The sequence below is a fragment of the Chitinophaga sp. 10T418 genome, assembly GCF_056394125.1.
Map to the genome: position 1 here is coordinate 115,343 of NZ_JBFTHG010000013.1, position 109,806 is coordinate 225,148.

At 45.0% G+C, this 109,806-nt stretch carries 93 protein-coding genes, 1 tRNA gene and 1 riboswitch (1 of these 95 running past the window's edge); of the genes, 53 read left to right on the forward strand and 41 right to left on the reverse strand.

Annotated features, from left to right (window positions below; genetic code table 11):
• A protein-coding gene (locus AC1DCV_RS29585; RefSeq protein WP_477026550.1) for an alpha-L-fucosidase crosses the window boundary here: on the forward strand, nucleotides 1-483 show its final stretch. It extends 1,323 nt beyond the left edge of the window; only the last 483 of its 1,806 coding nucleotides appear in the window; its start codon lies off the left edge, out of view; its stop codon occupies nucleotides 481-483.
• Between the two features lie 86 nt (nucleotides 484-569).
• Here AC1DCV_RS29585 and AC1DCV_RS29590 read toward each other — a convergent pair whose 3' ends face one another.
• Nucleotides 570-2,945: a TonB-dependent receptor gene (locus tag AC1DCV_RS29590; protein ID WP_477026551.1), complete on the reverse strand. Its 2,376-nt coding sequence runs from the start codon at nucleotides 2,943-2,945 to the stop codon at nucleotides 570-572.
• A gap of 239 nt (nucleotides 2,946-3,184) precedes the next feature.
• Between AC1DCV_RS29590 and AC1DCV_RS29595 the strand changes: the two genes are divergently transcribed.
• The 5 genes from AC1DCV_RS29595 to AC1DCV_RS29615 all read left to right on the forward strand — a co-directional run bounded on the left by AC1DCV_RS29595 (nucleotide 3,185) and on the right by AC1DCV_RS29615 (nucleotide 6,431).
• Nucleotides 3,185-3,592 carry a single-stranded DNA-binding protein gene (locus AC1DCV_RS29595; RefSeq protein ID WP_477026552.1) on the forward strand — a complete coding sequence of 136 codons (408 nt, stop codon included), beginning with the start codon at nucleotides 3,185-3,187 and terminating at the stop codon, nucleotides 3,590-3,592.
• A gap of 110 nt (nucleotides 3,593-3,702) precedes the next feature.
• Nucleotides 3,703-3,774 (forward strand) — tRNA-Met (locus AC1DCV_RS29600).
• A gap of 104 nt (nucleotides 3,775-3,878) precedes the next feature.
• Complete coding sequence (gene era, locus AC1DCV_RS29605) at nucleotides 3,879-4,748, forward strand: GTPase Era (protein ID WP_441577359.1); 870 nt, start codon at nucleotides 3,879-3,881, stop codon at nucleotides 4,746-4,748.
• 57 nt (nucleotides 4,749-4,805) lie between these two features.
• Nucleotides 4,806-6,119: a ribosome biogenesis GTPase Der gene (gene der, locus AC1DCV_RS29610; RefSeq protein ID WP_441577358.1), complete on the forward strand. Its 1,314-nt coding sequence runs from the start codon at nucleotides 4,806-4,808 to the stop codon at nucleotides 6,117-6,119.
• Between the two features lie 90 nt (nucleotides 6,120-6,209).
• The gene (locus tag AC1DCV_RS29615) at nucleotides 6,210-6,431 is read left to right on the forward strand and encodes a hypothetical protein (protein ID WP_441577357.1); all 222 of its coding nucleotides are present in this window, start codon (nucleotides 6,210-6,212) and stop codon (nucleotides 6,429-6,431) included.
• 147 nt (nucleotides 6,432-6,578) lie between these two features.
• Here AC1DCV_RS29615 and AC1DCV_RS29620 read toward each other — a convergent pair whose 3' ends face one another.
• Both AC1DCV_RS29620 and topA read right to left on the reverse strand, forming a co-directional pair.
• Entirely contained in the window at nucleotides 6,579-7,451 is an 873-nt protein-coding gene (locus tag AC1DCV_RS29620) for a transglutaminase-like domain-containing protein (RefSeq protein ID WP_441577353.1), read from the reverse strand.
• Nucleotides 7,452-7,579: 128 nt separating this feature from the next.
• Nucleotides 7,580-9,931 carry a type I DNA topoisomerase gene (gene topA, locus AC1DCV_RS29625; protein ID WP_477026553.1) on the reverse strand — a complete coding sequence of 784 codons (2,352 nt, stop codon included), beginning with the start codon at nucleotides 9,929-9,931 and terminating at the stop codon, nucleotides 7,580-7,582.
• 296 nt (nucleotides 9,932-10,227) lie between these two features.
• On the opposite strand from topA, the gene AC1DCV_RS29630 reads away from it, so the two are divergent.
• The 4 genes from AC1DCV_RS29630 to AC1DCV_RS29645 are packed head-to-tail and all read left to right on the forward strand — an operon-like array spanning nucleotide 10,228 to nucleotide 13,084.
• Nucleotides 10,228-10,992 (forward strand): Rossmann-like and DUF2520 domain-containing protein, encoded by a 765-nt coding sequence (locus AC1DCV_RS29630; protein ID WP_477026554.1) that lies wholly within the window; start codon nucleotides 10,228-10,230, stop codon nucleotides 10,990-10,992.
• Nucleotides 10,993-11,034: 42 nt separating this feature from the next.
• Nucleotides 11,035-11,556 carry a KdsC family phosphatase gene (locus tag AC1DCV_RS29635; protein WP_441577350.1) on the forward strand — a complete coding sequence of 174 codons (522 nt, stop codon included), beginning with the start codon at nucleotides 11,035-11,037 and terminating at the stop codon, nucleotides 11,554-11,556.
• Between the two features lie 14 nt (nucleotides 11,557-11,570).
• Nucleotides 11,571-12,512: a geranylgeranylglycerol-phosphate geranylgeranyltransferase gene (locus AC1DCV_RS29640; protein WP_477026555.1), complete on the forward strand. Its 942-nt coding sequence runs from the start codon at nucleotides 11,571-11,573 to the stop codon at nucleotides 12,510-12,512.
• A 2-nt stretch (nucleotides 12,513-12,514) separates the two neighbouring features.
• Nucleotides 12,515-13,084, forward strand: a complete 570-nt coding sequence (locus AC1DCV_RS29645) for a Maf family protein (RefSeq protein WP_477026556.1) — start codon at nucleotides 12,515-12,517, stop codon at nucleotides 13,082-13,084.
• Nucleotides 13,085-13,150: 66 nt separating this feature from the next.
• Here AC1DCV_RS29645 and AC1DCV_RS29650 read toward each other — a convergent pair whose 3' ends face one another.
• On the reverse strand, nucleotides 13,151-14,332 hold the full coding sequence (locus AC1DCV_RS29650; protein ID WP_441577347.1) for a homoserine dehydrogenase: 1,182 nt from the start codon (nucleotides 14,330-14,332) through the stop codon (nucleotides 13,151-13,153).
• A 98-nt stretch (nucleotides 14,333-14,430) separates the two neighbouring features.
• Complete coding sequence (locus AC1DCV_RS29655; RefSeq protein ID WP_441577346.1) at nucleotides 14,431-15,609, reverse strand: trans-sulfuration enzyme family protein; 1,179 nt, start codon at nucleotides 15,607-15,609, stop codon at nucleotides 14,431-14,433.
• Between the two features lie 186 nt (nucleotides 15,610-15,795).
• A riboswitch (SAM riboswitch) is annotated at nucleotides 15,796-15,914 on the reverse strand.
• Between the two features lie 126 nt (nucleotides 15,915-16,040).
• On the opposite strand from AC1DCV_RS29655, the gene AC1DCV_RS29660 reads away from it, so the two are divergent.
• Entirely contained in the window at nucleotides 16,041-17,324 is a 1,284-nt protein-coding gene (locus AC1DCV_RS29660) for a DUF2851 family protein (RefSeq protein ID WP_477026557.1), read from the forward strand.
• Nucleotides 17,325-17,431: 107 nt separating this feature from the next.
• Here the strand turns inward: AC1DCV_RS29660 and AC1DCV_RS29665 are convergent, their stop codons facing one another.
• Nucleotides 17,432-17,839, reverse strand: coding sequence for an OsmC family protein (locus AC1DCV_RS29665; RefSeq protein ID WP_477026558.1), 408 nt, complete (start codon nucleotides 17,837-17,839; stop codon nucleotides 17,432-17,434).
• Between the two features lie 192 nt (nucleotides 17,840-18,031).
• Between AC1DCV_RS29665 and AC1DCV_RS29670 the strand changes: the two genes are divergently transcribed.
• The 5 genes from AC1DCV_RS29670 to AC1DCV_RS29690 all read left to right on the forward strand — a co-directional run bounded on the left by AC1DCV_RS29670 (nucleotide 18,032) and on the right by AC1DCV_RS29690 (nucleotide 25,944).
• Complete coding sequence (locus AC1DCV_RS29670) at nucleotides 18,032-18,844, forward strand: hypothetical protein (RefSeq protein ID WP_477026559.1); 813 nt, start codon at nucleotides 18,032-18,034, stop codon at nucleotides 18,842-18,844.
• Nucleotides 18,845-18,880: 36 nt separating this feature from the next.
• Nucleotides 18,881-19,780, forward strand: a complete 900-nt coding sequence (gene lipA, locus AC1DCV_RS29675) for a lipoyl synthase (protein ID WP_133809126.1) — start codon at nucleotides 18,881-18,883, stop codon at nucleotides 19,778-19,780.
• 463 nt (nucleotides 19,781-20,243) lie between these two features.
• A complete protein-coding gene (locus tag AC1DCV_RS29680) occupies nucleotides 20,244-21,578 on the forward strand; it encodes a TolC family protein (RefSeq protein ID WP_477026560.1) in 1,335 nt (444 codons plus the stop codon).
• 18 nt (nucleotides 21,579-21,596) lie between these two features.
• Nucleotides 21,597-22,733 (forward strand): efflux RND transporter periplasmic adaptor subunit, encoded by a 1,137-nt coding sequence (locus AC1DCV_RS29685; RefSeq protein ID WP_477026561.1) that lies wholly within the window; start codon nucleotides 21,597-21,599, stop codon nucleotides 22,731-22,733.
• Between the two features lie 28 nt (nucleotides 22,734-22,761).
• The gene (locus AC1DCV_RS29690) at nucleotides 22,762-25,944 is read left to right on the forward strand and encodes an efflux RND transporter permease subunit (RefSeq protein ID WP_441577340.1); all 3,183 of its coding nucleotides are present in this window, start codon (nucleotides 22,762-22,764) and stop codon (nucleotides 25,942-25,944) included.
• Between the two features lie 78 nt (nucleotides 25,945-26,022).
• On the opposite strand, the gene AC1DCV_RS29695 is transcribed toward AC1DCV_RS29690, so the two are convergent.
• Entirely contained in the window at nucleotides 26,023-26,406 is a 384-nt protein-coding gene (locus AC1DCV_RS29695) for an SdpI family protein (protein ID WP_477026562.1), read from the reverse strand.
• 106 nt (nucleotides 26,407-26,512) lie between these two features.
• Entirely contained in the window at nucleotides 26,513-29,209 is a 2,697-nt protein-coding gene (locus AC1DCV_RS29700; RefSeq protein ID WP_477026563.1) for a hypothetical protein, read from the reverse strand.
• Between the two features lie 119 nt (nucleotides 29,210-29,328).
• Between AC1DCV_RS29700 and AC1DCV_RS29705 the strand changes: the two genes are divergently transcribed.
• The 3 genes from AC1DCV_RS29705 to AC1DCV_RS29715 all read left to right on the forward strand — a co-directional run bounded on the left by AC1DCV_RS29705 (nucleotide 29,329) and on the right by AC1DCV_RS29715 (nucleotide 31,541).
• Complete coding sequence (locus AC1DCV_RS29705; RefSeq protein WP_477026564.1) at nucleotides 29,329-29,937, forward strand: TrmH family RNA methyltransferase; 609 nt, start codon at nucleotides 29,329-29,331, stop codon at nucleotides 29,935-29,937.
• Nucleotides 29,938-29,946: 9 nt separating this feature from the next.
• Nucleotides 29,947-30,786: a helix-turn-helix domain-containing protein gene (locus tag AC1DCV_RS29710; RefSeq protein ID WP_477026565.1), complete on the forward strand. Its 840-nt coding sequence runs from the start codon at nucleotides 29,947-29,949 to the stop codon at nucleotides 30,784-30,786.
• A 152-nt stretch (nucleotides 30,787-30,938) separates the two neighbouring features.
• Nucleotides 30,939-31,541: a RagB/SusD family nutrient uptake outer membrane protein gene (locus AC1DCV_RS29715; RefSeq protein WP_477026621.1), complete on the forward strand. Its 603-nt coding sequence runs from the start codon at nucleotides 30,939-30,941 to the stop codon at nucleotides 31,539-31,541.
• Between the two features lie 53 nt (nucleotides 31,542-31,594).
• Here AC1DCV_RS29715 and AC1DCV_RS29720 read toward each other — a convergent pair whose 3' ends face one another.
• The 6 genes from AC1DCV_RS29720 to AC1DCV_RS29745 form a co-directional block, all read right to left on the reverse strand.
• The gene (locus tag AC1DCV_RS29720) at nucleotides 31,595-32,632 is read right to left on the reverse strand and encodes a hypothetical protein (RefSeq protein WP_477026566.1); all 1,038 of its coding nucleotides are present in this window, start codon (nucleotides 32,630-32,632) and stop codon (nucleotides 31,595-31,597) included.
• 27 nt (nucleotides 32,633-32,659) lie between these two features.
• Nucleotides 32,660-35,827, reverse strand: coding sequence for a TonB-dependent receptor (locus AC1DCV_RS29725; RefSeq protein WP_477026567.1), 3,168 nt, complete (start codon nucleotides 35,825-35,827; stop codon nucleotides 32,660-32,662).
• 212 nt (nucleotides 35,828-36,039) lie between these two features.
• Complete coding sequence (locus tag AC1DCV_RS29730; RefSeq protein WP_477026568.1) at nucleotides 36,040-37,002, reverse strand: FecR family protein; 963 nt, start codon at nucleotides 37,000-37,002, stop codon at nucleotides 36,040-36,042.
• An 83-nt stretch (nucleotides 37,003-37,085) separates the two neighbouring features.
• Nucleotides 37,086-37,652 (reverse strand): RNA polymerase sigma factor, encoded by a 567-nt coding sequence (locus AC1DCV_RS29735; protein ID WP_477026569.1) that lies wholly within the window; start codon nucleotides 37,650-37,652, stop codon nucleotides 37,086-37,088.
• Nucleotides 37,653-37,914: 262 nt separating this feature from the next.
• Nucleotides 37,915-40,290 carry a ribonucleoside-diphosphate reductase subunit alpha gene (locus tag AC1DCV_RS29740; RefSeq protein ID WP_477026570.1) on the reverse strand — a complete coding sequence of 792 codons (2,376 nt, stop codon included), beginning with the start codon at nucleotides 40,288-40,290 and terminating at the stop codon, nucleotides 37,915-37,917.
• 118 nt (nucleotides 40,291-40,408) lie between these two features.
• Nucleotides 40,409-41,383 carry a ribonucleoside-diphosphate reductase small subunit gene (locus AC1DCV_RS29745; RefSeq protein ID WP_441577330.1) on the reverse strand — a complete coding sequence of 325 codons (975 nt, stop codon included), beginning with the start codon at nucleotides 41,381-41,383 and terminating at the stop codon, nucleotides 40,409-40,411.
• A gap of 449 nt (nucleotides 41,384-41,832) precedes the next feature.
• Here AC1DCV_RS29745 and AC1DCV_RS29750 point away from each other — a divergent pair, with 449 nt between their 5' ends.
• Complete coding sequence (locus AC1DCV_RS29750; protein ID WP_477026571.1) at nucleotides 41,833-42,474, forward strand: ABC transporter ATP-binding protein; 642 nt, start codon at nucleotides 41,833-41,835, stop codon at nucleotides 42,472-42,474.
• Nucleotide 42,475: 1 nt separating this feature from the next.
• Entirely contained in the window at nucleotides 42,476-43,603 is a 1,128-nt protein-coding gene (locus AC1DCV_RS29755; protein WP_477026572.1) for a hypothetical protein, read from the forward strand.
• Here AC1DCV_RS29755 and AC1DCV_RS29760 read toward each other — a convergent pair.
• Both AC1DCV_RS29760 and AC1DCV_RS29765 read right to left on the reverse strand, forming a co-directional pair.
• Nucleotides 43,592-44,161: an NADPH-dependent FMN reductase gene (locus tag AC1DCV_RS29760; protein ID WP_477026573.1), complete on the reverse strand. Its 570-nt coding sequence runs from the start codon at nucleotides 44,159-44,161 to the stop codon at nucleotides 43,592-43,594. The genes AC1DCV_RS29755 and AC1DCV_RS29760 overlap by 12 nt on opposite strands.
• A 54-nt stretch (nucleotides 44,162-44,215) precedes the next feature.
• Entirely contained in the window at nucleotides 44,216-45,769 is a 1,554-nt protein-coding gene (locus AC1DCV_RS29765) for a hypothetical protein (protein ID WP_477026574.1), read from the reverse strand.
• Between the two features lie 153 nt (nucleotides 45,770-45,922).
• On the opposite strand from AC1DCV_RS29765, the gene leuC reads away from it, so the two are divergent.
• From leuC to AC1DCV_RS29795, 6 genes are all read left to right on the forward strand, one after another.
• Nucleotides 45,923-47,332 carry a 3-isopropylmalate dehydratase large subunit gene (gene leuC, locus AC1DCV_RS29770; RefSeq protein ID WP_477026575.1) on the forward strand — a complete coding sequence of 470 codons (1,410 nt, stop codon included), beginning with the start codon at nucleotides 45,923-45,925 and terminating at the stop codon, nucleotides 47,330-47,332.
• 106 nt (nucleotides 47,333-47,438) lie between these two features.
• The gene (locus AC1DCV_RS29775; RefSeq protein ID WP_477026576.1) at nucleotides 47,439-48,188 is read left to right on the forward strand and encodes a class I SAM-dependent methyltransferase; all 750 of its coding nucleotides are present in this window, start codon (nucleotides 47,439-47,441) and stop codon (nucleotides 48,186-48,188) included.
• Nucleotides 48,189-48,203: 15 nt separating this feature from the next.
• Complete coding sequence (leuD, locus tag AC1DCV_RS29780; protein ID WP_477026577.1) at nucleotides 48,204-48,803, forward strand: 3-isopropylmalate dehydratase small subunit; 600 nt, start codon at nucleotides 48,204-48,206, stop codon at nucleotides 48,801-48,803.
• A 60-nt stretch (nucleotides 48,804-48,863) separates the two neighbouring features.
• Nucleotides 48,864-49,943: a 3-isopropylmalate dehydrogenase gene (leuB, locus tag AC1DCV_RS29785; protein WP_441577322.1), complete on the forward strand. Its 1,080-nt coding sequence runs from the start codon at nucleotides 48,864-48,866 to the stop codon at nucleotides 49,941-49,943.
• Nucleotides 49,944-49,970: 27 nt separating this feature from the next.
• Nucleotides 49,971-51,476 carry a 2-isopropylmalate synthase gene (locus AC1DCV_RS29790; RefSeq protein WP_477026578.1) on the forward strand — a complete coding sequence of 502 codons (1,506 nt, stop codon included), beginning with the start codon at nucleotides 49,971-49,973 and terminating at the stop codon, nucleotides 51,474-51,476.
• A gap of 123 nt (nucleotides 51,477-51,599) precedes the next feature.
• A complete protein-coding gene (locus AC1DCV_RS29795) occupies nucleotides 51,600-51,992 on the forward strand; it encodes a hypothetical protein (RefSeq protein WP_477026579.1) in 393 nt (130 codons plus the stop codon).
• Between the two features lie 2 nt (nucleotides 51,993-51,994).
• On the opposite strand, the gene AC1DCV_RS29800 is transcribed toward AC1DCV_RS29795, so the two are convergent.
• Nucleotides 51,995-52,672, reverse strand: coding sequence for a M15 family metallopeptidase (locus tag AC1DCV_RS29800; protein ID WP_477026580.1), 678 nt, complete (start codon nucleotides 52,670-52,672; stop codon nucleotides 51,995-51,997).
• 143 nt (nucleotides 52,673-52,815) lie between these two features.
• Here AC1DCV_RS29800 and AC1DCV_RS29805 point away from each other — a divergent pair, with 143 nt between their 5' ends.
• The 9 genes from AC1DCV_RS29805 (at nucleotide 52,816) to AC1DCV_RS29845 (ending at nucleotide 60,584) form a co-directional block, all read left to right on the forward strand.
• Complete coding sequence (locus AC1DCV_RS29805; protein WP_477026581.1) at nucleotides 52,816-53,601, forward strand: SDR family NAD(P)-dependent oxidoreductase; 786 nt, start codon at nucleotides 52,816-52,818, stop codon at nucleotides 53,599-53,601.
• 75 nt (nucleotides 53,602-53,676) lie between these two features.
• Nucleotides 53,677-54,423 (forward strand): hypothetical protein, encoded by a 747-nt coding sequence (locus AC1DCV_RS29810; protein ID WP_477026582.1) that lies wholly within the window; start codon nucleotides 53,677-53,679, stop codon nucleotides 54,421-54,423.
• A 24-nt stretch (nucleotides 54,424-54,447) separates the two neighbouring features.
• Nucleotides 54,448-55,299 carry a fumarylacetoacetate hydrolase family protein gene (locus tag AC1DCV_RS29815; RefSeq protein WP_477026583.1) on the forward strand — a complete coding sequence of 284 codons (852 nt, stop codon included), beginning with the start codon at nucleotides 54,448-54,450 and terminating at the stop codon, nucleotides 55,297-55,299.
• A 5-nt stretch (nucleotides 55,300-55,304) separates the two neighbouring features.
• On the forward strand, nucleotides 55,305-55,634 hold the full coding sequence (locus AC1DCV_RS29820) for an L-rhamnose mutarotase (protein WP_477026584.1): 330 nt from the start codon (nucleotides 55,305-55,307) through the stop codon (nucleotides 55,632-55,634).
• A 131-nt stretch (nucleotides 55,635-55,765) separates the two neighbouring features.
• Nucleotides 55,766-56,593 carry an amidohydrolase family protein gene (locus AC1DCV_RS29825; RefSeq protein ID WP_477026585.1) on the forward strand — a complete coding sequence of 276 codons (828 nt, stop codon included), beginning with the start codon at nucleotides 55,766-55,768 and terminating at the stop codon, nucleotides 56,591-56,593.
• Nucleotides 56,594-56,613: 20 nt separating this feature from the next.
• Nucleotides 56,614-57,396 (forward strand): L-fucose dehydrogenase, encoded by a 783-nt coding sequence (locus tag AC1DCV_RS29830; RefSeq protein WP_477026586.1) that lies wholly within the window; start codon nucleotides 56,614-56,616, stop codon nucleotides 57,394-57,396.
• 59 nt (nucleotides 57,397-57,455) lie between these two features.
• On the forward strand, nucleotides 57,456-58,694 hold the full coding sequence (locus tag AC1DCV_RS29835; protein ID WP_477026587.1) for a sugar MFS transporter: 1,239 nt from the start codon (nucleotides 57,456-57,458) through the stop codon (nucleotides 58,692-58,694).
• A gap of 67 nt (nucleotides 58,695-58,761) precedes the next feature.
• Nucleotides 58,762-59,538: an MbnP family protein gene (locus AC1DCV_RS29840; RefSeq protein ID WP_477026588.1), complete on the forward strand. Its 777-nt coding sequence runs from the start codon at nucleotides 58,762-58,764 to the stop codon at nucleotides 59,536-59,538.
• 20 nt (nucleotides 59,539-59,558) lie between these two features.
• Nucleotides 59,559-60,584, forward strand: coding sequence for a cytochrome-c peroxidase (locus AC1DCV_RS29845; protein WP_477026589.1), 1,026 nt, complete (start codon nucleotides 59,559-59,561; stop codon nucleotides 60,582-60,584).
• A 43-nt stretch (nucleotides 60,585-60,627) separates the two neighbouring features.
• Here AC1DCV_RS29845 and AC1DCV_RS29850 read toward each other — a convergent pair whose 3' ends face one another.
• The 4 genes from AC1DCV_RS29850 to AC1DCV_RS29865 all read right to left on the reverse strand — a co-directional run bounded on the left by AC1DCV_RS29850 (nucleotide 60,628) and on the right by AC1DCV_RS29865 (nucleotide 67,993).
• The gene (locus AC1DCV_RS29850) at nucleotides 60,628-61,206 is read right to left on the reverse strand and encodes a DNA-3-methyladenine glycosylase I (RefSeq protein ID WP_477026590.1); all 579 of its coding nucleotides are present in this window, start codon (nucleotides 61,204-61,206) and stop codon (nucleotides 60,628-60,630) included.
• Complete coding sequence (locus AC1DCV_RS29855; RefSeq protein WP_477026591.1) at nucleotides 61,194-63,395, reverse strand: DUF4954 family protein; 2,202 nt, start codon at nucleotides 63,393-63,395, stop codon at nucleotides 61,194-61,196. Before AC1DCV_RS29855 ends, AC1DCV_RS29850 begins: the two co-directional genes overlap by 13 nt.
• 128 nt (nucleotides 63,396-63,523) lie before the next feature.
• Nucleotides 63,524-65,359 (reverse strand): glutamine--fructose-6-phosphate transaminase (isomerizing), encoded by a 1,836-nt coding sequence (gene glmS, locus AC1DCV_RS29860; protein WP_477026592.1) that lies wholly within the window; start codon nucleotides 65,357-65,359, stop codon nucleotides 63,524-63,526.
• A gap of 264 nt (nucleotides 65,360-65,623) precedes the next feature.
• Nucleotides 65,624-67,993, reverse strand: a complete 2,370-nt coding sequence (locus tag AC1DCV_RS29865; RefSeq protein WP_477026593.1) for a S9 family peptidase — start codon at nucleotides 67,991-67,993, stop codon at nucleotides 65,624-65,626.
• A gap of 102 nt (nucleotides 67,994-68,095) precedes the next feature.
• Here AC1DCV_RS29865 and AC1DCV_RS29870 point away from each other — a divergent pair, with 102 nt between their 5' ends.
• A complete protein-coding gene (locus AC1DCV_RS29870; RefSeq protein ID WP_477026594.1) occupies nucleotides 68,096-68,629 on the forward strand; it encodes a histidine phosphatase family protein in 534 nt (177 codons plus the stop codon).
• 102 nt (nucleotides 68,630-68,731) lie between these two features.
• Here AC1DCV_RS29870 and mgtE read toward each other — a convergent pair whose 3' ends face one another.
• Both mgtE and AC1DCV_RS29880 read right to left on the reverse strand, forming a co-directional pair.
• Nucleotides 68,732-70,108 carry a magnesium transporter gene (mgtE, locus tag AC1DCV_RS29875; RefSeq protein ID WP_477026595.1) on the reverse strand — a complete coding sequence of 459 codons (1,377 nt, stop codon included), beginning with the start codon at nucleotides 70,106-70,108 and terminating at the stop codon, nucleotides 68,732-68,734.
• 58 nt (nucleotides 70,109-70,166) lie between these two features.
• Nucleotides 70,167-71,045 carry a bestrophin family protein gene (locus AC1DCV_RS29880; protein WP_477026596.1) on the reverse strand — a complete coding sequence of 293 codons (879 nt, stop codon included), beginning with the start codon at nucleotides 71,043-71,045 and terminating at the stop codon, nucleotides 70,167-70,169.
• 125 nt (nucleotides 71,046-71,170) lie between these two features.
• Here AC1DCV_RS29880 and AC1DCV_RS29885 point away from each other — a divergent pair, with 125 nt between their 5' ends.
• From AC1DCV_RS29885 to hutG, 6 genes are all read left to right on the forward strand, one after another.
• Entirely contained in the window at nucleotides 71,171-71,572 is a 402-nt protein-coding gene (locus AC1DCV_RS29885; protein ID WP_133809085.1) for an SET domain-containing protein, read from the forward strand.
• 255 nt (nucleotides 71,573-71,827) lie between these two features.
• Nucleotides 71,828-72,307, forward strand: coding sequence for a MarR family winged helix-turn-helix transcriptional regulator (locus AC1DCV_RS29890; RefSeq protein ID WP_477026597.1), 480 nt, complete (start codon nucleotides 71,828-71,830; stop codon nucleotides 72,305-72,307).
• Between the two features lie 30 nt (nucleotides 72,308-72,337).
• Nucleotides 72,338-73,906, forward strand: a complete 1,569-nt coding sequence (gene hutH, locus AC1DCV_RS29895) for a histidine ammonia-lyase (RefSeq protein ID WP_477026598.1) — start codon at nucleotides 72,338-72,340, stop codon at nucleotides 73,904-73,906.
• A complete protein-coding gene (gene hutU / locus AC1DCV_RS29900) occupies nucleotides 73,884-75,557 on the forward strand; it encodes a urocanate hydratase (protein WP_477026599.1) in 1,674 nt (557 codons plus the stop codon). The genes hutH and hutU overlap by 23 nt, the downstream gene beginning before the upstream one ends.
• 101 nt (nucleotides 75,558-75,658) lie before the next feature.
• Nucleotides 75,659-76,888 carry an imidazolonepropionase gene (gene hutI, locus AC1DCV_RS29905; RefSeq protein WP_477026600.1) on the forward strand — a complete coding sequence of 410 codons (1,230 nt, stop codon included), beginning with the start codon at nucleotides 75,659-75,661 and terminating at the stop codon, nucleotides 76,886-76,888.
• Nucleotides 76,889-76,891: 3 nt separating this feature from the next.
• Complete coding sequence (gene hutG, locus AC1DCV_RS29910; protein WP_477026601.1) at nucleotides 76,892-77,896, forward strand: formimidoylglutamase; 1,005 nt, start codon at nucleotides 76,892-76,894, stop codon at nucleotides 77,894-77,896.
• An 84-nt stretch (nucleotides 77,897-77,980) separates the two neighbouring features.
• On the opposite strand, the gene AC1DCV_RS29915 is transcribed toward hutG, so the two are convergent.
• Nucleotides 77,981-78,811, reverse strand: a complete 831-nt coding sequence (locus AC1DCV_RS29915) for a CHAD domain-containing protein (protein WP_477026602.1) — start codon at nucleotides 78,809-78,811, stop codon at nucleotides 77,981-77,983.
• Nucleotides 78,812-78,890: 79 nt separating this feature from the next.
• Between AC1DCV_RS29915 and AC1DCV_RS29920 the strand changes: the two genes are divergently transcribed.
• Nucleotides 78,891-79,478 carry a hypothetical protein gene (locus AC1DCV_RS29920; RefSeq protein WP_477026603.1) on the forward strand — a complete coding sequence of 196 codons (588 nt, stop codon included), beginning with the start codon at nucleotides 78,891-78,893 and terminating at the stop codon, nucleotides 79,476-79,478.
• Between the two features lie 122 nt (nucleotides 79,479-79,600).
• On the opposite strand, the gene purU is transcribed toward AC1DCV_RS29920, so the two are convergent.
• A complete protein-coding gene (gene purU / locus AC1DCV_RS29925; RefSeq protein ID WP_477026604.1) occupies nucleotides 79,601-80,470 on the reverse strand; it encodes a formyltetrahydrofolate deformylase in 870 nt (289 codons plus the stop codon).
• Between the two features lie 55 nt (nucleotides 80,471-80,525).
• Here purU and AC1DCV_RS29930 point away from each other — a divergent pair, with 55 nt between their 5' ends.
• A complete protein-coding gene (locus tag AC1DCV_RS29930; RefSeq protein WP_477026605.1) occupies nucleotides 80,526-80,996 on the forward strand; it encodes a metallophosphoesterase family protein in 471 nt (156 codons plus the stop codon).
• A 31-nt stretch (nucleotides 80,997-81,027) separates the two neighbouring features.
• Nucleotides 81,028-82,080: a DUF4421 domain-containing protein gene (locus tag AC1DCV_RS29935; RefSeq protein WP_477026606.1), complete on the forward strand. Its 1,053-nt coding sequence runs from the start codon at nucleotides 81,028-81,030 to the stop codon at nucleotides 82,078-82,080.
• Here the strand turns inward: AC1DCV_RS29935 and AC1DCV_RS29940 are convergent.
• The 3 genes from AC1DCV_RS29940 to AC1DCV_RS29950 all read right to left on the reverse strand — a co-directional run bounded on the left by AC1DCV_RS29940 (nucleotide 82,077) and on the right by AC1DCV_RS29950 (nucleotide 85,654).
• Nucleotides 82,077-82,658 (reverse strand): LOG family protein, encoded by a 582-nt coding sequence (locus AC1DCV_RS29940; protein WP_477026607.1) that lies wholly within the window; start codon nucleotides 82,656-82,658, stop codon nucleotides 82,077-82,079. The genes AC1DCV_RS29935 and AC1DCV_RS29940 overlap by 4 nt on opposite strands.
• A gap of 9 nt (nucleotides 82,659-82,667) precedes the next feature.
• Nucleotides 82,668-83,297 carry an HD domain-containing protein gene (locus tag AC1DCV_RS29945; protein WP_477026608.1) on the reverse strand — a complete coding sequence of 210 codons (630 nt, stop codon included), beginning with the start codon at nucleotides 83,295-83,297 and terminating at the stop codon, nucleotides 82,668-82,670.
• 86 nt (nucleotides 83,298-83,383) lie between these two features.
• Nucleotides 83,384-85,654: an aconitate hydratase gene (locus AC1DCV_RS29950; protein ID WP_477026609.1), complete on the reverse strand. Its 2,271-nt coding sequence runs from the start codon at nucleotides 85,652-85,654 to the stop codon at nucleotides 83,384-83,386.
• Nucleotides 85,655-85,997: 343 nt separating this feature from the next.
• Here AC1DCV_RS29950 and AC1DCV_RS29955 point away from each other — a divergent pair, with 343 nt between their 5' ends.
• On the forward strand, nucleotides 85,998-86,219 hold the full coding sequence (locus AC1DCV_RS29955) for a PspC domain-containing protein (RefSeq protein WP_089894158.1): 222 nt from the start codon (nucleotides 85,998-86,000) through the stop codon (nucleotides 86,217-86,219).
• Between the two features lie 113 nt (nucleotides 86,220-86,332).
• Here the strand turns inward: AC1DCV_RS29955 and AC1DCV_RS29960 are convergent, their stop codons facing one another.
• Together AC1DCV_RS29960 and kdsA are read right to left on the reverse strand one after the other, a co-directional pair.
• Entirely contained in the window at nucleotides 86,333-86,734 is a 402-nt protein-coding gene (locus AC1DCV_RS29960; protein WP_477026610.1) for a hypothetical protein, read from the reverse strand.
• A 149-nt stretch (nucleotides 86,735-86,883) separates the two neighbouring features.
• A complete protein-coding gene (kdsA, locus tag AC1DCV_RS29965) occupies nucleotides 86,884-87,699 on the reverse strand; it encodes a 3-deoxy-8-phosphooctulonate synthase (RefSeq protein ID WP_133809069.1) in 816 nt (271 codons plus the stop codon).
• Between the two features lie 248 nt (nucleotides 87,700-87,947).
• Here kdsA and AC1DCV_RS29970 point away from each other — a divergent pair, with 248 nt between their 5' ends.
• Nucleotides 87,948-88,886, forward strand: a complete 939-nt coding sequence (locus AC1DCV_RS29970) for an NAD-dependent epimerase/dehydratase family protein (RefSeq protein ID WP_441577287.1) — start codon at nucleotides 87,948-87,950, stop codon at nucleotides 88,884-88,886.
• A gap of 71 nt (nucleotides 88,887-88,957) precedes the next feature.
• Here AC1DCV_RS29970 and AC1DCV_RS29975 read toward each other — a convergent pair whose 3' ends face one another.
• The 9 genes from AC1DCV_RS29975 to AC1DCV_RS30015 all read right to left on the reverse strand — a co-directional run bounded on the left by AC1DCV_RS29975 (nucleotide 88,958) and on the right by AC1DCV_RS30015 (nucleotide 96,858).
• The gene (locus AC1DCV_RS29975; RefSeq protein ID WP_477026611.1) at nucleotides 88,958-90,205 is read right to left on the reverse strand and encodes a sulfate adenylyltransferase subunit 1; all 1,248 of its coding nucleotides are present in this window, start codon (nucleotides 90,203-90,205) and stop codon (nucleotides 88,958-88,960) included.
• Between the two features lie 124 nt (nucleotides 90,206-90,329).
• Nucleotides 90,330-91,238: a sulfate adenylyltransferase subunit CysD gene (gene cysD / locus AC1DCV_RS29980; RefSeq protein WP_441577285.1), complete on the reverse strand. Its 909-nt coding sequence runs from the start codon at nucleotides 91,236-91,238 to the stop codon at nucleotides 90,330-90,332.
• A gap of 60 nt (nucleotides 91,239-91,298) precedes the next feature.
• Nucleotides 91,299-91,982 carry a phosphoadenylyl-sulfate reductase gene (locus AC1DCV_RS29985; RefSeq protein ID WP_441577284.1) on the reverse strand — a complete coding sequence of 228 codons (684 nt, stop codon included), beginning with the start codon at nucleotides 91,980-91,982 and terminating at the stop codon, nucleotides 91,299-91,301.
• 319 nt (nucleotides 91,983-92,301) lie between these two features.
• Nucleotides 92,302-92,718 (reverse strand): RrF2 family transcriptional regulator, encoded by a 417-nt coding sequence (locus tag AC1DCV_RS29990; protein ID WP_331966330.1) that lies wholly within the window; start codon nucleotides 92,716-92,718, stop codon nucleotides 92,302-92,304.
• Between the two features lie 207 nt (nucleotides 92,719-92,925).
• Entirely contained in the window at nucleotides 92,926-93,636 is a 711-nt protein-coding gene (dapB, locus tag AC1DCV_RS29995; RefSeq protein ID WP_477026612.1) for a 4-hydroxy-tetrahydrodipicolinate reductase, read from the reverse strand.
• A gap of 43 nt (nucleotides 93,637-93,679) precedes the next feature.
• Nucleotides 93,680-94,273, reverse strand: a complete 594-nt coding sequence (locus AC1DCV_RS30000) for a DUF5683 domain-containing protein (protein ID WP_477026613.1) — start codon at nucleotides 94,271-94,273, stop codon at nucleotides 93,680-93,682.
• A 115-nt stretch (nucleotides 94,274-94,388) separates the two neighbouring features.
• Complete coding sequence (locus AC1DCV_RS30005; RefSeq protein WP_441577281.1) at nucleotides 94,389-95,306, reverse strand: ParB/RepB/Spo0J family partition protein; 918 nt, start codon at nucleotides 95,304-95,306, stop codon at nucleotides 94,389-94,391.
• On the reverse strand, nucleotides 95,290-96,111 hold the full coding sequence (locus AC1DCV_RS30010) for a ParA family protein (RefSeq protein WP_441577280.1): 822 nt from the start codon (nucleotides 96,109-96,111) through the stop codon (nucleotides 95,290-95,292). The genes AC1DCV_RS30005 and AC1DCV_RS30010 overlap by 17 nt, the downstream gene beginning before the upstream one ends.
• A 66-nt stretch (nucleotides 96,112-96,177) precedes the next feature.
• Nucleotides 96,178-96,858 carry a metal-dependent hydrolase gene (locus tag AC1DCV_RS30015; protein ID WP_477026614.1) on the reverse strand — a complete coding sequence of 227 codons (681 nt, stop codon included), beginning with the start codon at nucleotides 96,856-96,858 and terminating at the stop codon, nucleotides 96,178-96,180.
• A gap of 590 nt (nucleotides 96,859-97,448) precedes the next feature.
• On the opposite strand from AC1DCV_RS30015, the gene AC1DCV_RS30020 reads away from it, so the two are divergent.
• The 4 genes from AC1DCV_RS30020 (at nucleotide 97,449) to lon (ending at nucleotide 103,083) form a co-directional block, all read left to right on the forward strand.
• Entirely contained in the window at nucleotides 97,449-98,693 is a 1,245-nt protein-coding gene (locus AC1DCV_RS30020) for a metallophosphoesterase (protein WP_477026615.1), read from the forward strand.
• 113 nt (nucleotides 98,694-98,806) lie between these two features.
• A complete protein-coding gene (locus AC1DCV_RS30025; RefSeq protein ID WP_477026616.1) occupies nucleotides 98,807-99,715 on the forward strand; it encodes a TorF family putative porin in 909 nt (302 codons plus the stop codon).
• A gap of 113 nt (nucleotides 99,716-99,828) precedes the next feature.
• On the forward strand, nucleotides 99,829-100,437 hold the full coding sequence (locus AC1DCV_RS30030) for a porin family protein (protein WP_477026617.1): 609 nt from the start codon (nucleotides 99,829-99,831) through the stop codon (nucleotides 100,435-100,437).
• Between the two features lie 243 nt (nucleotides 100,438-100,680).
• The gene (gene lon / locus AC1DCV_RS30035; RefSeq protein WP_477026618.1) at nucleotides 100,681-103,083 is read left to right on the forward strand and encodes an endopeptidase La; all 2,403 of its coding nucleotides are present in this window, start codon (nucleotides 100,681-100,683) and stop codon (nucleotides 103,081-103,083) included.
• A gap of 250 nt (nucleotides 103,084-103,333) precedes the next feature.
• Here the strand turns inward: lon and AC1DCV_RS30040 are convergent, their stop codons facing one another.
• Together AC1DCV_RS30040 and ahcY are read right to left on the reverse strand one after the other, a co-directional pair.
• Nucleotides 103,334-104,062 carry a pyridoxine 5'-phosphate synthase gene (locus tag AC1DCV_RS30040; RefSeq protein WP_441577274.1) on the reverse strand — a complete coding sequence of 243 codons (729 nt, stop codon included), beginning with the start codon at nucleotides 104,060-104,062 and terminating at the stop codon, nucleotides 103,334-103,336.
• A 146-nt stretch (nucleotides 104,063-104,208) separates the two neighbouring features.
• Nucleotides 104,209-105,537: an adenosylhomocysteinase gene (ahcY, locus tag AC1DCV_RS30045; RefSeq protein ID WP_477026619.1), complete on the reverse strand. Its 1,329-nt coding sequence runs from the start codon at nucleotides 105,535-105,537 to the stop codon at nucleotides 104,209-104,211.
• Nucleotides 105,538-106,054: 517 nt separating this feature from the next.
• On the opposite strand from ahcY, the gene AC1DCV_RS30050 reads away from it, so the two are divergent.
• Nucleotides 106,055-109,806, forward strand: a 3,752-nt coding sequence (locus AC1DCV_RS30050) for a Calx-beta domain-containing protein (protein ID WP_477026620.1), incomplete at its 3' end; no start/stop codon positions are given.

Below are 109,806 nucleotides of genomic sequence, written 5' to 3' on the forward strand. Positions count from 1 at the left end.
GCATTTAAAAACAGTGCTGCTACCGTGATAGAACTGGATGTGACGGGTACCTCGCTGATTGCGCAAGGCATTTATCCGGAAACGGATGGCACCTATAATTTAGTAGCCGGTGATGCTATTCTCGCTAATGGAGTGGGGTTATCTGTAGGTGAGCAGGCAACCATTTACAACTGGATGTCGCTGGAAGGAACCGTTACCTGGAATATTAATGTGAAGCAACCAGGTAAATACAAAATGATTTTGAGTACTGCTTGTACAGATGCTTCTGCCGGATCAAAGATTGCAGTAAGTGCTGGTAATACCACATTGACTGGAGTGGTAAAGGGTACGGATAACAGCTGGGGCGCTTATAAAGACTGGGAGTTAGGTACTGTGGTGTTATCGAAGAAAGGCGTGAATACCGTGTTGGTGAAAGCATTAACCAAACCAGGTCTGGGAGTGATGAATCTTCGTGGTATCCGTTTGGTGCCTGTTAGCCGTTAGCTTTTAGCCATTAGCTTTTAGTAAATGCGGCGGAGATGAATATATGTTGGTCTTCGCTGCATTTACTAAAAGCTAATGGCTAAAAGCTAAAAGCTAATGGTAATTCCTGCAAAGAAATTAATCCCTGCCATGGGGTAGTAATAGTTATCATACGCTACGCGATTGTTCGTCAGATCGTAGCTGGAGTAAGTGCTACCATTGGGTTCATATTTTGCATCGAAAATATTATTGAGCATGAACTGTAATCCCAGTTCGCGGAATAGCGTTTGCGGCACAACGTAGTTAATCCGGAGGTTGCTCACAAAGTAAGCATCCAGGCTACCATCCTTGTTGGAGGTGTTGTCCATGTACTGACGACTTACATATTTACCCAATAAATCGATGTTCAGATTTTTAACCGGCTTCACAGATAACGTTAACCTACCTACGAAAGTAGGGGAGAAAGAAATATCAGTTTTGTTGAATACCTGCGTGTGCTTTGCGTAAACAGCATCATAGGTAACGGCCTCGTAGTCCAGTACTTTGTTCTGGCTCAATGCCGCGTTGGCAGCTACGCTCACAATGTTGCCCAGTTTTACGTTACCATTTATTTCAATACCCATGCGGTAGCTCTTCGGAATATTGGTACGCACATATGCGCCAACATTGGTAAGCTCCCCGGTTTGTACGAGTTGGTTTTTGTAGTTCATGTAGTATACATTGGCCTGTATGGCAGCAATGCTGTTATTCCAGGAATAGCCGGCTTCCACATCGCGCAGTATTTCCGGTTTAGGAGTAGCCACGCCGTAGTTGTTTTCAAAATCGCTGCGGTTAGGCTCTTTGTGTGCAATTGCTACGGACGCAAATACGCGGTTGGTGGCGTTGATGTTATAAGAGATACCTGCCTTTGGATTGAAGAAATTATAGTTAACGTGCGCGATGTATTCCGGTGCCGCTTCAAAGCCGTCCATGTTGTACATGATATTACGGTATTGCATATCCGCAAAGATGCTCAGTGCAGATGTGATTTTATATTCTCCCTTCCAGTAGATATTAAAATCATTTTTTGCAGCAGGATAACGGTAGTATTCATGATCTTTTTCAAACTGCGTATCTGCCCATATTACTTTTCCGTAATGGTCGCCGGTGTACCTGTTCCAGCCACCGCCGAGGCTCCAGTTGAATTTTTCACCAGTACGGTTTACAGAAAATACGCTGCCGTAGAAATAATTATCTAACCAAAGCTGGTTAATCACATCTGCCGTATCCCGTTTCACACCATTGATGACCTGGCCCGGAATACCATAATTGGCCAGTGGTTGAAAACCGTTATAATTTTCATAGTAGCCACGTCCGCGGGTGAGGTGAAAGGCCACGTTAAAATTCAGGTGAGTATTGATTTCCTGGTTGAGGAATAACTGGTAATGATCCTGCTGATAGTTATCCGTCTGGTTATCGTAAGGGCTGCCTGGTTTATCGGTACCTGCAGGATTATACGTCCGGTCGGTATTCAGCAGCGCCTGTGGTACACCATACCAGGCCTGGTATGTTTTTTCTTTTCCGGAGAAGACATTCAGCCGTATAGCTGTCTTTTTGGAAATATATGCAGCGGAGGTATAGAAGGAGCGCAGGTCGGATGTTGCGCGGTCTATATATCCGTCTGATGAAATTTTAGAAAGGCGTGCATCGATGGTGAAGTGGTCGTTGATCAGTCCGGAACCTGCTTTCACGGTGTGTTTCCAGCTATTGAAAGAGCCGTAGCTATTGCTGATTTCGCCGTATGCTTTTTCGTTGAATTCGTTAGTGCTGAGGTTAAGGGTTGCACCGAAAGCACTGGCGCCGTTGGTGGAAGTACCTACACCCCGTTGCAGCTGAATGCTGCTTACAGAGGAGGCAAAGTCGGGCATGTTTACAAAGAAAGTTCCCTGTGACTCTGCATCGTTTACAGGTATACCGTTTACCGTAACATTGATACGGGTGATGTCGGAACCGCGTACACGCATGCCGGTGTAGCCGATGCCGGTACCTGCGTCTGAGTTGGTTACCACACCTGGTTGTTGATCGAGTAAAATGGGTAAGTCCTGGCCCAGGTTTGCTTTCTTTATATCTGCTGCTGATATAGTGGTATTGACGAAGGGAGAATTTTTTCCTGCACGCAGACTGCTGATCTCTACCGGTTTTACAAACAGGGGAGATATCTCCAGTGCAATATCTTCCTGTTGGGCATTATTATGTGCATTAACGTTTGTGCTGAAAGATTTGAAACCGATGAAGCTGGCGGTTAAAGTATAGCTTCCTTTTTTAGGAAGGCGGATGCTGTAATGACCTTTGCTGTCGGTTAATGCGCCTGTTTGGTTAATAGCGATGGTCACACCTTCCAGTGGTTGGCCACTGGTTTTATTGGTAACGGTACCGGTAACCAGGGATTGTGCATGCAAAGTGCCTGCTATAGATAGCAGCACTAATAACATTAGCTGTTTCATGTAAGTATGTCTGTTTTCTGTTCGTTCATTTCCTAACCAGCATTACCTGGTCCAGGTTCATTGGGTGTGATCTCAGCCTGAAAGTAAGGCACCCCATGTATTGTGTTACTGCAAAGGTATACTTGTATGTATTAATAATCAGAAAATATTTTTTGAGAGACAGAATTTTGCGTAATTTCCGTTGATACTTCTCTCAATCATCTTTTATAAATTTTTAACTATTTAAATCTTTATTTCTGATGATCAAGCTTCAGTTAATCGGGCATCTTGGCCGCGATGTAGTGAAAAAAGAAGTCAACGGGGCATCCGTTTTTAATTTCCCGGTAGCTGTTAATGAGCGTTTTAAAAATGCGCAGGGCATACTGGAGGAAAGAACCACCTGGGTAGATTGCTCCTTGTGGGACAAAGGGAACGTAGCTCCTTATTTAACGCAGGGTGTCATGGTTTATGTAGAAGGGGCTCCAAAAGTGGAGGCTTATGTAAGCAACAGCACCGGTGCATTGTCTGGCGCTTTAAGACTGAGGGTTTTCTCGTTGCAGTTACTCAGCCGTAGGGATGAGGAAAAAAGACAGGCAACCTTAACAGAAACCCCTGTTCCTGATGCAGAACCGGTTCAGGAACAGCCCGCTGACGATCTTCCATTCTAAAAGTGTATCAAGCATTCCAATATGAAAGCCAACCATTTATGGTTGGCTTTTTGTGTTTCTTTTAAAAAGATTTGGCGGGAATGAAAATAATCCTATATTTGCACCCTCATTGCGAGGTAGAGCAGAGGTAGCTCGTCGGGCTCATAACCCGAAGGTCAGTGGTTCGAATCCGCTCCTCGCTACAAAAATAGAGCTGAAGAGCATCTAAAAGATTTAAGAGCCGAAGAAATTCGGCTTTTTTTATTTCCGTAAGTTTGAGTTGTGAAAGCAGCGTTTAATTGTCATCATGCACAAAGCAGGTTTTGTAAATATTTTCGGTAAGCCCAATGCGGGGAAAAGCACATTGCTGAACGCCATTATCGGTGAAAAGCTGGCTATTATATCTCCCAAAGTGCAAACCACGCGGCATCGTATTACAGGGGTATTAACAGACCCTGCGTATCAGATCGTATTTTCTGATACTCCGGGTATTATTGATCCCAAGTATAAGTTGCACGAGAAAATGATGGGGGCAGTAAAATCTGCCCTGGAAGATGCAGATGTGGCCTTGTTGATCATGGATGCGAAAGACTCTCTGGAAGAAAACCTGGAGATGTTTGACTCACTGAAACTGAAAGTACCCATTATCCTTATCATCAATAAAATGGACAATATCCTTAAGGAGGAAATGGCTGTTTTAATTGATCGTGCAAAGGCCTGGGGAAAAGCAACAGCGGTGGTAGCAGTATCTGCCATGCAAAAAAAAGGTATTAAAGAACTGCTCGCAGAAATTGTAGCACTTTTACCGGATGCAAACGCTTTTTATCCTGATGACACACTAACGGATAAGTCTACACGATTTTTCGTGGCAGAAATGATTCGTGAAAAAATATTCCAGTTATTCGAAGAAGAAATTCCTTATCACACCACGGTAATTGTTACGCAATTCCAGGAGAAGGAAACGCTGACAAAAATAACAGCAGAAATTATTGTTACCCGCGACACCCAGAAAGGAATCATTTTGGGCGAAAGAGGTAAATCGATCCGTGAGATAGGCACCCTGGCCCGTCAGGACATTGAAAAATTCATAGAAAGAAAAGTATTCCTGGAACTGTTTGTGAAAGTACGCGGAAAATGGCGTGATAATGATACGTTTCTGAAGGAATACGGATATTAATTATAGAAAAATTCCTGGATATATTATTCAGGTTAGTACGACAAAATATAATAAAAAATGGCAGGATTTACAGTAGCTATCGTGGGCCGTCCCAACGTAGGCAAGTCAACGTTGTTCAACCGTTTATTGGAACAACGTAAGGCCATCGTGGATGACCAGAGCGGTGTAACCCGTGATCGACAATATGGTGTTGCCGACTGGAATGGCAAAACCTTCAACGTAATTGATACTGGCGGATTTGTAACTAACAGTGATGATGTTTTTGAGCGGGAAATCCGCAAACAGGCGAAAGTGGCCATGGAAGAGGCCAACCTGATCATCTTTATGTGTGATGTGACTACAGGTATTACAGACCTGGACGCAGACGTGGCAAATATTCTCCGCCGTACTTCCAAACCGGTATACGTAGTAGTAAATAAAGTAGATAACCATCAACGCCAGCTGGAAGCCACGGAGTTTTACAGCCTCGGTTTTGAACATATTCACTTCCTTTCCTCCATGACCGGTAGCGGTACTGGTGAGTTGCTGGATGAAGTAGTGACCAACATTACTCCTGAAATGGGAGATGCTACCCTCGACAATGATCTGCCGAAAATTGCGATCATCGGGCAACCGAACGTAGGTAAGTCATCCCTGCTGAATGCACTGGTAGGTGTAGAGCGCAATATCGTTTCTGATATCGCCGGTACTACCCGTGATACCATTCACACCCGTTACAACATGTTCCAGAAAGACTTTATGCTGATCGATACCGCAGGTATCAGGCGTAAGAACAAGGTAAATGAAGACCTGGAGTTTTATTCCGTTATCCGTGCGATCAAAGCAGTAGATGAGTCTGACGTGGTGATGTTGTTGCTGGATGCCGAAAAAGGCGTTACGGCACAGGATCTCAGCATCTTCAGTCTGGCTACCCGCAAAGGTAAAGGCATTGTGGTGCTGGTGAACAAGTGGGATATGATGGAAAAAGGTACCAACACCGCGAGAGATTATGAAAAAGAACTGAAGAAGCGCCTGGCGCCATTCTCCGATGTTCCTATCATCTTTACCTCTGTAACAGAGAAACAACGTATTTTCAAAGCGATAGAAACCGCGCTGGAAGTATATGATAACCGTCAACGCAGAATCCAGACTTCCGTATTAAACGAAATTTTGTTGAAAGCGATTGAAGCGTATCATCCGCCGGTAGTAAGAGGTACTCCTATCCGTATTAAATATGTTACGCAGCTGCCTACGCACACGCCGGCATTTGCCTTTTTCTGTAACCTCCCGGATGACGTGAAAACACCGTATCGTAACTACCTGGAAAACCAGATCCGTACGAATTTCAACTTTACCGGGGTGCCATTGAAGATATTCTTCAGACAAAAATAGCCGTTTCGCTAAAAAAGAGATGACAGGATTTTGTAATTTATAAAATTTGTATACCTTTGCGGCGGTTTTAAAAATAAAACAAACAATCAAATGAAAAAATTATTCGTATTCGCTGTTGCTGCAGGTATGTTCTTTGTAGCTTGTAACGGTGGTAGCACTCCAGCTGCTGATTCTACTGCAACTACAACTGTTGACACTATGAACGCTGCTCCAACTGCTCCAGCAGCTGCTCCAGTTGATTCTGCTGCTCACGTTGATTCTTCTGCTGCTGCTCATGTTGATTCAGCTGCTGCTGCAACTCCAGCTAAGTAAGAGATTATTATATCAAATAATATCTTTCTTGCAAGAAATTAAGAAGCCCATCGCTTATGCGGTGGGCTTCTTAATTATACGGATTTTGTCTTTGTTCAGGAAAATCATCTAAATCAGTATAATCCTGAACAATGACAAAAAATCGCACTAGTCTTCCAGTATACTCGCTAAATTCATTAATTCATCCTGTTTATATGCATCCTTGTCATCCCGGAAGCATTTGGATAATTCTTCCAGCAGGAATTGTATCAGCCGTTTATTGGATTGTGGCTTGAAGTAAGAGGGAACAGATGGTACCTGTACTCTTTTCAGGTAGGTATCTACATCCTGTTGGGTATAGATCTGACCTTGAATGGGATCTATAAAAAATAAGATCCGGTGATCGGAAGGGTCTATCGGACCGGAGAAATCAACGTAACTGTCGAAGTAAGCCAGGATAAACTGCCGGGGTATATTGACGGCATACACCGGTAAATCCAGCATGGCGCATAAGGCCGAATAGATGATACCGTTGGTAATTGGATTCCCTTTTTTGGATTCTATGACCTGGTTAATGAAAAACTGATTTTTGCGCTGATAGGAAACTTCTTCTCCTTTGAGGCCAAAATAGTTATAGATCATGCTGTTCAGCACATTGATCTGTTCCAGTGGTGTAAGATAATTATTTAGTTCTAGCCAGATATTACGTTTGATACGGTCTATCTCTGTGATAATCTGGGAATCGATCAGGTCAGGGAACTGGTACCTGGCCGCCAGTATGGCGCCCTGCAACAGGTCCTGCATTTCCGAAAGTCCCCATACACGTAACGCTGCCTGCAAATCCTGGTAATGTACCCGATGAATCAGCAGTTCTATCCTTTCCTGAATAGCTTCGTCAATTGTATTCTCCCACAAATTCTCCAGGTTTGGAATAATATCTTTACCGTACAGTAATATTTTACTGGCAACAGTATCAAATACCTCCAGATCCGGATCATCCAACAGGTGGAACAAAGCGTTTATTTCTCTGTTTTCGTTCATACCATTATTATGATCATGTGGTAATCATCAAATAATGTGATCCTGTTGGCAAATTAAATAATAAGCATATCACTCACACTGCAGTTATTATCATTGCCTCCATTTTTCATCATATTCTTACCACTGCGTTACTCAGCTTTCTTCTTTCTGGGTGGTGCTTTTTTCTTTGGTGGATTAGCTTTAGCTTCTTCTATTATTGCTTTGGCTTCTTCTACCGTTAAATCAGCTGCCGTATCAATTTTCTCTTTCGGTATTTTAAAGTTCTTCAGACCTTGTTTGATATAAGGACCATAAGGGCCTTTCAGGATCTGTATTTTTTCTTTTTCAAATATTTTGATGGTGCGTTCGTCTTTTGCGGTACGTTTTTCCGCAATCAGTGGTGCTACTTCATCCAGTTCAACAGTGTAGGGGTCCATTTCCTTCTTCAGGGAATAGAATTTCTTATCATGTTGGGCATATGGACCAAAACGACCGATGTTCACCACTACATCAGAATCTTCAAACTGACCCAGGTTGCGGGGCAATTTAAACAATTCCATGGCTTCGTCCATGGTGATGGTTTCGATGCTTTGGGTAGCTTTTAATTTTGCAAAACGAGGTTTTTCCTCATCTTCCACGCTGCCTATCTGGATCATGGGGCCATAGCGACCCATGCGGGCCACGATTGGTTTGCCGGAAGCGGCATCTGTTCCCAGCGGACGTTCTCCTTTTACACGTTCTGCATTTTCCAGGGTGTTTTCCACATCTTTATGGAAAGGGAAATAGAATTCGCTGATCATATTGTTCCACACCTTCTTACCGCTGGCAATTTCATCGAATTCTTCTTCAATTTTGGCGGTAAAGCCGTAGTCCATTACATTATTAAAGTATTGGTTGAGGAAGTCGGTCACGATCATTCCCAGATCAGTAGGGAACAGTTTTGATTTTTCTGCGCCGGTATTTTCTGATTCGGTTTGTTTGCTGATCTGATCCGCTTTCAGGACCATGATGCGGTAATCTCTTTTAATCCCTTCTTTATCTCTTTTTTCTACATAATTACGCTTCTGTATAGTGGTAATGGTAGGAGCGTAGGTAGATGGACGGCCGATGCCCAGTTCTTCCAGTTTCTTTACCAGGCTGGCTTCTGTGTAACGCGGCGCCGGGCGGGAGAATCTTTCAGTAGCCTTCATTTCTTTCAGGTCCAGGGATTGTTTCACCGCCAGTGGAGGTAAAGATCCTTCCTGTTCATCTTCCTGTTCTTCCTCATCATCGTGGCTTTCCATATATACTTTCAGGAAGCCATCGAATTTCAGTACTTCACCGCTGGCAGTAAGCTCTTCGTGGTTGGTAGAGATATCGATTTTGGCGATGGTCTTTTCCAGTTCCGCGTCTGCCATCTGGCTGGCGATGGTACGTTTCCAGATCAGTTCATACAGTTTGCGGGTATCGCTGTCATCTACAGTGGTGTTTTCCATGTAGGTAGGACGGATGGCCTCATGCGCTTCCTGTGCGGACTCATTTTTATTTTTGAATTTGCGGTGTTGATGGTATTTATCACCGAAACTTCCTTTAATAGCTTTTTCAATTTCACCCACAGCGGTATCGGACAGGTTTACGGAGTCTGTACGCATATAGGTGATATTACCGCTTTCATACAGCTTCTGGGCCAGCAACATGGTTTTGGAAACGCTGTAGCCTAGTTTACGGCTGGCTTCCTGTTGGAGGGTAGACGTGGTAAATGGCGCTGCGGGCGATTTTTTACCAGGTTTAACCTGTATGTCTTTTACGGTATAGGCAGCGGCTACGCATTGCTGGAGGAATTTCTCCGCGTCTTCGGCCGTTTTAAATTTGCCGGGACCATCTGCCTTAAAGGAAATACTCTTACCATTAATATCTTTACCGGTAAAATAAGCTTCTACTTTAAAGGTGCTGACAGACTGGAAGTGGTTGATTTCTCTTTCACGTTCAACAATCAGTCTTACCGCCACGGATTGTACACGGCCGGCAGACAGGGAATTACGCATGCTCATTTTACGCCACAGTACCGGGGAGATTTCAAAACCCACGATCCGGTCCAGTATACGGCGGGCCTGCTGTGCATTCACACGGTCCATATCCAGTTTACGTGGATGCTGAACGGCGTTTTCGATAGCAGGTTTGGTAATTTCATGAAACACAATGCGTTTGGTTGTTAACGGATCCAGGTTCAACACCTCACACAGATGCCAGGAAATGGCTTCTCCCTCACGGTCCTCATCCGTTGCCAGCCATACCTCATCGGTATCCTTCGCCAGCTTCTTCAGCTCTTTCACCACCTTTTCCTTATCTTCCGGTATAACATACTTAGGCTTAAAGTTATTTTCGATGTCTATCCCCATATCATCCTTTTCCAGATCACGGATGTGACCGAAGCAGGACCTGACTTCAAAGTCCTTGCCTAGTATTTTTTCTATGGTCTTGGCTTTCGCCGGGGACTCAACTATAACTAAATTTTTTGCCATGTATGCTTCTTTAATGCGCTGCTAAATACGCAAAATTCTGTAAAATAATTACTTCAATGAATTCTGCAATGATATAAAAGTCACCTCAAATTAAAAAATAAGACCACTTTTAAACGTTAAAATACGTTGTAATGTAATGAAAAAAACGGGGACCCGCTAAAACACGTATATTAGAAACCACGAATCATGCACGTATTTGAATAATTCCGGTCGCAGTTACAGCAAGTGATCTGTCCGGAGATCAGACAGCCGGATATACGGATACCAGGCAGTTTGTTATTTTAAAATTAATTATAATGGATATAGTAATTGTTGGCACTGGCAATGTTGCACATTGTTTCGGACATCTCTTAAAAATTCATGGCCACCAGATAAAACAGGTGGTCAGCAGGCAAATGGCACATGCACAGGAGCTGGGGGAGATGCTGAATGCCTCCTATACAGATGATTTGCAGGATATTAATATGGAGGCAGACATTTACCTGCTGGCTGTCAGTGATGCCGCCATTGCTGAGCTGAATGACCAGTTGCGGCTGGGCAAGCGCATCGTGGTGCATACTGCGGGCGCTGTTCCACTAACAGCCATCTCCCGGATATCAGCCAACATCGGGGTATTATATCCTTTACAATCCATCCGCAAGGAAATTAAAAATTATCCACCTATACCTGTTATGCTGGAAGCCAGCAATGACGAGGTGCTACGGCGGCTGCAGTCCCTGGCCCAGAGTATTTCCGGCAGTGTAACCGTTACTTCGTCCGCCCAGCGGCTGAAGTATCACCTCACTGCTGTGCTTTGCAATAATTTCACCAACCACCTCTTCGCCCAGGCAAAAGCATATTGTGAAAAAGAGCAGCTGGACTTTTCCCTGCTGCAACCTATTATAAAGGAGACATTTGACCGCCTGGAAAAATATTCACCGGAAACAGTCCAAACAGGTCCGGCGTTGCGCCAGGATGAAACCACTATGAGCCTGCACCGGGAATTGCTGGCCAATGATGAATATTTGCAACTGGTGTACCAGGTGATGTCCGATGCTATTTACCAATTCCATAATAAATAGAGAATTACAATTCTTAATGGGTAATTGGCTATTTTTGGCCCCATGAACGTATTGGCTTTATTTAAATCTATCACCACTTTTGTGCTGGATGTAGATGGTGTACTTACCGATGGTACCCTGCAATTACTGCCAGGGGGAGAAATGTCCCGCAGAATGAATATCAAAGACGGCTATGCTTTGCAGCTGGCTGTGAAAAAAGGATATCGGGTGGTAATCATCTCCGGAGGAAAATCAGAAAGTGTGGTAAGCAGGTTACAGGGACTTGGCATTAAAGATATTTATACCGGCATACATGATAAGCAGGAAAAACTGCAGGATTATGTATTTGAACATGAACTGCGATGGGATGAAATATTATATATGGGAGATGATATCCCGGATTATCTGCCCATGCAACTGGTAGCTTTACCCACCTGCCCTGCAGATGCAGCCCCTGAAATAAAAAGTATTTCAAAATATGTATCCCCTTTGCCCGGAGGCCACGGGTGTGTAAGGGAAGTAATGGAAAAAGTGCTGAAACTGAATGGACATTGGCTAATGGATGAAGGCATTGCATCGAAATAATAAAAAAGAAAACTATGAAGCTCTGGGCTGCATTTTTTAAACTGATCAGATACCCTAATCTGATATATATTGGCCTTACCCAGTTTTTACTGCAATACTGTGTGGTAGAACCGGTGCTGCGCAGTTCTGGTGAGGAACCATCACTGCCAGTTCCGCAATTTGTACTACTCAGCTTGTCTACCATACTGGTGGCGGCTGCCGGCTATATTATCAATGACTATTTTGATATTAATATAGACATTGTCAATAAACCGGAGAAGATGGTGCTGGACAAAATTATCAGCCGGCGCTGGGCCATGGCCTGGCATACGCTGCTTAATATGGCCGGGGTATCACTGGGTTTTATGGTGGCCTTTAAAACAGGACAGTTCTATCTAGGTTTCACCCAGGTGATCTGTTCCCTGCTCCTGTGGTTTTATTCCACTTCTTTTAAACGGCAGGTGCTCATCGGCAATGTGGTGATTTCGTTGTTAACTGCACTGGCCGTGGTAGTAGTAGGATTTTATGAGAAACAGATCTATCATAGTTTTGAGGCCATTATGTCGGCCACCGGCAGAAAGCTGATACAGATCATCGGCGTATATGCGTTGTTTGCGTTTCTTATTTCCATGGTCAGGGAAATTGTGAAAGACCTGGAAGATATGATGGGCGACAGCAAAGATGGTTGCCGCACCCTGCCTATTGCCTGGGGGGTACTGTCGGCCAAGCGTTTATGCAATGTGTTGTTACTGGCACTGGCCATCATTATCCTGGCGGTAGAAATCCGCGTATGGATACTGGGTTGGTATATTGCCATCGCTTACCTGCTCCTGTTTGTACAGGTGCCATGTGGGTACATTTATTTACAGCTGAAAAAAGCCAGTCTGCCTGAGCACTATCATAAAGTGAGTTCCCTGGTAAAGGTGGTAATGCTGACAGGCATTTTATCCATGATATTTTTTAAAATTTATTTATAGAGATGTATAAAGGATCATCCGTAATTCTGGCATCGCAGTCGCCCCGCAGAAAGCAGTTGCTGGAGCAGGCCGGCATTCCTTTCCAGGTGAAGGTTGTGGAAACCGCAGAAACGTTTCCTCCGGAACTGGCGGTACCGGACATCCCGGTGCATATTGCCCGTCAGAAGGCAGTGGCCGTAAGGGATCTCTGTGAATCCACTGATATTATTGTAGCTGCTGATACAGTGGTGGTGCTGGATGACAGCATCATTGGCAAGCCAAAGGACCGGGAAGATGCTATCGATATCCTTACCCGCCTGAGTGGAAGAGAACATCGTGTAGTCACGGGCGTTATAATACAGCAGGGCACAAAAGAAGTCGCCTTTTCCAAAACTACTTCCGTGTATTTTAAACCGCTGAACGCAGAACAGATCACTTATTATGTAGATCATTTCAAGCCTTTTGATAAAGCGGGCGCTTACGCCATCCAGGAATGGATTGGTGCAGTAGGGATAGACAGTATTAATGGTTGCTTCTATAATGTAATGGGACTCCCCGTTAGCAGAGTGGTAGAAGAACTGGAAAACTTTTAGTAATAAGAACGGCGCTGTGAACAGCGCCGTTTTTGTTTACGATTGGTTTTTGCTTATTACATTTCTTTATTCCAGTACAAGAATATTCACGTCTTTATTTTTCAGCCAGCCGGCTTCTCTCAGTTTCTGTAAGTTAATAGTACCTACCACATAACGCCATTCTGTAGATTCGTATTTCTCAGAGATGTTGAAAAACTCTGCCAGATCTACCTGATCAGGTGTTTTGTAGCGCAGGTATATTTTCAGATTTACATCATTGGTAAAGCTGGGCTGATTATTTTGTTTAATCTTTTTATACTCGTAGCGATAGTTGTATAACAATGCGGAGATGTCGGACAGTACGGCACTACCAGTAGCGGTGCCACCAGCACCTTTACCTACAAAGAATTGTTTGTCGGTGAAAGCACTTTCCAGCAGGATGCCGTTGTATTCATTGTATACATCGTAGAGCAGGTTATGTTCTTTGATCAGGTGCGGCAGTACGTATGAGAATACGTGTCCGTTCTGACGGCGGCACTGGGCAATCAGTTTGATGGTACAGTTTCTTTGTTTGGCAAATTGTATATCAAAATCGTTCAGGTGATGAATACCGAAGTTGAATACTTCTTCCGGCTTTACGAAGGTGCCAAAGGCATGGAGGAGGAGGATCACGATTTTGAATTTCGGATCATATCCTTCGATGTCGAGGGTAGGGTCAGTTTCAGCGAAACCCAGGTCCTGCGCTTGTTGCAGGGCAGTGGCAAAGCTGAGATTTTCTTCAAATATTTTTGTGAGAATATAATTCGTTGATCCGTTGCAGATACCTTCTACGGCATTCAGCAGGTCATTATCATAATATTCTTCCAGGTTGCGGATAATGGGAATACTGGCGCAACTGGACGCTTCATACAGGAATGGCACTTTGTTTTCTGCCTGCAGCTGATATAGTGCGGGCAGGTTTTCAGCGATCATGCGTTTACTGGCGCTTACTACTGCTTTGCCATTGCGGAGCGCTGTACTCACAATTTCAAAAGCTGCTTCGGTTTCATTGATCAGTTCTACTACTACGTCAATGGTAGGATCTTCGAGGATTTCATTTTTATCGGTAGTAAAATAACTGCTATCGATAGGTCTTGATTTATTAGGGTCTTTAATACAGATTTTTTTGATCCGTGCATTAATACCTTTTGTTCTGTTCAAAACCTCATAGAGTCCTTGTCCTACGACGCCGAATCCGAAAATGCCTAAATTGATGGTCTTGTTTTCCATACTTTTTTTTGAGCTTGCACCCTCAGCAATTAGTCTTTGACAGTTCAGAGATGATCAGTTTCTGAAAAGCCAAAGTGGTGTGCTAACCACTAAGGGCTTTATTGTAAAACAGTAATTTGCTTGCCGGCCGGATGATTTAATTTATCCAGCGCCTGTTTCAGGTCGTTGATCAGATCTTCGGCATCTTCAATACCGACTGATAAACGGATACAGGAATCCTGTAAACCTGTTTTTTTCCGGAATTCTTCCGGTATGTTACGATGTGTCATCGTGGCCGGATGGGCCAGCATACTTTTCACGCCACCGAAACTCTCCGCCAGTTTAAATAGTTTGGTAGCGTTTACGATACGGATGGCATTTTTGATATTGTCACTTTTCAGGGAAAAGCTCACCAGTGCGCCGTAATTTTTCTGTTGTTTACGGGCAATATGATGATTTTTATGAGTAGCCAGTCCGGGATAATATACCTTATCGATAGCCGGGTGCGCGGCCAGCCAGTTAGCGATAGCGGTGGCATTGCTGCATTGTTTCTCCAGGCGCAGGTACAGTGTTTCAATACCGCGGATGGTCAGCCATGCTTCAAAGGGACTGAGGATGCTACCGGAAATATTCTGATTATAGCGGATCTGGTCTGCCAGTATTTTGCTGTTAACGACTACCAGTCCGGCAATCACATCACTGTGACCGGAAAGATATTTGGAAGCGCTGTGGATAACGATATCCGCGCCCAGTGTTAAGGGTTGTTGCAGTAAAGGCGTACTGAAAGTATTGTCTACTACCAGCAGGATATTATGTTGTTTGGCGATTTTGCTGATAGATTTGATATCAGAAATGCGCAATGTTGGATTGGTAGGGGATTCCAGCCAGATGATTTTCGTATTGGGCGTGATGGCGGCCAGTACTTTATCGATGTTGCTGGTATCTACGAAATTAACTTTGATACCGAAGCGTTCAAACATGTGGTTAAATATCTGGAAGATGCCGCCGTAGGTATCTTCCACCGCCATGATCTCATCGCCGGTCTTTAACAGCTTCAGCACCGCATCTATGGCCGACATACCACTGGCAAACCCAAATCCGGCAAATCCTTCTTCCAGGTTGCAGATGAGGTCTTCCAGCACTTTTCTTGTGGGATTGTTTGCCCTAGAGAATTCAAAGCCTTTATTAATGCCGGGTGATTCCTGCACAAAGGTGGATGTTTGATAGATAGGCACAGAAATAGCGCCTGTCAGTTCGTCTATCGGAATGCTATGAATCAGTTGTGTAGCTGTTTTCATGTTATAAAGTATTTTTAATGATGTTCAATGTGCACAATTATCTGCTGCAACTTTATCATTAAAGATCAACTTAAACAACAACAAATCCATGAAAGGTGAGTGGGGAAGGCATAAAAAAAGCTCTCCCATGGTGTTGGAAGAGCTCCTTTAGAAAGTTATATATATCTGTGAAGTATTATCTCTGCCAACTTATCTTTCCCCGATTTGCACCGGGGCAGGAATTAGCACCTTTTTCCTGATCGTAAAATCAGGAAAGGTTGCTAAGGCATCGCAGGGCCAAGTCCCTCCGCCTTTCTGGATAAGTGATGTGTAAGAACTGGCGCAAAGGTAATATCACTTTGATCAGATTTCCAAATTGAATCAGGAATTTATTTATTAAGCGATGTTTTATTACCTTTAACTGATATTATTTTATACCCAACCATGTCTTTATGTTTGTTAACCCGCTGCTCTCTGAGGAGCTATTCCAGCACATCTGGGCGTTCCGGCTATTTAAGCAGGACCATCTTACCACTACCAGTGGAGAACCCGTTCAGATCTTATATCCAGGACTTCATAATCATCACAGCGGACCTGATTTTTCGGCTGCAAAAATCAGGATTGGCACTACTTTATGGGTAGGGCAGGTAGAGCTGCATCTGAGAACTTCCGACTGGTTCCGTCATGGGCATCAGCATAATCTTCAGTATGGGCGTATCATTCTGCACGTTGTATTTGTACATGATATGCCGGCCGATCGTATTCCGGGAGTGCCCTGCCTGGAGTTGCAACAGTATATTCCCAAATTGTTGCTGCAGCGTTATGAGCAGTTGCGGCAGCTGACACCTTTTGTGCCCTGTGCGCCACATGCCGCGCTGGTGCCACAACTGACCTGGCTTAGTTGGAAAGAGCGGCTGCTGGCAGAGCGCTGGGAGCGCAAGATGGGGGCTCTGCGTGCCTGGCTGCAAAGCAACCATTTTAACTGGGAAGAAGTCTGTTATTGGGCAGTGGCGCAGAGTTACGGCATGCCCATAAATGCCCTGCCCCTGCTGCAGGTGGCACAATCGCTGCCACATGTAGTGCTCATGCGGCACCGGCACCAGGGAATGCAGCTGGAAGCCCTGTTGTTCGGACAGGCAGGGATGCTGGAGGAGCCGCATGCCGACGTATATGCGCTACAGCTGCAGGAGATCTATTTTCACCTGCGCCATAAGTATAAGCTTTGTCCTATGCCGCCCCATACCTGGAACTGGCTTCGGATGCGCCCGGCAGCGTTTCCTACTATGCGGCTGGCGGCTTTTGCGGCGTTGCTGCAGCATACCACCCACCTGTTTTCCAGGATACTGGAAGCCACAGAGGTAACGGCGCTGGAACAATTGTTTTTCGTACAGCCTTCAGCGTACTGGCATACCCATTACCGGTTTGGGCAGCCGGTGCAGCAGACGAACCTCCCTGGGAAACAGGCCGTACACGGCATACTTATCAATACGGTATTACCGCTCCTGTTCCTGTATGGGCAGCAAAAGAACCTTAAATATTACCAGGAAAAAGCCCTTCATTTCCTGCAACAATTGCCGGCAGAAAAAAACAGGATTACCAATAGCTGGGCGGAGTTGGGGGTAATACCTGAAAGTGCGATGGAATCACAGGCACTGTTGCAACTGAAGCAGTACTACTGTGATGAGAAGCGGTGTTTGTATTGTGCAATCGGGGTGAAGATCCTGAGTAGCTGTTAGCTTTTAGCTGTTAGCTGTTAGCAAAATGCAGCGGAGATCAGCATAATATGTTCTCCGCTGCATTTTGCTAACAGCTAACAGCTAAAAGCTAACGGCTAAAAGCCGGTTCACCAATTAAACGTAACATCCTGCACCAAATCAGGGTGTACACTTTTAGCTACCGGACAGGTATGGGCAGCTCTTTCGAGTATAGTTCTTTCCTTTTCGCCCAGGTTATGGCCGGCGGGGAAGTCGAATACGATGGTGACGCCGGTGATACGGCGGGGTTCTGTGCCCATAATTTTGAGGACACTTACTTTGGTGCCTTCAATCGCCCAGTTGTTTTCCATAGCCTTGATCCCCATAATAGAGAGCATGCAGGAGCCCAGTGCGGTAGCCACCAGGTCAGTAGGAGAAAACCTTTCTCCCTTGCCTTTGTTATCTACAGGTGCATCTGTTTCAATCACAGTGCCTGACCGTAAATGTGTGGCGGTGGTCCGCAGTTCCCCGTTATAGATGATAGATGCCGTTTGCATATTGTTTCTTTTTATGATCTAACCGTAAAAATAAATGTATTTTCAGTATAAGTGCAACATGGAAAGTGGGTGGGCTGTTAAACTAAAAAAAAATTAGCTACGTTTGTAATATATACATAACAATACCTTTGTTCAAGCGTTTATTTATTATAATAATAGCCCACTGTGAAAAAAATATACTTAATCCTGTTTTTGGCAATGATATCCGGCGGCTTGTTTGCGCAAACCACTAATACCACCAACACAACTACGCAAAAAAGCAAGAAAAGCGATAAGGAGCAGCGTAAGCTGAAGAAGATCTCTATTTTCCGTGAACAGGAAGAGGGGGAGAATGTGTTCCAGCGTGATTTTTCGGTGGGTGGCAGGATCACTACCGATGGCTGGGGTGGATTTGTGGAAATGGGCTATCGCAAAAGCAGAAAGAAAGTCAACTACTTCCAGTTTGAGTTTGGGGAGAAGAAAAGCGATAAAGAAGTAAAGAAAAGTGGCGGGTTTTCTTATACCCAGCGTCCATTCATATATGGTAAACGGAATAATTTTTACCAGGCCAAGCTGGGCGTGGGGCAGCGCTACCTGATTGGTGGCAAGGCCAATAAAAACGGGGTAGAGGTGGACTTGATCTATTATGGAGGCATATCTCTGGGGCTGCTGAAGCCTTATTACCTGAATATGGTTACTGCAACCGGCGAGAATAAAGACGTAAAATATGACCCTTCTGATCCGGAGGCTTTCCTGAAGCTCGCCGACATCAACGGTGCCGGTGGATTTGGGAAAGGCTGGGATAACCTCAGTGTGGTACCCGGTTTGCACGCTAAAGTGGGTATGCGCTTCGACTGGGCCCACTTTAACGAGGTGGTAAGTGCCCTGGAAGTGGGTGTAAATGCGGAAATGTATACTAAAAAGATCCCAATTATGGTGGTGTCGGAAGGTGTAGACTATAACAAACAGTTCTTTTTTGGTGGATATGTGAGTATCCAATTCGGGAAGCGCTGGAATAAGAGATAAGTGTTAACTTTGCTCTTCTAAAGAAAGGAATAAGCGATGCAAGAACTACCCGTAATAGCCGCCGAACCGGCTACAACAAGAGTAAAAAAGCCTGATTGGCTGCGCGTTAAATTACCGATAGGCGAGAACTATAAACAGGTGAGAAGCCTGGTAGATACCCATAAATTACATACGATCTGTGAAAGTGGTAACTGCCCTAATATGGGTGAGTGCTGGGGAGCTGGTACTGCTACCTTCATGATCCTGGGAAATATCTGTACCCGCAGTTGCGGCTTTTGTGCCGTAGCTACCGGCCGCCCGGAAGCAGTAGATTTTGATGAGCCTCAGCGCGTGGCAGAAGCCATTTACCTGATGAAAGTAAAACATGCCGTTATCACCTCTGTAGACAGAGATGAGCTGAAAGACGGTGGTTCTATCATCTGGGCCAATACCATCAATGCAGTCAGGGCTTTAAATCCCAACACCACCATGGAAACGCTGATCCCGGATTTCCGCGGTCAGTGGGAAAACCTCCAGCGCATCATCGATGTAGCGCCTGAAATCGTATCTCATAACCTGGAAACAGTAGAACGTTTAACCAAACAGGTAAGGATACAGGCAAAATATCACCGCAGTCTGGAAGTGATCCGCCGCCTGAAAGAAGGTGGAATGCGTACCAAAAGTGGTATCATGCTGGGTTTGGGTGAAACCAAAGAAGAAGTAGTACAAGCCATGCAGGATCTGTACGACAACGGTTGTGATGTCATCACACTGGGTCAGTACCTGCAGCCTACCCCTAAGCATCTGCCGGTAGCACGTTTCGTACATCCCGATGAATTTGCCGAACTGCGCGAGATCGGTTACAATATGGGACTGGACTACGTAGAGTCAGGACCGTTAGTAAGATCGTCTTATCATGCAGAAAAACATATTGTCAGCGGTCGTAATAAAGGATAACCGGAACTGATTTTCACTTAATTGTTAAAATCCACCCAAAAGGGTGGATTTTTGTTTTCATAACATTATCTTAGCGCCCGAATTGATTTTACCTAACAACAAAATGTTTGTTGTCTAACCTACTTCTCTGTTATACGTTGTGTTCAAAAATTTGGAACCACACCTGGAAACCGTGCTGCTAATGTTTCAGACGATTTTGAATAAGCAACTCTCTAATCAACCTGCCTGTTTGCTGTAGTGATTACGGCTTAACATGTTTTTGCGGTAATTAATACTGTTATAACGCCTATGGCTATATAACAAATAAAGAATAATGATGCGATGCCGGTAAAAAGCGTTTAGCGATTAGCTTTTAGCTGTTAGTCAAATGCAGCGAAGAAGATAAAAAGCCAACCCCTTTTTTTGTGCAGGCATTATTTTCTTTCGATTGGTACAATGATGAACTGAATGTCAAAAGCCTTTTATGAAAAGAGCATTTTATTTGTTAGCTGTGTCCTGCGGATTGTTTATTTCCCCGCAGGTATTTGCACAGCAATCTACTGACTCCCTGTTAACCAGCGCTACCCTGCAGGAATGTATCCGGTATGCCATCTCGCATCAGCCGGTCATACGCCAGTCGCTTATTGATGAAGCGATTACCGACAGAACAGTGAAGAGTAAGCTGGCGGACTGGTATCCACAGATCAATCTGGACTATAATATCCAGCATTACCTGAAGATACCCACCACTATCTTTAACGGTAGTCCTGTGCAGCAGGGCGTGGCGAACTCCTCTGCCGCGCTGTTTGGGTTAAATCAAAACATCTTTACCCGGGATCTGTTGCTGGCCACAAACACGGCCAGGGATGTACGAAAACAGAGCCAGCAAACCACTGCGCGCAATCAGATAGACCTGGTGGCCAGTGTGAGCAAGGCCTATTATGATGTGCTGCTGACCGCAGAACAAATAAAGGTGCTGAGCGAAGACATTACCCGCCTGGAACGCAGTCTGAAAGATGCGAATAACCAATATGCGAGTGGTGTGGTGGATAAAACAGATGCCAAGCGCGCCACTATTTCCCTTAATAATGCGCGTGCCCAACAGAAGGCTGCCCGTGAGCTGCTGACAGCCAAGCAGGCTTATCTGAAGGAATTGATGGGATACCCAACTAATGCCGGCGATGTACCACTGACTACCGATTCTTCCGCAGTTGCATCACAGGTAACTGGTGAGGATACCTTGCTGACGGCAGACTATAAAAGTCGCATAGAGTACCAGTTACTCCAAACGCAGGAAAGCCTGTTGCAGGCCAACCTGAAATACAACAAATGGAGCTATCTGCCTACCGTATCTGCATTTATCAACTATTCCTTTGCTTACCAGAGTCCTGACTTCAATAAACTGTATAGTCATGATTATCCGAACTCTTTAATGGGACTGAAATTATCGTTGCCTATTTTCCAGGGAGGAAAACGGGTACATAATATCCGGATGGCGGAACTGCAGTTGCAGCGTACACAATGGGATTATGCCGCTTTGAGAAGCCAGATCAATTCGCAGTATGCGCAGGCCATGGCTACTTACAAGAGTAACTACAACGACTATCTCACACTAAAAGAAAATGTGCAGATGGCAAAGGATGTATATGATATGTTGCAACTGCAGTATAAAGAAGGTATTAAAACGTACCTCGATGTACTGGTGTCTGAAACAGAGCTGCGCTCTGCACAACTGAATTTTTATAATTCCATGTACCAGGTACTGTCCAGCAGGATAGATCTGCAAAAAGCATTAGGAACCTTAACAGCTAATTATTAAATGGTAACCGGAACGGATATGAAAAAAATGAACAACATTGTCTTAATCAGCGCTGCCAGTATCCTGGGCTTATCTGCCTGCAGTGGTCCTGCTAAGAAAACGGCGCCTGTAATTCCCCCTACACCGGTAAATATTACAGCAGCATCTGTAGCGCCGGCCGTTTATTACGATAAATACCCTGCCTCTGTAGTAGCGTTGAACCAGGTGGAACTGCGTTCTCAGGTAGGCGGATTTATTACCGGTATTTTCTTTAAAGAAGGGGAAGTTGTGCAGAAAGGAAAAACCCTGTATGAAATAGATCGTCGTAAATATGAAGCGGCTTACTTACAGGCACAGGCCAATGTAGCCAGTGCAAAGGCCAGCTTTGAAAGAGCGAGGAAAGATGACGACCGTTACCAGCGCCTGGCCGACCAGGACGCGGTTGCCCGTCAGATCCTGGATAATGCGAAAGCTACCCTGGAAACTTCCCGTAGCCAGCTCGCGGCAGCAGAAGCCAGTTTGGCGTCTGTACGTACAGACCTCGACTATTCTCTCATCAAAGCACCGTTTACGGGACGTATTGGTATTTCCCAGGTGAAACTGGGCGCCCAGGTGAGCCCCGGCACTACCTTGTTGAATACCATCTCCAGTGAAAATCCGATAGCAGTGGATTTTGTGGTAACAGAAAATGATATTCCCCGTTTTGCTGCCATGCAGGGCAAGGGTAACGCCAACGATAGTACGTTCCGCCTGCAGTTATCCGACGGTACGGAATATGTACATACCGGTAAAATACTTGCGATTGACCGTGGTGTGGATAACCAAACCGGTACCATCCGCGTGCGTATTGAATTCAATAACCCCGATGATAAGCTGAAAGACGGTATGAGCTGCGTGCTGCGTGTACTGAATGAACAATCCGGCGACAGGCTGATCATTCCTTACAAAGCCATCACAGAACAGATGGGTGAATACTTTGTATTTATTGCAAAAGATTCGGTAGCTGCCCAGCAGAAAGTACACCTGGGTCCTAAACTCGGCGACAAAATAGTGATCATGGACGGCGTTCAGGCGGGTGATCAGGTCATTATTGAAGGTTTCCAGCGTTTACGTGATGGTGGAAAAATACAGATTGGAATACCAGCCGCACCACAAGGGGCGCCTGCGAAGAAATAGTTTATCAGTAGAATCAACAGCGAAGATCATGATTGCAGATACTTTTATAAAACGACCCGTAACAGCAATAGTGATATCTATTGTACTGGTACTGGTGGGGATATTGGCGATGATGAACCTGGCCATTGGCCAGTATCCGGAGATTTCACCCCCCACCGTACAGGTAACAGGTACCTATACCGGCGCGGATGCACAAACGGTGGAGCAAACAGTTGCTACCCCGGTGGAAGTGCAGGTGAATGGTACGCCGGGCATGACCTATATCAACACCAACAATACCAGTAGCGGACAAATGAGTATGACGGTAAACTTTGAAGTAGGTACCGACATCAATATTGCTGCCCTGGATGTGCAGAACCGTGTGGGTATTGCACAGCCTACCCTGCCGCAGGAAGTACAGCGTTTAGGCTTAACCGTTAGAAAGCGTAATCCCAGCATCCTCATGCTGGTAGCCCTGTATTCTCCCAAAGGCACACACGACATTACCTTCCTGGATAACTATACCAACGTATATGTAAAAGATGCGTTGCTGAGAGCAAAAGGAGTAGGTGATATCTTTACCCGTGCAGATGATTTCAGTATGCGTATCTGGCTGAAACCTGATAAGCTGGCCGAAATGGGCGTTACCGCTGATGACATCCGCGCTGCACTGGCAGAACAGAACGCGCAGATCACCGCGGGGTCCGTAGGTGCACCACCACAGCAAACCGGGCAAACATTTGAATACAACATCTTCACCAAAGGCCGTTTATCTACACCAGAGGAATTTGGAAATATCATCGTGAAAACCCGCCCTGCGGATGGAACACTGGTATACCTGAAAGATGTAGCCCGCGTACAGTTGGGTAAATTTAACTATGCCGGTAACAACTACGTAGATGGTAAACGTGCCGCTTATCTGCTAGTATACCAGGCGCCTGGTAGCAATGCGCTGGAAACAGCCGCCAATGTAACCGCCGCGATGGAAGAGCTGAAAAAGCAATTCCCTCAGGACGTGGATTATGTAGTGCCGTTTGAATCTGTATCAGTAGTAAAAGTATCTATTGAAGAGGTAGTACATACTTTGGTAGAAGCCCTGATACTGGTAGTGATTGTGGTGTTCCTGTTCCTGCAGAGCTGGCGCGCTACTTTGATTCCTATCCTGGCCATCCCGGTATCTATTATTGCCACCTTTATCTTCTTTATACCGCTTGGATTTACCATTAACACCTTAACGCTGTTCGGTTTCGTACTGGCCATCGGTATTGTGGTGGATGATGCCATTGTGGTGGTGGAAGCGGTGCAACATAATATTGATCATGAGAAAATGACGCCGAAAGATGCCACCGCACAGGCCATGAAAGAAATTTCCGGACCTGTTATTGCGATTGCATTGATCCTGGCAGCGGTGTTTGTACCGGTAGGATTTATACCTGGTATCGTAGGCCGTTTATACCAGCAGTTTGCGATTACCATCGCCATCTCTGTAATGATCTCCGCTTTTGTGGCGTTGTCATTAACACCGGCATTGTGTATCCTGTTGCTGAAACCGATGCACCTGGACAAGGACTCAAAAGGATTGAACAAGTTCTTCTTTAAATTTAACCGTTGGTTCGGACATACTACTTCCCGCTATTCTATGGGGGTGAAGAAAAGCATTCGTTACTTCCGTTTTGCCATGGTAATCCTGGTCTGTATTTTCGTAGGTACGATGATGTTATTCAAGGCGAAGCCTACTGGCTTTATTCCTACGGAAGATGAAGGCCGTTTGATCATCACGTTTGACTTACCGGAATCGTCATCTACAGAACGCACGGTAAACGTAATGTCGCAGATGATGAAAGACCTGGAAAAGATACCGGGTATTGCGCACTATGCGGCATTAGGTGGTTTGAATGCGGTGAGTTTTGCTACCAAATCCAACAGTGCCACGATTTTCTGTTCACTGAAGCCATGGGCGGAACGTAAAGCGGATTCGCTGCAGATCACCGGCATGGTGGCTAAAGTGAGGAAAACGCTGAGCAAGTATAAAGAAGCGAATGTGGTGGTAATTCAACCGCCGGCTATTCCTGGTCTGGGACAAACTGCCGGTTTCTCTTTTGTATTACAGCAAAGAGGAGCAGGTGAAATCAAGGCCTTTGAAGGGGTGTTACAGAAGTTCCTGGCCGCAGCTAATCAGCGTCCGGAAATAGCCCAGGCATTTTCCTTCTTTACCGCGCGTACGCCGGGTTATCAACTGGACATAGACCGGGAAAAGGCGAAGAAAATGGGTGTGAAAATATCCGATATCGCTTCTGCATTGCAGACGTATATGGGTAGTGCGTATATCAATGACTTCACTATTTACGGCCGTAACTTCCGCGTGGTAACGCAGGCGGATTCTACCTACCGTGGTGATATCAAGAACCTGAATCAGTTGTTTGTACGCAATGCGGCCGGTTCTATGGTGCCGTTGAGTACACTGACTTCTTACAAGGTGATAGAAACCGCACCGGTAATTTCGCACTACAACCTGTTCCGTTCTGCGGAAATAAATGGTGGTCCTGCTCCGGGCTATAGTAGTGGTGATGCTATCAAGGCATTGAAAGAAGTGGCAGCAGAAACATTACCGGATGGATACGGGTATGAGTTTTCCGGTTTGAGCCGCGAAGAATTATTATCGGGGTCTAAGACGGTGTATATCTTTGCCCTGTCAATCATCTTTGTGTTCCTGTTCCTGGCCGCTTTATATGAAAGCTGGTCTGTACCATTCTCGGTGCTGTTAGCTGTCCCTATTGGCGCCTTTGGTGCCATTACGGTACTGACTTTCCTGCCCAAGCTGAGTAATAACGTATATGCACAGATTGGTTTGATTACCCTGATTGGTTTGTCGGCCAAGAATGCGATCCTGATCGTGGAATTTGCGAAGGAACGTGTGGATAGGGGCATGGACCTGGTAACGGCGGCAGTGGAAGCAGCGAAGCTGCGTTTACGCCCTATTATCATGACCTCCCTGGCTTTCCTGCTGGGTATCCTTCCGCTGGTGTTTTCTTCCGGCGCGGGTGCGGAAGCACGTAAAACCATGGGATGGACGGTATTAGGGGGTATGTTTACCGCTACCTTCCTGGCGATCTTTATTGTGCCGGTGTTATACGTGGTGATTACACGTTTGGCATATGGTAAGGAAAAGCTTCGTAAAATGAAGGAAAGCTATCAGTCAGTACCTGAACATGATATACAGGGGAAACTGTAAGTGAAGCGGATGTTTAAAAAGTAGGGTTTATAATTACATATGCAGAGAGGCGTTGCGCAAGCAGCGCCTTCTTTGTTTTTATTCGGGAAGAATACGTTTACCGTCTTTATCGAAATGCCGGGTTAACTGCCACTCTGTGTCTCCCACCATATACATAGTACCTGCTACAACTGCGCCTACGGTGATGTAAAGGAACCAGTCTGACTGGCTTTCAAATATCAGCGCACAGGCGATACCCGTCGCCAACAGGATGACACCTATCCGCCTGGAAATATAGGCCGCATATTCATTGGCGGAATGCCACATTTCGGGTGTTTTGGTAGACAGGAAACTGCGGTAACCATACCAGGATTTCGTGCTTTTAGGCGGAAAGCGATGAATAATATATCCCATCAGAAAGAATAATACACCGGCGAAGATCGCAGCATTGCAGTAGGTCGTATGGAGGAAACGCAACAACATGGTCCGGGGTTTTGGTTACCATAAGTTACGGAAAAATTGGGAATAACAGGATCAAGGTAAGAGATTTACGCGGAAGGGATCCGCGTAAATCTCTGTCAGCCTGTATTTAGTGTTTGGTGGTATCGGCGTTATTAGCTTTCTTCTTAAACAGTCCGTTCAGTGTATTCTTTACAGACTCACCGGCTTGCTTGCCCACATTTTCCAGTGGTTTGCCGGTAGTTGTTGTAGAATCTTTTTTGCCGCTGAGTTGATTTTTCAATTCATTTTTCAGCGAATTCACTGCGGTATTTTTGATCTGGTTAAGACTGTCTTTTACGGTCGCCTTTACAGAATCTACTTTATTTTTCACCAGTTCAGCGGCTTGTGCTTTCAGGTTGTTAGCCGTTTCACGCAGATCTGTTTTTACACTTGGTTTGAGGATGTTACCACCCATTAAAACCTGCAGGTGTACGCTATCACCCAGGTTTACGGGGATGCCTTTGCTTTGCGCCTGCGATGCCAGGTTATTCACCAGGGTGTTGCCGGCGGAGCCCATCATACTACGGGGCAATGCCAGTTGAAGAGTGTAATCGAGTGACTGGTCAAAACCATGTGAACCACCAATATTCATTTTGATACCGGCTACCGTTACGTTGAAGGGATTGATTTTTACGCGACCATTTTCAAAAGCAAAGTAGTTTTTAATATCGCGGAGGGAAAGATCTTTCAGCTGTGCCACATTCAGGGTGTTGGCCAGTTGGTCTACCGGAGCAAACTGTTTCAGGAAACCCTGTATCAACAGGAGATTACCATCACCGGTGAGTGTGCTCAGGTCGGGCGACATATCCTTCCCTAATTTGCCATGCATGGTTAACTGGGAGGTAATTTTTCCGGAAAGGAATTTACCGATCGGCATTAACTTCTGTACGGTATTAAAGGTGTTGAATGTTTGTTGTACATCCAGGTTTTGCACATTATACGCCAGGTTAATATCCGGGTTGTTTTTGCTGGCTTTGGTGCTGTAGCTGCCGTTGATTTCCATAGTCCCCTGCAGTGCATTGGCTTTGAGCTGTTGCATGGTCACTGTTTCATCTTTCACCAACAGGTTACCGCCTACATTAGTCAGATCGGCTTTATCGTAGTGTATTTTATTTACGTTGGCCTGTAAGCTCAGATTCAGGTTGGCAGGAACGGCAAAAGGCGTAGCGGCGGCTGAATCTTTTTTAGCAGTAGCCGGATCGGCTGCAGTAGGCGTAGTCCCCATCCATTTATCCAGGTTTATTTCATCTGCCTTGAAGTTGAGTTTACCATCGAGCGGTGCATTTTTAAACGTATAGGCGAGCAGGTTATTTACTTCTCCGTTGGCTTCAAAGTTGGTACCCAGGTATTGTCCGTTCAGGTCTTTTACCGTTACGTTTTTAGGGTTAAACTGTAAAGAAAGATTATTCACTTTTACGCCATCGGGGTAGTCTTTGCTTTTGTAGAGCATATTGCTCAGCTGCAGGGTACCGGCGGCATAGAAGCGATCATATTGTTGTTTTTCGATGGCGCTCATATTGCCTTTGGCGTTGATATCCGCATCCAGCAAACCGGATAGGTTGGTGCCGGCTTCCAGTTTTACGAACTGGGTGATTTTAGAGAGATCCAGCTTTCCTTTGGCGGCAGCATCCACATACAGATCAGATATCGGCGTTTTAACAAGTAAGCGCAGATCCAGTGGGGTGTTATCCATTTCCAGGTGACCGGTAGGCATATCTATTACCGTGTGATCAGGTACACCATCCGGGTTACTGATCTTCATGGCTATCTGTATATTTTTTACTGGTTTTGGCAGATCAGGATATTGGAAGAAGCCATCTTTTACGGCCAGGTCCAGTCCGAAAGAAGGCATCTGTACAGGAGAGTAGTTACCTTTTACGAACCCATCAAAAGCAGCAGTACCGCTGGTTTTGATCTTATCAAAATCTGTTTTGTATACGGCAGGCACTAATGATAACAGGTCTTTAAAATTAGTAGAAGGTGCTTTAAAGCTCATATCCATTCMATAGGTGGAATCGTTTACCAACTTGAAAAATCCTTGTAGTGCCAATTCCAGGTTGTTGATAGATGCTTTACCGTCTTTAAACGTATAGGTGCTGCTGTTATTATCTACCTGGATAGCGGCATCCAGTTTGGTTTTAACCTGGGATAGGTAAGGGATCAGTCCATATCTGAAGGTGATGCCTTCTGCTACGGTGCTGGTTTGCAGGAGGAACTGGTCCTGTGTGAAGTCGCCTTTACCCTGATGTGTCAGGCCGGTGATGAGTAACGCCATGTTACCCTGCCGGTCATCATAGCTGATCCAGGCGTCTTCAATTTTATATTGCTGCAGGCTGAGGGCAAATTTACTTTTGCTGGTATCAGCAGGCGTGGCGGCGGCGGTATCGGGTTTGGTAATATTCCAGTTAGCGGCGCCGTCTTTATTTACGATAGCGTGTATCCGTGGCTGTATGAGGGCGATGTTGTAGATGTCCATCTTATCTCCCTTAATTACACTCATGAGGTTAAGGGCTACATCGATCTGTTTTACTGCGAGGAGGGTGTCCCCTGCAAATTCACCGATGCCTACTACCTGCAGGTCTTCCAGGCCAACAGCCAGGCGTGGGAAATGACGGAATAGACTGATATCCACATCTTTGAAATCCACTTTGGCATTGAGACGGTTGTTAAGTTCCGTTTTTACTTTTGCAATGATCTTGTCTTTAAAGAAATAGGGTATGGCTATGGCGGCCAGTATCAAGACCACCATTGTGATACCCACAATTTTCAGGATCTTTTTGAGCATAGGTTAATTTTAATTTGGGGGTGAAGATAAGCAGAAAGCTCAAAGCAAAAAGCAAAAAGCTATGGTAAAGGAGATTACCTTTTTGCTTTCGGCTTTGAGCTTTTTGCTATTTTTGCATTATGACACCAGAAAGAAAAGAAAGGTTACTGTCGGTATTAAACAAACGGCAGGCTAATTTAACAGTGGTGCTGGAGGATGTACAGGACCCGCATAATGTGGCTGCAGTAATGCGTACATGTGATGCCGTGGGTATACAGGATATTTATATTATCACCTCAAAACCGCCCCGGATAAAGAACTGGGGACACCGGAGCAGCAGCAGCGCCAAGCAATGGCTGACTATACATGATTTTGATAATGCAGCAGATTGTTTTAAGGAACTGCGTAAACATTATGATAAGATACTGACCACACACCTGGCAGCAGATGCGGTGAGTTTATATGATATTGATTTCTCCGGCTCTGTGGCACTGGTTTTTGGTAATGAACAGAATGGGGTGAGTGATCACGTAAGGGCGATGGCCGATGGTAATTTTATTATTCCGCAGATGGGCATTATCCGGTCATTAAATATATCAGTGGCCTGTGCGGTAAGCATCTATGAGGCTATGCGTCAGAAAACGCTGGCAGGGCACTATCAACAACAGGGATTGCCGGATGCACAATATAATACCTTGCTGACAGAGTGGGGCTTTAAAGCAGAAGATTTACAGGACGATGAGCATTAATTTTTCTTTATGGTATTAACAGGTAAACGTTTTGAGGTGCAACCACCACTATCGGATATAGTGAAGCACTTTTATGTAATGCAAACAACTGCAGATGAATTGCCTGTTATCCACCATCTTTCGCCTAATTATGAAATGATGCTGCTCTTCAATTTCGGCTCGCCGGTGAGAATTTCTTTTGCCGGAGAACTGTTGGGAGCCATGCAGGTAGGTAAGGTAGGTGTATTGGGACCATTGAGAAAAATGTTGAATTACGAAATGTTACCGGACGCCGATCTGCTGGTAGTGATATTTAACCTGGATGGATTTTACCGGTTGTTCCAGGTGCCGGTTGATGAACTGGATGGAGAAAAACTGCATGCGCATATTATTACCTCCGGTTACGAGGAATTGTGGCAGATATTGAGCAAAACAGCTATTATAGAAGAGCGGATAGCAATATTAAGTGATTATATCCGCACCTGCATGCATGACGTAGAAGATGCAGCCCGGCCGCTGCTGCATGGAGCGGAATATTTTAAAGACCCGCTTATTCAGCCAGCCAAAGCGATTGCAGCAGATGCTGCATTAACTGAACGTTCCATACAGCTAAGATTTAAAAAGTATGTAGGATATTCTCCTAAAGAGATGTTGCGTTTTCTCCGTTTCAAACAGGTGATTAACAGTATAGAAAACAATCCGGGTACGGAGATTGACTGGTATGATCTGATCCACGATTTTGGGTATCACGACCAGAGTCATCTGATAAAAGACTTTCACCATTTCCTGGGTACCACACCGGAAATATTTATCAAACAGATAGCAGGTAAAGCGTTTTGCACTACCGGACCGGGAAGGCATTATTCCTGAAAAGGCAGCCCGGTTGACTGTAGCGACACGGAAAGAATAATTGTGTGGAACATTGGCATTTACTATATTAGCACAGATACAGGATTGATTAGTAATGTCTGCCTACCTACCATTTGATGAAATAGTATTACCTGTATCGGGCGCCACACTTCCTGAATGATAAAACTGCCGGTGCCCAGGGCTTTATGAATACCTCTACCGGGTACTATTACTACAAACCGTATAATACTTTTACCGATGTAAGTACTACTGGTGTAGCCACTACCGATTTTCCTGTTTTTAGAGTGGAAGAGACGATGCTTAACTATGCAGAAGTGATGTGGGAACTGGGACAGTTTAATCAGAGTATTGCGGATATGACGGTTAATAAATTACGTCCAAGAGCCGGACTTCCCAACATGCTGGTCGCTGATATAAACGGCGCCTTCGATAAGAAAAGAGATGCTGGCATAGATCCGGTTTTATGGGAAATCAGGAGAGAAAGACGGATAGAGCTGATGGGGGATGGATTCCGTTTTAATGATTTAAAAAGATGGAAGAAGGTTGAATATTTCAATAAACAATTGCTGGGTGCCAAAGTAAAAGTATCTGATTATGGTGCAGGCACACCTATTGTCTTAAATAGCAAAGGATTGGGGGGGTACCCCGTACCGGCAGGCTGGTTGGATAAATATTATTTGGAGCCGCTCCCATCGGAACAAATACAACTCAATAGTAATCGGATGGATGAAAGTAACACTGAACATTTTCTTTAGTAAGAATAAGAAGCCGTCTCATAATTATGAGACGGCTTCTTCGTTTCTATGTTTTATTGAAAATATTGCGACAAATCAGTAAAGAGCGCTCTGAATTGCGTTCCCTTGCTGGATCCGCCGGATATTTTCACTTTCTGATCTTTTATCACCCACAGTTGTGAGGTGCCCGGAGTGAAAGTAATAGTGGCAGTACTGCCGGTATTTTTGATGGGTAGTAACTCTTTAGTGGTGTCATACGGTATTATATTGGTACCGGTTTTAGTCAAACGGAAAGTATATTGGTAGTCTTTTGGCAAAGGAGGCAATGCTAATGGCTCGCTGAAAATACCGGATACCGATAGTTTGATGCCTGCTTCTTCTGCAGAAATGGTTCCCTTTTTTATATCATACTTATAGAAAACAATATCGATGGGGGTACCAGTGAAAAGATCCGGTAGCGTTGTTTCAAATTTCGCACTCACGTTCATATAGGCAGGATTCGCCGGGGGGGCGAGATTGAGCTTGTCAATCAACGCTTTGCCATCATAAAAGAAAGCGACTACCTGTTCAGCGGGAGTGGCGGCAATTTTCCTGGTAGAAAGTACTGCACCGGTTTTCTTATTTTTGATTTGCAATGTTCTCTGCATTCCTTCTTCGGCGCCGATTTCTGCAGAGGGGGTAAACTTATTTTCAATGCCACTCGATACCAGTTGCCCGTCCAGTGTAAGCTCCAGGGAGTCCGCGATTGCATATCCTTTAAACAGCAGTTTGATTGACTTGTCATATATTTTACCATTATCGTAAAAGATGCTGGTAGTTTGACTGAATGGCGAAGCAAGAACGTATCGGGTAGTAATGATGTTGGTAGTTCCTTTTTTCCGTAGTGTAATTTCTCCGCGCTGATCCGGAGCAATGGAAAGTAGTGTAGTGACATTAAATGTATTGGTTACCGTGGCTATTACATTCCCTTCGTTCAGCAGCTCTAGTGAATCACCTACTGTAAACCCGCTTATCTGCAGATTTACTACATTCCCGATAGGTATAGCGGGTGTTTGTTTTTTACAGCCCGTAGCCAGTAAACCAAACAGCAGTATGAATAGAATATGTCTCATCTTCTTTTTATTTTAAGAATAATATGCTTACAGGTGATAGGTTAATGTGAAACTGAAAGTGCGTCCCAGGCGTTGGGTAAATGTGCGCAGGTCACCTTCTTCATACTTTTCAGAAAACCCTTCCCTGAAGCTAAAGCGGTCTGTCCAATCATACCCATCGGGATAATTTTTGGGATCAAAATCTTTCTTTGCTTCAAAGAATGCATTCTTATAATACTGATAGGGGGTGTTTAATATATTGCCGGCATTCAAACGAGCTTCCAGCTTATTTTTGAGGAATTTGTAGCTGATTTGAAGATCCAGTTGTTCTCTTGGCCTTTCATATTCCATCAAGGCAGGATTATCGGATACGATATTGGTTTTGTACCCGCTTTTATTATACACTACATTTAATCCGAAGTGTTTACCTGCATATAATAATCCTGCATTCAGCAGAAAGGGTACTTGTCCGTACAGGGAACGTTTCTGTTTATAGGGTTGTAATTTTGGTTTACCTGTTGCGGGGTCGGTTACTTCATAATTACTTTGCACAGTGGATCGCTGCAGAGTAAGATTGCTGTATAAATAGATATTCTCCAGCCATTGCCCGGGGGCAATAAACCGCAGGTTTTTCCGCGCTTCCAGTTCCAGTCCGTATACTTTGGCCCAATCGGAATTACGTAAGATGTAGCCGAGGTTGCCGGTGTTGACATTGACGATGATTTCTACCGGCTTCTCAAAGTTTTTATAGAAAACACCTGCAGAAATAATTTCTCCTGCGCCGGGAAACCATTCTGCTTTTACATCGTAGCTGGTGATAGGAGTTGCCTGCAAACCGGCATTCATATAGTCACCATCCAGGTAGGGGTTGTAACGCTGGAACTGGCTGTTATCCATTGATTCAGGGCGTACTACCGACCTGGACCAGGAAGCCCTCAGGTTAATATCACGGAGAGGGCTATACGTAAAATTGGCGGATGGCATCCATTGCCATTTGGGTTCTTCCTTTAGTTTAAATATGTTGAACTTGGTATTACTTGGGTTCTTGAGTTCTGTATAGTCGAAGTATTCAGCTCTTAAGCCCCATACTAATCTTAGTTTATCCAGTAACCGGTTATCGAACATCACAAATCCGGCATGTGTTTGACTTTTTCCTTCATAGTAATCGTTATACCAGGGGTTTACTGCGTATAAGAAACCACTTTGGCCAATATTTTCCGGTTGTCCCCACTGCCCAACAGGCAAATACTTCAGACTATCTTTGAAGTAGCGGTAATCGGCGGTGAGTGCTACAATGCGCCAGTTAAAGCTGGCTTTCTTGATATTACCGGCATATCCTGTTTTAAAGGTACTTTGTAAGTTGCCTACGGTGAAGGGAACGCTCACAGATACATTCCAGTTGTAATGATTTTCCCTGTTGCTGTAATTAGAGCGCGACATGGGCCTTTCTGTTACTTCTGTAAAACTGCCGGGGAAATAAAAGTAGCCAAATTTGCCACCGAGCAAAGCAGGATTCGCCTGTGTGAAAATGACATCTTTTTCGTTGCGTTGAATGCTGGTGCGGGCCAGGATCCATTCCAGCTTTATTTTGCCCAGCTGATGTTGTCCATTTAATTTGTTCTGCAGCAGATCCATAAAAACAGGATCATCTGTTTCCCTCAATGTGGGTGGAAGCACAGCAAAATCTTCTGTAGATGCATCCTGTTCAAATCCTTTTGTGCGCACCAGTGTATTGTCAAATACGCGGGTGTAGGTATTGCGGAAACTGAACCGGCTGTTGCGGGTTTGCCAGCCCATATTTATCAATGCACCCCAGGTGGTATTAAAGCCATAGGCACCGCCGCCGTTATTATAATCATTATGCCATTTTCCGCGGTGAAGGTCTTCATAGAGATTGGTATTTTGTGTGTTGCGATAACTCAGTGAGCCGGTGATGCCGAACTTGTTTTTCCCGGTGCTATCAAGTGGAATCACTCTTCCTAATGAGAGCTGGTAGTTTTGTGAAGGGCTGGCGGTATTTTCATAGGTAGTAAAATTATCGTTGTTGTTAAATTTTTTACTCTGTGCAATAACAGATTGAAAATACTGTTCATCCGTCTCACTGTTATGCGGTGCCACGGTACGAAAAGTGTGTTGCAGGTCGGCCGGGAAATCACCGCGGTGGCCATCATCAAATCCGAGGTAGTCATATTTTCCGCGCTTACGGCTGGAGAAATCTTTGCCGGTAGTTTGATCGTTGTAACTGATGCCGGCAGAGAAGCTGGTGAAGTTTTCTTCCGGGATATCTTTTGTGTTGATCTGTATTAAGCCGCCACCAAAGTTTACGGTCATATCGGGTGTTACACTTTTGCTGACGATCACATTGTCTACCAGGTTGGAAGGGATGAGATCAAAAGAAAAATTACGGCTTTGCGCTTCGGTGCTGGGAAGTACAATACCGTCCAGCATGGCCGAATTATAGCGTTCTCCTATACCTCTTACCACTACATATTTATTATCTACCGTACTGATGCCGCTGATGCGTTTCAGGCTTTCCCCGATATGTTTATCTGGTGTGCGGGCAATCTGTTCTGCGCTGATGCCATTGGTAATTTCTGAAGCATTTTTCTGTCGCAGGTATAATACATTCACTGTTTCCTTTTTCGCTACACCGGTCACTACTACGCCTGCCAGTTGCCCTTTGTTTCTTTTTAGGGCAGATTTCAACTGAAAAGTCGCATCGGTGGTGATGATAATATCCCGGATCTGTTTGGTACCATAGCCGATGTAACTTATTTCAACGGTGTAATTACCTATTGGTAACTTTAACAGGAAGGAACCATCTATGCCGGTAATCGCAGTGGTACCGGGTAGTTTCACCGTAGCTCCGGGTAACGGATCGCCGTTTTGTTCATCAATGATTTGGCCGGACAGTGTGCCTGTTTTAGGCTTTGGGGCTTCCTCCTGCCGGATAACAACAAAGTTACCATTCAGAGTATAAGATAATCCGGTAGTATTTTTCAGTGAAGCGAGCAGGTCACGCAGGGTGTTTTTTTTCGCGTCCAGTGTGATGCGTTGAGCCAGGGTAGCGGTGATGGCTGCACCATAGGATAACTGCGCACCTGTTTCACTTTCCATGACCTCGAATAAATGTTTGATCGTCATGGTCTTTTCTGTGATGACCACTTTTTTATCCAATACGGACTGTGCATGTAGTGTGCTCGTTATAAGCGTCATACACAGGCAGCATAGCCATTTTGAAAACCTTAATAAGTAAATCTTTTTTTGCATACTTTTATTGTGTTAATGTTACTGCCGTCTTTTTCTGAAGCGGCTGTTGTGATTAATTACTGAGATGCGAACTCAGTATTTTCCGGCCGTTCTGCCTCCCGAGGCAAAACGGCTTTTTTGTTTGATCATCTGTTTACATAGAGACAGCGATTTTTCTTTTAATGGATATGGATGTTATAGTGATCTATGGTATAGGTAAAGCCGGTTGTTTGTGATAAAACCGTAAGTATTTTTTCCAGTGATTCACCTCTGAAACCAACTGTTACCTGCTCTTTGAGTCTTATCGGGTTATCGATTGTAATATTCACATGAAACCATTCGCTCAGTATATCGCAGGCTTCTTTTAGTGGTGTTTGTTGAAACCGTAGTTGTCCGCTGATCCAGTTACAGGCGATAGCTGCATGAATGTTGGTTGTTTTAACTTCGGTGGTGCTGATGTTGTAAGAAAGTTTTTCATCGGGCGTAACATTGCCAAGCAACCGACCTTCATATGCCACGCCTACCTTTCCGGTAGCCACGGTAACGGTCATTTGTGTGGAGACAGGAAAGGCATTGATTTCGAAAGAGGTACCGAGTACACTGGTTATTAATTTGCCTGCCTGTACAGTGAATTGTTTTTTTGGATTTCCCTGGATATCAAAAAATGCTCTTCCCTCCAGCAACACTGTCCTGGCCGTGATGCCATAGTTTTCCGGAATAGATATTTTTGAATTAGGAAAGAGATGTACCCGGGAACTATCAGGTAGTAAGATGGTTTTTATTTTTCCTGGTTCCGTGGTCACCTGTTCATAAGCAAGCGGGTGAGCAGTGGAAAACAGGGATCGCAATTTCTTTTCTGAGAAGAGGGCTACGGAAGCTATTGCCAGTATAAATACGGCGGCTGCATACTTCAACAGATGGCGCCGGAATAGTGGTATTACTTCAGGATGGCCGGTTGCCATACCTGGCTGCTTTATTTGCTGCCACATTTCACGGGAAATCCGCTGCTGTTTTGCAGCTGACAGGTGTATGGGGGCGTCCGCTGTTTTATCGAACCATTTCTGCAGTAATGCCTTTTCTTCCGGAGTGGCCATGCCTGCCAGGTAACGGTCGATGATCTTTCCCAGTTGTTCGGTCTTCATGTGTAATAGTCTTCTGACTATATGCGCATCATACCGCTACTTTTGACCATGCGGGACAGGTTACCAAATTGTTAACTCGTGGTTTAACAAATAAAGATAGAGAGGAGATAGGCTTCTTTCAGCCCGAAATGCAGTCTGTGAAGTGCGGTATTCAACTGGTTACGGGCTGTACGTTCCGTAATACCCAGGCGGGCTGATATTTCCGGGAGGGATAATTCTTCTTCCCGGCTCAAACGGTACACCTGTTGCATTTTTAATGGCAACTTATCCACTTCTCTCTCCAGGATGATCATTAACTCTTTCATTTGCACCGGATCGAGCAGTTCTGCAAATCCCGGGAGGATGTTGGCCGTAATATTTTCCCTGCGTTGCGCATCTTTGATAGCATTGGAAATGGAACGCAGCACTTCATAATGTGCTACACTGGAAAGATAGGCGCCGAGTGAAGTTTCAATAGTGATAGTATGTCTTCTGATCCAGAGGCTGATGAGTATTTCCTGCACAATATCTTTTGCATCCGCCTCATTCTTCAGCCTTTTCATTGCAAAAAGGAAAAGAGATTGCCAGTAGCGGTCGTAGAGTATTTTAAATGCCTGCACATTATCCTCGCGGATGCGCTCCAGTAATACAGTATCAGAAAGAATGGGCATCAGGTTGTTTGATATGGGCGCTAAAGTAATCAGTTCGTATTAACGAAATGTTAAGTAACGGATACTGGTATACGTAAATTGGTTTTTCCATCATCTGCCAGAAGATAAAATCATGGGATATTTTACGCGATGTAAAATATCCCATGATTTTATCTTCTTTGTTTTATACTATTGACAGCCTGTATCAATTTCATCATTTTTACTGCATAAAAAAATCCCTGGCCATTCAGCCAGGGATTCGCATTTATACTTACATAAACCCTTATGCACTACATGTAACGCAACCTTCTTCCATGGTGCAAACTGCACCCACGATGATTTCTTCTTCTGCGCTGTCGCCACCGGCGGCAACCACAGGTTGCATTTGCTGACCACCTTGTTTTTCCACGGTAAACTGTACTGCCTGGGTAGCAGCCTGAGTACGCAGATAATACATGCCTGTTTTCAAACCTTTTTTCCAGGCGTAAAAGTGCATAGAGGTAAGTTTCGCGTTGGTTGGGGTATCAACAAACAGGTTCAGTGACTGAGACTGGCAGATGAAAGCACCGCGATCGGCTGCCATGTCAATGAGGTTACGTTGTTTGATTTCCCAAACTGTTTTGTACAGTTCTTTAATATTTGCTGGTATTTCGGCAATGTTCTGGATAGAGCCATTGTGCGAAATAATCTTCGTCTTCATTTCATTATCCCACAGGCCCAGTTCTACCAGGTCTTTCAGCAGGTGTTTGTTAACGATTACAAACTCACCACTCAGTACACGGCGGGTGTAGATGTTGGAAGTGTATGGTTCAAAACACTCGTTGTTGCCAAGGATCTGGGAAGTAGAAGCAGTTGGCATTGGTGCCAGCAACAGGGAGTTGCGGATACCATCTTTTACGATTGCTTTTTTCAGTTTATCCCAATTCCAGCGTGCGGATGGTTTTACATCCCACATATCAAACTGGAGGATACCTTTGGAAGAAGGGGAGCCTGGGAACGTTTCGTAGGCGCCGTCTTTCTTAGCCAGGTCGTTGGAAGCGCTTAAACCAGCGAAGTAGATGGTTTCAAATATTTCGCTGTTCAGTTTTTTCGCTTCAGCACTTTCAAACGGATACCGCATGAGGATAAACGCATCAGCAAGACCTTGTACACCTAATCCTACAGGGCGGTGGCGCATGTTACTGCGTCTGGCCTCTTCAATAGGGTAGTAGTTATTGTCGATGATTTTATTCAGGTTCAGGGTAGCCTGGTAAGTTACTTCGTATAATTTGTCGTGGTCAAATTTACCATCAATTACAAAGCGTGGCAATGCGAGAGAAGCCAGGTTACATACAGCTACTTCGTTTGCATCAGTGTATTCGATGATTTCTGTACAGAGGTTGGAACTCTTGATGGTACCCAGGTTCTGCTGATTGGATTTGCGGTTGGCAGAATCTTTATACAGCAGGTATGGATTACCGGTTTCGATCTGTGCATCCAGGATGGCAAACCAGAGGTCTTGTGCTTTCACGGTTTTGCGGGCACGGCCTTCCTGTTCGTATTTGGCATACAATGCTTCAAATTCTTCTCCCCAGCATTCGTGCAGTCCTGGTGCTTCATGCGGGCAGAATAATGACCAGTCGCCATTGGCTTCTACACGTTTCATGAACAGGTCAGGCATCCAGAGGGCGTAGAACAGGTCACGGGCGCGCATCTCTTCTTTACCATGGTTCTTACGCAGATCCAGGAATTCGTAGATGTCGGCATGCCATGGTTCCAGGTAGATAGCGAAAGCGCCTTTACGCTTGCCACCACCCTGATCCACGTAGCGCGCAGTATCGTTGAACACGCGCAGCATAGGAATAATACCATTGGAAGTACCGTTGGTACCACTGATATAAGACCCTGTAGCACGGATGTTATGAATGCTTAAACCGATACCGCCGGCGCTCTGGGAAATTTTAGCCGTTTGTTTCAGGGTATCGTAGATACCTTCGATGCTGTCGTCCTGCATGGTAAGCAGGAAGCAGGAAGACATCTGGGGTTTTGGAGTGCCTGCGTTGAACAGGGTAGGCGTGGCATGTGTAAACCAGCGCTCACTCATCAGGTTGTATGTTTTGATGGCAGACTCAATATCTTCTTTGTGAATGCCTACAGAAACACGCATCAGCATATGCTGCGGACGTTCCTGTATTTTACCGTCTGTTTTCAGCAGGTAAGAGCGCTCCAGGGTTTTGAAACCGAAGTAGTCAAACGCAAAGTCGCGGTCGTAGATGATGCTTGAATCCAGGATGTCTGCATTTTTAGTAATGATCTCCCAGATATCATCAGACAGCAAAGCGGCTGACTTACCTGTTTTAGGATCAATATAATCATACAGTTTCTTCATCGTTTTGGAAAACGACTTAATCGTATTCTTATGCAGATTGCTTACTGCTATGCGGGAAGCCAGCAGAGCGTAATCCGGGTGTTTGGTCGTGAGGGAAGCGGCTGTTTCGGCAGCCAGGTTGTCGAGTTCGCTGGTGGTTACTCCATCATACAAACCTTGTATTACTTTTTTTGCTACATCTATTGCATCTACATATTCCGTATTGAAACCATAGCATAGTTTTTCAATACGGGCAGTGATCTTATCAAACTTCACTGCTTCTTTTCTGCCATCTCTTTTGATTACGAACATGGGTTTGTGAATTTAGGTTTTAGCTATTAGCAGTTAGCTATTAGCCAAAGGAGGTTAGTAAATTGTGTTTGTTCGCTGCATTTAACATAAAAGCTAAAAGCTAACAGCTAAACGCCATCTAAAAATCTTCTTCCAGGCTGAATGTCTGCGATTCTTTAGTACCACCCATTACGCCGGATTTCTGGTAATCTCCCACACGTTTTTCAAAGAAGTTGGTCTTGCCCTGTAATGAAATCATTTCCATGAAATCAAATGGGTTAGACGCGTTGAATATCTTGCTATAGCCCAGTTCACCAATCCATCTGTCGGCAACAAACTCAATGTATTGCGACATCAGGTCAGCGTTCATACCGATCAAACCAACCGGCAGGGCTTCTGTAATAAATTCTTTTTCATAAGCTACGGCGTCACGGATAATGCCATGTACTGCTTCTTCACTCAGCTTATTTTCCAGCATACTGTAAAGCAGGCAGGCAAATTCGCAATGCAGTCCTTCATCTCTGCTGATCAGCTCGTTAGAGAAGGTCAGACCAGGCATCAGTCCTCTTTTCTTTAACCAGAAAATAGAGCAGAAGCTACCACTGAAGAAAATACCTTCTACGGCTGCAAAGGCTACCAGGCGCTCTGCAAAATTGCCGTTCTCAATCCAGCGCAATGCCCATTCTGCTTTCTTTTTCACAGCAGGTACGGTGTCAATAGCGTGGAACAAACGATCTTTCTCTGCCGGATCTTTCACATAAGTGTCAATCAGCAAAGCATATGTTTCAGAGTGGATATTTTCCATCATAATCTGGAAACCGTAAAAACAACGGGCTTCCGGGATCTGTACCTCACTCATAAAGTTTACCGCGAGGTTCTCATTTACAATACCGTCGCTGGCAGCAAAAAACGCCAGTACATGAGATATAAAATGACGTTCACCATCATTCAGTGCTGCCCAATCCTTAAGGTCACTGCTTAAATCTATTTCTTCCGCTGTCCAGAAACTTGCTTCGTGCTTTTTGTATTGCTCCCAAATCTTCGGGTATTTGATCGGCAATAGCACAAAACGATCCTTGTTCTCTTTTAAAAGAATTTCATTCTCGTTACTCATCTTTAATTATTTTATGGGTACTGTCGAAGGTTTTTTGGTTTTTCTGTTTGGGGGTCAGCATACTGAAATCTACACTCTTCTCCTCACACAAATCATATTTCAACATTCTTGCATCCTAAAATCCATACGCTCAGGATTACAAATGTAAGCATCCAGTTATGGGTGTCACTTTTAAGTTTTCAACAGGTGTGGAAAAAGATAATGAACATTCTCGCAGTATAGTGGCATCGCATGTTTCACGGAATAAGGAGGTAGTGTATATGTAATATCATTCGCATGTGAAATGCACCTGCTCAGATACTGGCATATATGACATTTTTTTCCCTGTTGCCGCTAACCGCATGAACTTCAACCCAAAAAAGGCCCTGAAAAAAATATTTGTTAAAAAGCGCCTGCATAGTGTATATATATGCGTTAATTTTTCATATTTACATTTTAAGCTATTACGTATGCCCGAACCGGTTATTGCCCTAAACGCTGTCAAAAAGAACTACCAGGATGTACCCATCCTGGATATTGCCCGACTGGAACTGCCTGCCGGCATCTATTGGCTGCAGGGCGAAAATGGGGCGGGCAAAACCACCTGTATGAAGGTGATGGCGGGTTTGATCCCTTTTAAAGGAGAAATAGTACTCCAGGGTAATGTGAGCAGCCGGGAACACCCGGTCCAGTTCCGCCGCCTCATCAACTACGCAGAAGCAGAGCCATTATACCCTTCTTTCCTTACCGGGCGTGACTTACTGGAGCTTTACCTCCATACCAAAGGAGGCAACAGGGACGAAATCCGGGAGATCGGCGAAAGACTGGGTGTGGATATCTTTGTTAATAACCCCGTAAGCAGCTACTCCAGTGGCATGCTCAAGAAGCTGTCGCTGCTCCTGGCCTTCACCGGCAACCCCGCCCTGATCCTGCTGGATGAACCACTGATCACCATCGATACCCGGGCACTTGCCATATTGTATGACCTGATCCGTACCTATAGCAATAACGGCGTTTCTTTTTGCATCACTTCCCACCAGCCACTGGATGCGGAAGAATTAACGGTAACGGGCACACTGAAAGTAGCTCACAAAAACATTACGCTCAGTTAATATGCGTTCCACTTCGGCAATACTCAGTAAAATATTTACCCAAAGGTTTTATATTCAGAATACCGGATTTTTCCTGGTATTATTTTATGGCCTGTTCGGCATCGTCAACGGGGCTAACCTTTTAGCCTATCATAAAGGAATAATGCTCGGATTCCTGGGAAATTATACTTTCCTTTTCCTGGTATTCCTGCTATGGACTGCCTACGCATTGAAATGCAGCGGGTTTATCCTGAAAACATTTCAATTGCAGGGATATGATTTTTTATTCCCTACTATGGGCAGCATTCATAAACCCGCCCGTATACGTATCTGGTTCCTGTTACACACCGCTATCTATATGCCCGTACTGATATACGCAGGCATTGCACTTCTGGTAGCCATACAACAACATTACTATATACCTGCCGTCCTGATCGTGATACTCAATATCGCCAACTGCATATGGCCGTTGGCGTTATATGAAAGAAAGCTCGCACAGCCGGATATCATCTTTTTTACCGGCCACCTGCAACGCTGGCTCAACAAGCATTTCACCAAACCACCAGTACTGTTTTTCCTGTACGAACTGTTCACTAATTTCCCCCGGCGCATTGTGAGCACCAAGCTGTTTTCTGCCGCCGTATTATGGCTTACTTTTCTGATCATGCGACAGGGAGAGTATTTCGACCTGCGTGGATTGCAGATCGGTGTGATGATCAGTGTACTCGCACATATGCAGCTAATGGTACACCACCGTGCTTTTGATGATACCTATCTCAATTTCATGGAAAATCTGCCTACCCCATTACACACACATTATCTGCGGCTGATCGGTGTATATGTTATTATGTTTTTACCGGAGATGGTCATGATTACAGTGAACGCCTATACGAAAACATCGGCGATGGGACTTGTTACTGTTTTTGCTACCGCATTATCATTGCTCATCTTATTCCGTACTCTGTTGTTTTTTCCGAAGATGAATCCTGAAGTACATGTAAGATATACCCTGCTCACTTCTTTCATTGTATTATTCATGATCCTCGGACATTACGAATGGCCGGCTATCCTGTTGTTACAGGCAGCATCGGCCATTATATTCTTTAAAAAATATCGTCAGTATGAACCTTATATAGAATTAAATTCCTGATGACATTTTATCACTCAGCTTTGCGAGCGATTCCAGTAACAACGGTAATTGTTTACCGATAAATTCATCGGTGAGATTACCGGATGCATCAAATTTGTTTTGCGCATGCCCAATCATAATCTCTGGCTTGTTGATCACGTAAGCATTCAAAAATACCATCACCTGCCGTAAATGATATTGCATCCTGGCTGTACCTATCTGCCCCTGCGACGCCCCCATAATAGCCACCGCTTTTTCACTGAATGGTTTGTCGGGATGCCTGGACACCACGTCTATGAAGTTTTTCAGCGCACCGGGAATAGAGTAGTTATATTCCGGAGAAACAATGATCACTCCATCTGAATCTTTAATCTTTTTTACCAGCGGCACCACTTCTTCCGGTAATTGTTCTGTATGCAGATCCGCATTATAAAAAGGGATATTATCGAAATGCAGCTGCTCAATTTTAATATGAGAAGGAGCATGCTGCTGCAGCGCTTTCAGCGCCATGGTGTTATAGGAACCTTTGCGGAGACTGCCGGAAATGGCAACAAAATGGTATTCTTTGTCAACGGACATATGATCATAGATTTATGTCCGCTAATATAGATTTTCCCCTCGAGAAAAAAGTATCTATATCCGTTTCTCTTTATTCACAAATTTGCGGTGAATTACTTCCTGTACCGGGATACTTTCAATTTTACTTTCCAGCCAGGAAATAATATCCAGGTAAAGAAAGGAACGGCGTTCGTAAGGGTCCTGCGAAATCTGTTCCAGCCTTTGTTTCAGGTCTACGAATGCATTGCGCAATGCTTTTGGATTGGCATAAATATACCGGCGTAAAAACTTCATGATTTCTTCCATTACCAGCCCAAGATCTTTATGTTTGGAAATGAAATGATACACGGATTTAATCAGGTATTCTACCAGGCTGTAATTTTCCAGTTCATAATGGGCAATCAGGTGCAGGATGCGGGCAAAGCATTGTATATCTGCCCGCAGGTTACCAATTTTCAGGTTAATGATTTTATTGAGATAGACAATGGCTTTACTGTTATCTCCGCTACCAAAGTACAAACAGGCTATCTTATAATAGAATACCAGCACCCGGTGCTGATCTATTTTCAGTGTATGATTACTGATCTCTGTTTCCAGTTCCGGTACCATCGCCAAACCCTGACTGAATGTGCCTTCCAGGAAGTATCGATTTATTTTGGCCGTATATAAATATACAAAAGCAGAGGTGCGTGTGTTTTCGTGAAAGTTGTCCTGGTTTGCCTGAATAAAATCTTCCAGGTCCTGCAGGGCTGACTTGAACTTTTCAGAATTGGATGTGTAGAAATGTGCGGTCAGCAGGTTATGCTGCGCTTTGATATACAGGTCCATGTCCGTTTGCTGCAGGGAAGGATATTTGCGGAACAGGTCCACCCATTTCTGGGTGTAACGGTAGTACATCACAAAGTCCTGCAAAATATAGTAATACCAGCTGGATGCCTGGTACATATATACTTTCTCGTAGAAGCTCATATGAGCGTGTTGTAATGCCGGCAGCTGACTTTCGAAAAATGACTTCACCATTTCACCATCGCGTTCATTACGGGCATGCCCCAGTTTCAGGTACAATCCATACATACGAAGGGAAAGGGTGGAAAGGCGGCTGATGTTGGTGAGCTGTTGCTCTATCTGTCTTGATTCTGCGCTGAGCACCTCCGCGCGGTTTTCCAGGCTGCGGGTGATATGGCGGGACTCAATCAGTTTTTCAAACTCCACGATTTCATACGTCAGCATCACCTCTTCCTGCTCCAGTGCCATTGTTTTGGCCTTGGCCAGTATTTTCAGACTCTGGTTGTACAACCCTTTGTTGTAAAGTACCCGCGCATGATCCAGTTGTTCCCGGAGGTCGATGAGTGGGTCTTTTTGTTTATATAACTGCCGCAAACTGGACAACAGGTGTTTGTAAAGATGTGCTTTTACGTTAGACAGCTGTTGTTTTTTGATATCTGTGATTTTCTTTAATATCTGTTCCTCATCGTACTCCTTCATTTTGTCCAGGGTGGTGAAAAGCTGGATGAATAGTACGTCTTCCTTGGTGTTGTTTTTATTGAACGCCAGCTGAAAATTGCGCTTTTCCGCTTTGGTTAGTGTTTTTATTAATATGAATAAGGCGTCACTTTGACTGTTGGGCATCGTTATTAAAATCTTGTAAATGACTGATAAACAATATATTAATGTATATCTAGGGCTGTTAAAGGTTGTAATTAAAGCAAATTTAACGATATGGCAATTAATTAATGACCGTTAGATTTGAAGGTATAAACAATTCTAAAAGGAAGCAAAAGGATGGGAAAAACGTTATTTGATAAAATCTGGGATGGCCACATCGTGGTGAGTAAGCCGGGGCATCCCGATGCCGTGTATATCAACACGCACTTTATTCACGAGGTAACCAGCCCCCAGGCATTTGACGGACTACGTAAACGTGGTATCCCCGTATTTCGTCCCGCTAAAACCAGGGCCACAGCGGATCACAACGTACCTACCCTGCACCAGGACCAGCCCATTAAAGAAACATTAAGCCGCCAGCAGGTGGAAATGCTGACTAAGAATACTTCGGAATTCGGCGTAGAACTGTATGGTCTGGGCCACCGGTTCCAGGGCATTGTGCACGTGATAGGGCCTGAGCTGGGCATCACCCTGCCAGGCATGACCATCGTATGTGGCGACAGCCATACCAGCACTCATGGCGCTTTTGGCGCTGTAGCTTTTGGTATCGGCACCTCAGAAGTAGAACAGGTACTGGCTACCCAGTGTATCCTGCAATACAAGCCTAAGCGGATGAAGATTGAAGTGAACGGCCAGCTGGGCAAAGGCGTACTCTCTAAAGACATTATTCTATACATTATCTCTAAAATATCCGCTTCCGGTGCTACCGGCTACTTTGTGGAATATGCAGGAGAAGCGATCCGGAGTCTCAGTATGGAAGCACGCATGACCATCTGCAACATGAGCATCGAAATGGGCGCACGTGGAGGATTGATTGCACCGGATGATACCACCTTCGATTATATCAAAGGCCGGGAATTTGCACCTAAAGGAGCCGACTGGGATCAGTCTCTCGCCTTCTGGAAAACGTTGTATTCCGATCAGGACGCCGAATTTGACAAGATACTCACCTTCGACGCCGCCGACATAGAACCGCAGATTACCTATGGCACGAACCCGGGTATGGGCATGGGCGTTACCCGCCACATTCCTTCCCTGGATCAACTGGAGGAGAAAGAAAGACCTTCTTTCAAAAAATCACTGGAATATATGGACCTGGAACCCGGCGCAGAACTGCTGGGTAAAAAAGTGGACTACGTTTTCATTGGCAGCTGTACCAACTCCCGTATTGAAGATTTACGCCTGGTAGCAGATTTCGTGAAAGGCAGACATAAAGCAGATGATGTAGTGGTATGGATTGTACCGGGATCTAAACAGGTAGAAGCACAGGCCATGGAAGAAGGGATTGATAAGATCTTCGCGGCAGCAGGTTTTCAGCTACGTGAACCAGGTTGCTCGGCCTGCCTGGCCATGAACGAAGACAAGGTGCCTGCCGGCATGTATTGCATCTCTACCTCTAACCGTAACTTCGAAGGTCGTCAGGGCCCCAATGCCCGCACCTTCCTGGCAAGCCCGCTTACCGCTGCAGCTGCTGCGATTACCGGTAAGGTAACAGATGTAAGAGAGCTATTAGCTGATAGCCATTAGCTTTTAGCTAACAAGCTTCCCCGGACAGTATCAAAGAAACATGACGTGCCTGTCACACACCAGTTGAAGAAACACTAACAGCTAACTGCTAAAAGCTAAAAGCTATATGGATCAATGGAACGCAGACTTATATAAAGAGAAACATGCCTTCGTGTTTGAATATGGTAACAGCCTGATTGACTGGCTGCAGCCGCAGGCCGGAGAAGCCATACTGGACCTGGGTTGTGGCACCGGCGAACTAACGGCCCAACTGGCGCAGAAAGGGGCAATCGTTACTGGCATAGATGCTTCTGCAGCGATGATAGAAAGCGCCAGCGCTCATTACCCGGAAGTAGCTTTTGCCGTGGCGGATGCTACCACGTTTGCCTTACCGCAACAGTTTGATGGCATCTTCTCGAATGCAACGCTGCACTGGGTACGTGAAAAAGAAAAGGCGATAGCAAGGATGTATACACATCTGAAAAAGGGCGGCAGATTGGTGATTGAAATGGGCGGTAAAGGCAATGTACAGCGTATTCTGACTGCACTGGAAAAAGCCATGCAACAACGGGGATATACCTACGAACCATTCTGGTATTTCCCTTCTCCCGCAGAATATATTACCCTGCTGGAAAAGGCAGGATTTAAAATAGACCGGGTACACTTCTTTGATCGCCCGTCCAAACTGGTAGACCCGGAAACGGGCATCAGCGACTGGCTGGAGATGTTTGGTGGTCACTTTTTTGCCGGCGTTCCGGAAAAGGATAAAGGTGCCATCCTGCAGCAGGTACAGCACGAGCTGGCCCCGAAGCTGATGAGAGACGGAGATCTGTATGCCGACTATGTCCGCTTACGTGTAGCTGCCACAAAAATTTAAACAGTAAAATTCATCATGAGTAAAATATTTCAACACCTCGTTTCACCTGCGGTACCTGTACCCATCGAAAATATAGATACAGATCAGATCATCCCGGCACGCTTCCTGAAAGCTACTACCAGGGATGGTTTTGGCGAAAACCTGTTTCGTGACTGGCGCTATAATGCCGACAATACACCTAAAGCTGACTTTGTACTGAACAATCCTCTCTACAGTGGTAAGATTCTGGTAGCAGGTAAAAACTTCGGTTGTGGCTCCTCCCGTGAACACGCTGCCTGGGCCATTGCAGATGCCGGTTTTAAGGTAGTAGTGAGTAGTTTTTTTGCAGACATCTTCAAAAATAACGCCCTCAATAACTTCATTCTGCCGGTACAGGTATCTGATGACTTCCTGGATAAAATTTTTAAAGCCATAGAAGCCAATCCCAACGCTGAACTGGAAGTAGACCTCGACAACCAGTTTATTAAAATCGTGGGCAGTGGCGAAAAAGAAAGCTTTGATATCAATCAGTATAAAAAAACATGCCTGCTGAACGGCTACGATGATATTGATTACCTGCTCAGTCTCCGTCAGGAAATTGAACAATACGAATCCACAAGACCATTTAATTTCTAACAATCTTTACCGGAGTATCCGCTAAGGACTAAAAGCTAAAAGCTAAATTCTAAAAGCTATATGGGCGTTGAGAAGAAAATACTAGTAATACCCGGCGATGGGATCGGACAGGAAGTGACAGCATGGGGCCAGAAAGTGCTGATGACCATTGCAAAAAACTATCATCACACTTTCACCTTCGAAGAAGGTATCATGGGACACGTAGCCATTGAAGCTACCGGAGATCCCCTACCGGAAGAGACATTGCAGAAAGCAAGAAATTCAGATGCGATCCTGTTTGGTGCTATCGGTCATGCTAAATATGACAACGATCCTACACTGAAAGTAAGACCAGAGCAGGGATTGCTGAAGATCAGGAAAGAACTGGGATTGTACGCCAATCTTCGCCCGATAAAATTATTTGATGAACTGCTGGAAGCATCCAGCATTAAGCCCGAAATATTACGTGGTGCAGATATCCTCTTCTTCCGGGAGTTGACCGGTGATGTATATTTTGGCGAAAAGATCAGAACCGCCGACCGCAATACGGCTTCCGATCTGATGATTTATCACCGCTATGAAGTAGAACGTATTGCCCGCAAAGCCTATGAAGCAGCACGTTCCCGCCGCAAAAAGCTGTGCTCTGTGGATAAAGCAAACGTACTGGAAGCCAGCCGTCTCTGGAGAGAAGTGGTACAGGAAATTGCGAAAGAATATCCGGACGTGGAAACAGAACATATGTTCATCGACAATGCCGCTATGCAACTGATCAAAGATCCTAAACGCTTTGATGTAGTCGTTACCGGTAACCTGTTCGGTGATATCCTTACAGACGAAGCTTCTCAGATAGCGGGTTCTATGGGTATGCTGGCTTCTGCCTCTGTGGGTGACAGTATCGGTTTCTACGAGCCTATTCACGGCTCTGCACATGATATTGCTGGTAAAGGCATCGCCAACCCGCTGGCCTCTATCTTATCTGCTGCCCTCATGCTGGATATTTCTTTTGGCCTGAAAACAGAATCACAAAGAGTGATTAAAGCAGTGGAAGCTACACTCAGACAGGGTTACAGGACCATGGATATCGCTAACAAACATATTGTGAACGATTTCGTGATGGGTACAGACGCTATGGGTGCCAAAGTATTAGAGAATCTGAATTAATCATTCAATAAAATTATTACACTTATCATGGATAAAAATCGTGTATACGTCTTTGATACCACCTTGCGTGATGGAGAACAGGTCCCCGGCTGTCAGCTGACTACCGTAGAAAAAATTGAAGTAGCAAAGAAACTCGAAGCATTAGGCGTAGATATTATAGAAGCAGGTTTCCCCATCTCCAGCCCCGGCGATTTTCAGAGCGTGGTGGAAATTTCCAAAGCTGTTACAGAACCGGTTATTTGTGCATTAACCCGTGCCAATACCAAAGATATAGATGCAGCCGCTGACGCATTACGTTTTGCAAAACGTGGTCGTATACATACCGGCATCGGGTCTTCCGATATGCACATCAAATATAAATTCAACAGTACCCGTGACGAGATACTGGAGCGTGCAGTAGCTGCTGTAAAGTATGCCCGCAAGTTTACGGATGATATAGAATTTTATGCAGAAGATGCAGGCCGCGCAGACAACGAATACCTGGCCCGTATGATCGAAGCCGTTATTGCTGCCGGTGCCACCACCGTCAACATTCCTGATACCAATGGCTATTGCCTGCCGGATCAGTATGGCGCTAAGATCAAATACCTGGTAGATCACGTATCCAATATCGATAAAGCGATTATCTCTGTGCATTGCCACAACGACCTAGGTCTGGCTACTGCCAACACCATTGCCGGTGTAATCAATGGCGCACGCCAGGTAGAGTGTACGATTAACGGTATCGGCGAACGTGCCGGTAACACCTCCCTGGAAGAAGTAGCGATGATCCTGAAAACGCATCATGCGCTGGGCTATCATACCCAGATCAATTCAAAAGGAATTTACGAAATCAGTAWCCTGGTAGAAACAATGATGCACATGCCGGTACAGCCTAACAAAGCTATTGTGGGCCGTAACGCATTTGCGCATAGCTCCGGTATTCACCAGGATGGGGTGCTGAAACACCGCGAAAACTACGAGATCCTGAATCCGGAAGACGTAGGGATCAATTCCAACTCTATTATCCTGACTGCCCGCAGCGGACGTCATGCGCTGAAACATCACCTTTCCCGCCTGGGCTATAACCTGGAACGCGTAAACGTGGACGAAGTGTACGAGCGTTTCCTGCTGATGGCCGATACCAAAAAGGAAATCAGTGATGCCGATCTGCTGGAACTGATGGGCGATGGAGATGCCAAAACATATGAAGAAAACGCCATTAAGGTAGTATTACTGCAGGTGGTTTGCGGTGATCCGCTGCGCCCCATGGCTACCGTGAAGCTGCGCATCAACGGCGAAGAAAGAGAAGCCAGTGCCGCAGGTAATGGTCCGGTAAATGCTACTATCAACGCTATCCACAATATCATCAAAGACGATATTGAACTGGATGAATTTAATATACAGTCTATGCGCGGAGGTAGTGATGATGTGAGCAAAGTGAATATGCGCGTAAAGCATAACGGACAATCCTATTATGGCTTCGGCATATCCACAGACATCGTGAACGCTTCTGTACACGCCTATGTGGATGCATTGAATAAGATATACTAGAAAAAAGATCGCAGGGGGGAATAGGAAGATAGTGTTGCTCATGCGGGTAACACTAAATTCATATTCCCCTCAGTAACTTTTACCCCTACAGCCCGTTCTACTTGATAATAATACTTTCGGCTGATGAGAACGGTGCTTATACTCTTCCTGGTGTTGCTGATCTTCCCTGCCTGTAAAAAAGGAGGAGACAGTTGTTCACAATATCAATTAACTAATATCAAGAGTGTGCGGTATATGGGTACTTCTGCATCCGGTGTACGGGGGCAGGATGGGGCTTTCTTTGATGTGGCCTGCACGTTGGGCAGCAGTTGCTATTCTATTAATAAGATGGTGGAGTCAAAGACGGGCAACGTTGTTACCATAAAAGCGGAATCGGTTTTCAATGCCTGTACTACCTGCCCGGCGATGACGGTGACGCTATCCAAAACTTATGTATTTATTCCCCCCGATGCAGGTACCTACTACCTTAAATGGGAGGGTGTTCCGAACCGGACAGATACCGTTGTTATCCGGTAGTTTTAGAAGAAGATATCCATCAGCGGATATTTTTTATAATCAGGAAGATAATAATGCCACCACTCTGTGGTACTTCCTTTAAAGCCAAATTGTTTCATCGTATCCCGCAGTAATTTGCGGTTAGCTGCTACCACCGGATCTGCCGGGTTATAGTTCTGATGTGCTTTTGAGGTAAAGTCATCGAAGTCCGTAGGCATAGCCACGGGCTTATTTGTTTTCAGGTTTACCATACTCAGGTCTACCGCCACGCCGCGGTTATGTCCCGATCCTTTCCTGGGGTCGGCAGCATAGAGGTCGTTGGGAACGATCTTAAACATGGCTTCTGTGACGTGATAAGGCCGGTAGGCATCATAGATCAGCAGGCCATATCCTTTCTTACGCAGTACTTCCTGTACGGCTTTCAGCGCTTTGGCGGCGGGTAACCGCATATAKATGTCTGTTTTGGTATATAGCTTTTGTTTGGTGAAATTGTTGGTGGTAGCATACCGGACGTCTTTTTGAATGCCTGGTATATAATGTTCCAGGTTCACCAGCTGCTGATTACTGTCGGCTTTTATCAGCTGATCATATTGCTGCCGGGTGCTGAGCACAGCTAATCCGTATTTATTAACCGGTATTTTTTGTGCACTGGTCTGGCTTAAAAAGGCACATAGGAGCGTGAGTATCCCGAATATTCTCATGGACTTAAAATTCCGGAAAAAGGCCCAAATTCTTGCGTAATTATTGAATTTTGCAAAAATTAGGCAAGAAAGTATGAAATACAGTGAAAATACAATTGCAATCACCTTATATTAATAGGTATTTTAGAACCCTTAAAATTTTTATGATGGAACTGTTCAGATTAGATAATAAAGTGGCAGTTATCACAGGTGGTGGTAGCGGTATAGGACAGGCAATAGCGAAGACATTTGGATCTCAGGGTGCACAGGTGCACATTATAGAGCTGAATGAGGAAGGTGGTAAAGCTACGGCGGAAGAAATCAGGGCAGCAGGTGGCGAGGCAACTGTGCATGCCTGCAATGTAGCCGACCAGGCCGCAGTGATAGGTGTGATGGATAGTATTGTGAAAACAGCCGGCAAACTGGATATCCTCGTAAACTGTGCAGGTATTGCCCATGTGGGTAACCTGGAAAATACAGGCGAACAGGACTTCGACAGGGTATACCAGGTAAATGTAAAAGGTACTTATAACTGTATGTATGCAGTTATTAAACAAATGAAAGCACAGGGTGGCGGTGTGATCCTCAACGTAGCATCTATCGCTTCCAGTGTGGGCATACCGGACAGACTGGCTTATTCCATGAGTAAAGGCGCGGTGCTGACGATGACCTTGTCAGTAGCGAAAGATTACCTGGGCGCTAATATCCGTTGCAACTGTGTATCCCCGGCAAGGGTGCATACACCATTTGTAGATGGTTTTATCGCTAAAAACTATCCGGGTAAAGAAGCAGAAATGTTTGAAAAACTGAGCAAAACTCAACCTATTGGCCGTATGGCGAAGCCAGTGGAAGTGGGTCATCTGGCTTTATTCCTGTGTTCCGATGAGGCCGGATTTATTACCGGTACCGACTATCCGATTGATGGTGGATTTATCAGGCTCAATAATTAATGTAATGACCGTTTCAAAGTGCGGACGATTACCCGTATCTTTCAAGTTATTCATTCATTAATTTTTACTTACATCATGCAACATTTTCGAGTAGGGCTGGCAACAGCAATAGCCGTATTATCTGCTTGTAATTCAGGGAATCAAAATGCTAACGGTAACGCAACAACGGATGCAGCCGTTCATCCAGCCACACCAGCAGGAACAATAGCAGTAACGATTAAAGACCGTGAAAAAGATACAGCGCAGGTAACCATTAAGTTTAAAATAAATGGTCAGGAAAAGGAAAAGACCTTTGAACAGAGCCTGTTAAGTAACGCCGCGGATGCAGACCTTTACAAGGTATTATGGGATGCACCCAACAGTTGCTATATAGGGGTGATGAAAGCGAACCATCAGCCACGTTATTATCACGCATCCGTGAGTGAAAAAAACGATCTGAAAATATTATGGTTTGCTTCTCCTGATAAGCGCATCTGGAGCTATATGGAAGATTCCATGGGGCTTGGTAAAGTAACCGCAGGTGGTGAAATGCTGCAGAAGTACAGCAAGAACTTCCAGTCAGGAAAAATCCTGGCAGATTTTATTGCAGAAATTAAACGCGATGCATCACCAGACAGCGTAGAGTTGTATGTAGAATATGGCGGGTTCAGAAAAAGCATGTATATGCCTGTTCCCAAAGGATCTAAAGCAGTGATCCAGCCAACAGGAGAGGTGGATCATGTATACTTCTCTTTTGTAGCAGATGGTAAAGCAGAACCCGTGATCGATCTGCATGTGGAAAACGGAAGATTGCAGGTAAAAACATTGAAAGAAATAAAGTAAGACTAACAATAAAAAAATATTGAAATGAAACTGATCAGGTTTGGTTTACCGGGAGAAGAAAAACCGGGTGTTGTAACAGATGCAGGTATGTTTGACGTAAGTGCATTTGGTGAAGATTTCGGAGAAAAATTCTTCGCCACTGATGGACTGGCCCGCCTGTCCAAATGGTTTTCCGCACATGCCGGCGAATGCCCGCAGGTGCCTGCCGGTACCCGTTTGGGATCGCCTCTTCAGCGCCCATCCAAAATTATCTGTATTGGTCTTAACTACGCTGATCATGCCCGGGAAACCAATGCGGCTATTCCGGCAGAACCCATCGTATTTTTTAAAAGCACTTCCGCACTGGTAGGTCCGAATGATGACCTGGTGATTCCACGCAACAGTCAGAAGACTGACTGGGAAGTAGAACTGGTAGTAGTTATCGGCAAAAAAGCCAGCTATGTAGAAGAAAAAGATGCGTTGGATTATGTAGCTGGTTACTGTTTGCATAACGACTATAGCGAAAGAGCTTTCCAGATCGAAAGAGGTGGTCAGTGGGTGAAGGGCAAAAGCTGCGATACGTTTGCTCCCCTGGGTCCATGGCTGGCTACCAAAGATGAAATAGCTGATGTAAACAATCTTCGTTTATGGCTGACCGTTAACGGCCAGAAGATGCAGGATGGTAACACGTCTAACTTCATTTTCAATGTTCCGTTTGTAGTATCTTATCTGAGCCAGTTTATGACCCTGCTCCCGGGAGATATCATTTCTACCGGTACACCAGCCGGTGTGGGCCTGGGTATGAATCCACAGGTATTCCTCAAAGCGGGTGATGTAATTGAACTGGGTATCGATGGCCTGGGTACTTCCAAACAAACAGCCGTAGCATATAAATAGTAATTATGAAAAGATATTGTCTGGCACTGGACCTGGTAGATGACCCGCAGRTGATCAGCGAATATGAAGCGTATCACCGCAACGTATCTGCTGAAATTAAGAAGAGTATCACAGACAGTGGTATTACCGTAATGGATATTTACCGTTCCGGTAACCGCCTGTTTATGATCATGGAAGTAGACGATACCTTCTCTTTTGAACGTAAAGATGCCATGGATGCCGCTAATCCTGCCGTACAGGTATGGGAGCAGCTGATGTGGAAATACCAGCAGGCATTGCCGGTAGCGAAAGAAGGAGAGAAGTGGATTATTATGGATCAAATCTTTGCATTATAGGATATGAATTACGAATTAGGAATTACGAATTACGGATCTGTGCGGAGATAGCAAAAGTGAAGGTCGCTTATATCTACCCACAGATCCGTAATTCGTAATTCTTAATTCATAATTCTCAATTCAATCTTTACATGGTTATTGACGCACACCAACATTTCTGGCAATATGAGCCTGTCCGCGACGCCTGGATAGATGATTCCATGCAGGTGATCCGCCGGGATTTTTTACCGGAACATCTGGCGCCGGTGCTGGAAGACAATGGTGTTCATGGTTGTATTGCCGTACAGGCAGATCAATCAGCAGATGAAACCGCCTTTTTATTGTCGCTCGCAGAAAAGCATGATATCATTAAAGGAGTGGTAGGCTGGATAGACCTCCGCGCCGATAATATCAATGAACAACTGTTACAGTATGCAGCACATCCGAAGCTGAAAGGCTTCCGCCATATTGTACAGGGAGAAAAAGATAACCGGTTTATTCTGGGGGAACATTTTTGCCGTGGTATCAAAGCGTTATCGCAGCATCAGTTTACCTATGATATTCTCGTATATCCGAAACAGTTACCTGCAGTAGAAGAATTTGTATTGCAGTTTCCGGAGCAGGCGCTGATCATAGATCATCTCGCCAAGCCGGATATAAAAGCCGGTGAACTGGCAACATGGGCTGCACATATGCGCCGCATTGCACAGTCGCCGCATGTATATTGCAAGCTGAGTGGCCTCGTAACAGAAGCTGACTGGCAGCAGTGGGAGCCGGCACATTTCAGGCCATTCCTGGAAGTGGCGCTTGAAGCTTTTGGTGCAAACAGATTGCTGTATGGTTCTGACTGGCCCGTATGCCTGCTGGCAGCGGAATACCACGAGGTAAAAGGAATCGTTACAGATTTTATCAGCACCTTATCAACAACAGAACAAAACCAGATAATGGGAGGAAACGCGCGCTCATTTTATCATCTATAAAAAATAATATCATACATACTATGGATTTAGGATTACAGGAGAAAGTGATTATTGTTACCGGTGGCGCCAAAGGAATTGGAGAAGCAATATCCAAACTGATCACGGCAGAAGGCGGCATTGCTGTCATTGCCGGCAGAAGCACAGCGGATAATGAAAAAACAGTGAACGAAATTATCGCCGCCGGCGGTAAAGCACTCGCTATTACTGCAGAACTGGGGAAAGTGGAAGACTGTAAAAAAGTGATCGCTGAAACTGTAGCCACGTATGGTAAAATTGATGGCCTGGTGAACAATGCCGGTGCCAATGATGGCGTAGGTCTGGAAAGCGGTAGCCCGGAAAAGTTCATGCAGTCACTGCAGAATAACTTATCCCACTACTACAACCTGGCTCACTTTGCATTGCCTTACCTGAAAGCTACCAAAGGAAACATTGTAAACATCGGATCTAAAGTAGCCAGCACCGGACAGGGTAACACCAGCGGTTATGCAGCTTCCAAAGGAGCGATCAATGCATTGACCCGCGAATGGGCGGTAGAAATGCTGCCATACTCCATACGAATCAATACCGTGATTCCTGCTGAAGTGTGGACGCCACTGTATGAAACATGGATCAACTCTTTACCAAATCCACAGGAGAAACTGGCTTCCATTACCGCCAAAATTCCATTCGAAAAAAGAATGACTACCTCTGCAGAAATAGCCAACACCACTGTATTTCTGCTATCACCACGTTCATCACATACAACCGGACAAATAGTATACGTAGATGGCGGTTACACGCATCTCGACAGATCCATCAGCTAAGGATAAAGAGCCAACACACGTTATCAATATACATTCACAGAAACATTAAATTCTTCGTTATGGCCGGAGGCGCAGTAAGTAATTCCACCTATACCAGCAGTAAAGATACCGGCGTTAAACCGGGTAGCTACCTGTTCCCGTTTATTTTAGTAACCAGCCTGTTCTTTTTATGGGGCCTGGCCTATGGTCTGCTGGATGTGCTGAATAAGCACTTCCAGGAAGTATTGAACATTACGACCAAGCGTTCCACATTATTACAGGGGGCCTATTTTGGCGCTTACTTCCTCATGGCATTGCCGGCAGGTATGTTCATGAACAAATTCGGTTACAAGAAGGGAATTATCCTGGGTTTGTTGCTGTATGCTATTGGTGCCTTTCTCTTTTATCCGGCTGCCAGTGCGCTTAATTTCGATTTCTTTTTGCTGGCATTATTTATACTGGCCTGTGGGTTAGCTTGTCTGGAAACGGCTGCCAATCCTTATGTAACCGTATTGGGTGCTAAAGAAACTTCTGAGCAACGTTTAAATTTATCACAGTGCTTTAATGGCCTGGGTTCTTTTCTGGGACCTATCATTGGCGGTAAATTATTTTTCGGTAGTGGCAAAGGAGATCTGACTACCGTGCAGCTGACCTATATCGTGATTGGTATCGTTGTTTTGCTGATTGCTGCTTTCTTCTATAAAACACCTCTACCGGAAATTAAAGAAGCCGAGCAGGAAGGAAAAGAGGTAATGGAAGATACCCGTCCGCTTTTTGCTCACCGGCATTTTGTGCTGGGCGTGGTAGCGCAGTTCTTTTATGTGGCAGCACAGGTAGGTGTGGGCGCATTATTTATTAACTATGTAACTGCTTACTGGCATGGCATTACCACTGAAAAAGCATCTTACCTGTTAGCAGTAGGTATGGCGTTATTCATGGGCGGCCGCTTTGTGGGTACAGCGTTGATGCGTAAAATTGCCCCTAATCACTTATTGGCACTATATGCATTTATTAATGTGGTATTATGTGCTTTTGTAATGACTGGTAGCGGTGCGGCGTCTGTATATGCGTTAATCGCTGTTTTCTTCTTTATGTCTATTATGTTCCCCACCATTTTTGCGTTGGGGGTAAAAGATCTGGGAAAACATACCAAACGTGGCGCTTCCTTCCAGGTAATGTCTATTGTTGGTGGTGCTTCCGTACCTTACATAATGGGTATTGTAACAGAATGGCAGTCACTGGCCGTCTCTTACGGCATTCCCACTTTCTGCTTTGCCATCGTATTCCTGTACGGCTGGAAAGGCTATAAGAGGATCTAATCAATTGATTTCTTTTTAATACATAATCCGCAAAAACATGTAACTTCCTTACACAAAAGAGGACACCATGGTTTTGCGGATTTTTATTGCCTATGCTTGCTGGTTCCTGCTGGTAAACAGCCTGTTTGCGCAGAMATCTCCTGATACCCGCCGGGCATCTTCTTCCATGCAATTATCCATCAAACATATGATGGGCCAGCAACCCCTGGTAAGAAATCAGGTAACCTATATCAATGCTGCCGGTGAACCTTTTACGATCAGCCGTTTCCGTTATTTCCTCAGTAATTTTTCATTGGAGTCTGTCAGTGGTGATACGGTGGTTTTACCGCCTGCTTATTTCCTGGTAGATGATGCCATAGATACTGCTAAAACAATACGGTTAGACAACGTTCCTGCGGGGCAATATAAACGCATCCGGTTCCTGATTGGGGTAGACAGCATCCGTAACGTGAGCGGTGTACAATCAGGCGCATTGTCGGTAGAAACCGGCATGTTCTGGACCTGGAACAGTGGCTATATCATGGCGCAGATAGAAGGACATTCAACGGCCATTGCTTCACCTACCAGGGAATTTTTGTTTCATGCCGGCGGCTATAAATCCAAAGACCAGGTACTGAAATATGTATCACTTCCATTTCCACAGGCAGTTACTATCACAGCCGGCAATCGGCCCTGCATTCACCTGAGCGCCGATGTGGAAAAATGGTTTTTACCCGATACTGTAAGCTTTAAAAACATAGCCGTGATCATGGCACCGGGTGTGAAAGCAAGACAGGTAGCTGGTAATTATCAGCACATGTTCCAGGTAACCGGTATTACAAAAGTCAACACTATTAACGATTGAGGCGTAAAGCAATATATATCGTGGGGGCTTTCTGCCTTTTGCTGATACTGGTGCAGGCTGGTACCAGGAAGAATAGTGCCGCTGGTCCGGAGCCTTACCTGCTGCAATTGCCACCCAACTTTCCCAGGCCGGTATATGATTTTTCCCGTAACCCGCTCACCAAGCCAGGCGTGGCGCTGGGGCGGTTTATGTTTTATGATTTCCGCCTTTCAAAAGATAGTACCGTTTCCTGCGGGTTCTGTCATCAGCAGTTTGCTGCCTTTGGTCATTTTGATCATGCGCTGGCACATGGTGTAGGAGGGCAACAGGGAAACCGTTCCGTTCCGGTACTGTTTAACATGATCTGGCAGAAAGCATTTATGTGGGATGGTGGCGTAAATCACCTGGAAATACAGCCACTCACGCCACTGACAGACCATAACGAAATGGCGGTGGATCTGAAGGAGCTGTTAAAAAAAATGCAGGCCGATACCGCCTACCGCAGCAAGTTTAAAGCGGCGTTTGGCTCTGAAGAAATTACCACAGAACGCATGTTCAAGGCTTTTACACAGTTTGTTGCCACTATGGTTTCTGCCGGTTCCAGGTATGATAGTGTGATGTTGAAACTACCGGGTGCTGTTTTCTCGGAAGAAGAAAAGGCAGGATATACCATTTTCCAGGAAAAATGCGCGGGCTGTCATAAAGAACCGTTGTTTACGGATTTAACCTACCGGAGTAACGGGTTGCCTTACCTGCCGGCATTGAATGATGTGGGTAGAATGAAAATCACCGGTAATACAGATGATAATCTTCGTTTTAAGGTGCCTTCCCTGCGCAATATACTCAAAAGTGCCCCTTATATGCACGATGGGCGTTTCTTCGATATTTACCAGGTATTTGACTTCTATGATCATGGTGTAAAGACTACCACCACTACCGACCCGCTTGTGAAGAATGGTATACCGCTGTCGGACAAGGAAAAAAGGCAGTTGTATTTCTTTCTGAATACGCTCACCGATTATGCATTTATCAGTAATCAGGGGTTAAGTGAAATACTGATTAACTAGCAAGCGGGGTATCTTGTTTGCAGACACGCCCGCTTACCGGAAATTATTTTTTTGACTTGTGCTTCTTCCAGCAATCTTCCAGATGATCATCTACCATACCAGTAGCCTGCATATAAGCATAACAGATAGTAGATCCCACAAATTTAAATCCGCGTTTCAGCAAATCCTTACTCATGGCGTCTGAAATAGCTGTCTTCGCAGGAACACCAGACATGCCTTTGTAGTGATTCACAATGGGTTGGTGGTTTACAAATGACCAGATATACTTGTCGAAGCTGCCGAATTCTTTTTGCACGGCAAGGAAAGCCCTCGCATTCGTAATAACGGAATTTATTTTCAGGCGGTTGCGGATGATGCCTTCATTCTGCATCAGTTGCTCCACCTTTTTTTCGTCATACTTTATTATTTTTTTAGCATCCCATTTATCGAATGCTTTGCTGTAGTTTTCTCTTTTTGTCAGCACGGTGTACCAGCTCAGGCCAGCCTGTGCGCCTTCCAGGCAAAGCATTTCAAAAAGATGCTGATCATCATGATTAGGAGTACCCCATTCTTCATCGTGGTAGTCCTGGTATAATTTGTCTTTGGTGGACCAGCTGCATCTTATTTTTTCTACAGTTCCCATTCGGCTATAATTTGGTTAACCTTTGTTTTATAGTCAGCAAGATCGGAAATTGTCTGTTTAATAAAGCTATTATCTTCCAGGCTACCTATTACGGCATTCATTTCTTTTTCGCTTTCATATGCCAGCTGACGGAACGGATTTTTATAATCTTTTTCCCTGGAGCGTTTTATCTGTGCGGTGATCCATTCCATGGTCGCCGCTGAGTCGTTCATCCACTGTGCCAGATCAGCGGTGGTCATATTTTTCAGGGCTACTTCTTTGATTTCGAGTAAACAGGCCACTGCATGTTGAAGTTTATCTGCTGCATATTCATTTCCTATTTCTTCGTATGCCGTATGCAGTTGAGGCCAACCACTGATCTTGTTCTTTTTAATTTTTGTTTTAAGGAGAGCTACCGTTTCCGCTTTCATTAACTGTCCACCTATATTCAGCCAGTCGCCGCGTTTGGCAGTTTTTACCGCCGCCTGTAATGCCAGGAAAGAAGGTTTGTTGGCGGCCAGGATGTTTTTGATGCCATATAGTACAATCATCTCCTGGAACAGCGGATAGGCACGATGTACTTTCAGCAGTTCCACATCGCGGGAACTATTTTCAAAACCTTTGGTGAGGATGGTAAGTTTAGCTACTTCTTCCAGGTTGTTTTTAAGTAGTTCTTTTCCTTTTTTGCGTATATCCTTTTCCGTTAGTTCTTTCTTGGATGTATTTTCCGGCAGTGTATACCAGGCCTTGCCAGTAGCGGTTTCCATGATAGCCAGTGCCTGGAATAATTCTTCTACAGAATCCGGTGCCAGGTAATCGTATTCAATGTGTTGAATCTTGTCGGTGCGTTTATCACGGTCTACATATTTCCATGAGTTTCTGGCAATAGCATACATATTATACAGGAACCAGTAGGCAGGCATTACTTTCAGCCGGTCAGCATGTTCGTCATTTACCACCAGGCTAAACGGAATGGGGATGTTCAGTTCTGACATGTAATTGCCTTTGGAGATCAGCGTGAAGCTGGCAAAGCGGGAGTTATGTTTCAGACTCACACAGAGGCCGGGCCAGAACCCTCTGCCGGCAATGATTTCACCATCTGCTCCGCGGGAATTATGATTGGATCCAATGGTAGCACCTGCCGCCATATTACTTTGTCCCATGATCAGTGCTGCACAGAGGAAAGAGTTGTTATGGTGCTGCTCATGTGCCGGGAAGATCAGTGAATTCAATACTTCACAGCAGGATATAGTGGCATTGTTACCGAGGTAGGAGTTGATGAGACGGGCGCCATATTTCAGCTGTGAATGAGAGGCCATCACGAAGCGCACTGCTTTTACACCGTAGAATACCCGGCAGCCGAAACCTACTACGCCATTCACCATTTCGCAACCTTCTCCGATTTGTGAAGAAGCTTCGCTATTACTGTTGATGGTAAGATTTTTCAGTTTGTTGGCTCCTTTCAGGTAAGCATCCGTACCAATGGTAACGTCTTTGATCATTTTACAATTTTTGATCACGGTACGATCACCCACCATACCATAGTAGCCGCGTCTTTTGTCGAATTGTTTTTCAGTAAACAGTTTGAACTGATGTTGTAATTGTTCATCATCGCGGTAGCGGGTCCAGAGGTAAGCATCTCCGGGGAGCATACCATCAAATGGCATCACACTTCTGCCGCCGTTTTCATTGCACAATTCCATCCATATGCGGCCGCTTTCCTGTTCTCCTTCTTTCAGAATACCATTACCAAATTTGGCATAGTCTGTTGTCGCCATTTCGTTTACATTGGCTACGATGACTTCGTTACCAAGTATATAATGGGAGAGATAATTAACGTTATGTACCACTACGTTATCCCCGAAATCGCAGGCGCAGATCGTGCTGTTATATAAGCCTACCGGCATGCGCAGGTTATGGAATTCCAGGTAATATGGCTCCAGTTTCCCGATACGCACCATTCCGAAAAAGTGGCAGTGCTGTACCAGTTGCGGATTAAATTCGTTGGATACAAAAATAATATTCCAGTCGTCAGAAGTATTGTCATTGCGTACCAGCGCCTCTACTTCATATGCCGTTAATTTCCTGTACTGATCTTGTCTGCTCCATTGTTCATTACGGAGATAATATTCGTCTTTGCCTTTCGGTAACGTGGTTTCAATAAAGTTATACCCCAGATCGGAGAGGGGTCTTTTTTGGATATTGTTCATGAGGATACATCTTTGGAGCTTTTAGCCATTAGCTTTTAGCTTTTAGGAAATGCAGCAAACATCATATAACACCTTCTTCGCTGCATTTCCTAAAAGCTAAAAGCTAAAAGCTAATGGCTAAAAGCTATTTATTCTACTGTAACAGATTTTGCAAGATTCCTGGGCTTATCTACGTCCAGGCCTTTTAATACACCTATATGGTAGGCGAGCAGCTGTAAAGGTATTACAGAGATGATGGGTGCTACCATTTCATCTGCGGCAGGCACAAAAATTACATCATCCGCCATTGGGGGAATGGTGTTATCACCTTCTGTTACAACTGCTATCACCTTGCCTTTACGGGCTTTAATTTCCTGGATGTTGGAAACTACTTTTTCGTAGTAGCTGTCTTTTGTGGCGACTATCACTACCGGCAGGTGTTCATCCACCAGGGCAATAGGCCCATGTTTCATTTCAGCAGCAGGATAACCTTCTGCGTGTATGTAGGAAATCTCTTTCAGTTTGAGTGCTCCTTCCAGGGCTACCGGGAAATTATATCCGCGGCCCAGGTAAAGGAAGTCGCGTGCATCTTTATATTTGGCGGCCACCTCTTTGATTTGATCATCGAGTTTCAGCGCAGTAGCTACTTTTTCAGGAACCTGGTCCAGTTCATCCAGCAGGTGCTGAAAACGTTGTGTGGTGATAGTGCCTTTATCAACAGCCAGTTTCAGGCCTACGAGGCAAAGCACAGCCAGCTGGGCGGTAAATGCTTTGGTGCTGGCAACGCCAATTTCAGGGCCTGCGTGTGTATAGGCACCTGCATGCGACAACCGCGCAATAGAAGAACCTACCACGTTACAAACACCGAGGATGATGGCGCCTTTTTCTTTGGCACTTTCAATAGCTACCAGTGTATCGGCTGTTTCGCCGGACTGGGATACTGCAATGATTACATCGCCTTCGCCTACTACCGGGTTGCGGTAACGGAATTCAGAAGCATATTCTACTTCAACCGGGATACGGCATAATTCCTCAATCATGTATTCTGCTACCAGCCCCGCGTGCCAGGAGGTACCACAGGCTACAATGATAATGCGCTTGGCATTGCTCAGGATATCGGCATACTCCCGCATACCACCCATGGTAAGTGTACCATGTTTGGCATCCAAACGACCACGTAAGCTATCGAAGATAGTTTGCGGCTGTTCAAATATTTCCTTCAGCATGAAATGATCATAACCACCTTTTTCAATAGCAGCCAACTCTATGTCCAGCTTCTGTATGTAAGGTGTTTGCCTTTCATTGGAAATATTTTTCAGGATCAGTTCATCGGCTTTGATGATCGCTATTTCATAATCGTTTACATACACTACTTCTTTCGTGTATTCAACGATGGGAGAAGCATCTGATGCAAGGAAGTGTTCTCCTTTACCCACGCCTATTACCAGCGGGCTTCCCTTGCGGGCAGCAATGAGGGTATCCGGATTATCTTCATCTATCAGTACAATTACGTAAGCGCCTACCACGCGTTTTAACGCGATGCGCAGTGCTTCTTCCAGCGAGCACTGATTTTGTTTTTTGATTTCCTCAATGAAGTGCAGCAGTACTTCTGTGTCGGTATCGCTCTTAAACGTATGGCCCTGTTTTACCAGTTCCTGTTTCAGCTGAATATAGTTTTCAATGATGCCATTGTGGATCATGGCTAGTTTACCATCACCGGATAGGTGAGGATGTGCATTGCGGTCACAGGGTTCGCCATGTGTTGCCCAACGGGTATGCCCGATGGCAATATGACTCCGCATGTCTTTACCTGCCACGAATTCTTCCAGGGCAGCCACTTTGTCTTTTCTTTTGTATACCTGCAACCCATTGTTGATCAGGGCTACACCCGCGCTGTCGTATCCGCGGTATTCCAGTCTTTTAAGGCCTTTCAATACTACCGGGTAGGCTTCTCTCTGCCCGATATAAGCTACTATTCCACACATAAGGTTTTTGGATTTGTGCTAAGGTTTATCATTGCAATATCGCATTAATTGTTAAAATCACATCAGAAAATGTGAATATTGTTTAAGTTAAAGATATGGTCAGCATGGCATTCTACGTGGTCCGAATGTAAAATGAAAAAGGGAATACAGAAACGATTCCGATGAAAATTAAGATATCTTAACATTCACCTGACATCATTCACTGTATTCCCCTTTTGTATTTTTTTTATTTAGTGACTAAATAAAAAATTTTAAAATGCTCCATTATTTCAAGAGCGTACTCTCGAATAACAAAAGTATTCTTTTATATTCATCTGTCCAGCTACTGGGCGTAGTAAATCCGTGATCTTCTACCGGAAAAACTGCCAGCTCCCAGTTATTTTTTCCTAATTCAATCAAACGTTGTGATAAACGTACGATATCCTGGAAGTGCACATTGGTATCTATCATTCCATGACACATCAGCAATTTACCTTTCAGTCCATCTGCATAATAGATGGGAGAGGAGCGGCGGTAAGCAATACTGTCTGTAAATGGTTCATTCAGTATGTTGCTGGTATAGCCGTGATTGTAATGTGCCCAGTCGGTTACGGAGCGTAAAGCAGCTCCGGCAGCAAACACGCCGGGCTTCGTAAACATGGCCATCAAGGTCATGAAGCCACCATAACTGCCGCCATAAATACCGATGCGCTGCGCGTCCACCCGCAATTTTTCGGCCAAATATTTTGCGCCATCTACTTCATCATCAAGATCCTTTCCTCCCATATAACGATAAATACCAGTGCGCCAATTGCGGCCGTAACCCGCACTGCCACGGTAATCCAGGTCAAGTACCGTATAGCCTTTATCCGTTAGCAGGTTATGAAACATATACTCCCGGAAATAGCTGCTCCACCATTTATGTGCATTCTGCAGGTAGCCTGCCCCATGCACAAAGATGACAGCAGCCCCGTTATTTTTGGCCGGGTCCGGTGTGTATAACCGGGCATATACCGGCTGTTGGTCGCGTGCCGTAAAAGTGACTACCTGCGGATCACGCCAGTGGTATGTTTTAAACTCGTCCGACTGGGCCAGGTTCGTAATCTGTACCGCCTTTGCTCCCGGCGTATTAGGCTGCAGATACAGCTCCCATGGCTTATTGGAATAAGAATAGCGGAAGGCCAGCCATTTACCATCAGGGGAAACACTTACTTCATTAGCGCCAGGTAAAGTGGTAATCCTTTCGGCTTTGCCACCGGAAATGCCTATACGATAAAACTGTTTTTCTCCCGGATGTACTTCGTTGGTGCTGAGATAGAAATATTTTTTATCGGGAGATAGTTGTGCATCCTGTACTTCATAATTGCCACTGGTCAGTGGGGTAACCGTTCCATTGTTTACGTTACTGGTGTACAGATGGGAATAGCCGGTGGCTTCAGATTGAAACCAACAGGTATTTTCATCTATCCAGCCAATGTTGGCGCCACCCATGGTCCAGCCAATACCGGGGCCAGCCACCCAGGCTTCATCACGTTGGCGGTTCAGTGTTTTCAAGGTGCCGGTAGCTGCATCCAGCAATACGATCCAACGGTCTTTGTTATCCAGTGAACGGATATCTGCTATGGCATGAGTCCCCTGGTCTGACCAGTAAGGACCATTAATCACCACATCTCTTACATGTGGTGTGTCTTTTTTCGTATAGTCTTTTACGTAATCCGGAAGGTCTTTGATCCCGGGCAGGTCGGTTGTTTTAACAGGAAGCACTGTGTCGCGCTGCCGGTCATAAATATAGCTTTCAAAAGTGCCCTGTGGTGCGCCTACCTTATCGCGGGAAGGGATATCCGTTGTATAGCCGGAAGCCGTTACAAATTCCGGAACAATCGTGTTGCGGGCATCGGCAGGAGCGTTGAACAGGCTGTAGGTAATGAAACGGCCATCGGGACTGATTTGCAGGTTCATTAATCTTTTGGCCTGCAGATACAGGTGCCTTAATGTTCTGTTTTCATGCGCTTTATTAAAGGTGGTAGCCGCATCTTTACGGGCTTTCTTATCACGAACTACCTCCATCAGCTCCAGTTGCTGGGCTTTCAGGAATTTCTCTTCTGCGTTGCCTTTCTGGCTCTCTTCTTTTTCAACAGGCTTGCTGCCGGTGTCAAAGCTGGTCAGCTGGCTGATGAGGCCAGATGCACGATCCCAGGCATACAGGTCACGGTCTTGCTGAAACACCACCTGTTTGCCACCAAAGCTGAATGCCGGATTGAGAGAAGTGGCGGTGGTATTGGTGATGCGGGTGGTCTTACCGGTTTTTATCTCCAGTAAATAAATATCCCCCTCACAGCTATACGTTAATAATGTTTTATCGGTATTGTAAGTGCCACCTGAGCGGGCGGTGATGAGCGCGCGCTCATCTGCAGCCGTTTTGCGGGGAATATTGTTTTTAATACCGGTATAGTAAAGGGAGTCAGTCAGATTTTTATCGGGATTCCAGTTGAAATAGACAGTCTGATTGTCAGTGCCCCAGAAAACATTATCAGGAGAAGTTCCTATCCATTTAGGATCGCGCATAATCTTTTCTACAGTAAGCGGGCCTGCCTGTTGGGCATAGATGCGGTTGGCTGATAAAAAAATAATGGCGGGTAATACCCATTTTCTCATATCGGTTCATTATTTTGTTGGGGAATAAATGTAACGGTTTAATCATAAATTGCCGTAACTTTTGGATGGACGTACTGCGGTCATCTGCTCTAAATCCGCTTTATGCGCATACTGCCAATCTTATTTTCCCTCTTGCTCTTTGTGGCCTGTAAGCCCGGAAGACCTGCCCGGCAGCCCGTGTTGGTATCAGAAGATACGACCTTTTTAACCGGTACATTTTATGTGATCAGGCATGCAGAAAGGAACCCCGGCCCGGATTCTACTTTAACGATAGCCGGTCAGGAAAGAGCAGGCGCACTATACCGGTTGCTGAAAGATTCCGGTTTGAATAAAATCTATATTACGCCTTATAAAAGATCGGTGGCTACCGCCGACAGTCTCCGGATTCACTTACACCTGGATACCTGCTTTTATGCCGCCGATACCAGTGGCGAATCCTTTATTTATCAGGTAACCCGGCATGAAGACTGGGGCAAACGCATCCTGGTAGTAGGTCATTCCAATACCATTATTCCTATTCTGCATAGCCTGAGAGCCAAACCCCATACGGATTCTATCGGGGAGAATGAATATGACCGGTTGTTTATAGTGAGAAAGAATAAGGACGGAACGATGTTAAAGGAGATATGTTATTAGGAGCTTTTAGCCATTAGCTTTTAGCTTTTAGGAAATGCAGCGAAGAAGATGTAATATGATCTTCGCTGCATTTCCTAAAAGCTAAAAGCTAATGGCTAAAAGCTATAACAAAATTCCTTTCATCAAAGTATACGCTACTGTAAAATAAATCAGTAACCCGGTAACATCCACCAGGGTGGCCACAAAGGGAGCAGAAGATGTGGCCGGATCCGCACCACATTTCTTTAATACCAATGGCAGCATAGAGCCGGAAAGGGTGCCCCAGAGTACCACGCCTACCAGGGAAATACCTACTGTAGCGCCTATTAGCACGGTGTGTATACCATAAGTGTGGAAGAAAGTATTCCAGAGCAGGATACGTATAAAGCCGATGGAGCCCAGTGCTCCGCCCAGGATCAAGCCGGAAATGATTTCCCGGCGCATCACGCGCCACCAGTCACCTACCGTGATTTCACCGAGGGCCATGGCCTGTATAATAAGGGTGGAAGCCTGCGAGCCGCTGTTACCTCCACTGGAAATGATGAGTGGAACAAAGAGTGCCAGCACTACCGCCTTGGCAATTTCGTCTTCAAAGAAGCCCATGGCAGTTGCGGTTAGCATTTCTCCGATAAATAATACTACGAGCCAGCCTACACGCTTTTTAATCAGTTTCAGGATAGGCATGTCGAGATAGGGCTCATCCAGGGCCTCGGTACCACCTATTTTCTGAATATCTTCTGTATGTTCTTCGTTGGCGATCCACAACATATCGTCAATGGTCACAATACCCAGCAATATGCCCTGATCATCTGCTACGGGCAAGGCTACCCTGTTTTCCATCCGGAAAACCTGTATGGCCTCTTCCTGGTCATCGTTGGCATGGAGCGACACAAACCGGTCATCCATCAGGGTATGCACCACGGTATCCGGAGATACGAGCAGGAACTCCCTGATCCGGAAGTCATCCAGCAGGTGTCCCTTTTCGTCAATTACATATATTACGTCAATCGTTTCACTATCCTTACCATGTTCGCGGATATAATCAAGTACCTCTTTCACGGTCCACTCTTCCCGTACTGCAATGTAATCGGGCGTCATGATACGACCTACACTATTTTCCTTGTAACCAAGGAGGGAGAGCGTAATCCGCCGCTCTTCCGGGTCGAGCAGCTTGATCAGTTCTTTTACGGCCTCACTGGGAAGCTCTTCCAGGAAGGCTGTACGGTCATCCGCCGGTAGCTCGTTCATGAGCTCCGCTATTTTAGCGGCCGATAAAGTGCGGATAACATCCTCCTGCAATGGAAAGTCCAGGATACGAAAAGCCGCTGCCGCTCTGCTGATCGACAGGTTATTAATGATGATATCTGCTTCATCAGGATCTTCGTGAATCAGTTCGGCTATATCCGTTATCAGCTGGTCGTCCAGATATACTGACAGTTCGCGGTAATTCTTTTCTTCTGTCAGTGTCTGGAATTTTTCCAGTAAAGCTTCATTTTCCATGTACAAATTGCCTCTATCTGCGAAAATAAGTTAAAATAGCACGCTGCCGGGACAGTCGTTATAATAATTCTGATACATGCAGTCGGATATTGCTGCAAATAGTATCTATGGGCAGATCATTGGCGTCCTTGCCAAACGGATCCTCAATTTCTTCTGCAATCAGTTCCAGGCTCGCCAGTACAAAGAAGATGAACACAATCATCGGGATGATCAGGTACCCCAGACTGAATACATAAGCAAAAGGCATTGACATCACATAAAAGAATATAAATTTTTTAATAAAAACGCTGTAGGAGAAGGGGATAGGCGTGTTTTTAATACGCTCACAGGCGCCACATACATCAGCAAAAGACTGTAACTCAGGGTTCAGCAAAATTAGCTGATCGCCTGTCAATTGCCCGTTGCGGTACAGTTCCATGGTTTTGCCGGTGATTAGCTGGGCCAGCTGATTAGGTACATGCTTACTGATATCCATGTGCTGTGGCTCCATTCCCGGAATGGTTTCCATTTCGTCATGCAGGTAGGTTTTCCGCAGATGATTCTTCAGACCATAGGCAAAATTCGGAATCATCACTTTAAAGAATAGCCGGTCCGCCTGGTTATCTGCCGGTAACATCGCCTGTATCTTCATCGCCAGGTTGCGGCTGCTGTTGACAAGGGCGCCCCATTGCCGGCGACCTTCCCACCAACGGTCATACGCGGTATTGGTGCGGAATACCAGCAACATGGAAATCACAAAACTCAGCAATCCATGCATCAGCGATATCTTGGAAATTTCACTGTTGGCCGATAGTTTCCATACCTCCAGCTCCAGCCAGGCTATAAAAGCTGAATAGACAGAAAGCGCGATGAACATAGGAAACAGCTTCCTGACCGTGTCCGCTTTATGAATGCGAAAAATAAACGTAAACCATTCTTTCGGGTTATAATTGATCATATATACTGCTTGATAATAGGCAAAAAAAATAATTTCCGGGCCGCAAACCTAAATTTTTTAAACATGATTTTGATAACTTCTTCCTTTAACTTTACTTTACGTCTTCTTTTATTTGAAATTGAGCTATGATAAAGCCGTACTTGTACATTGATAAGTCTAAGGGAAGAGGCAGAGGAGTCTATACAAAAGAAAAGATCCCGGCCGGAACAAGAATAGAGACTTCACCCGTGCTGGTTCTCTCTTACGATGATACTGAAATTGTGGACAAAACAAGACTCCATAATTATATTTTTCTCTGGGGTGCGAAAGAAACCCGTTCTTGTGTGGCTTTGGGCTTCTGTTCTATCTACAACCACGATTATCACCCGAACTGTGAGTATGAAATGGACTTCACTGAAGAAACCATGAGCATCATCACGCGGCGTGATATCAAAAAAGGTGAAGAACTCTCCATTAACTATAATGGCGATGTAACCGATACTTCCCCCCTTTGGTTTGATATCAAAAAGAAACAAACAGCCAAGTAAAGAATTACGAATTACGAAGGGCAGGGAGATCTTAGCGGATATTAGCTGCTAACCTGCGTATTTCGTTTTTCTTTTATAAAATTGTATAAGTACTTATATAATATTTCAACTGTTATAATATTTCCATTTTTCTTTTGTAATATTGTATAAGTGCTTATATAATATCGATGGGCTGTTGTAAGGATATATAATAACATTCGATGATATCTCCCTGCTATTCTGTCAATCGTCATTCTTAATTTGTAATTCTTCCTCATGTCATTCTATCCATCATTAGGCTATCTTGTTTTTGGCAGCCGCCTGCGTCGCCTGAGTGAATACTTCCTCATGGAAGTGAATAAAGTATATGAACAGGCGGGGATTCCCTTTGATGCCAGCTGGTTCCCGGTATTCTACCTGTTGTCAAAACAACAACCGGTACCTATGATAGACATTTCAGAACAACTGGAAATTTCCCATTCGGCCGTTAGCCAGATGGTCACTAACCTGAAAAAGAAAGGCCTGTTGAAAACTACGCCCTGCAAAGAAGACGGCCGCCGTCAACTCGTGGCATTCTCCAAAAAAGGCGAAGAACTCCTGCAACAGATACAACCCGTTTGGGAGGCTATCACCGAAGCCATGAACGAACTGGTCATGGAAAATAAACAAAGCCAGCAGGTGCTGGCCGCCATCGCACAAATTGAACAATCAGTGCAACAAACTTCTTTATCAGAAAGAATTAAGAAACAACTATAATCCTTCATACACCAGAAAAATTGACTGACCATGAGTGATATTTTTAAGTACGGTATAGACCAGCTCACTGTAGCCACCGCCATTGATATTGCGGCCGGCAAAGTGAAAGGCATACTGGTACCGGAAGTAGTTACACGCGTACAAACCAGCTTCGGGTATGTACAAACCATCGTAGCACAACATACTACGGTATATGGTATTAACACTGGCTTCGGTCCCTTGTGTGATACCAAAATTTCGGAAGAAGATACCCGCGCCCTGCAGTATAATATCCTGCAAAGCCACAGTGTAGGCGTAGGAGAACCTATTCCGGAAGAAATTGCCCGCATCATGCTTATCACCAAAGTGCATGCATTGGCACAAGGTTTTTCAGGCGCAGCATTGGCTACCCTGGAACGCATTATCTGGCATATCGATCATAAAGTAACGCCGCTGGTGCCTGAAAAAGGCTCTGTAGGCGCATCCGGCGATCTGGCGCCCTTATCACACCTGTTCCTGCCACTGATTGGCCTGGGACATGTATGGTACAAAGGACAAAAAACAGATACGGCCGCCATGATGCAGCAGGAAGGCATCGTCCCGATTGTACTCGGCCCTAAGGAAGGCCTGGCACTGATCAACGGTACACAGTTCATCCTGTCGTTTGCAGTGAAGGCAGTACAACGCCTGCACAATGCATTGGACGCAGCAGATATTATCGGCGCTTTATCCCTCGAAGGACTGATGGGCACCGCCAAGCCTTTTGATCCGCGCTTACATGCCATCCGTCCGTTCCCCGGCAATCAGCTGGTAGCGCACCGCTTGAAGACATTGCTGGAACATTCAGAGATCATGTCTTCTCATGTGGACTGCGGCCGCGTACAGGACCCTTATTCCCTGCGTTGTATGCCACAGGTACATGGTGCCTCACGTACGGCCTGGCAACATCTGCAGGAACTCACCACGATTGAACTGAATGCCGTTACGGATAATCCGATTATTTTCAGTGCAGAAGACACCATCAGTGGGGGTAACTTCCACGGTCAGCCGATGGCTTTACCGCTGGACTATGCTACTGTGGCTGCCGCGGAACTGGGTAATATCTCCGACAGGCGTTGTTATATGATGATTGAGGGGAGATATGGATTACCAAAATTACTCATCCAGGACGCCGGTCTGAACTCCGGTTTTATGATCCCGCAGTATACCACTGCCGCCCTGGTAACAGAAAATAAAACACTGTGTTTCCCTGCCAGCGCAGATAGCGTGCCTACCTCCCTGGGTCAGGAAGATCATGTATCCATGGGATCTATCAGTGGCCGTAAGCTGAACCAGGTAATTGGCAATCTCGAATATATACTCGCAATAGAATTGTTGTATGCTGCACAGGCAGTGGATTTCCGCCGCCCACTGAAATCCAGCCCTGTGCTGGAAGCAGTACATCAGTATACCCGGGAGAAGGTAAGCTTTGCTACAAAAGACCGCATCTTCGCCTACGATATTGCGGCGTTGCACAATATCATCACTGACCAGTCACTGGTGCGCGTAGCCAACGAAGCTGCGGCCCAACATCAACTCAACTTAAACGGACTTTATAATGACCAGTTTGGACTTTATTAAAACATACGCAGCTCACCCGCATTATAAAGCGCCGCGTGGTGCACAGCTGCATGCCAAATCATGGCAAACCGAAGCGCCTTTGCGCATGTTGCTCAATAACCTCGATGCAGAAGTAGCTGAAAACCCCGATGAACTGGTGGTATACGGTGGCATCGGCCAGGCTGCCCGCAACAAGGAATCGCTGCAAAAAATTATAGAAATATTACTGGAGCTGGACGAGGATCATTCCTTGCTGGTGCAATCCGGTAAACCGGTAGGTATTGTCCGCACGCATCCGCAGGCGCCACGCGTAATGCTGGCCAACAGTAACCTGGTACCCAAATGGGCTACCTGGGAGCACTTCAATGAACTGCGCGCCAAAGGCCTGATGATGTATGGTCAGATGACCGCCGGTAGCTGGATCTATATCGGTACTCAGGGTATCCTGCAGGGAACCTATGAAACCTTTATGGAATGCGGCAGACAACACTTTAATGGCAGTCTCGCAGGCAAACTGCTGGTCACCGCAGGTATAGGCGGTATGGGTGGTGCACAGCCACTGGCCGCCACCATGGCCGGTGCCGTATTTATTGGCGCGGATATCGATCCTACACGTATCCAGAAAAGACTGGATACCCGCTACATCGACCGCATGACGTATTCTTATGAAGAAGCGATTCAGTGGGCCCGGGACGCGCAGGCGAAAGGGGAGGCATTGTCTATTGGTCTGGTAAGTGATGCCGGTGATATGCTGGAACGCATGCTGAAAGATAATATCATACCTGATATCCTCACCGATCAGACTTCGGCACATGATCCGCTGAATGGCTATGTGCCCAATGGCATAACGCTGGAAGCCGCACTGGACCTGCGTAAAAAAGATGCAGCTGCCTACCGTGAATTGTCGCTCAAAAGCATGGCCCGCCACGTAGGCTTCATGTTGCAAATGCAACAGAAAGGCGCCGTAACGTTTGATTATGGTAACAACCTGCGTGAATTTGCCCGTGAAGGGGGAGAAGCCAACGCATTCAACTTCCCGGGATTCACACCGGCGTACATCCGTCCGCTGTTCTGTGAAGGAAAAGGACCTTTCCGCTGGGTAGCCCTCTCCGGCGATCCGGAAGATATTTATACTACTGACCAGGCGCTGATAGAAGCGTTCCCGGAAAATACCCACCTGATCAACTGGCTGAAAGAAGCCAGAGAGAAAGTGGCCTTCCAGGGATTGCCTGCCCGCATATGCTGGCTCGGTATGGGAGAGCGTGAAAAAGCAGGTTTGATTTTCAACGAGCTGGTGAGAACCGGTAAAGTGAAAGCGCCGATTGTGATTGGTCGTGATCACCTCGACTGTGGCTCCGTAGCTTCTCCTAACCGGGAAACGGAATCCATGAAAGACGGCTCTGATGCAGTAAGTGACTGGACCCTTCTCAACCTGATGGCCAATACCGGTGGCGGCGCTACCTGGGTATCATTCCATCATGGCGGCGGCGTAGGAATGGGATATTCCCAACATGCCGGTATGGTAGTACTGGCCGATGGTACAGACCGTGCCGCCGCCTKCCTGAGCCGCGTATTGTTCAATGATCCTGCCCTGGGAATTTTCCKCCACGCCGATGCCGGATATGAAAAAGCACAGGAGTGGGGCGCAAAATTTGACATCAAGATTGATTAAGCGTTAGCTTTTAGCTTTTAGCAGTTAGACTATAGCGAATAAGTATCCGCTAAGAGCTATCCGCTACAGGCTAAAAGCTAACAGCTAAAAGCAAATAGCTAATGAAAACTTTACTCGGACCTTTTGCTCAAATCCTGCCAATGACAGGCCTGTCGCTGAAAGGCACGTTACAGGATGAGCAGTTAACAGTGATAGAAAAAGGTGGTGTGGTAGTGGAAAACGGAGAGATCATCGCCGTTGCAGACTACAAATCATTGCTGAAAAAATATCCGGACAGCGAGATCGCTTTCATGGATACCCCCCTGGTATTATTGCCCGGCTTTATCGATTGTCATACGCACATTTGTTATGATGGTACGCGTAACCGTGATTATGCGATGCGTATAGCTGGTAAGAGTTATTTGGAAATAGCACGTGCGGGTGGTGGTATCTGGGATTCAGTTACTAAAACACGTATAGCCGATATCGTTACCCTTACCGAAAATACGGTAGCCCGTGCCAACCGGCATTTAAGAGAAGGGGTGACTACCATTGAAGTGAAAAGTGGTTATGGACTTAATCTTGAAGGAGAGTTGAAAATGTTGCGCGCCATACAACAGGCGGGCATGCATACCAAAGCTACACTTGTTTCTACCTGTTTGGCTGCGCATATGAAACCACGTGATTATGCCGGAAGCGAAACCGAATATCTGCAATGGATAGTCAGCGAACTGCTGCCGGTATTGCAGCAGGAGCAGCTCAGCAACAGGGTAGATATTTTCATTGAAGAAACTGCCTTTTCTGCGCCCGCGGCAGCTGCATTTTTGCAACAGGCCATGCAGCAAGGGTTTGTGGCTACCGTACATGCCGATCAGTTTAGTGCAGGTGGTGCAGCGGTAGCGGTGAATGCTGGTGCCTTATCGGCAGATCACCTGGAAGCCAGCAGTGAAAAAGAAATTGCTTTACTGGCGAATTCCAATACAGTTGCCGTAGTTTTGCCGGGTGCTTCATTAGGTTTGGGTATGCAGTATGCACCGGCGCGTAAGTTACTGAACGCCGGCGCGAGTGTAGCGATAGCAAGTGATTGGAACCCAGGATCAGCGCCTATGGGCGATTTGCTGATACAAGCCGCCGTTATGAGTGCCGCAGAAAAATTATCAACAGCAGAAGTGTTGGCCGCGCTTACCGTAAGAGCAGCCCCTGCATTGCAATTAAAAGATGCAGGTCAGTTGGTAGCCGGATATGCAGCAGATCTGCAGGCGTATCCTACCAGTGATTACCGGGATATACTTTATTATCAGGGTAAGATGAAACCTGCTATGGTATGGAAAAAAGGAGAATTAGTATCGTAATTTATGATAACAAAGGATAGCTATCAACCAACAGCAGCCACTTCGTGGACTGGTCGTACAGATGGTACCGCACCGGATCTGCTGCGTTGGCATCAGGTCATTAAAGTAGTGGACCTGTTACAGGCGCCACTGCCGGCACTGCAACCGGAAGAAAAAGGGATTGTGCTACTGGGCTTCGCCAGTGATGAAGGTGTACGCCGTAATAAAGGCAGAACCGGCGCAGCAGAAGGCCCGGCAGCATTGCGTAAAGCCATTGCCAACTTCCCGGTTCACTTCAACGAACAAACGATTTTACTCGATGCAGGAGATATTCTTTGTCTAAACGGTGAACTGGAAAATGCGCAGCAGGTATTGAGTGAAGCCGTAAATGCCATACTCACAGCGGGCTATCTGCCACTGTTGCTCGGCGGCGGACATGAAATTACGTACGGGCATGCCAGTGGTATACGCCGATTTGCTTCGCAGCAAAAGATAGGCTTCATTAACTTTGACGCACATTTTGACATCCGTATTTCGGGAGAAGAAGGTCCCAGCTCTGGTACCGGCTTCTGGCAACTGGCACAGGATACCAAACAGGCTGGTATGCCTTTTCATTACCTCGCATTAGGTATTCAGAAGAATGGAAATACCCGGCAGCTCTTTAACATCGCCGGTGAAGAAGATGCAACCTATGTAAGTGCAGATGCTTTTCACCTGCAGGATAAAGACACTTTATTTGCCGCTATTCAGCATTTCCTGGGACAGGTGGATAAAGTTTATCTGACTACCTGCCTGGACGTATTTGCGGCTCCTTTTGCACCTGGTGTAAGTGCTACCGCCTATAACGGTATCATGCCCGGAGGATTATTCCTGCAGTGCTACCGCAGAATTTTACAAAGCGGAAAAGTAGCAGGTACTGACATTGCAGAACTCAATCCTTCATTGGATATCGATAACCGTACTGCCAAGCTCGCGGCCTCCCTCATTTTTGAGACCGTAATGGCTTATTCCGGAGAGGAACCGTTCTAGCTATTAGCTTTTAGCAGTTAGCTATTAGACTATAGCGGATAGCTCTTAGCGGATACTTATTCGCTATAGTCTAATAGCTAACTGCTAAAAGCTAATTGCTAAAAGCTGTCTCAGCTGCACAGTGCACAATGCCAGTTGCTCCTTTACATCCAGCTGTAGCAATTGTACCAGTTGAGATGCGTTCACCGGTAAGGTGATTTTTTCTTTCTTCAGTTGTGCGATCGTTGCTTTTGTAAATAACAATAATTCGCTGGTATCATGCCATTGTCCCAGTAGTTCGCCTGCTTTCTTCGTATGTGTGGTGAGCACATCGGTGTGGGTAGAGGGGAGCACCTGTTCCAGTATGGTGAGCTGATAATATAACGCCTTGGTATCTTTCCTTACTCCATGCCAAACAGTATGATGGGCCCTGCTGGCAGGCAGTGTAATACGCTGGTGTTGTTGTTGCAGAAATTTGATCAGCGCGGTTGTAGCGGCCGTATCATCGGTATCGGAAATGGCTTCCTTGAAATCTTCAGGTAGGGAATCTAACTTTTTAAGAGTGCAGTGTTTTATGGTAGCCTGCAATAGCTCGTCGGCGGTAGCCTGTTTGTTTTTGAGCAACAAATGTGCAAACGAAAAGCGCCACTTTACTTTTTTCTCATAGTCCCGAAGGTGTTTCTCCTGTAGCTGTGTATCCCTGGAAGCCCCGCCTATTGCCTGTATGAGTCTTACCGTATGCAAATGCTTACCGGCTCCAAAGGAGTAATCCGGTAGTTGCTTTACCAGCGAAAAAAAAGCCCGTAGTTTTTTTACACCCACCCGCATTTCATGTATCGCATCGGCATCACCGGGCGCCTGTTGCAAGGTGGTATATGCGGTGGTGACGGCATCGCATTCCTTGCGGAGATAATGATATAAAGCAGTTTGTAGCATCTCTTTAAAGATAAAATAAAATTTCCGGGAGTGAGGGGTATCTAGATAATTTCAATATTTTTGCTTCAAATTGTATGTTATGCAACTACTCCCCAAGATGGCAGTCACAGTACTGCTAACTACGCTTTGCATCCCCGCAATAGCGCAAAAAATTAAACTGGTAGACGGAGACCTCGCTACCCTGAAAGATCAGAAAGAACTCAATGTTGAATTTACGTATGATCATCTGTCCGTAGGTAAAGACAGTGAAGAGGATTATATCAGTAAAAAAACAACAGAGTACAACAAGAAAGAAGCCGGGAAAGGCGATACCTGGGCCAAAGCATGGAAAGAGGATCGCCCCACCAGGTATGAGCCCAAGTTTGATTCGCTGTTCAATGATAATGGCGATTTAAAAGCTGGAAATTTTCCGAATGCAAAGTACACCATGATCTTTCACACTACTTTTATTGAGCCAGGATTTAATGTAGGCGTAGCACGTAAAAACTCCTACATTGATGCAGAAGCTACGATTGTGGAAACCGCCAACAGAAGTAAGGTGGTGGCTAAAATATCCATTGAGAATGCACCGGGCCGGATGATGGGCTTTGACTTTGATACCGGTATGCGGATCATGGAATCCTATGCAGTGGCTGGAAAGAAATTAGCGAAGTTTATTGTCAGATAGTAATATCATCTATATTAATCGTTATAGCTGGTAAAAAACGGCTAGGTTCATGAAGAATGAAAGGCGGGAAAGTGTAAATTTTCGGGGCTGACAGACGCGAAGTTTGTCAGCCCTGTTTTTTATCAGAATACAATGGTCTTGTTACCATGCAGGATCACCCGGTTATTCACATGTGCTTTTACGGCCCTGGTCAGCACCTGCCGCTCAATATCACGTCCCAGCATTACCAGGTCTTCTACCGTATGTTTATGGCTTACCCTGGCCACATCCTGTTCAATAATAGGCCCTTCATCCAGTTCATTGGTCACATAATGGGCAGTAGCACCAATCAGTTTTACCCCTCTCGTATAGGCGTTGAGGTAAGGTCTGGCACCCGCAAAGGCTGGTAAAAAAGAATGATGAATATTGATGATGCGCTGTGGGTAACAACTAACAAATTGTGGCGATAATATCTGCATATACCTGGCTAGTACGGTAAAATCTACCTGATGCTCTTCCAGCAGGCGGATAGCAGCATCTTCCTGTACTGCTTTGGTGGCGTTGGTAACCGGCAGGTAATGAAACGGAATATCCATAGCCGTACATTCCTTTTCCAGCAGGGAATGATTGGAAATAACGAGCGGAATATCTACCGGCAGTTCCCCGCTTTTCCATCTCCATAAAAGTTCCAGCAAACAATGATCATAAGCAGATACCATAATGGCCATCCGCATACGGCGGTCGCTGTAATCAATTTTCCATTCCATGTGTAGCGGAGTGGCGACCTGTTGCTGGAAAGCGGCTTCCAGCGCCGGTTTATCCAGGAGGTCCAGCTGGAATTCCATGCGCATAAAAAATAATCCTTCACGGGGATCGGTACTGTGTTGACTTGCATCAAGTATATTTGCACCCAACTGGTAAAGGAACTGGGATACGCCAGCTACAATGCCGGGACGATCGGGGCAGCAAATAAGCAAACACGCAGTAATAGGATGAGCGTTTTCTTTTGACATATAACTACAAAGTAAAAAATATTAATATAATTCTCCCTTGAAAAAAATAGGACTCATGTCGGATACGCATAGCTATTTGCATCCGCAGGTATTTAAGTACTTTGAAGAAGTGGATGAGATCTGGCATGCCGGCGACATCGGTAATGTGGAACTGGCGGATAAACTGGAAGCCTTTAAGCCGTTCAGGGCGGTATATGGCAATATTGACGGAGCGGATATCCGTATCCGTTATCCCGAAACGCTGCGGTTTAACGTAGAAGGAGTAGAGGTGATGATGACACATATTGGCGGTTATCCGGGGAAATATGCCCCAGGTGTGAAAGAACAGTTGAAACAACATCCCCCCAAACTCTTTATCTGTGGCCATTCTCATATTCTGAAAGTGATGCCCGACGCGGCATTGCATTTGTTACATATGAATCCGGGTGCATGTGGACAACAAGGGTGGCACAAAGTTAAAACGCTCCTGCGCTTTCAGGTAGCTGCAGGCAATATTCAGAACCTGGAAGTCGTTGAACTTCCCTGATCATCAACATCGGAATTAACCTACAACGTTTATGAATCTACGAATTTTAGTATGGCTGATCGTATTTTTGACAGGGGCTACGCAGATGCAGGCTCAGGGCCGCTTCTGGAAGTGGTTGAAAACAGAAAATGATACGGCTTATATCGAAGATCATACGGAAGATATCACCGGCCGGCTGTATGGTTCCCGTAAATACACAAAATTTGATATCCTCGACAGGAAACAGAAAAAAGATATCCTGTACAGACCCAATACTCCCTTTAATATTGGATTTGGTGCGAACTACAGGTTTGTTGGGATTAACCTGGGCTTTAACCTGCCATTCATTAATCGGCATAATGATAAGTTCGGAAAGACAAAATACATTGATCTGCAATCGCATATTTATCTTCGTAAAATAGTAGTGGATTTCTACGGACAATATTACAAAGGCTATTATGTAGCCAATCCACAGGAAGTATTTGGTAAAGCATATGCTGCTCAAAACCCTTATCCCCAGCGACCTGACATAAGAAATATAGATTTCGGACTGAATGTGCAGTATATTTTCAACGACAAACGTTTTTCCTATCGCGCACCAAACCTGCAGAATGAATACCAGAAAAAAAGTGCCGGCTCCTTTATCGTAGGGGGAGAAATGTTCCTGGGCCGGGTAAAGGGTGATTCATCCCTGATCCCGTCTAACATGGCAGATACGAACTTTCTGCGGGACGAGCACTATTATAAAACGGGTATTTCTTCTCTGGCTGCCAATGTCGGTTATGCCTATACGTTTGTATTACAACAGCACTTCTTTTTGTCGCTGTCCCTCACAGCAGGTTTAGGAGGTAATGTGACCAGTCTTTACATGGAAAGTGGAGAAATCAGCCGTAAGGTGGGGTTACAATTCAGTAATACCGTACGGGCCTCTCTTGGCTATAATTCCAGCCGTTATTTTGCAGGGGTACACTACGTGGGAATGAATATCCGCAGCGGTATGCCGATACCACATACCTATCAGACATTTGGTACCGGCAATTTCAGGGTGAGCCTGGTGCGCAGGTTTGCACTGAAGAAGCCACTGTGGAAAGCAAAAGAGATTTAACTCTGCGCCGGCGAAATCCATTTGGAGTTAGCTGGTGGCTCGTATTGCTCCATTTGCTGCAATAAATCATTGATATCATTACTACATAACAGCATATCCCGGTTTTCTGCTTTGAGGAAACCGTTGCTGGTCATGGTTTTCGAAAGCTCAATCAGGGCATCGTAAAAGCCGTTGATATTGAGCAGGCCAATAGGTTTTTTGTGCAGACCTAATTGCCCCCACGTAAGCATTTCAAACAGTTCCTCCATAGTGCCGAATCCGCCGGGTAGTGCAATTACACCGTTACATAATTCATTCATTTTGGTTTTGCGTTCATGCATGGTATCTACCAGGATCAGTTCCGTCAATCCTTCATGCGCCAGTTCTTTTTGTTGCAGAAAATAGGGTAATACACCGATTACCTGTCCGCCGGCATTCAGTGCACCATCTGCTACAGCTCCCATGAGTCCTACTTTGGCACCGCCATATACCAATGTAAGCTGGCGTTCTGCCAGTGCAGCGCCCAGTAATTTAGCCTGTTCCAGGTAAACGGGGTCCTTTCCTGCACTTGAACCACAAAAAACTACGATTCGTTTCATATATCCTGATTATAAAGTGTCAATTTCTGCCTGGATGTTGTTCCTGGCGCTTTCTTCATACAGTTCCCTGAAAGCAGGAGTACGGAAAATGGCCGGCATTTCCAGGAAATGCTGCAATGCCTTTTTTCGGCCTGGTTTATATAAGAGGTCCGGGTAGATACTGTATTCCTGTCTTATTTGCTGGGTGTACTGCCGGTAAGCTTCCGGAGAAGTACCTAGTATCTGCAGATCGAAGTCGAGGAAATAATCCAGGTCAGGATCGTTCTGCGGATTGACATGGGTTTTGGTAGCTATTATAAAGTCATTTACAGCAGTGGTTTTATCTGCCGGAAAGCCAATCTTCCGGAGATGTGTAACGGCGGCGGCTGCACTCATTTCTTCGTTATCAGAACGCTGCGCGTTATATATAATATCATGGAAGAAGATGGAGAAAAGGACCACCTCATTATCCAGGATACGATCGGCATAGGTTTGTTGTAAGGATACCAGCTGTAAAATATGCGAGATATCGTGGTAATGACGTTTCTCCTCCTGGTAGGCCATCATCACGGTAACGTAGGACTGGTTAATCAACATCAGATCATCCGTGTATGGGAAGTTGGTTTGGGTCCAGGGGGCTCTTAATTCTGATACTTGCATATGCTGGGTTCTTTTTCCACACTCAATTTAAAAAGAAAACGGGCAGAAAAAACTTTCTGCCCGTTGCTTTTATGCTAAATAGTTAACTATGCTTTTTTAGCGGCTTCTGCACGGATAACGTTCAGTGCACCACCTGCTTTAAACCACTCGATCTGTTGTTCGTTGTACGTGTGGTTTACCGGGAATTCATCTGTGCTGCCGTCTTTATGGTGAAGTACAACAGTCAGTTGTTTACCTGGAGTGAAAGAAGTCAGACCATTGATATCGATGGTATCATCTTCCTGGATTAAATCATAATCTTCTTTGTTAGCGAAGGTCAGACCCAGCATACCCTGTTTTTTCAGGTTTGTTTCGTGGATACGGGCGAAAGATTTCACCAGGATAGCACGAACGCCGAGGTGACGTGGTTCCATTGCAGCGTGTTCGCGGCTGGAGCCTTCACCGTAGTTTTCGTCACCTACTACCACTGCACCAAAACCGTGTGCTTTGTAGTCGCGCATGGTAGCAGGAACTGCACCATATTCGCCGGTAAGGGAATTTTTAACGGTATCGCTTTTATCGTTGAATGCGTTGATCGCACCAATGAGCATGTTGTTGGAAATGTTATCCAGGTGACCGCGGTATTTCAACCATGGACCAGCCATAGAGATATGATCCGTAGTACATTTACCTTTCGCCTTGATAAGGAGTTTCAGGCCTTTCAGGTCTGTACCTTCCCAGGCGGAGAATGGTGCAAGGAGTTGCAGACGGTCGGAGGTAGGAGATACCTTTACCTGAACACCGCTACCATCGGCCGCAGGCGCCTGGTAACCAGCGTCATCTACGGCAAAGCCTTTCACTGGCAGTTCGTAACCTACTGGTTCATCCAGCATTACTTCTACGCCGTTTTTGTTCTTCAGTTTGTCTGTCAGTGGGTTGAAGGTGATATCACCTGCAATGGCCAAAGCGGTAACAATTTCCGGAGAAGCTACGAAAGCGTGGGTAGAAGCGTTACCATCATTTCTTTTCGCGAAGTTACGGTTGAAGGAAGTGATGATAGAGTTCTTGCGGGTAGGGTCGTCGATATGACGTGCCCACTGACCGATACAGGGACCGCAGGCGTTTGCCAGTACTACCCCACCAACCTGGTCGAAAGTATTGAGTAAACCGTCTCTTTCGATGGTAAAACGTACCAGTTCAGAACCGGGAGTGATCGTGAATTCAGATTTCATATCCAGTTGCTTATCGATGGCTTGTTGTGCCAGGGAAGCAGAGCGGGAAATATCTTCGTAGGAAGAGTTGGTGCAGGAACCGATCAGGGCTACTTCCAGTTTCTCAGGCCAGTTGTTTTCTTTCACGGCCTGTGCAAATTTGGAGATAGGCCATGCCAGATCCGGTGTGAACGGACCGTTTACATAGGGTTCCAGTTCGTCCAGGTTGATTTCAATTACCTGGTCGTAGTATTTGGCAGGGTCTGCATATACTTCTGTATCCGGACGCAGGTGTTCTCTAACGCCGTCAGCCAGTGCAGCAACATCAGCTCTGCTGGTCACTTTCAGGTAGTCAGCCATTTTGTTGTCGTACGCGAAGAGGGAACAGGTAGCGCCGATTTCAGCACCCATGTTACAGATAGTACCTTTACCAGTAGCGCTCAGGCTATCAGCACCTTCACCAAAGTATTCCACGATAGCGCCGGTGCCACCTTTTACAGTGAGGATACCAGCTACTTTCAGGATAATGTCTTTAGCGGAAGTCCAGCCACTCATTTTACCTGTCAGCTTCACACCGATCAGTTTCGGCATTTTCAGCTCCCAGGGTAAACCAGCCATCACATCTACGGCATCGGCACCACCAACACCAATCGCCACCATGCCTAAACCGCCGGCATTAGGAGTGTGGGAGTCAGTACCGATCATCATACCACCCGGAAACGCATAGTTTTCCAGTACAACCTGGTGAATAATACCAGCGCCTGGTTTCCAGAAACCAATGCCGTACTTATCAGAAATAGAAGAAAGGAAATCGTAAACTTCTTTATTGGTGTCAATAGCAGTCGCAAGATCTTGTGTAGCGCCAACCTTGGCTTGTATAAGGTGATCACAGTGTACAGTAGAGGGAACCGCAACTTTATCACGGCCGCAGGTCATAAACTGGAGCAACGCCATCTGGGCAGTTGCATCCTGCATAGCTACGCGATCTGGAGCAAATTCAACATAGGATTTGCCTCTTTCGTAGGGCGTGGGAGTAGGTGCATACAGATGAGCGTACAAAATCTTCTCAGCAAGCGTGAGCGGGCGACCTAACATCTTACGGGTTGCTTCCACCTTACCCGGTAATGCCGCATACACTTTTTTAATCATGTCAATATCAAACACCATGGCAAAAAAATTATTTAAGAGCGGTTAAAAATTGCACGCAAAATTAACTAAAAACAACAAGTTTTTAAATTAAATACTTAAGATATAGTGAACTGTGTATAAACTGTGGCTATTTTACTAGTTCCTTAAAATACAGGCAGATCAAGGAAAAGGAAGGTTTTTATCTCGCAGAAAAATTATCAAAAACTATTATATTAAATTTATCTCTCCTGTTTGCAATCGCTTTCTCATGCACAGAAACACCCACCGGGAGCAAAGATGCTGATATTCAGCCCACTAAATAGTTAGTGTCCACCGCCGTTTTTTGCTTGGTTTTCCAGCCGGAATTTGATAAATTTGATGTATGAACCGGATAAAAGATTTTGTGGAATGGAAGGCGTTCGGTGTTTGTGCCGCTATTGGAGATAAACTGGGCGTGGCCACATCCCGTATACGCATCTTTTTCATTTATGCCACTTTTCTGACAATGGGGTCCCCACTCATTGTATATATGATTCTTGCGTTCTGGGTGAATATGAAAAATTATATCCAGAATGCCAGAAGGAATCCCCTTCGTTATTTGTGATTTTAATTTAATGTGTTCAGATGGTACAATGCCATCCAAACGAAAATAGAAAGAGGGCGTGAAAATAAGCGATGCTTAATCTCACTCCCTCTTTTATTATTTTATAGTATGGGCTATTCCAGGTGATACAGCGTCATCCCATGATAATGATTCTGTAACTCATTCAGGGTGATAGGCGCATTCAGATTCCGGGTTTCATCCCTGTAGTGCAGCTGTATGAGGGGCTTATGTCCTGCCTCAAACCAGCGGACCGAAAAAGGGCCTCTTACATACAGGGTCCCTCCTGATGCAGAAGACGCCGCTTCGTCTTTATGGAACTGCAGCTTTAACAGGGTTGCTTCCGTTAAATGAATGGGTAAAAGGTTGTCGAGATCGTACCAGTACTCATTTTCATCCGTAGCCACCAACACTTTCTTATCTTCATGATCTACCTGTAAAATCTTTCCTTCTTTTTCCGCACCTCCGTAATTTGTGATAACGGTATCACCTGATTTTAATTCGTGAATACTAATCATAGTGAGCAGTTTTGTGTTTTCATGAATATAATAAAAAAAGCCGAAGGCGTAAAGCAAAAAGCTATCGAGGTGAATGATGTAAGCGAGAATAATATTCGCTTAGGTCATTCACCTCGATAGCTTTTTGCTTTATGCTTTACGCCTTCGGCTTAGCGTACTACTTTACGGATCTCTACTAATTTCTCCAGCAGTTCTTCCAGTAGATCCAGACGCAGCATATTAGCTCCATCAGATTTAGCTTTGGAAGGATCAGGATGCGTTTCTATGAACAGGCCATCTGCGCCGGTAGCAATGGCTGCTTTGGCAATGGTACTGATCATTTGTGGGTTACCACCTGTTACACCGCTGCTTTGGTTAGGCTGTTGCAAAGAGTGGGTACAATCCATCACCACCGGCTCGCCCAGGTGTTTCATGATAGGAATGTTACGGTAATCTACTACCAGGTCCTGGTAACCAAAGGTGGTACCACGTTCGGTGAGGATGATATGATCGTTACCGGCACCTTTGATTTTTTCTACGGCAAATTTCATAGACTCGCCACTCAGGAACTGACCTTTCTTTACGTTCACCACTTTACCTGTTTCCGCCGCTGCCAGCAGGATATCTGTCTGACGGCAAAGGAAAGCAGGGATTTGTAATACATCTACGTAAGCGGCTGCCATAGCAGCTTCTGCGGCAGAGTGAATATCTGAAGTCACAGGTACGTTAAATGTTTTACCTATTTTCTGCAACAGTTCCAGTCCTTCTACATCACCAATACCGGTAAAGGAATGTACGCTGGTACGGTTAGCTTTACGGTAAGATGCTTTGAAAATATAAGGGATCGCTAATCGTTTACAGATAGCCGTTACTTTCTCTGCTACTGTCATCAGTATTTCTTCCTCTTCAATTACACAGGGTCCGGCAATCAGGAAGAAATTTTCAGGGTTGTATTGCTCTTTGAATAATGATTTTAAATGCTTCATATCTTGAAAAAAATTGGGTCATTTAATTGAAGGTGCAAAGATAGTCATTCTACCGCAAAGGCAGGCAGCGTAAAGCGTGCCGTTTGGCTTAATTGTCATAATATTGTAATCTGGAAACGATGCAAACACGCATTGTAGTTTTTATTGTTATAGCATTGTCATGCGCTGTGATGTCATGAACGGAAATAGCTGCGAACCCGTTAATATTACGGTCCGATTTAAAAAATAGCTTACAATTATATTTTTGTATGAAGAAAGATAAGATTCTGGTAATTGGTGCCTGTGGACAAATTGGCGTAGAGCTGACCCTGGCTTTAAGAAAGATGTATGGAGATACCAACGTTGTCGCTTCGGATCTTCGTGAAGAGCACGATTTACTGAAAGGAACAGGTCCCTACGTGTCGTTGGATGTTATGAACAAGGAGATGTTGCATGTATTGGTCATCCGCCATAACATTACCCAGATCTACCTGCTGGCAGCGATTTTATCTGCTACCGGTGAAAAAAATCCTTTACTGGCCTGGCATATCAATATGCAAAGCCTGCTCAACGTACTGGATATTGCGAAAGAAGAAAATCTTGATAAAATATACTGGCCTAGTTCCATCGCGGTATTTGGTCCTAATTCTCCTGCCGCGGAAACGCCACAGCACACGATTATTGAGCCTACTACCATTTATGGTATCAGCAAATTTGCCGGTGAGCGCTGGTGTGAATATTACAACCACCGCTTCGGTGTGGATGTAAGAAGTTTACGTTATCCGGGTCTGATCAGCTATAAATCAGCACCAGGCGGCGGTACCACGGATTACGCGATTGAAATTTTCCATGAAGCAAAAGAACATAAAAAATACACCAGCTTCCTGTCTGAAGACACTTACCTTCCAATGATGTATATGCCGGATGCGATCAGGGCTACAATTGAACTGATGGAGGCTGATGCGTCTAAAATTGCTATACGTTCTGCTTATAACCTCTCTGCCATGAGCTTCTCTCCAAAGGAAATTGGTGCAGAGATTCAAAAACATATTCCTGATTTCACAATGTCTTACGCGCCTGATTATCGTCAGCAGATTGCGGATGGCTGGCCTAACAGCATTAATGATGGCCAGGCTCGTCAGGATTGGGGCTGGAAACCAGAGTATGATCTGGCCCGGATGACGGAAGATATGCTGAAGAACATCTAAGCATATTTACAAAAAGGAAAGCAGCTAAGTTATCCCATCTTAGCTGCTTTCCTATTTATAGTAATGGCTGATTACTCAATAAATCCTACTGCCACGGTGGTATTATTAAACTCATCGATGAGAATAAATGCTCCGTTAGCAGGATTGGTATGGTAAGAATCTGCGAATACCGGAGCCGCTGTTTTCAGCGAAATTCTACCGATATCGTTCAATCCCATTTCTGTTTTGTTAGCTGTTTGGAGGTGATTGGTTACATCTGTGATGTAATGGATCTGCGGTACTTTTGCTTTTACGCGGTTAACGCCATGCTGCAGTAAATAAGTTTTGCCAGACACCAGTTTTTGCTGATCCATCCAGCAGATGTTAGCATTTACTTCTTTCAGCTGCGCAGGTACTTCATCTGTTTTTACGAGCATATTACCCCTGCTGCTGTCTATTTCATCTTCCAGTGTGATCACTACACTTTCACGTGCATGCGCTACCGTTAGTTGCTTTTCAAATTGTTCAATGGTTTTAATACGGCTCTTTGTTCCGGAAGGCAGTGATATTACTTCATCGCCTACGGTGAAATGGCCGCTGGCAACTTTGCCGGCAAAGCCACGGAAATCGTGGTATTCGGTGGTTCTGGGCCTGATCACACTTTGTATCGGGAAGCGTGCCGGATGAAGGCGGTCTTCATGATCAAAAGATACCTGTTCCAGGTATTCCAGCAGGGTAGTGCCCTGGTACCAGTCGATAGCGCCGGTGCGGGAAGCCACATTTTCACCATACAGGGAAGAGATAGGAATGAACTTCACTTCCTGTCCTTTAAACCCGGCGTTGTCCAGCATTTGTTGGAAATCTTCCACTATCTGGTTAAAGCGTGCTTCACTGTATTCTACCAGGTCCATTTTATTCACGCATACCACGAGGTAAGGAATACGCAGGAGGTTGGCAATAAAAAAGTGGCGGTGGGTTTGTTCTACAATTCCTCTGCGTGCATCAATGAGAATCAGTGATACCTGGGCATTGGAAGCGCCGGTAACCATGTTACGGGTATATTCAATATGCCCGGGTGTATCAGCGATAATGTATTTGCGGGTAGGAGTGGAGAAGTAAATGTGCGCCACATCGATGGTGATGCCTTGTTCACGTTCTGCTACCAGCCCGTCTGTCAACAGCGACAAATCTGTAAAGTCAAGTCCCTTGCGCTTGCTGGCAGCATGGAGTGCCTCCATTTTATCTTGCGGAATAGAATTAGTATCGTATAATAAACGGCCTATTAAAGTGCTTTTACCATCGTCTACACTACCGGAAGTGGCTATACGTAAAACCTCCATTGTTTTTTAGCTTTTAGCTTTTAGCGGTTAGCAGTTAGTGCCAACGCAAAAAATGTGTTCAAATTAATTAAAGCAGCCCTTGCGGGGAAAGCTAAAAGCTAGAAGCTAATAGCTAACTGCTGTTCTAGAAATATCCTGCCTGTTTTCTCTTTTCCATGGCAGCTTCTGAGCGTTTATCATCTATACGTGCGCCACGCTCAGAAATCTTGGCTTCCATGATTTCAGCGATAATATCTTCCAGTTTATCTGCTTCAGAAATAACGGCTGCGGTACAGGTCATATCGCCTACGGTACGGAAACGTACTTTCTGGAGATAAGGTACTTCATCAGCGGTGGTATTGAGGTAAGGTGAGTAAGGCCAGTAGAGACCATCTCTTTCTATGATTTCTCTTTCATGGGAGAAGTAGATAGAGGGGATTTCCAGCTTTTCGCGAACGATGTAGTTCCATACGTCCAGCTCTGTCCAGTTGGAGATCGGGAATACGCGTACGTTTTCGCCGATATTAATTTTACCATTGAGGATATCAAATAATTCGGGGCGTTGCATTTTGGCGTTCCATTGGCCGAATTCATCTCGTACAGAAAATATTCTTTCCTTAGCACGTGCTTTTTCTTCGTCTCTGCGGGCGCCACCAATGCAGGCATCAAATTTACCTTCTTCGATCGCATCCAGCAGGGTAACGGTTTGCAGGGCATTTCTGCTGGCGTATTTGCCGGTTTCTTCCTGCACTTTACCCTGATCAATGCTGTCCTGTACATTTCTTACGATAATATCCAGACCCAGTGAATTGACAAGCCAGTCACGGAAGGCGATGGTTTCCGGAAAGTTATGCCCGGTATCTACATGCAATAAAGCAAAAGGAATTTTACCGGGGTAAAAAGCCTTTTGTGCAAGTCGTACGAGTGTGATAGAATCCTTTCCGCCGGAAAACAACAGCACTGGTTTCTCGAACTGTGCTACAGTTTCGCGAAGGATGTAAATTGCTTCATCTTCCAGTGCCTGTGGAAACTCCCAATTTATTTGATTAGTCATGGACTATAATTATTTATTCTAAAAGCTAATTTTCTAATGGCTGAAGGCGGGTGGTAACGGTTATCCGTGCAATCCGCATTCTTTTTGTGATTGTTCCCACCACCAACGGCCGGCGCGCGGGTGTTCTCCTGGTTCGATGGCACGTGTACAAGGTGCGCAGCCAATGCTTACGAAGCCTTTGTCGTGCAGCTTGTTGTAGGGTACTTTATGTTGTTCCAGGTAGGCCAGTACTTCATCAAAGCCCCAGTGGATCAGTGGATTGTATTTGTAGAGATGGCGATGTTCATCCCATTCCAGTGTTTCCATGCCCTGCCGGTTATCAGACTGTTCTGCTCTGAGGCCGGTGATCCATACTTTTACGCCTTCCAGTGCCCTGTTAAGCGGCACTACTTTGCGGATGCCGCAACATTCCTTGCGGTTTTCCACTGATTCATAAAAGCTGTTGGGGCCTTTGGCGGCTAATAGTTTTTCGATGGCAGCGGTTTCCGGGTAATACACTTCTACAGGTTGCTTATAACGGGCCATAGTGAGGTCCATTACATCGTATGTTTCCTGAAAAAGGCGGCCCGTGTCAAGGGTAAAAACTCTAACCGGCAAGTGGTTACGCCAGATAATATCTGCTATTACCTGGTCTTCCTGGCCAAATGAGGTGGAAAACGCCACTGCGCCCGGGTATTGCTCCAACAGGTACTGTATGGCTTCTTCCACCGGCTTGTTGACCAGCGCGGTGGTAATGTCTGTCATGTAGATCTTCCTTATTGATTGATGTGTCTAGTGCCAGCGGAGTAATTACGGTCACTCCTCCAACAAAAATACATAAAACCTATAAAAAAGATAGACTAATAAGATAAAAATTTATTTCTTTCTTACGGATCCGCTGTGGTGGCTGGTATTATTGTGAGTTTGATATGTAATTTATTTTCAATAAATCAATGGTAGTGAGCAGGGGTAGTTAAGAGCGGTGCCCTGTAGTTATCCGGGTGATGTAGAGAGATGAGGGGGCAGTAGTCAGGCAGGTAGCCGGCCATATCAGCCGGCTCTTACAGTACCTGTAACCAGGACCTTAGTTCCGGGTCAGGATATCTTTTAATGTTTTGTTCTCCAGTATTTTAAGGGCGGAGTCCCTTACTTTCCCCATTACTTCATTCAGGCCGCAAACGGCTTCGTCGCGGCAGTTTTCGCAACGTTCGTAATAATTCAGGCTCACGCATGGTAGCAGGGCGATAGGACCATCCAGCAGGCGGATGATTTTCGCCAATGCAATCTCCTTAGGAGCGCGCATCAGGTAATAACCGCCACCTTTTCCTTTTTTGCTGCCAAGGATGCCGGCATTCTTCAATTCCAGTAATATATTTTCCAGGAATTTGATAGAGATATTTTTTTCCTGTGCGATTTCAGATATAAGGATGGGACCTTTATCTACATTCTCTGCCAGGTGTACTAATGCGTGAAATGCGTATTGTGTTTTTTTCGATAACATACTGACTGATTTGCATCCCTCCCGGATGAACTAATAGTGCGGTGCACACTTTATATTCCTGTAAAGATAAGCAGTTTTTAGCTAGCAGCTGTTCAGCTTTTAGCCGTTAGCTTTTTGCTTTTAGGAAAATGCAGCAAAGAATATAGTATATACCGGTCTCCACTGCATTTTCCTAAAAGCTAAAAGCTAACGGCTAAAAGCTAAACGCTATAATCCCAATACCTCCCGCATGGTAAATACGCCGGTTTTTCCTTTCAGCCATTCTGCGGCTACTACAGCTCCGGCAGCAAAGCCTTCCCTGGAGTGCGCCGTATGGGTGATGGTAATATCATCGATATCGGAAGTGTAATTGATCGTGTGTGTGCCCGGCGCCGGATCTATCCTTTTGGAAATAATAGACAGCGTTTCGGGTTGGTTACTTTCTTCGTTTATCCAGCCTTTTTTGCGGGTAACGGATGCCAGTAGTTGTTCTGCCAGTGTGATGGCAGTACCGCTGGGTGCATCTTTTTTATGGGTATGGTGGATTTCTTCCATCCATACATTGTATTGAGGCTGGCTGGCCATGAGGGCAGCCAGTTTTTTATTCAGTTCAAAGAATATATTTACGCCCACGCTGAAATTGGTGGCATGTAAAAAAGCCTGCTTCTTTTCCAGACAGATGGCATTTATTTCAGGTAACTTATCGAGCCAGCCGGTTGTACCGCAAACTACGGGTACATTGGCTTCAAAGCATTTTAAGATATTATGGTAGGCTGTTTCAGGTACAGTAAACTCAATAGCTACATCTGCCTGTTCCAGCTCTTCTTTTGTAAGGAGGTGCTTACTGTTTGCCCGGATAACAATTTCATGCCCTTTAGCGGTAGCAATAGCATCTATTGCTCTTCCCATTTTCCCGTATCCGATGAGCGCAATTTTCATGACCCTTATTAGTTGTATGTGATGTTGATGGATAAAAGAATAATCAGCGGCCGGCAACGTAGCGGCTTCCTTTGGCTTTTTTACCTCCAATGGATATATTAACCCCGATACCCAGTGTACGGTTATTGATCAGGGTAGGAGAAATACGCATACTGAGATCATCGGACATATCGAAGTTGCGCAGGTGCGCAAATACAGTAGCATCCACTATATTCAGGCCATAGGCCAGTATAAAGAACAATACGCTATAATCCACATATTGGCGGAACTGATCCCGGTATATCTTGATGGATTCTGCATCCAGTCCCACAGTCAGTTTATTGGTATCATTGGTATCCGGATTACCATCCTGTCGCAGGCGGTAAGCATCCCGGAATATCTTATACGTATTCATGTTATCAATAAAGAAGTAAGTACAGGTACCAATGGCCACATAGACCAATGGCATTTTCCAGTATTCTCTGTTGTATGCCTGACCTAATCCCGGGAATACTGCTGAATAGAGTGCTGCTTTACGCGGACTATGTGGCAGTTTGGAATTGGGGATGTAAGCAGAATCTGTAAAAATGGCTTTATTCGCATTTGCTTTCACTGTATCTGTGCCGGGAGCCGGTATAGGCCGGATAAGTGTATCCATCGTTTTTGCAATAGGCCGTAAGGTATCCTGTGCCTGGAGAGGAACAGCAATTACCATCGTAAGCAAAAACAATAAAGAGCAACGTTGTAGTGAATGAAGTATGTATTCCGCCTTATTAGCCACCGTATATATCTATTTTTTCCAGGATGCTATCCAGTTCTTCATCTGAATAGAATTCAATTAAAATACTGCCTTTGCCGCTTTTCCCTCTGTCCAGTTTTACTTTGGTAGAGAAGTGAGTAGCGAGTTTGTCCTGTATTTTCTGAAAAGCAGGTGCTAACTTTAATTTGGCAGATTTCTGCTGATGATTCTTGTCGGACTGATTAATCCTGCGCGCGAGTTCTTCTGTTTGTCTTACGGACAATCCACTTTTCAGGATTTCATTGTAGAGGAAAAGCTGGTTTTCCACATTCTCCACGCCGGTCAATACACGGGCATGACCCATGCTGAGTTGACCATTGCGTACTGCTACCTGTATATCCGGTGGCAGTTTGAGTAAACGTATATAATTAGTTACGGTACTTCTTTCTTTGCCCATACGGTCGGCTACCTGCTCCTGTGTGAGGGTGCATTCTTCCATTAACCGTTTGTAGCTCAGGCCAACTTCAATGGCATTGAGGTTTTCGCGTTGGAGGTTTTCCAGCAGGGCCAGTTCCAGGAGTTCCTGGTCATTTACCTGGCGGATGTAGGCCGGAATATCTTTCAGACCAGCGAGTTTGCTGGCTCTCAGGCGTCTTTCACCGGCAATCAGCTGAAACTTCTTATTGCTGATTTTAGCGATGGTAATAGGCTGAATAACATCGTGCAGTTTGATAGACTGGCTTAACTCCTGTAAAGAAACCTCATCAAAGTCACGACGCGGCTGTTTCGGATTGGTAACAATCTGATCGAGCGGAATGCGTTCAATACCGGTAGCAGCAACTACTACCTTATCACCCAGGGCGCCGGCAGTTTGCTTCAGATCTGTATCAATGTTTTGAAGCAGTGAGCGGATGCCTTTACCCAATGCCTCTTTCTTACTTGGATTGGTCATCGTTGATAGCTAGGATTTTGTCTTTGGATTTAATTTTAGTGTAATTATGTTTTTGCAGAATTTCTTTGGCCAGGTTCAGATAATTGATCGCACCTGTGCTGGCGGCATCATACATAATTACGGATTTACCAAAGCTGGGAGCTTCGCCCAGTTTGGTATTACGGTGAATGATCGTATTAAATACGCTTTCTTCAAAATGTTGTTTTACCTCATCCACCACCTGGTTGCTCAGGCGCAAACGACCATCATACATGGTCATCAGGATACCTTCAATTTCCAGTTCTATGTTCAATCTGCTCTGTACAATTTTGATGGTATTGAGCAATTTACCCAGGCCTTCCAGTGCAAAAAATTCGCATTGTACGGGAATAATCACAGAGTTGGATGCCACGAGTGCATTAACGGTGATCAAACCGAGAGAAGGAGAGCAGTCTACAATCACAAAATCGTAATCAGCTTCAACAGTATCAATTACCTGTTTCATCACTCTTTCCCTGCTGGGATGATTGATGAGTTCCAGTTCCGCACCTACCAGGTCAATATGGGAGGGCAGTACTTTCAGGTTGGGAGTATCTGATTCAAGTATCACGTCTTTGGCCTGCACATCGTTCACCATACAGTCATACAAACTCTGCTGCACATTACGCAGGTCGAAACCCAGTCCTGTGGTGCTGTTTGCCTGAGGGTCCGCGTCTACCAGCAATGTTTTAAATTCCAGCACAGCCAGGCTGCTTGCCAGGTTTATTGCACTTGTAGTTTTTCCTACGCCACCTTTCTGGTTAGCGATTGCGATTATTCTAGCCATTGTGTAATTTAAAAATTCAAGGTTATTTATAGGATAAAGGATAAATCAGTAATGATCGCTTCTTCCTCAAACCTCTATAGTACTTCCTATTTCAGGAAGTAACAGATCCAGACCGGCATCTTCAAACTGTTGTACGGCAGCGTCAACATCAATCTTAACGTAGCCGAAAGTATTGTAGTGTACACCGATTATCTTATCGCATTCTATTAGTTCTGCTGCTGCAATCGCATCTTCAATGCCCATCGTGAAATTATCACCGATAGGTAGTACGGCAAAATCCAGAGATGCAATTGCGGGTACCAGCTCCATGTCTAATGTGAGCGCAGTGTCGCCTGCATAATAAAAATTCCCTTCTTCTGTCATAAATATAAAACCCATCGGGTTGCCACCATAGGTGCCATCCGGTAAGCTGCTGGAATGTTGTGCTACTACACATTTCACGGTACCGAAATCAAACTTCCATTTGCCGCCGGTATTCATGGGATGCAATTTCTCAACCCCCTGTTTCCCCGCCCAGGTCACAATCTCATAATTTGATACCACAGTGGCATTGGTCCGCTTAGCCAGATCTACCAGATCTGCGGTATGATCATCATGACCATGCGAAACAAATATATAATCCGCCGTTATGGCATGGATGTCTACTTTTTGGGCCAGTTCATTATGCGTAATAAAAGGATCAAAAAGAATTTTTTTCCCTTTTATTTCCACTGCAAAACAAGAATGTCCGTAGCAAGTATACTTCATAATCAATCCATTTGAGTGAACTACCCGTTTGCCAAAACAAACGAATTTCGCTTTTCAACGGCCAGACTTCCTTTTAAAAAGACTGATATTACCCTGAAACGCGTGATCGGAGCGTTCTTCCCCGATTTAATAAATTACGAAAATGATTTTGGGGAGATATACTGCTCCGTATTCCGCAATTAATCTACACCTTATATTTAAAAGTAACCCTATTAAAAGTAGCTTAATCGGACAAAAATACAACGATTACATAAAAATCAGGTGCTGTAGTATATTTATTTATACACAAACTGTTCGCAGAACAGGTCCCTCAATATGTTAACGGGTTAGTTTTTAACCAGTTTAAGCAGGGGTAAGTTTAATATATTATTAAAATATTAAAATTATCTATTGTATACTGGTCAGCCAGCAAATGTACTGTTTCTCTTTACTTAATAAAAAAAATAAAAACATACAATTCTTCCCGTTGTTATTCGTCTGTATACTTACAGATACCGGTTTTAACTTTTAAAACCAGATTACTTGTATTAAATTGCTTGATTATTATATATCTATATTAAATTTTCATAATGCGACCTGGGCTGAATTCTATGATACTAGTTGTTTTCCTCCTACTGTTGGATATTTACGTGTTCCAGGCTATCAAAGCGATGGTGTATATGTCTACCCCCAGGGTAAGAAATATTACTTTTTCCATTTACTGGTTCATATCCATCAGTTGTCTGCTGATGATCGCTTTACTGCCCTACATCAACTGGCATAACTGGCCGGCGACGCTAAAATCCTACCTGATGGCCGTTTTCATTGGTCTGGTACTGGCAAAGCTGCTGACAACCGTATTCCTGCTGTTAGATGACGTGAGAAGAGGTGTATTATGGGTGATCCGTCGTTTTTCAGGCAGCCCGGCGCCGGATACCACAGGGGTAGTGAGTGGGCTGTCGCGTTCCCAGTTTCTCAGCAGGCTGGGGCTCATTACCGGAGGAACACTGTTTGCCACACTGATCTATGGATTCTCCAACAAATACAATTACCGGGTACATAAAATTAAGATGGCGTTTAAGCACCTGCCAGCCTCTTTTAAAGGGTTACGTATTGTGCAGATTTCTGATATCCATTCCGGCAGCTTCGCCAACCGCGAGGCGGTACTGAAAGGCATAAAAATGATCAACGATCAAAAGGCCGACCTGGTGCTGTTTACCGGTGACCTGGTGAATGACCGGGCGGATGAAATGACCGAATGGATGGATGCATTCCGCCAGGTGAAAGCACCGATGGGCGTATATTCTACCCTGGGTAACCACGACTATGGCGATTATTATCCCTGGYCGGATAAAACCCCTAATGGATATAGCGCGATGCAGCATGAAAACCTGGAACGTCTCAAGGGGCTTCACGGAGAATTGGGCTGGAAGCTGATGATGAATGAAAATGTGGTGCTGGAGCGCGGAGGAGAACAGATCGCCCTGCTGGGAATAGAAAACTGGAGTGCTATTAAACGTTTTCCCCGCTACGGTGATCTGAAGCGTGCTTATGAAGGTGTGGGACATATTCCATTTAAAATCCTGTTATCACATGATCCTACCCATTGGGATGCGCAGGTGCGTACCGAATATCCGGACATTGCACTCATGTTGGCAGGTCATACCCATGGTATGCAGTTCGGGGTGGAAATTCCGGGGCTGAAATGGAGCCCGGCCCAGTATTTCTATAAAGAGTGGGCAGGATTATATAAGAAAGGCGAACAGTTTCTTTATGTGAACCGTGGATTCGGTTTCCTGGGCTATCCTGGCAGGGTAGGTATACTCCCGGAAATTACTGTCATAGATCTGGTGTAGCAGCCGGTTGACCGACAGAAAAGCATTGTTTAGCCACACATTCGTCCCGTTCATGGGATCGTCTGTGTTAAATGCTGAATTACGCTTATATTGCGGCTACGTACTCATTAAACATGCGCCTATACTTCTTAACCTTCCTGTTGTTATGTAGCCGTATTGCAACGGGGCAAACTTTAGCAGAGCTGGAGAAACAGCTTGATTCGCTGTTGCAGAAACAGCAAAAAAGTGAAGTAGTGGCCGGTATCGGATATGGTAATAATCCAGCTTACGGCAGTAAAGTAACCAACTTCGAGTCTCCGATTGTTTTAAAAACATTTGTATCTCCTTCACTGAGTTATTATCATAAAAGCGGCTTCTATGCCGGGGTTAGCAGTTATTATCTTTTTAATTCCATTAATAACCCATGGTTTGAATGGGACCTGACCGCCGGTTACGACTATACGAAAAACAAGGATTTCCTGACAGGAATTTCTTACACACGCTATATATTTTCTGATTCCAGTGATGTACCGGCAACGCCGATCAAGAATGAAATATTTGCTTATTTCTATTATCGCAAATGGTGGCTGCAACCCGGTATCAGTCTGGATTACGGATGGGGAAAAGATGTAAACCAGGCAGCACATCTACAGGAAACCCTGCGTGGTAATGATTTTAATATTATTGCAGCGGTGCGGCATCCGTTTATTTTTTCCGGTATGCTGGGGCGAACGGATGTATTGATGTTTACGCCTTCTGTTAATTTAACTATGGGTACAGCCAACTATTACAGCAACCTCAAAGCTTTCCAATATATCACCCGATCTCCCAAGCTCATGAAGACTAAAAAGCATGTGGGTAAGGAATTGAATTTTGAAGATCATACCGAATTTGAACCCCGCGCGGTAGACGTTACCATGAGTCTTTCTTATTTTATCGGCCGCATTAATCTCTCTCCGTCCTTCACTGTTTTCAAGTCTTTCACTGGTACAGATCAGGGTATTATGAGTTATTTCACTGCTCGTATGGCATACAGTTTTTAATTTCTTTAACAAATAGCACGGAATTTGTATTTACGGAAATCGTAAATACAGAATAGGGGTATCGTTTACCTGGAACGTCTATATTTTAACCATTACTCAACAATACATAATTTATGAAAAAACTGTTTTTAGCCGTAGCAGTGTTGATGATCGCTGCTGTATCAACTGTTAACGCTCAGACTAAATTCCTCCGCTTTGGTGTAAAAGGCGGTGCCAATCTTGGAAAGCTGGACGGAAGTGGTTTTCAGGATGGATTTAAATTAGGTTATCACCTGGGTGCTTTTGCACAGGTAAACCTGGTGAAAGGTTTTGGAGTACAGGGAGAGGTCGTATTCTCTTCTACCAAAGCTGAAACTACCGATAATTACAGCGATATCTACAAAGGTGTAAGTACTGCTGAAGACCGCAAGAAAATTAACCTGAACTATCTGAGCATTCCATTACTGGCCAATATTGATTTAGGTACACCGCGTTTAAAACTCCAGGTAGGTCCTCAGTTTGGCGCTTTGGTAAGTGACAAAAAAGTACTGGGTGCTGCCAACGAGGCCTTTAAAGGTGGTGAAATTTCTGGTGTTGCCGGTTTATGGTTGCAATTACCAATTATTAACATCAGTGCCCGTTACATCATTGGCTTTAATGATGTGAAAAATGCAGAAAGCGTTGTTACTACCAGCAACTGGAAAAACCAGAGTATACAGCTGGGTGTGGGCGTAAGCTTCTAGTCGTTTTCGGCCATTAGCTTTTAGCTTTTAGCAAAATACAGCGAATATAAAAGCAGCGAGGATAAATGTGATTCACATTTATCCTCGCTGCTTTTTTGTTAATGGCTTGTAAATATGGGCTAAAAGCCGGTCTGCCATCAAGTCACTTGGCATCAAACTTGACAATATAGGGATACATTAAAAAAAGAGGACGTACACAGGATTGTCTGACAGAATGTCCTCATGAGGCTTTAAATATCTCAGATGAACAGATTTTATTTAGGAAATTCGGAAGATGAAATGGAGTTCATGCCTATTATCCCTTTGAATGAAGATGGGGAGGGACAGGAGGATGAAAACATTCCCGATGAACTGGCATTATTACCATTAAGAAATACAGTATTGTTTCCGGGTGTTGTACTGCCAATTACGGTAGGCCGGGATAAATCTATAAAAGCGGTAAATGACGCCTACAAAACTGATAAGTCTATCGGTGTAGTGGCGCAAAAGGACAGTACAATAGAAGATCCGGCTGTAACGGATCTGAGTGATGTAGGTACCGTGGCACGTATTGTTAAACTCATTAAAATGCCCGATGGTGGCACCACTATCATTATACAGGGGCGTAAGCGCTTTAAAATAGATGAAATAGTGACGGAAGACCCGTACTTCAAGGCCAAAATCACTGTTTTGCAGGACGAAGCTGCAGAAGATGATTCTGAGTTTGAAGCATATATTTCTTCCATCAAAGACCTGGCAGCCCAGATCATTCAGCTGTCGCCCAACCTACCTTCAGAAGCCAGCATTATATTGAAGAACATTGAAAATCCATCGTTCCTGGTGCATTTCGTTTCTTCCAATCTTAATTCTGACCTGAAAGACAAGCAGCAACTGCTGGAGATCAACAATCTGCGCACCCGTGCGGAACTGCTGATGAAGCTGTTGCAGACAGAATTGCAACTTGCAGAACTCAAAAACAAGATTACCAATAAAACCAAGGCAGACCTGGACAAGCAGCAGCGGGATTATTTCCTGCAGCAGCAGATGAAGTCTATCAAGGAAGAATTGGGTGGTGATGCCAATGACAGGGAGTTGAAAGAAATGAAGCGTAAGGCAGAAGAAAAGAAATGGCCTGCTGCTGCCGCTGAAGCTTTTGCCAAAGGTATAGAGAAACTGGAGCGCATGCACCCCAGCACTCCGGATTACAGCGTGGTATATAATCACCTGGACCTTTTGCTGGATCTGCCCTGGGGCGAATATACGACTGATAGCTATGACCTGAAAAAAGCGAAGAAGATACTGGACCATGACCATTACGGCATGGAAAAAATCAAAGAGCGTATACTGGAATACCTGGCGGTATTGAAACTGAAAGGGGATATGAAGTCTCCTATTCTATGTTTTGTAGGCCCTCCGGGTATTGGTAAAACTTCTCTCGGCCGTTCTATCGCCAACGCAGTGGGTCGTAAGTATGTGCGTCTCAGTTTAGGTGGTTTGCATGACGAGAGTGAAATCAGGGGACACCGTAAAACCTATATCGGCGCTATGCCAGGTAGAGTGGTGCAGTCTATCCGCAAGATTAAATCATCCAATCCGGTGATGATACTGGATGAAATTGATAAAATAGGTAACGATATGCGTGGCGATCCAAGTTCAGCATTACTGGAGGTATTGGATCCTGAGCAAAACAGCACCTTTTATGATAACTACCTGGAACTGGAATTTGACCTGAGCAGGGTGTTATTCATAGCAACGGCCAATAATATCAATTCGATTCATCCTGCGCTGCGCGACAGGCTGGAGATCATTGACCTGAGTGGTTATTCTATTGAAGAAAAAGTAGAGATCGCCAAAAGGCATCTGCTGCCTAAGCAGAAGGATGCACATGGTTTGAAAGATGCGAAAGTGAAGATCGGTAACCCGGTTATTGAGCAGCTGATTTCTGATTATACCCGTGAGAGTGGCGTACGTGAGCTTGACCGGCAGTTTGCAGCCATCATGCGTAATATGGCGAAGCAATTGGCCATGGAAAAGCCTTTACCAGCAACGTTGACAGAAACGGATTTGCAGCGGATATTGGGTAAGCCCCGTTATTCCAACGAGATTTATAAAGTGGGTAATCCTCCTGGTGTAGCCGTGGGCCTTGCGTGGACTTATGTAGGAGGTGATATTCTGTTTATAGAAAGCAGTTTGAGTGAGGGCAAAGGTGATCTGAAACTGACAGGGAATCTGGGTAACGTCATGAAGGAATCGGCGGTAACAGCGCTGAGCTATCTGCATTCTCATGCAGTGGAGCTGAAGCTGGATCCCAAGTTGTTTACTACAAAAAGTGTACACGTACACGTGCCGGAAGGAGCGGTGCCGAAAGATGGTCCTAGTGCAGGTATTACCATGCTTACTGCTTTGGCATCTGTATTCACCGGACGTAAGGTAAAGTCTTACCTGGCGATGACGGGAGAAATTACTTTGCGAGGTCAGGTATTACCAGTAGGTGGTATCAAGGAAAAAATACTGGCAGCCAAAAGGGCAGGTATCCGGGAAATTATTCTTTGCTGGCAAAATGAAAAAGATATTAAGGAAATAAATCCTTCTTATATCAAGGGGATGAAGTTCCATTATGTGAGGCAAATGAACCAAGTACTGGAAATTGCGTTATTAAAGAAGTAACAGCGCGTAACATTGCTGTCAGTCATGACAGCAAATTATATACTGTTCATATCGGTTTTGTTGTGACCCCGCTATGAACTTCATGTTGATTGTTTTAAGGGTTATAAAGCCATTCCAGGTTAACGGAATGGCTTTATTKTTTTAGCTTTTAGCCATTAGCTTTTAGCTTTTAGCAAATGCAGCGGAGATGATGTTTTGTTAATCTCCGCTGCATTTGCTAAAAGCTAAAAGCTAATGGCTAAAAGCTATTTCACGACAATTGTCTCTTGTATAACTGGATGGTATTTTCCAGGCCGAAGTAGAGTGCGTCTGCAACGAGTGCGTGTCCGATAGATACTTCTTTCAGTTGTGGAATATGTAATTTGAAGAAGCGGAGGTTATCCAGGTTCAGGTCATGGCCAGCGTTGAGGTCCAGGCCAATCGCGGTGGCTTCTTTCGCGGTGTTTTTATAGTCATTGAACAGCTGCAGGTTTTGCGGCTGTGTACGTGCGTTCGTATATTCTTCTGCGTAAGGGCCGGTATACAATTCAATACGATCAGCTCCGGCGGTTTTGGCGCCTTCCACTTTGCTTACATCTGCATTGAGAAAGATAGATACGCGTATACCTGCTTTTTTCAGGGTAGAGATCACGTCTTTCAATTGTGACTGATAGGCGATGGTATCCCAGCCGGTATTGGAAGTAATGGCATCTGGCGGATCAGGAACCAGCGTACATTGATGTGGTTTCACGGCCAGTACCAGGTCCATAAAGTCCTGTGAGGGATATCCTTCGATATTGAACTCTGTGGTCACCAGTGGTTTCAGGTCTCTTACATCCTGGTAACGGATATGGCGTTCATCCGGGCGGGGGTGAACGGTAATACCATCGGCACCGAAGCGTTCACAATCCTGTGCGACTTTTAATATATCTGGTAGATTGCCTCCTCGTGCATTTCGCAGGGTCGCAAACTTATTGATGTTTACACTCAGCTTTGTCATGATGCAAAAATACTTCTTATAGCAGAAAGCACAAAGCATAAAGCACAAAGCAATTAAAGCGAATGATCTTAGCAGAATTAATATTCGCTTTGATCATTCGCTTTAATTGCTTTGTGCTTTATGCCTTCAGCTTTAAGCTGCCGGGCTTAGTATCTGTAGTAATCTGGTTTGAACGGACCTGCTACCGGAATACCGAGGTATTCAGATTGAGCGCTGGTCAGGGTATCCAGTTCCACGCCTACTTTCTTCAGGTGCAAACGGGCTACTTTTTCATCCAAGTGTTTAGGCAGTACATATACCTTGTTTTCGTAGTTTTCTGAGTGCAGCCACAGTTCCAGCTGAGCCAGTACCTGGTTGGTGAAAGAGTTACTCATTACGAAAGAAGGGTGACCTGTAGCGCAACCCAGGTTAACCAGGCGGCCTTCAGCCAGCAGGATGATATCTTTACCATCGATAGTATATTTATCTACCTGTGGTTTGATTTCAACTTTAGTGTTGCCATAGTTTTTATTTAACCAGGCTACATCAATTTCGATATCGAAGTGACCGATATTGGAAACGATGCATTTATCTTTCATCAGTTTGAAGTGTTCGCCGGTGATGATATCGCGGCAACCGGTGGTAGTAACGATGATGTCAGCTTCTTTTACTGCATCGTTCATTTTCTTTACTTCGTAGCCTTCCATGGCAGCTTGTAAAGCGCAGATAGGGTCAATTTCAGTAACGATAACGCGGGCACCTGCACCTCTCAGTGATTCAGCGGAACCTTTACCTACGTCACCAAAACCAGCAACAACTGCAACTTTACCGGCAATCATTACATCTGTAGCACGACGGATCGCATCTACGCAGGATTCGCGGCAACCGTATTTGTTGTCAAATTTAGATTTGGTAACAGAGTCATTGATGTTGATAGCAGGCATTGGTAAAGTACCAGCTTTCATACGCTCGTATAAGCGGTGAACACCGGTAGTGGTTTCTTCACTTAATCCTTTGATATGCTGGATCAGTTCAGGATATCTGTCGAATACCATGTTGGTCAGATCACCACCATCGTCCAGGATCATGTTCAGCGGACGGTCAGCACCACCGAAGAACAGGGTTTGTTCGATACACCAGTCGAAATCTGCTTCATTCAAACCTTTCCAGGCAAATACAGGTACGCCTGCAGCAGCAATAGCGGCAGCAGCGTGGTCCTGAGTTGAAAATATGTTACAGGAGCTCCAGCGCACTTCAGCACCCAGGTGAACCAGTGTTTCAATTAATACGGCAGTTTGAATAGTCATGTGCAAGCAACCAGCAACACGTGCACCCTGTAATGGTTTAGTGTTACCATATTCTTCTCTCAGTGACATCAGACCAGGCATTTCTGCTTCTGCCAGTTCTATCTCCTTACGACCCCAGGCCGCGAGAGACATATCTTTTACCTTGTATCCGAGGTTAAAATCAATGTTGGATTTCGCAATTGTAGACATTCTGAATTGTTTTTTGCAAATCTAGGGTTATTTTAACTTTTAACATAATGGTACCGTCTCCTAACCGCAGTCAACCCCCTAAAATTTTGTTAATCCCCCACTATGAGGCAGATATCTTTCATTCTGATAAATTAATTTGATTTAATATAAATATTATTATAGATTTGCTAATTAAAATATATGATTTTATATTTAACTGTTTGGATATGTGCTACAGGTGGAAGGATATAAAATAATTATAGAAATCATAAAAAATGCCATAAATGCGTCTCGGGCATCCCTCCACCATTAGATTGAGACATTAACATAATTGCCGGCGGCTGGTTTTTCAGGTTCACCAGATGATATTAAGAACAATACTTTAAGCTGCCGGGAGAGCCAATTACAGAGATCCGCATATAGGGTTTTACAAAGGACTGTTTCTCACATTTTTGACTAAAAATCTATATGTATAAATAGAAATTTACACGCTTATATGTTACTCCTTTCCTATCCTACGAAATTAAATGAGCAAGGTATGCCCCATCGTATCCACGTGTTCCTGCTTCGGGCAATATTCCTGATAGCCGCCTTTTTTACTATAAGCATTGGTGTAAATGCACAAACTTATCCTGTTGTTATCAACCCCGGAGGTGGTACAAATGCTACTGATGGATTAAGGATTGAGGTAAATAGTGATGGTAGCTACAAGGTATTCAGAAAAGGACAAACAGAAACAGCGAAAGATCCGCTGACTGCATACGTGGGAGTAAGAACTCATATAGCCATTGATGTTGTGGTACCCCCTCAGCCGGGAGCCCTTCTTGACATTAACTATCATGCTGTTTCTCCCTTAATGGGGAGCGGTTCAGTTAGCGATCCCTACCAGGTTAGCATGATCGGTAACGTAATCAGCGTTGATCCGTCGGATGGGAATAGCTACCCCACCACGGTTGTTATGACCATCACTTACATAAAGCCCAACAAGTATTATACAATTGATTATACCATATACAATACTAATTATTACATTGATCCGCATGTTTTTGTGAATGAATATGCAACGATGCAGGACGACCCCGTTTTACCGAAAGCAAGTAATAGCTCCGTGCAACATGGCTACATTGAGGGGGGCAGCAGCAATCCAACAGTAGTGGGTTTCACGAGAAGTACTAATGTATTCGGTACTGATGCAACACCAGGTCCGCTCACTCATACTTATCACGCGTCCGGGAATTTTAATTCATTTTACGTTGGTGCCTTCGGAGCGAGGATGACACGAGATGCTGGTACCGGTCAACTCAGTAATGCTATTTCAGTGGCTGATGTGGATGATCCCACGAAGAAGGGAATGGCTGTAGATATTTTTATGGGCAGAAAAGAAGAGCAAACCAAAGCCGTTAGCACCCGGATTGGTATAGCTTACGATGACAGCCCTACCGCTGCCGTAATACCGGTACCTGCAATATCTAACATCAGTAACTATGCCACTCCGCTTACCGTTGCATTTGAAATAACGGATACTTCCGGATTGGAAGGCAATGCCGGGGATATACATGCGCCTCTCAATCTGAATTTGAAGGTGAAATCTAATTCCTCCTTAAAGGTGCCTACCTATGTGAAAATAAACCTGCTTCCCGCAGATCCTGCTGATCCCCGGGCCGCCGTTTTGGGCACCGACTTTACTTTCCAGGGAGGTTATATGATTCCGCCTGGAGATTATGTTATTGGGGATGTTATTCCGTTAAAAAATATCCGCATTATAGGTAATAATAAACTGGAGTACGGCCGGCATTTCACTTTGCAGTTGGAACAGGTGCCGAATAACGACCTGGTGACCATTGATGCTGCCACTACCACTTGCACTTATACTATTAAAGACGATGAACCAAAGAACATCGTACTTACCACACCAACAAAAATTAAAGAAGGCTTTATCGATAGCGTTCGTGTAGCACTGCCTCCGGGTGTACATGCTTCAGAAAGAACGTTAGTAACCCTATCTGTCGAAAGTGGTACCCTGGCAACAGTTGGTACTGATTTTACATTTGGTCAAACAGCGTATATAGAAATAGATTCCAATGGCGTAAATATCCCGGTAAGGGCAACACTGGACAGCATCATTGAAAAAGATGAACTGATTAAGTTTAAAGCGGATGCAGTTGTAATGGGAGAAGCTCAAACCTTTTCACAATCACTGATCCTGCAGGACTCCACAAGATTGAATCCGGCATTGACAGCCGTGTCGATTAAAGCAGATGCACCTGCCTTACTGAAAGAGCCTTATGATGGGCTGCTAACTTTTAGTCTGCCACCTCATGTCACTACTGATTTGCCTATCGGTATCAAAATAAATAAACTGGGTACCTCTACTGCTACTGACGTTGTGGACTATCAATTGCCAGATACCGCATCAATTACTACTGGTGGAAATAATACGACTGTTGCGTTTAAGATTATAAATGACAATAAGATAGAAGGGACTGAGTATCTCAATCTTTCTCTGACGCTCACGGAAAGTACTGCCAACACCGCTTTAACCAGCACACCTGCTGCGCTGGATATTATTGATGCACAGCTGCCAATGACAGCTCCCATCATTTTACATATTTCTGCCGCCAGCGTGAATGAAGGTGTAAATCCAACAATCTGGGCAGAGTTACCCTCCGGTATTTCCACCCAGATTCCTATCAAGGTGAAATTTACTCCGGACGGATCTTCAACTGCTTTGCCAGGCAGTTATACTTTTGCCACCGATTCAGTCACCATCCCCGCCGGCCGCACGTTATCCGATACAATTGCGATCACCAATACAGCTAATAATGTATTTGATGATACCCGCGACCTGGTGTTGGTGGGAAGTTCTCCGGATAACGGTATCCTGGTAACAGGCAGTGTTAAAGTAACGATCGTTGATAATACAGATGCTTCGAAAAAGGTATTAACGTTGACCGCAGATAGCTTAACGCTGAATGAAGGTAACAGTACCGCATTCAAAATGTCGCTGCCGGCTGGTTACCGTTCCGCAAAACCATTGACTATTACCTTAACAACGAATGCAACAGGTACAGAAGCCGCTACGACCGATTACCAATACCTGCAGACATCAATCGTGTTCCCGAAAGACACGTCCGTATTTACGACTACGGCTGCAGTGATCAAAGCGACTACGGATCAGATCATAGAAAAAGATGAACAACTGAATATTTCCGGTGCTACTGCTACCGGTTAYACKGTAGTCGATGCRCAACTGAAGATCTATGATGCTACCCGCAGAGATGCGACTAAAACGAAGATTACATTCACGCCACCTGCTGCCGGTATGCCGGAAGGCAATACCCAACAGGTTGGGTTTAGTTTACCTGCTGGTGTAAGTACAGAAATACCTATTAARATATCTCTGCCATCTACAGGTACTGCTACCCGTGGTACCGATTACAGTCTGCCAACAGATACCAGCTTTACCGGTGCTTCCGGTGCTGCTGAACTGAAAGTAGTTGCTGATATCCTGGTAGAAGATGTGGAAGATATTCACCTTACCCCTGCGGTAAGTGATGTTTATAGCACTCCTTACACCTTTGCACCAGCAACGCTTGATCTGACAATCAAGGATGCGCAGTATCCATTCCCTGCCGGTGATTCCATTAAACTGAGCAGCGTACCGGATAGCGTGAACGAAGGACAGAGTGCCGTGATCACCGCTACTTTACCCAATGGCTGGAAAGCCGGCAAAGCCTGGACGGTGAACCTGACAAAAGATGTGGTATCATCTACGATTGCAGATAGTCGTTATACCAGTCTCCCTGCTACTATMACGATTGCCAACGGAGCGGATCACGGAGATGCCACCGCTATTCAGACATTGACCAATAATGTGTTTAATGATGAAGGGCTTTTAAATGTAGATGGTAATAAAGGCAATGTAAATATGCCTGCTACCAGTGCCCACATTTATGTTAAAGATCTCACAGACCCAGCGCAGAAGAAACTGACGCTGACGGCTGATAGCTTAACATTAAATGAAGGTAACAGTACCACATTCAAAATGTCATTGCCAGCTGGTTACCGCTCAGCTAAACCAGTGACCATTACCTTAACAACGAAAGTGGCCGGTACTGAAGTAGCTGCAACCGACTTCCAATACCTGCAAACGTCTATCGTATTCCCGAAAGACACAGCAGTATTTACTACTACCGCTGCAGTGATTAAAGCGATCGCAGATCAGATCATAGAAAAAGATGAGCAACTGAATATCTCCGGTGCCGCCAGCGGTTACACGGTAGTCGATGC

Excerpts from the sequence above, each read along its gene's own strand:
- AC1DCV_RS29705 (WP_477026564.1), top strand. The coding sequence starts at position 29,329 with ATGACACCAGAAAGAAAAGAAAGGTTACTGTCGGTATTAAACAAACGG.
- AC1DCV_RS29590 (WP_477026551.1), bottom strand. The coding sequence starts at position 2,945 with ATGAAACAGCTAATGTTATTAGTGCTGCTATCTATAGCAGGCACTTTG.
- AC1DCV_RS29690 (WP_441577340.1), top strand. The coding sequence starts at position 22,762 with ATGATTGCAGATACTTTTATAAAACGACCCGTAACAGCAATAGTGATA.
- AC1DCV_RS30025 (WP_477026616.1), top strand. The coding sequence starts at position 98,807 with ATGCGCCTATACTTCTTAACCTTCCTGTTGTTATGTAGCCGTATTGCA.
- AC1DCV_RS29990 (WP_331966330.1), bottom strand. The coding sequence starts at position 92,718 with ATGTTATCGAAAAAAACACAATACGCATTTCACGCATTAGTACACCTG.
- AC1DCV_RS29755 (WP_477026572.1), top strand. The coding sequence starts at position 42,476 with ATGCGTTCCACTTCGGCAATACTCAGTAAAATATTTACCCAAAGGTTT.
- AC1DCV_RS29630 (WP_477026554.1), top strand. The coding sequence starts at position 10,228 with ATGGATATAGTAATTGTTGGCACTGGCAATGTTGCACATTGTTTCGGA.
- AC1DCV_RS29635 (WP_441577350.1), top strand. The coding sequence starts at position 11,035 with ATGAACGTATTGGCTTTATTTAAATCTATCACCACTTTTGTGCTGGAT.
- AC1DCV_RS29660 (WP_477026557.1), top strand. The coding sequence starts at position 16,041 with ATGTTTGTTAACCCGCTGCTCTCTGAGGAGCTATTCCAGCACATCTGG.
- AC1DCV_RS30030 (WP_477026617.1), top strand. The coding sequence starts at position 99,829 with ATGAAAAAACTGTTTTTAGCCGTAGCAGTGTTGATGATCGCTGCTGTA.
- AC1DCV_RS29920 (WP_477026603.1), top strand. The coding sequence starts at position 78,891 with ATGCAACTACTCCCCAAGATGGCAGTCACAGTACTGCTAACTACGCTT.
- glmS (WP_477026592.1), bottom strand. The coding sequence starts at position 65,359 with ATGTGTGGAATAGTAGCTTATATCGGGCAGAGAGAAGCCTACCCGGTA.
- AC1DCV_RS29760 (WP_477026573.1), bottom strand. The coding sequence starts at position 44,161 with ATGTCCGTTGACAAAGAATACCATTTTGTTGCCATTTCCGGCAGTCTC.
- ahcY (WP_477026619.1), bottom strand. The coding sequence starts at position 105,537 with ATGTCTACAATTGCGAAATCCAACATTGATTTTAACCTCGGATACAAG.
- AC1DCV_RS29810 (WP_477026582.1), top strand. The coding sequence starts at position 53,677 with ATGCAACATTTTCGAGTAGGGCTGGCAACAGCAATAGCCGTATTATCT.
- AC1DCV_RS29645 (WP_477026556.1), top strand. The coding sequence starts at position 12,515 with ATGTATAAAGGATCATCCGTAATTCTGGCATCGCAGTCGCCCCGCAGA.
- AC1DCV_RS29665 (WP_477026558.1), bottom strand. The coding sequence starts at position 17,839 with ATGCAAACGGCATCTATCATCTATAACGGGGAACTGCGGACCACCGCC.
- AC1DCV_RS29945 (WP_477026608.1), bottom strand. The coding sequence starts at position 83,297 with ATGCAAGTATCAGAATTAAGAGCCCCCTGGACCCAAACCAACTTCCCA.
- AC1DCV_RS29735 (WP_477026569.1), bottom strand. The coding sequence starts at position 37,652 with ATGCCCATTCTTTCTGATACTGTATTACTGGAGCGCATCCGCGAGGAT.
- lon (WP_477026618.1), top strand. The coding sequence starts at position 100,681 with ATGAACAGATTTTATTTAGGAAATTCGGAAGATGAAATGGAGTTCATG.
- AC1DCV_RS29680 (WP_477026560.1), top strand. The coding sequence starts at position 20,244 with ATGAAAAGAGCATTTTATTTGTTAGCTGTGTCCTGCGGATTGTTTATT.
- AC1DCV_RS29710 (WP_477026565.1), top strand. The coding sequence starts at position 29,947 with ATGGTATTAACAGGTAAACGTTTTGAGGTGCAACCACCACTATCGGAT.
- AC1DCV_RS29750 (WP_477026571.1), top strand. The coding sequence starts at position 41,833 with ATGCCCGAACCGGTTATTGCCCTAAACGCTGTCAAAAAGAACTACCAG.
- AC1DCV_RS29655 (WP_441577346.1), bottom strand. The coding sequence starts at position 15,609 with ATGAAAACAGCTACACAACTGATTCATAGCATTCCGATAGACGAACTG.
- AC1DCV_RS29975 (WP_477026611.1), bottom strand. The coding sequence starts at position 90,205 with ATGGAGGTTTTACGTATAGCCACTTCCGGTAGTGTAGACGATGGTAAA.
- AC1DCV_RS29850 (WP_477026590.1), bottom strand. The coding sequence starts at position 61,206 with ATGGGAACTGTAGAAAAAATAAGATGCAGCTGGTCCACCAAAGACAAA.
- AC1DCV_RS30015 (WP_477026614.1), bottom strand. The coding sequence starts at position 96,858 with ATGAAGTATACTTGCTACGGACATTCTTGTTTTGCAGTGGAAATAAAA.
- AC1DCV_RS29805 (WP_477026581.1), top strand. The coding sequence starts at position 52,816 with ATGATGGAACTGTTCAGATTAGATAATAAAGTGGCAGTTATCACAGGT.
- der (WP_441577358.1), top strand. The coding sequence starts at position 4,806 with ATGGCAGGATTTACAGTAGCTATCGTGGGCCGTCCCAACGTAGGCAAG.
- kdsA (WP_133809069.1), bottom strand. The coding sequence starts at position 87,699 with ATGAAGCATTTAAAATCATTATTCAAAGAGCAATACAACCCTGAAAAT.
- lipA (WP_133809126.1), top strand. The coding sequence starts at position 18,881 with ATGCAAGAACTACCCGTAATAGCCGCCGAACCGGCTACAACAAGAGTA.
- AC1DCV_RS29970 (WP_441577287.1), top strand. The coding sequence starts at position 87,948 with ATGAAGAAAGATAAGATTCTGGTAATTGGTGCCTGTGGACAAATTGGC.
- leuB (WP_441577322.1), top strand. The coding sequence starts at position 48,864 with ATGGGCGTTGAGAAGAAAATACTAGTAATACCCGGCGATGGGATCGGA.
- AC1DCV_RS29745 (WP_441577330.1), bottom strand. The coding sequence starts at position 41,383 with ATGAGTAACGAGAATGAAATTCTTTTAAAAGAGAACAAGGATCGTTTT.
- AC1DCV_RS29865 (WP_477026593.1), bottom strand. The coding sequence starts at position 67,993 with ATGAGAAAATGGGTATTACCCGCCATTATTTTTTTATCAGCCAACCGC.
- AC1DCV_RS29835 (WP_477026587.1), top strand. The coding sequence starts at position 57,456 with ATGGCCGGAGGCGCAGTAAGTAATTCCACCTATACCAGCAGTAAAGAT.
- era (WP_441577359.1), top strand. The coding sequence starts at position 3,879 with ATGCACAAAGCAGGTTTTGTAAATATTTTCGGTAAGCCCAATGCGGGG.
- AC1DCV_RS29730 (WP_477026568.1), bottom strand. The coding sequence starts at position 37,002 with ATGAAGACCGAACAACTGGGAAAGATCATCGACCGTTACCTGGCAGGC.
- AC1DCV_RS29885 (WP_133809085.1), top strand. The coding sequence starts at position 71,171 with ATGATAAAGCCGTACTTGTACATTGATAAGTCTAAGGGAAGAGGCAGA.
- AC1DCV_RS29830 (WP_477026586.1), top strand. The coding sequence starts at position 56,614 with ATGGATTTAGGATTACAGGAGAAAGTGATTATTGTTACCGGTGGCGCC.
- AC1DCV_RS29740 (WP_477026570.1), bottom strand. The coding sequence starts at position 40,290 with ATGTTCGTAATCAAAAGAGATGGCAGAAAAGAAGCAGTGAAGTTTGAT.
- AC1DCV_RS29640 (WP_477026555.1), top strand. The coding sequence starts at position 11,571 with ATGAAGCTCTGGGCTGCATTTTTTAAACTGATCAGATACCCTAATCTG.
- AC1DCV_RS29815 (WP_477026583.1), top strand. The coding sequence starts at position 54,448 with ATGAAACTGATCAGGTTTGGTTTACCGGGAGAAGAAAAACCGGGTGTT.
- AC1DCV_RS29915 (WP_477026602.1), bottom strand. The coding sequence starts at position 78,811 with ATGCTACAAACTGCTTTATATCATTATCTCCGCAAGGAATGCGATGCC.
- AC1DCV_RS29725 (WP_477026567.1), bottom strand. The coding sequence starts at position 35,827 with ATGACGCTTATAACGAGCACACTACATGCACAGTCCGTATTGGATAAA.
- AC1DCV_RS29985 (WP_441577284.1), bottom strand. The coding sequence starts at position 91,982 with ATGACAGACATTACCACCGCGCTGGTCAACAAGCCGGTGGAAGAAGCC.
- AC1DCV_RS29775 (WP_477026576.1), top strand. The coding sequence starts at position 47,439 with ATGGATCAATGGAACGCAGACTTATATAAAGAGAAACATGCCTTCGTG.
- AC1DCV_RS29950 (WP_477026609.1), bottom strand. The coding sequence starts at position 85,654 with ATGGTGTTTGATATTGACATGATTAAAAAAGTGTATGCGGCATTACCG.
- dapB (WP_477026612.1), bottom strand. The coding sequence starts at position 93,636 with ATGAAAATTGCGCTCATCGGATACGGGAAAATGGGAAGAGCAATAGAT.
- AC1DCV_RS29960 (WP_477026610.1), bottom strand. The coding sequence starts at position 86,734 with ATGATTAGTATTCACGAATTAAAATCAGGTGATACCGTTATCACAAAT.
- AC1DCV_RS29615 (WP_441577357.1), top strand. The coding sequence starts at position 6,210 with ATGAAAAAATTATTCGTATTCGCTGTTGCTGCAGGTATGTTCTTTGTA.
- topA (WP_477026553.1), bottom strand. The coding sequence starts at position 9,931 with ATGGCAAAAAATTTAGTTATAGTTGAGTCCCCGGCGAAAGCCAAGACC.
- AC1DCV_RS29720 (WP_477026566.1), bottom strand. The coding sequence starts at position 32,632 with ATGAGACATATTCTATTCATACTGCTGTTTGGTTTACTGGCTACGGGC.
- AC1DCV_RS29765 (WP_477026574.1), bottom strand. The coding sequence starts at position 45,769 with ATGCCCAACAGTCAAAGTGACGCCTTATTCATATTAATAAAAACACTA.
- AC1DCV_RS30000 (WP_477026613.1), bottom strand. The coding sequence starts at position 94,273 with ATGGATACACTTATCCGGCCTATACCGGCTCCCGGCACAGATACAGTG.
- AC1DCV_RS29890 (WP_477026597.1), top strand. The coding sequence starts at position 71,828 with ATGTCATTCTATCCATCATTAGGCTATCTTGTTTTTGGCAGCCGCCTG.
- AC1DCV_RS29940 (WP_477026607.1), bottom strand. The coding sequence starts at position 82,658 with ATGAAACGAATCGTAGTTTTTTGTGGTTCAAGTGCAGGAAAGGACCCC.
- AC1DCV_RS29955 (WP_089894158.1), top strand. The coding sequence starts at position 85,998 with ATGAACCGGATAAAAGATTTTGTGGAATGGAAGGCGTTCGGTGTTTGT.
- AC1DCV_RS29870 (WP_477026594.1), top strand. The coding sequence starts at position 68,096 with ATGCGCATACTGCCAATCTTATTTTCCCTCTTGCTCTTTGTGGCCTGT.
- cysD (WP_441577285.1), bottom strand. The coding sequence starts at position 91,238 with ATGACTAATCAAATAAATTGGGAGTTTCCACAGGCACTGGAAGATGAA.
- AC1DCV_RS29930 (WP_477026605.1), top strand. The coding sequence starts at position 80,526 with ATGTCGGATACGCATAGCTATTTGCATCCGCAGGTATTTAAGTACTTT.
- hutI (WP_477026600.1), top strand. The coding sequence starts at position 75,659 with ATGAAAACTTTACTCGGACCTTTTGCTCAAATCCTGCCAATGACAGGC.
- AC1DCV_RS30005 (WP_441577281.1), bottom strand. The coding sequence starts at position 95,306 with ATGACCAATCCAAGTAAGAAAGAGGCATTGGGTAAAGGCATCCGCTCA.
- leuC (WP_477026575.1), top strand. The coding sequence starts at position 45,923 with ATGGGAAAAACGTTATTTGATAAAATCTGGGATGGCCACATCGTGGTG.
- AC1DCV_RS29795 (WP_477026579.1), top strand. The coding sequence starts at position 51,600 with ATGAGAACGGTGCTTATACTCTTCCTGGTGTTGCTGATCTTCCCTGCC.
- AC1DCV_RS29695 (WP_477026562.1), bottom strand. The coding sequence starts at position 26,406 with ATGTTGTTGCGTTTCCTCCATACGACCTACTGCAATGCTGCGATCTTC.
- mgtE (WP_477026595.1), bottom strand. The coding sequence starts at position 70,108 with ATGGAAAATGAAGCTTTACTGGAAAAATTCCAGACACTGACAGAAGAA.
- AC1DCV_RS30040 (WP_441577274.1), bottom strand. The coding sequence starts at position 104,062 with ATGACAAAGCTGAGTGTAAACATCAATAAGTTTGCGACCCTGCGAAAT.
- AC1DCV_RS29650 (WP_441577347.1), bottom strand. The coding sequence starts at position 14,332 with ATGGAAAACAAGACCATCAATTTAGGCATTTTCGGATTCGGCGTCGTA.
- leuD (WP_477026577.1), top strand. The coding sequence starts at position 48,204 with ATGAGTAAAATATTTCAACACCTCGTTTCACCTGCGGTACCTGTACCC.
- AC1DCV_RS29935 (WP_477026606.1), top strand. The coding sequence starts at position 81,028 with ATGAATCTACGAATTTTAGTATGGCTGATCGTATTTTTGACAGGGGCT.
- AC1DCV_RS29825 (WP_477026585.1), top strand. The coding sequence starts at position 55,766 with ATGGTTATTGACGCACACCAACATTTCTGGCAATATGAGCCTGTCCGC.
- AC1DCV_RS30010 (WP_441577280.1), bottom strand. The coding sequence starts at position 96,111 with ATGGCTAGAATAATCGCAATCGCTAACCAGAAAGGTGGCGTAGGAAAA.
- AC1DCV_RS29880 (WP_477026596.1), bottom strand. The coding sequence starts at position 71,045 with ATGATCAATTATAACCCGAAAGAATGGTTTACGTTTATTTTTCGCATT.
- AC1DCV_RS29595 (WP_477026552.1), top strand. The coding sequence starts at position 3,185 with ATGATCAAGCTTCAGTTAATCGGGCATCTTGGCCGCGATGTAGTGAAA.
- AC1DCV_RS29685 (WP_477026561.1), top strand. The coding sequence starts at position 21,597 with ATGAAAAAAATGAACAACATTGTCTTAATCAGCGCTGCCAGTATCCTG.
- hutH (WP_477026598.1), top strand. The coding sequence starts at position 72,338 with ATGAGTGATATTTTTAAGTACGGTATAGACCAGCTCACTGTAGCCACC.
- purU (WP_477026604.1), bottom strand. The coding sequence starts at position 80,470 with ATGTCAAAAGAAAACGCTCATCCTATTACTGCGTGTTTGCTTATTTGC.
- AC1DCV_RS29620 (WP_441577353.1), bottom strand. The coding sequence starts at position 7,451 with ATGAACGAAAACAGAGAAATAAACGCTTTGTTCCACCTGTTGGATGAT.
- AC1DCV_RS29855 (WP_477026591.1), bottom strand. The coding sequence starts at position 63,395 with ATGAACAATATCCAAAAAAGACCCCTCTCCGATCTGGGGTATAACTTT.
- hutG (WP_477026601.1), top strand. The coding sequence starts at position 76,892 with ATGATAACAAAGGATAGCTATCAACCAACAGCAGCCACTTCGTGGACT.